The following is a 115,343-nucleotide window of genomic DNA, read 5'->3' on the forward strand; positions in this document are numbered from 1 at the left end:
CGGTGAGCAGTCCCATCGGCTCGGCGGGCGGGGTGCGGAACTGGGGGAAGTCCACCTCCACGGTGCCCGTCAACGTCTCCGAACGCCGCGAGGGAGTACGGCCGTTGGTCTTCTGGGACAGCTCAGACATGAGTCATTCCTTCGGGGAAAGGGCAGCGGGGGTGCCGGGCCGGCGCTCGGGGGAGGGCGCCGGCCCGGCGGTCTGGGGGTGGCCCGCTCAGGCCGGGTCGGGGGTGCGGGCGGGGGCCAGGAGTCCGGCCAGGACGGTGCCCACGATGCGCGGGCCCTGGCGGGTGAGGACGGATTCGGGGTGGAACTGCAAGGAGGCGAAGCCCGGTCCGCGCAGGGCGTGCACCTCCGCGGTGGCCGCGTCCCGGCTGACCTGGACCAGCTGGCCGTCGGGCACCCCGGGCACGCCGTGGGTGGTGAACTCCTCGTCGTCGCTCAGCAGCGCGAAGGTGTTGTAGTAGCCGACGTGTTCGGCGGTGCCGAACAGGTCAATCTCCTTTTGGACGCCCTGGTTGGGCACGCTCCTGCGGCGCAGGGGCAGGCCCAGTTGCAGGCCCAGGACCTGGTGGCTGAGGCAGACGGCCAGGAAGGGGCGCTGTTCGCGCAGCAGGGTGGCCACGGCGGTGTGCAGGTGGTGCATCTTGGGGTGGGCCACCTCCTGCGGGTCGCCGGGGCCGGGGCCCATCACGACCAGGTCGTGGCCTTCGAAGGTGTAGTCCTGGTCGTAGCGGCGCACGGTGACCTGCAGGCCCAGCGAGCGCAGCTGCTGGTCGATCATCGAGGTGAAGGTGTCCTCGGCGTCGACGACCAGCACCTTGCGGCCGGCCAGCTGGGGCAGGGCGGCGCTGCGGTCGTCCAGGTCGGAGAGCCAGAAGCCGGCGATGGTGTCGTTGCGCAGTTCCAGGGCGCGGCGGACGCTGGGGTGGTCGGCGAAGCGGGTGGTGGTGTCGCCGTTGAGGGCGGCGACCAGTCCGGCGGCCTTGGCGCGGGTCTCGGCGGCCTCCGATGCGGGGTCGGAGTGGCGCACGATGGTGGCGCCGACGCCGATGGCGAGGCGTCCTTGGTGGCTGATGTCGGCGGTGCGGATGAGGATGGCGGAGTCCATCACCCGCTCGCCGTGGGCGTCGCGGCCGATCAGGGCGGCGGCGCCGCTGTAGTAGCCGCGGCCGCCGGGCTCGTACTGGTGGATGATGCGGCAGGCGCTTTCCAGGGGGCTGCCGGTGACGGTGGGGGCGAACATCGTCTCGCGCAGGATGTCGCGCACGTCGCGGTCGGTCTGGCCCTCGATGAAGTACTCGGTGTGGGCCAGGCGGGCCATTTCCTTGAGGTAGGGGCCCACCACGCGGCCGCCGGTGTCGCAGATGCGGGCCATCATCTTCAGTTCCTCGTCGAGGACCATGTAGAGCTCGTCGGTCTCCTTGCGGTCGCCGAGGAATTCCAGCACGCCTTCCAGGGTGGAGCCCGAGGGCGGGTAGCGGTAGGTGCCGCTGATCGGGTTCATGACGGCGGTGCCGTCCTGGAGGCTGACGTGGCGCTCGGGTGAGGCGCCGACCAGGATGCGGCTGCCGGTGTGGATCAGGAAGGTCCAGTGGGCGCCGGACTCGCGCTGCAGCAGCCGCCGGAAGAGGGCCGGGGCGCTGGCGGGGCCGTAGTCGGTGATGTCGGCGACGAAGGTGCGCTTGATGACGAAGTTGGCGCCTTCGCCGGTGCCGATCATCTCCTTGGCGATGCGGCGCACCACGTCCTCGTAGGCGGCGTCGTCCACGTCGAAGTCGCCGCCCGAGAGCGGGGTGGGGACGTCGGGGATGCGGGCCAGGGCCTGCTCCAGGGGCAGTTGCTGCTGGCCGGTGACGGTCATCGCCACCAGGGGGGTGCCGTCGTCCGCGCAGGCGAAGCCGCGTTCGGCCAGCTGCCGGTAGGGCATGACGACCAGGACTTCGTGGCGGGCGGGGGCGCCGGGGGCGGGGGCGTGGGGCAGCGGGATGTCGGCCAGGGTGGCGGGCAGGGTCACCTCGCCGGTGAGCACTTCCACGGTGGCGGGGCCGGTGGCGCCGGGCCGGTGCAGCAGTGCGAAGGCCGGTGCCTGGCCCGCCAGCGCCTGCTCCAGCAGGTCGGCGGCCGGCTGCGGGGTGGTGGGGGTGGGTGGTGTCTGTGTCATGTGAACAGCCCCTTGACGGTGGTGACCCGGGCGCAGCGCTCGGCGGCGTAGGTGAGGGCCGAGCGGTGGTAGTCCTGGGAGAAGTCGGCGGTGGCGTCCGCGACGAAGAACGGCTGGATGTCGTGGGTGAAGGCGTCCACGGCGGTGGCCAGGACGCCGACATGGGCGTAGACGCCGCACAGGATGAGCTGGTCGCGGCCTGCGGCGCGCATCCGCTCGAGCAGGTCGGTCTTGAAGAAGGCGCTGTAGCGCCACTTGGTGAGCAGCCAGTCCTGTCCGGTGGGGGCGAGGGCGTCGACGACCTGGCGGTCTTCGGGGGCGGGGCGCATGCCCGGGCCCCAGAAGTCCTTGAGCAGGCCGCGCTGTTCGTCGCTCATGCCGCCGGGCTGGGCGGTGTAGGCGACGGGGATGCCCAGGGCGGCGCACCGGTCGCGCAGCTGGGCTGCGTGGGTGATGAGGTCCTGGCGCAGGCTGGTGGGCAGGGGCTTGAGGAAGTAGCGCTGCATGTCGTGGACGAGGAGGACCGCGCGGTCGGCGTCGGCGGTCCAGGACACGGCGGCCGGGGGCAGGTCGCCCTCGGCGGGCAGGGGGTAGGGGCTGATGGGGGGTATGCCGGTCATGGTTCCAGTCCTTGGACGTGATGCGTGGCTGTGGATGTGGGGGGCCCGGCGGGTCAGGCGGGCCAGGCGTTGACGGCGTGCAGGGCCTGGGTGGGGTTGAGGCGGGGGTCGCAGCAGGAGGTGTAGCGCTCGCCCACTCGTTCCAGGTCGGCCTCGGTGCTGGCGCACTCGGTGACGTCGTCGGGGGTGGTCTCCAGGTGCAGGCCGCCGGCGATGCCGCCCGCGTTCTGCACTGCCTGGACGAATCCGGTGATCTCGCGGGCGACGGTGTCGACCATGCGGGTCTTGTAACCGCCGGGCGCGGTGACGGTGTTGCCGTGCACCGGGTCGCTCAGCCAGATCGCGGGGTGGCCGGCCTCGCGGACCGCCTCGACCAGGCGGGGCAGGCGTTCGGCGACCTTGTCCGCGCCCATCCGGGCGATCAGGGTGAGCCGGCCCGGGTCGCGCCAGGGGTCCAGCTTCTCGCACAGCGCCAGCAGCTCGTCCACCTCCATGGCGGGTCCGACCTTGCAGGCCACCGGGTTGCTGACCTCGGCGAGCAGGGCGACGTGGGCGCCCTCGACCTGGCGGGTGCGCTCCCCGATCCAGGGCCAGTGCGTGGAGCCGAGGAAGAGGCGGCCCTTGTCGTCGGTGCGCAGCATGGGCATCTCGTAGTCCAGCAGCAGCGCCTCGTGGCTGGTCCACACCAGGGGTTCGACGATGTCGCGGCCGGCTGCCCGTTCGCGCCAGCCCAGGTGTTCGAGGATGTCGCCGGCGGCCATGTAGCCGGTGAGGATCCGCAGGGGGTCGGGGCGGCGGCTTTCGGCGTCGGGCTCGGGGCCGTTGACCATGTGGCCGCGGAAGACGGGCAGTTCCTGGCCGTCGATGATTTCGGTGGGCTTGGAGCGGGGCTTGGCGAACTGGCCCGCGATGCGTCCCACGCGCAGCACCGGGCGGCCGGTGATGAGGCCGAGCTGGCCGGCCAGCAGGTCGAGCAGGGCGGCCTTGCGGGCCACGTGGCGGGGGGTGCACTCCTGGGGGTCCTCGGCGCAGTCGCCGGACTGCAGGACCATCGCCTCGCCGCGGGCGACCTTGCCCAGCAGGGTGCGCAGGGTGGCCAGGTCGTCGCCCTGGACGAGCGGCGGGCGGGCGGCCAGGGCCTCGCCCACCCGGTTCAGCTGAGAAAGGTCGCTCCAGTCGGGTTGCTGCAGTGCCCCGCGGATACGAATCTCCCGTATAACGTCTTCCATGACGTACTCCGATCCAGCGGTGAAGTGATACTCAGGTGGGTATTCCGGTGCGCTTGATCTCGGGCACTGGAATGCCGAGCGCACGCAGCTGCTGGAACGGGTTCATGAATTCGCGATTACGCTTGATCTTTCCGTTGTCCAGTTCGAAGGAATGCAGGAAGTGGTTCTCGTAGTAGCCCTCGGGGTAATCGCCGAAGCAGATCTTTCCGCGTCCGTCGCATTCCACCCAGATGTGGTTGGGGTCCTGGGTCTCGAAAATCTGGATGTTGTACCACTCCCAGTCGGGGAAGCACTTCAGTGACCAGACGGCGTGCTCGGCCAGGCGGTCGCGGCCCACCGTCTCCACCGGGGATCCGGTGTCGGTGGTCCACAGTCCGCCGCGGCCGTCCTCGGTGAACAGCTCGTGCCGGCGCAGCCGGTCCTGGCCGCGGGTGTGCATGTACTGCTCGACGGTGGCGCGGTTGCGGCGGCGCAGTTCGGCCGCGTCGGTGAATTCCTGACCCGTGACGGAATCAGACATGGGTGTCCCCTTCTGTGTTTGGTGTATGAATTGGGGGGACACGCGGCAGGCGTAGTGATCCCCCCGGTCGGCCTTGAGTGATCTTGCCTGATTCAACAGAGCAAATCAACACCGTTATGACGCCGCACCCCTATATAGGTGTAACGTTCAACTTTACGGTGGGCATGGTGGGGCATGCACCGGTGAAAGCAGTACGGAATGCCCCCTGGGACGGTGAAAGGGGGCGGGCTGCACGAGAATTGCCCGAGCCGGACGCGGTCCGGGCTCAGGCAATTCACGAGTGGCGGGGCGTCATATCTCTTTGTTGTGGACCGCGCTGATCACTTTCCGCATCAGCGGGGAGAGCTGGTAGTAGGGGCCGAGGTTGAGGTAGTGGCCCTCGGGCGCCCACTTGACGGCCGCGATGACGATGGGCTCGCCCTCGTAGGCGCGCGGGGCGCCGTCCACGAAGCCCCGTACCTGCTCGGTGATCGCGGCGGGCAGGGCTGCGGGGTCCCAGCCGCGGGCGGGCGGCGGGGCGTAGCAGATCCGCTCGATGCCGGCGCTGTCCCAGCCGAGGGTGGTGTAGATCCTGAAGGACCTGCGGGCGAAGTCCAGCATCGGCTGCTCGGGTGCGGGCAGGCCGATCTCGCGGTGCAGGGACAGGATGGTGTCCGGGGCCCGGCACTCCTCGGAGAGCTGGGTGAAGTACAGGTTGAGTGTTTGGCGCGGGTAGTCGATGCCGATCATCGCGACGTCGCTGAGGCCGTGCCGTTCGAGCAGGGCGGCGCAGCGGGCCAGGGCGGGCGGCATGCCGGGCAGCTCCGCGAGGCGGGAGATTTTCTGCACGTCCTGCGGGAAGTGCGCGTAGATCTTGTTGAAGCCGCCGACGACGCCGCCGTCGATGAGGTACTCGCTGATCTCGCACCGGCTTTGCAGGTGCGAGAGCAGCGTGTGGACCGGGTGGCCGTCGGGTGTGACGAAGCCGTGGCGCACGGCGGTGGCGTAGGGGTCCTCGCCGGCGGCCGGCACCGTGACGGTGTAGTCGAGTTCGGCCGGGGCGCTGTGGCTGGTGGAGACGCTGTAGACGACCCCGGCCCGGTCCAGGCCGTGCCCGTAGGCGCTCAGGATGGGGTGGACCTTCTCGCGCGTGCAGGGCACTCCCGCCAGCCGGGCCGCCGCGGCGATGGCCGCGTAGACCTCTTCGATGCCGGTGACTGGGGACATCTCTCCTCCATGGGCGGTCGGCGCTTGTTCGCAGCAGGGCTCGGGGCGGGACGGGCGGGCGCCGCGCGCGCGGGTGACGGCGGCGGGTGCGGGGTCAGCCGGTCAGATCTTGGTGGCGCACAGGATGGCCTGGACGGGGATGACGTCGCGGGGCACCTCGGCGGGGTTCTTGGTGATGGCCTTGGTGACCTTGAACCCGCACTCCTCCAGCCAGCTCTGGTAGACCGACATCTTCTGCGGGCCGCCCTGGCCCATGGTGCAGCCGATGAAGAAGGCCGGGAAGAAGTCGACGTTGTAGTTGTCGGTGTCGCGGATGTCCTCGGGGTAGACCGGCACCATGATGTGGACCTGGCCGCCGGGCTCCAGGGAGCGGTGCACGCCCTTGAGGATGGTGAAGACGTCGTCCTTGTCGAACATGTCGAGGAAGTGCTTGATCAGGACGGTGTCGAAGCCCTTGGGGATCTCGTCGAAGACGTTGCCGCCGATGAAGGAGCAGTGCTCGGACACCCCGTGCTTTGCGAAGTTCTCCAGGCAGGTGGCTTCCTTCTCCGGCAGGTCGAAGGTGGTCACCTTCAGCCCCTCGGAGGCCTTGTGCCGGTAGGTGTGGATCGCGCCGAGGCCGGTGTTGCCGGCCACGTCCAGGACCTGGGCGCCGGCCGGGACGTCGATGTTGGCGAAGAACCAGGGGTCGATGTTGGCGGTGACGTTGTTCATCAGCGTCAGCCAGGCGTCGTTGAGGTCGCTGTGGTCGGCGACGATGTCGTACAGGGTGCCCTCGCCGGCGCCGTAGAGCTCCTTGAGGCCGACGATGGTGCCGGTGCGCACGCTGTCGGTGAGGTAGAAGAGCTGCCGCAGCGCCACCACCTTGATCATGTTCATGTAGGTGAGGGCGCGCTTGAGGTCGCTCTCGGCGACCTCGGCGAGCGCGTCCAGGCGGTAGCCGCCGGAGTCCTCGTCCTGGGCGACGAAGCCCTCCTTGACCATCAGGAACAGGAGCTGCTCGACCGCGTCGGGCTTGGCGCCGACGGCCTCGCCGAGCTCGGCCGCGTTCATCCCGGGCCGCTCGCGCAGCCGGTCGACGATGCCGAGCTCGAAGACGGACAGCAGGCTCATGAACCGCGAGGGGCCCACCATGTATTCGCGAAAGCGCGCGAGGGTGGCTTCAGTTGTCATTGCGGCTGATCCCTTTCGAAGTGGTGGTGCCGTGCCGGCGCGGCGCACCGGGCAGGGTCCGGTGCGCGGGTGCGGGCGGCGGCTGAGGGGCTGACCGGGCGGGGCGCGGCGGGGTGCGGGTCAGGAACGGCCGCCGATGTAGGAAAGGTTCAGCCGGCTGTCGGTGCGCCACTGGTAGTACGACTGGAGCTTGTAGTACTCCTCGCCGCCGGCGGTGACCGCGGCGTAGACCATCTTGGGGGTGTCGGTGCCGTAGGGGACGCTCTTGAGGAACTGCTCGACCTTGGAGCCCAGGCGTGCGGAGAGCTCCAGCGGGTCCTCGGTCTTGACGCTGTAGGCGATCCGCTCGACCTTCGAGGACTCCCAGTTCAAGGTGGCGTAGACGCCGAAGGCGCGGCTGCAGAAGTCGAGCATGGGCTCGCTGGGGTCGGGCAGGCCGATCTCGCGGTGCATGGCCAGGACGGTGGGGGCGGCGACGACCTCGGGCGAGGCGGCGAAGTACACGTTCATCGTCTTGCTGGCGTAGTCGATGCCGATCAGGTCCACCTTGTCGGCCAGGCCGTAGCGGGCGAAGAAGTCCTCGGTCGCGGCCAGGCTGGGCGGCATGGAGGGGATCTCGCCGAGGTGGGCGAGGCTCTCGTGGCGGCCGCCGGGGAAGTACACCCAGATCTTCTTGAAGCCGCCGACGACGCCGAAGTCGACGCCGTAGCTGTCGACCGCGCAGTGCTTTTGCACGTCGGCGAGCAGGTTCTCGATGGGGTGGCCGCTCTGCTGGGTCAGGCCCTTGTCCAGGGCGACGGCGTAGGGGTCGATGCTGCCGGGCACGGTGAAGCGGCAGTCGAACTCGCCCTCGTGGCGGGCGTTGGTCGCCACCCGGAAGGCGATCACGGCGGTGGGCAGCACGTCCTCGAACGCGGCCAGGATGGGCCATACCTTCTCGCGCGCGCAGGACACGTCCAGCAGCCCGGCGGATTCCTCAACGGCAGCGTAGACACCTGCCAGATCGGCGTTTCCCGACATCATTCCTCCATAGGTGAATTCTTCGGCGCCCGGGTGAGCGGCGGCACGTGTACGGGCGGCGCACCGGGGCCGGGGAGCCGGGTGGGGCGGCTGCGGCCCGTGCGCCGGGCGGTCATCGTCCTGGGACAGCGGCGTGCGCGGGCCGGGGCGGGCCGCGCGGACGCGGTGGGGCTGGGGGGGGCGGGAAGGCGCCGGGTCGGGGCGGGCGCGAAAGGGGTCCTGCACGGCCTGCACGTCCTGCGCGTCCTGCAGGTCATGCGCGTCCTGCAGGTCATGCGCGTCCTGCAGGTCATGCGCGTCCTGCGCCGGGCCGCGAGGGCACAGCGCAGCGGCGGGCACACGGCGGCATCGGCCGGTGTCCCCGCGAAAAGGGGGGTGTGACAGAGGGGGGTGAAGGCCCGTCACCCGTCACCCGCCATCCGTCAGTCGCCATCCGGTGACTGCGGAAGGGGTGGGGCCTCGGGGCCGGTGCGGTGCGTCAACTCCCCGGCGGCCAGGGGCTCCTCACTCCGACAGGGAGGGGGCGCGGCTTTCGGCTTTTGGGCAGGGGAGGTCTGCAGAAATAGTGACACGGGCCGGGCCCCACACCAAGGGCCCTACAAAGTGACGTGGGTCACCCCAAGTGGAGAGGGGTGCGGTGCGCTCCCCGCGGCCCGGTGCCCCGGCGCCGGGGCCGGTCGTGGGCAGGGGCGGAAGGGGGTGAGGGTGGGGTGCTTCGGTGATGCGGAGTGAGCCCAACATCCCTTTGGAGGCGGCTGGTTGGGGCCCTTCCCCGCACCGGGAGCTGCCGGTCGGCACATCGGCGCCGGCGGGGAGGGCGCCCGCTACCCCTGACCCCGTGCCCCTGGTCCCGGGGCCCACGTCCGCCGTGCCCTGGGCCAGGGCGGGTGGCCGGTGGACTCCCCCGGCGGTGTCGCCAAAGAGGGCGGCGCGGGTGACCCGTCCCCTGGTCGCCCGCGCCGCTGTCCGTGTCCGGCCGTGTGCCGCCGGGGTCAGTGCAGTTGTTGCTGGTCCGGGTCGCGCCCTTCCGCGGGGGCGGGCGGGACGGCCTGGGGTGTGTGGCCGTTGGAGGAGGCGGGGTCGAGGTGGTCCAGGGCCTGCTGCATCTCCTGGGGGGTGGGGTTGGCCAGCTGTCCGTCGGACAGCCAGCGGCTGAGCCTGTGGCGCAGCAGGTCCTTGCGCGAGTTCGGGTTGGGCACGCCGTCGCCGTCCTCGCGGAGCGGGGCGGGCAGCGGCTTGGGCACCTCGCGGGAGAGCAGCATGTACTCCTGTCCGCGGTCCAGGCGCTCGTGGACCTCGATGAACTCGCCGTGCGGCAGCCGCTTGATGCGGCCGGTCTCGCGGCCGTGCAGGAGCTTGTCGCGGTCGCGCAGCTGCAGGCCGATGCAGATCCGCTTGGTGATGACGTAGGTCAGGGCGGGGACGACGAAGACCCCGATGCGTACCGCCCAGGTGATGGCGTTCATGGACAGGTGGAAGCGTTCGGCGAGGATGTCGTTGGCGCCGCCGAAGAACAGCACCAGGTAGAAGGCGGCCAGGGAGCAGACGAACGCGGTGCGGGTGGGCTGCTCGCGGGGCCGGTCCAGCAGATGGTGCTCGCGTTTGTCGCCGGTGATCCAGGCCTCGATGAACGGCCACAGGCAGGCGATGCCGATCAGCAGGGTGGGCAGGACGACGGCCGGGATCAGGACGCCCATGTTGACGGTGTAGCCGGCGACGGCGAACTCCCAGGCGGGGAAGGCGCGCAGGGCTCCTTCGAGGAAGCCCATGTACCAGTCGGGCTGGGAGCCCTGGGAGATCTGGTCGGGCCGGTAGGGCCCGTACACCCATACGGCGTTGATCTGGGCGATGCCGGCCATCAGCGACAGTACGCCGGAGACCAGGAAGAAGAAGCCGCCGGCCTTGGCCGCGTAGTGCGGCATCAGCGGCTGGCCCACGACGTTCTTCTCGGTGCGGGCCGGGCCGCGGAACTGGGTGTGCTTCTGGTAGACGACCAGGATCAGGTGGACGGTGACCAGGGCCAGCATGATGCCGGGCAGCAGCAGGATGTGCAGGCTGTAGAAGCGGGGGATGACGTCTGTTGCGGGGAATTCGCCGCCGAACAGGAACATCGTCAGGTAGGTGCCGACCAGCGGGATGGCCAGGGTGACGCCCTCGGCGATGCGCAGGCCGGTGCCCGAGAGGAGGTCGTCGGGCAGCGAGTAGCCCAGGAAGCCCTCCAGGGTGACCAGGACCAGCAGGACCACGCCGATCAGCCAGTTCAGCTCGCGCGGCTTGCGGAAGGAGCCGGTGAGGAAGTGGCGCAGGGTGTGCGCCATCGTCGCGGCGATCATGGTCAGGGCCGCCCAGTGGTGCAGCTGGCGGATGAACAGGCCGCCGCGCACCTCGAAGCTGATGCGCAGGGTGGAGGCGTAGGCCTCCGACATCTGCACGCCCTGCAGCGGGACGTGCGGGCCCTCGTAGACGGTGTGGGCCATGCTCGGGTTGAAGAACATGGTCAGGTACAGGCCGGTGAGGATCAGGATGATGAAGCTGTAGAGGGCGATCTCGCCGAACATGAAGGACCAGTGTTCGGGGAAGACCTTGCGCATCAGGGTGCGCCATTGGTAGATCCCGAGGCGGCCGTCCGCCCAGTCGGCGATGCGTTCGCCCTGCGGCGCCTTGGTCCGCTCCCGCTGCGGCGCATCTTCGGTGATGCTCATGCCCGCGCGCCCTCCCCTCGCCGCTCACTCGTCACAGGCACACCCGCGCCAGCCGGTGGACGGCCGGTGGTGGGGGCGGCCTGCAGCGGCGCAAACGGGCCCGTGCCCTGAAGCGGATCGAACGCTATCGACACCCGCGGCGGGCGGACAACCGAGCTCGAGCGGGAACCCGGTCTCAACTCGACCGGTTCTTGAGCGAGTTTCGAGTTGCGCCGCCGCACGGTGGTCCCGGGGGCGCCCAACAGGGCGTATGGGTGGGTGGAGTTGGTGCCGCGCGCCCACCTCGTATCGCCCAAGTCGGCCTTGTCGGCGGGTAGTTGCTGCGCTCTTGTCATGCCCGAAGCCTATGTCGGCGTCATGGGGCGCCTGCGGGCGCCTCCCCGGTTCAGGGGTGGCGGCCCTCGCCGGCCGGGGCGGGGGCGGGCCACTGGGCCGAGGAGCCGGCCGGGTGCAGGCGGGCGGAGCCGGTGGCGATGCCGATGGCGGGCGGGGCGGGGGTGGTGCGGCGGGGGCGTGCGTGGGCGCCGTGGGTGATGCTGGGCGGCGCCGGCCACCGGGGCGCGGACGCGGCGGCGGGAGCGGGGGTGGGGGTGGTTGGTGTCGGGGTGGGCAGGGGGGCGGCGGCCAGTGGGCCGGTTGCCTGGAGCCGGGCCAGCAGGCGGGTCGCGGCGTGCGGGTCGGTGGCCGCCCGGGCCGCCAGGCGGGTGGTGTAGCGCCGGGCCAGGCGGGCGCGCAGGCCGCGCGGCGGGTGCTGGGCGGTGCTGGTGCGCAGGTGGCGGGTGCTGGAGCGCCAGGCGGGTGCCAGGCGGTGGGCCAGCGTGCGGCGCAGCCGGTAGGCCAGGCCGACGGTGGTGCCGTGGCCGGCCAGGACGTGGTCCAGGACCAGGGCGCCCTGCACGGCCAGGGTCATGCCCTGGCCGTGGGCGGGGTCCACGGTGGCCAGGGCGTCGCCGACGACGAGGAACTGGTCGGGCCAGCGGCGCAGTTTGTCGTAGTGGCGCCAGCGGTTGTCGGTGCCGGTGCAGGCGTAGACGGGGCCCAGCGGGGTGGCGCTCTGTAAGAGGTCGTGCAGCAGCGGGTGGCGCAGCTGGCCGGCGGCGCGCAGCAGCCCCGCGTGGTCGGTGGGCGGTTGTTCGTCCTCGTCCAGGGTGAGGGTCACCGACCAGCGGCCGCCCTCGATGAGGTTGAGGGTGCCCTGGCGGGGGTTGTCGGGTGCGGCCATGAGCAGCAGGCTCTGCCAGTCGGCGACATGGCCGACGGGCGGGGCGAAGACGCTGGAGACGTAGGTGGTGCGGGTGGCGGCCACCGTCTCGGCGGGCGGCTCGTAGCCCAGGGCGGCCAGCCAGGCGGGGGCGCGTGAGTGGCGTCCGGAGGCGTCCACCACGAAGTCGACGGATATCAGGTGTCCGGCGTCCCAGCCGCCGGGGCGGTGGGGGTTGCGGGCGCGCGCCCATACGCCGGTGACGGTGTCGTTGCGGTCGGGGTGCAGGGCCAGCACCTCGTGGCCGGGCAGGAAGTGCACCGTGGGATCGGCGCGCAGCCGCTCGCGCAGCACCGCGTCGATCAGGTCGCGGCCGGCGCTGAGCATCGTCAGGCCCGAGGTGAAGCGGGGCAGCCAGCCGGCCGGGCCGAGCACCAGGGCGTCCTGGGGCAGGCGGATCTCGACGGCGCCGGCGCGCCGCAGGTCCTGGCCGATGCCGGGGAAGAGCTGTTCCAGGCCTTGTTGGGCGGCGGTGGTCAGGGTGTGGGTGTGCCGGGCCTGGGCCGTGCCCCGGCGCCGTGCGGCCCCGTGCGGCAGCGGGTCGCGTTCGATCACGGTGACCCGGTCCATGGAGTTGGCCAGGGCCCGGGCCGCGGTGAGTCCGGCGAAGCCCGAACCGATCACCACGGCGTGGCCGCGGCCGCCGCTCCCGTCGACGCCGCGTGCGTCCCCACTCATCTTGGCCGCCCTTCCGGTGCGCTTGTGCTTGCATCATGCGGCGCGGGGCCGCCCGTGCGGCACCCTTCGCCCAACTGCCCGCCCCCGCCCGGCCGCTGCCACCCCCGCCCTCCGGGCCGTCCCCCGGCCATCCCGGGCCACCCCGCCCGGACCCGACATGCCTGGTGAGACCACCTGCCCCGCCTCTTCCCGCCGCCCCGGCCCCGGCGAAAGCCCGTCCGGACCGGCCCCCTGCCTCAAGCGCCCCTCAAGCCCCCCGCGACGCTTACTCCGTCCCCCGTCGAGCACCCCGGCGCCGGGCGGCGGTGGCGTGCCCCTGCTGGTGGCGGTGGCTGCGGCACATCCACCGCGGCGAGCTCTCCCAAAGACGCACCGCGGCAGACGTGCCGCGCCGAACTGTACGCCGCTGGGTGGCAGTTGAGCGGGAGCGGGGCGCCGGGCACACACGTCCGGGCCCCCTGGGGGCGTACGGGACAGGGTCGGGCCCAGGCCTGCGCGCCTGCCGGACAGGACGATGCCGGGGGCCGGGGCGGCGGGGTTCACTCCCGTGCTCGTACGAGAGCGGGGTGCAGAGCAGCACCAGTCCGCACCGGCCGCGCCCGGCACCGCGAACTCCCCCACGGGCGGCCCGGGTTGGCCGAAGAAATGCCCTGGACGCCGCCCCGAGTTCCTTGCCTGTACGAGGACGGGGCGGGGCAGCACTGACCCCGCCCCGGCGCGGCTGCGGGGCGCCCGCCGCGGGGCCCGGCGAGGGTGGTGGGTCAGGTGGTGCGGTAGGCGGCCTGGGTGGCCATGGTGGTCAGTTCGGTGCGCCAGACGGGGTCGATGGGGACGTCGGCGATGGCCTCGCAGCCCTGTTCGACGAGGCCGGCGATGTGTTTTTCGACGTCGTCGGGGACCCCGGTGTCCACGAGGCGGCGGCGCACCTCGTCGGGGGTGTGGCCGGGTTCGGTGATCAGGCGGTGGATGCGGGCGTCGCGCTGCATCGCCCAGCTCAGCAGCAGGGTCATCTTGTGCTGGCTGAAGTCGAGGCCGGCGGGCTTGCCGGTGTGGGCGAAGTCCCCGAAGGCGTCCAGCAGGTCGTCGCGGAGCTGGAAGGCCTCACCGACCGCTTCGCCGTACTTTTCGAAGGCGGGGGCCAGATCGGCCCGGCCGGCCGCGCTCGCTCCCACCACCAGGGGGCGGTGGATGGTGTAGTGGCCGGACTTGGCCAGGGCGATCCAGCGGGAGAGGCGGGGGTCGACCAGGAACTCGGCGGCCGCGGTCATGTCCATGTACTGGCCGATCATCAGCTCCGAGCGCAGGGTGCTCCACACCGGCAGGACCGCGGGGGGCGCCGCGGCCATCAGCTGCTCGGAGTAGACCAGCGCCAGGTCGCCGACGAGGATGGCCACGCCTTCGCCGTAGCGGCGGGACTCGCCCTGCCAGCCGTTGTGGCCGTGCAGCGCGGAGTGCCGGGCGTGCACGGTGGGCAGGCCGCGCCGGTGGCTGGAGGCGTCGATGACGTCGTCGTGGATGAGGGCGGAGGCGTGCAGCATCTCCAGGGCGCAGGCGGCGGCCACCACCGCGGGGTCTTCCGGGTCGCCGTCGGCGGCGAGGTAGCCGGCGATGCAGAAGGCGGGCCGGATGCGTTTGCCGCCCGCCGCGACCAGGTCGGTGAGCGCCGCGACGGCGCCGACCGCCCGGTCGTTCACCTGCGCCCATAATTCGTGCTCGGCGCGGAGGAAGGCCCGCAGACGGTCCTCCATGCGTTCCAGCAGTTCCTCGCGGGTGCGGCGCGCCGAGGCGGCCAATTCCTGGCCGGTACCGATACAGGCCATTTCCATAGCCATAGCTTTTCCCTTGCGTAGAAGTCGAACACGGGGGTGGGTGGTAACAGCGGCGGGGCCGGCGGGCCCCGGCCGGTGCCGGTCCTGGCCCGCCCGGGCCTGCCCCCGCGGGAGCGGGGCGGGCACGGGTCCTGGCGGCCTGAAGAATCCCTAGAGTTTCCCTGCAGAAAAGAGGAATCTAGAGTTCCCCTTTAGGGCAGATCGATTACGAAATGAAAAATTTACGCACCGCCGGATTACCGCTCTCTTCCCGGCAGGGCGCACGTTGACACCCCCCGACCGCTCATGGAACTCTCCGAGTGCACCCATGGCTGCGGCTAGGCAGCCGTAGGATTCGGGGCGACAACGGGGGGATGGAAGGCGCATGACGGCCGTATTCAGAGAGCACATGGGGGCCCGCACTCGAGGTGCCTTCTCCATCTCGTCCGCCGGAATTTCCTAAAAGACCGTCCCGCGTCATCGCGGCGTCTTTCAGCGGCCCCATTCTGGGGTTCCGGCCACGCCCCCTCCCCCAGGGGCCATCGATCCAGCATTCACTACAGCATCCGGCACGGAGCCCTGCGCTCCGGGCCGGCTGCGGGGCGCGTCAGCTCATGAAGGAGATTCAATGGAGTTTCACTCATGCCCCAGGAACCATGCTCAGGAAGTCCCCGCCGCCGCCGGTTCCGTCCTCTGCACCCCCTGCATCGAGCAGCTGGAACGTAACCTGCGCAGCCTTCCCGGACTCCACCAGGAAGGACTGCACCACATTCTTTCCACGTCCCGGCGGCGGAACCCGACAAAGGTGTCGGGAAGCCGCAGGCGGGATCACCTGAATATTTCCGCACTCGACGCCAGGAACAATATCTCCGGCCTCCTCGAGTCGTGGTCATGCTTTGTTTCGGAAAAGGTCGGGGCCAGCACCCCGGGCCGTTCCGTCCCGCATCTCGCGTGCTTTTTGATCCGCCATCTCGAGTGGCTCACCACCCAGCCGCCGGCTGCTGAATTTGCCGATGAAGTCGAGAGCCTTCAGATGGAATCACTGCGCGCCATCGACCCGGAATCCGATGATCACGATGCGCCCGTCATCGGGTGCGTCGTGGACGACTGCCCGGGAACGATCAACACCTCGCCGCGGCACACAAAGGCCGTCCGCGGCAGTATCGGCTGTACGTCAGGACATTCATGGGAAATGCGCGAACTGCTCACCATCCGACACCTCATGGACCGGCAACGGAAGGACGCCGCATGAACCGCCCCCCGCGCCACCGGCTCGTGCCCACGAATGTGGCCGCCCTGGCCACGGGTGTCTCCGAAGCGACGATCCGCAAGTGGGTGAGCCGGGGGAAGATAACCCGCTACGGCACGCCAGGGCGCTCAGAATTCGACATAGAAGAGCTCACTGAGATCGCTCTCCAGCGCCAGCGCTGACCCGCCCCGGCCCAGTCCGGCTCGTACGGCGACGTAACTGTTCTCCTTCCTGGCATGGGGTTTCCCCTCTGCGGGTCGTCTGGGGTGGTGGTGGCCGCCGCCGTGCTCACCCGGGGTGGGTGTCGGTGGCGGCCGCCGGGTGTGCGGGGTCCCCGCCGGGGGTGAGCGGTGTGCGGGCAAGGGCGCGGTCGGTCAGCGCGGCCGCGGCGCCGGTGTAGGCCTGGGGGTCGAACAGGCCGGTGCTGCGGGCGTCGTTCAGGGCGGGGGCTGCCCGCTCGTCCCGGGCCAGGACTTCGGCCAGGGGCCGGCCGGTGCGGGCCGCCTGGGCGGAGGCCGTATCGAGTACCTCGCGCGCGGTGGCCTTGCCCAGCAGCGGGGTCAGTGCGGCGGCGATCCGCTCGGAGACGATCTGGCCTGCGGTCAGGTCGGTGTTGGCGCGCATCCGTCCGGTGTCCACCGACAGGTGGCCGATGAGCTCCACCGCCTGGTGCGCCGCTCCCCCGGCCAGCCGCAGCAGGGCGCGCAGCGGCTCCCATTCGGCGTGCCAGGCGCCGGCGGACCGCTCGTCCTCGCTCAGCATGCAGCCCAGCACGCCCGCCGCCAGCTGCGGTGCCTGCAGGGCGGCGGAGCGGATGGCGGTGGCCAGCACGGGGTTGCGTTTGTGCGGCATCGCCGAGGACGCGCCGCGCCCGGCGGGGGCCGGCTCGTGGACCTCGCCGACCTCAGTGCGGGTCAGCGACAGCACATCCACCGCGATCTTGCCCAGGGCGGTGCAGGTGAACGCGGCTGCGTGGGCCAGCTCCACCACGGGGGTGCGCAGCACGTGCCAGGGCAACAGCGGGGCGCACAGGCCCAGTTCGTCGGCGAATGCCTGGGTGAGGGTGGCGGTGTAGGTGTCCGGGTCGGCGCCCGGGGCGTGTTCGAGGTAGCCGGCCAGGGTGCCGGCGGCGCCGCCGAGCTGGACCGGTGCGCGTGCGCTGAGTGCGGTGAGCTGGTCGGCCGCGTCCAGGACGAGGTGGCGCCAGCCCGCCGCCTTGCAGCCGAAGGTCGTGGGTACCGCGTGCAGGGCCAGGGTGCGGCCCGCCATGAGGGTGTCGCGGTGGGTGCGGGCCAGGACGGCCAGTTCCTCCTGGAGGCGGTGCAGGTCGGTGCGGATCAGGCGCAGTGCCCGGTGGGCGACCAGGACGGCCGCGGTGTCGAAGATGTCCTGGCTGGTGGAGCCGCGGTGGACGTAGGCGGCCGCGTCCGGGTCCTGGGCGGCCACCAGCGCGGTGAACTCCCCTACCAGGGCGACCACCGGGTTGGCGGACTGGCGGGCCTGGACGGCCAGCGCGGCCAGGTCGAGGCGCTCGGCGCGGGCGGCGGCGGTGATGGCCCGGGCGGCGTCCTCGGGCACCGTGCCCAGGCGGGCCTGGGCCCGGCTCAGGGCCGCCTCGGCGTCCAGCATGGCCTGCAGCCACGCGTGATCGGACACCGCGTCGGCGACGGGGGCATCCGCCCAGACCGGCGCGAGCAGCCCGGAGTCGAGCCGCACCGCCGGTTGGGCGGTGGGGGGCGCTTGGGTGGTGGGGGGTGTTGGCACGGCGGGGGCCGCTTCGGCGGTAGGCGCCGCCTGCACGGTGGGCGCCGCCTGGGTGGAGGGGGCCGTCGGCACGGCGGGGACCGCTTCGGCGGTAGGGGCCACCTGCACGATGGGTGCCGCTTCGGCGGTGGGTGCCGCCTGAGCGGTAGGGGCCACCTGGGTGGTAGGGGCCGTCGGCACGATGGGCGCCGTCGGCCCGATGAGCGTCGTCGGCACGGGGGGTGCCGCCTGAGCGGTGGACGCCATCGGCACGACAGGGACCGCTTCAGCGGTAGATGCCGCCCGCACGATGGGCGCCGTCGGCACGGCGGGGACCGCTTCGGCGGTAGGGGCCGCCTGCACGATGGGTGCCGCCTGAGTGGTGGGCGCCATCGGCACGGCAGGTGCCGCTTCAGCGGTAGGTGCCACCCGCACAGGGGGCGCCGCCTGGGCGGTAGGGGTTGTCGGCACAGTGGGTGCCGCCTGGGCGGTGGGGACCGCTTCGGTGGTGGGGACCGCTTGGGCGGTGGGGACCGCTTGGGCGGTGGGCGGAGGGTCAGTGGGCATGGGTGGCTCCTTGCTCTGCTTGCCGGGCCGACGCCGGTGCCTGTGCCTGTGCCTGTGCCGGGGCTGAGACCTGTGCCGGGGCCGAGACCGAGGCCGAGGCCTGTGCCTGTGCCGGGGCCGAGGCCTGTGCCGGGGCCTGTGCCGGGGCCGGGGCCGAGGCCTGTGTCGGAACCGGTGCCTGGGCCGCGGCCCGTGCCTGTGCCTGTGCCGGAACCGGTGTCGCGGCCTGCGCCGGAACCGGCGCCAGGGCCGGTGTCGCGGCCCGTGCCGGGGGCGGGGGCGGTGGGGCGGTGGTGTGCGGTGTGGTGGCCAGGGCGGCGCGGGCTATGGCGTCGGCGTCGGTGAGGGTCACCGAGTTGACGCCGGGGCGGATGCCCGCGGCCGTCACCCAGTGCACCGACTCGGTGGGCACGCCGAAGGCGAAGCGGCGCGGGTGGGCCCGGCCGGCCGCGTCGATCAGGTGGAACGGCCGCCGGGTGACGGCCACTCCCTCGCTCACGTAGGGGGCCCGGCCGTGGGCGGGGATGCGGTGGGCGGTGCACTGGCCGCTGTCGCGCAGGTGCCGCAGCAGCCGGTCGCCGGTGCGGCGCAGCGTGATCGCGGGCAGCCGCGCCTCGACGAGGGCGTCCACGCGCAGCGCCGAGCCGGGCACCAGCGGGGAGTGGACGGCGTAGCGTCCGTCGTGGATGTCGACCTGCAGGCCGGGGCCGACGACCTGCAGCACGCCGGCCTCGATCAGCGCGATCATCTCCTCGACGCGGCGGGCCGGCGGGCCGATCGAGAGGTGTGCGTTCAGCGGGGTGTACCAGCCGTCCAGGTCGGTGCGGTGGGAGTCGCCGTGCAGGCCGTTGTGGTCGACCGCCAGGCGGATCTCGTTGCGCAGGTCCCGCAGGACGTCCAGGGCCGCTTTGAGGGGGCCGTTGACGTTGCCGGAGCGGGCTTCGGCGACGTCTTGGCGCAGGTGGTCCAGGAGCCAGCCGGTGAAGTCGTGCGGGCCGGTGAACTGCCGGTGGCGGTAGGGGCGGGCCAGCAGGTCCCAGTCGAAGCGGTCCTTGTCGCCGATGCCGTAGGCCTCCAGGACGGCGTCGGTCTGCTCCGGTGCTGGCGCGGCGGCCAGGTAGTGGGCCTGGAAGCGGGCCGCGCGGCCGGCGTCCCCGCGTGAGCTGAGCAGGCTCGTGTAGTAGACGGTCTCGGCCTCCCGGGCGATCAGCGGCCACAGGTCGGCTTTGAAGTCCAGGCCGTGCGGGTGGGCGGCGCGCAGTTCCTGGACGCGCTGGGGGGTGAGCAGCAGCGGTTCGTGGCGGCCGTGGGGGCCCTTTTCGTTCTCGCCGCGGGCCTGGTAGGGGATGCCGCGCCGGGAGCCGGCCCACAGCCGGGGTTCCTGGCCGGAGGCCAGGTAGAGGAGGCGGCCGCCGGCGCGGGTGAAGGTGCCGCCGCGGCCGGCGGTGAGCTGGGCCAGGTAGTCGAAGAAGTTCAGGCCAAGACCGCGCAGCAGCACGGTGTGGCCCGGGCCCAGCACGTCCAGGTCGACGTCGGCGGGGTTGGCCGGGGCGATGTGGCGCAGCCCCGCGGCGCGGGCCCGGGCGGCGAAGTCCCGCTCGGGTCCGTCGGCGGTGGCCGGCAGATGGCCCTGACACAGGATCACCGCGTCCAGGCCGCGCAGCACGGTGCCATCACTGAGGGTCACACGCTGACGGCTCTGGCCGTGGGTGCCCTCTGCGCCTGGGGTGGGGGCGGTTTCCTTGCCCGGGGCGGTGGTGTCCTCCGTGGTGAGGGGGGTGGTCTCCCCCGCGGTGAGGGCGGTGATGTCCTCCGTGCCCAGGAGAGCGGTCTCCTCCGCGCCCAACGCGGTGGCGCTCTCCTTGCCCAGGACGGCAGTCTTCTCCGCGCCCAGCGCGGTGGTGTTCTCCTTGCCCAGGACGGCGGTCTCCTCCACGTCCAAGGCGGTGGCGTCCTCCTCGTTCAGGAGGGCGGGGTCCTTTGCGCCCCGGGCGGTGATGCCTTTCGCGCGCAGGGCGGTGCCGGCCTCAGCGTCCAGAACGGTGGCGCCCTTTGCGCCCAGGACGGTGACGCCCTCCTTGCCCAGGACGGCGGTCTTCTCCGCGCCCGGGGCGGTGACGCCCTCCGCGCCCGGGGCGGTGGTGGTGTCCCCCGCGCCCGGCACGGTGGTGTTCTCCTCGTCCAGGGCGGTGGCCAGGGCGCGGTGGACGGTGACCTGGACGGTGGCGGGGGCGCCGGCCACGATGCGGTCATAGGCCCAGCGCAGGTAGTGGCCGTAGAAGGCGCGGGTGGGATAGGCGTCGGGGCCCAGCGCGCGGGCCTGCTGGCGCACCTCGGCCGGGTGGTCGCCGCCGATCTCGCCGTCGGCCAGCGCGCGGGCCCACTCGTGCAGGCTCGGCCCCGGCTCCAGGGGCCCGTGCAGGTCGACGCTGGCGTCGGTGAACACCGATATCTGGCCGGCCACGGTGTTCATGAGCAGGTGCGGGGACTGGTCGGTGCGCCATACCTTGCCGGGCCCGGGCGGGTAGGGGTCGATCACATGGATGTGGACGGTGTGGTGCGGGGACTGCTCGCGGGCGTTGGCGCACAGGCGCTCGAGTACGGACAGTCCACGCGGGCCGGCACCTACCACGCACACCGTGCGATGTGTCGCTGTCATGTCTACCGTTTCTGCTGGTCACGCAACGGGGCAGGACCGGGTGCGCGGCAGGCCGCGAAGGGCGGCGCCGGCTGCTTCCGGTCGGGGAGCACCCTCTTGGGCGGGCTGGCGAGGATGCTCCGGGCGCATGCCCCGCCGGCCCGGGAGGGTCATCGGCCGGGCGGCGGCCGGCCCGGGGCGCGCGAAAGGGCGCGGCCGGGCAGGCGCGGGGCGGGTGCGCGCAGGGTGAGCGGGCGGACGGCGGGGCCGGCGGCGGCCGGTGTGATCCGGCGCGCGGGCCTCACGCGTGTCCCTCGTGCGCCGGCCGTCATCCGCTGTCGCGGGGCGGGCGGTAGCCGTTCACCATGCGAGCAGGGCGGGGCCCGCGGCCATGCCGCCTCCTTGCCGGCCCGCCACCGGCACCAGGCCGTCGCGGCGTGAACCGCCGCCGCGCGGGGTGCCGTTGCGCAGGGTGTCGTCGTGCACGGCGCTGTCCCCGGTGCGGGGGCGGGGCGCCGCGCCGGTGGTGCCGTCATCCCCCGGGTTTCGGCGGGACGGCACACGGGCGCCCGTGCCGGGTACTGCGATGCCGCTCATGTGCCTGCTCCTCTCGGGTGTGCGGATGGATAGGTGGGTTCGGGTAGCGGGTGCGCGGGCAGCCGGGCATGCCGCGGGCCCGCGAAGACCCCGGCGCCGGGCGAGCACGCCGGTTCAGGTCCGGGACGCGCGACGGCCCATGAAAGCCTCCGCGCCCTACGCGGCACGCATCGGTTCAGGGCCAGGTGCGTGCCGAGGCCCGCGCAAGCCTCCGTGTCCTGCACGCACATCGGTTCAGGACGGGACGTGCCGCAGGCCCGCGAAGAGCCCCGCGTCCTACGCGCCCTCGCAGCAGCTCAGCTCAGTGCCAGGGCATGCCAGGCCCGCGCAAGCCTCCGTGCTCTGCACGCACATCGGTTCAGGACGGGGCGCGCCGCGAGCTCGCGAAAGTCTCCGTGCCCTGCACGCAACGGTTCAGGACGGGACGTGGCCGCAGGCCAACGGAGAACCCCGCCCCCTACGCGGCATGCATCGGTTCAGGGCCCAGGGCGTGCCGAGGCCCACGCAAGCCTCCGTGTCCTGCACGCACATCGGTTCAGGGCCAAGAGCGTGCCGCAGACCTGCGAAAAGCCCCGCGTCCTACGCGGCCCCGCAACAGCTCGGAGCCAAGGGGGGCCACCACGAACCCACGCAAGCCTCCACGCCCTCCTCGCCCTGCGCGCATGGGTTCACAGCCGGGCGCGCCAGAGGCCCACAAAGAACCCCGCGCCCTACGCGGCCCCACAGCGCCTCAAAGCCAAGAGCGCGCCGCAAGTCCACAGAACCCCCCGCACCCTGCACACACATCGACCAGGACCGGTGCGGTCCGCAGGTCCGCAGGTCCGCGACAAGCTCCGGCGCCAGGCGCACACGTACCCGTTCAGGACCAAGTACGGGCCGCTGGGCCGCGGGCCCGCGAAGACCACCCCGCGTCGGACGGGCGCGCCGCGCCGGTTCAGTACCGGGACGTGCCCTGGTCGGCGTGTGTTTTCAGGGGCAGGACCCAGGTCTGGACGGCGCCGGCGGCGTGCAGTTGCTGGGTGACGGCGCTGGCCTGTTCCGAGGAGGTCAGTGCGATCATGCAGCCGCCCAGACCGCCGCCGGTGATCTTCGCGCCGAGGCTGCCGGCCGCCAGGGCCGCCTGGACCAGGGCGTCGATGCGCGGGGTGCTCAACCGGGCCTCGTGCAGCAGTTGGTGATACTGCGTCAGCAGGGGGCCCAGGTGTTCCAGGGTGCCGGTGCGCAGGGCGTGGGCGCCCTGGCCGGTCAGGTGTGCGGCGTGGTCGGTGAAGCGCTGCTGGGCGCCGGGGTGCTGCTGGAAGCCGGCGCGCAGCACGGCGACGGCGTCCTTGGTGCGGCCCACCTCGCCGCTGTCGGCGACGATGAACAATCCCTCGCAGGCGATGGGCAGTTGCCGACTGCGGCCCTGCTGGAACAGCAGCGGGCCGCGGGCGCCGACGGCGGTGGCGTCCACGCCGCTGGCCCGGCCGTGGGCCACGTTCTCGGCGCTCTGCACCAGGTCGAAGGCCGTCTTCTCGCTCAGGTCGCGGCCGAAGAGGTCGGCCAGCGCCAGGACCACGGCCCGTGCGCACGCGGCGCTGGAGCCCAGTCCGCGGCCGGGCGGGATGGCGCAGTCCAGGATCACCTCGAGGTGCACGTCGCGGGAGATGTTCATGGCGGTGCGGAACTCGGCAGCCAGCCGGCGCAGTCCGTCGGAGGCCTGGGTGGCCACCGGCCGGGAGGGGGAGCCGGTCATCGTCAAGGAGACCTCGCCGGCGTCGTGCGGGCCGGGTGCGGACCAGCCGGCGCTCGCCGTGGCGGCCAGCTGCGGCACCGGCAGCGCCAGGGCGGGCGCGCCGTAGACCACGGCGTGCTCCCCCAGCAGGATGGTCTTGGCGTGGGCGCGGCCGACGCCGACGGTGCGGGCCCGGCGGACGGGGGCTGCCTCCTGAGCCGGGGCCGGGGCCGGTGGTGTCAGCGCACCCGGCTCCCCTGGTCTTTTCTGCATGGAGATCGCATCATCCAGACATGTCGGACGGAATGAGGCAGGACACCGCGGCGTGGGGTGCCGTGGAGTTCGGGCGGGGCCAATTCTCCGGCGCATGACGGCGGATGAATGACGCCAGGGGTTCGCCGGACGTACACGTGAAGGAAACGAAAGACGGTGCGTGCGCGGGACGGAATACCGGCCGGCTTGCGCCGCGCTTCTGAAGGGTTGCGTATTCGCAGCCCGGGGTGCGGGAATCGTCTCCCCGTACGGGAAGAGGGCACCTCACGGTTTTCGGCCCTCAATCCCCCGCCGCTGTCATGCTTTTGGGCAGGGTGGACGCACTGGAATAGTGACACGCGGGGCGACTCCGCGCCTAGGCCGCCTCGAAGTGGTGTGGGTCACTCACCCGCGAAGGCCGCAAAAGGGCGTCAACGGGCCGCCGTGGCAGGCGGGGTGACAGATCGTCGGCTCCGGCGACCGCGCCCGCCGCAGGCCGTCGGGCACTACGGGCACTACGGGCCGCACAGCACAGCACCGCCCCCGGGGCAGGTCCCGGGGGCGGTGCGGCAAGCCGGCTCGGGGGTGGCCGGCAGCTCTCAGACGCCGGTGGTGGTGGGCTGGGCCACCTCCTCCTCGTCGGAATCGGCGTCGGCTTCGGCCAGGACGTTGCGCGGCGTGGCGTCCACCTTCTGCATCAGCATGATGACCAGGACGGCGGCGATGGCCACCAGGACGGCGCCCACGCGGAAGGCCCGCGCGGCTCCGTCGGACTGGGCGACGGTGGGGATGACGCCCTCGCCGATGTGGTCGGTGGTGTAGCGGATGGCGAGCGGGACCAGGGTGGCCAGGCCGAGCGCGCCGCCGATCTGCTGCATGGCGGTCTGCACGCCGGAGGCCAGGCCGGAGTCCTTGCCGGTGACCTGGTAGAGCGCGCCGTTGACCAGGGCCGGGTAGCACATGGCGCTGAACAGGCCGAACACGATCATGCCGGGCAGGACGCCGTTGAGGTAGGTGGAGTCGGCCTCCAGGGTGGAGGCGACGACCAGGCCCGCGGCGGCGCCGAGGAAGCCGATGGCCAGGACCGCCTTGACGCCGATGCGGGGCATCAGGGCGGAGGCCGCGCCCATGCCGGCGCCCATCGCGAAGGCCAGCGGCACCACGGCCATGCCGGACTTGATCGGGGAGTACAGCAGGACCTTCTGCATGTAGAGGATCAGCAGGAAGGCGTAGCAGTGGAAGCTGGCCAGCAGGGCCAGGGTCACCACGTTGGAGGTGACCCGGGTGCGGTTGGTGAAGAAGCGGATGGGCACCATCGGGTCGGAGATCCGCGTCTCCCACAGGGCCGCCAGGAGCAGCACGCCGATGCCGGCGAGCAGCGGGACGAGCACGGTGGAGGAGCCCCACTCGTGGTCGGCGGCCTTGATCAGGCCGTACACGACCGCGACGAGTCCGCCGGTGATGGCGACCGCGCCGACGAAGTCGACGCTGCGGCCCTCGCGTTCCATGCGGCTTTCCGGCATGACCTTGGGCACCAGGATCAGCGCGGCGATCGCGATGGGGATGTTGATGTAGAAGATCCAGCGCCAGTCGACGTATTCGGTCAGGGCGCCGGAGACGACCGAGCCGATCACGCCGCCCAGGGCCGCGGTGCCGCCCCACACGCCCAGGGCCTTCATCCGCTCCTTGGCGTCGGGGAAGAGCACGGGGATCATGCCGAGCGCGGCCGGGCCGCACAGGGCCTCGCCCAGGCCCTGGACGAAGCGGCTGGAGACCAGCATTCCGGAGGACATCGCCGCGCCGCAGGTGGCCGAGGCGACACCGAAGAAGATCACACCGATCATGAAGATCTTGCGGCGGCCGTACATGTCCGCGAGCCGGCCGCCCAGCAACAGGAATCCGCCGGCCGTCAGCACATAGCCGTTGATCACCCAGGCGAGATCGCCCGTCGGGTTGAAGGTCAGATCCTTGTCGATCTCGGGAAGCGCGACGAGCACGATCGTGACATCCATGACGAGCATGAACTGAATCGCCGCCAAAATGGCCAGCGCTTTCCATCGCCGCGGGTCGGCAGCGGGGGCTTCCGCCCCGCCCGTGGACTCTTTGTCGAGAGTACTCATGGCCTGATTACTTCCTCCGAATAAGTGCGACCCAAGAAGGGCGTCCGCGTGGGCATTCCGGGCTCGTACCGGTGAGTGGTGCGCCCCTGTTCGCGGGTTGGCGTCCGTCTCCACCGGTACGACGAAACAGGGCCGCGGAATGTGAGGGGGACGGCCGCTCTTCTTCGGGCGCGCGGCGAGATGTCGGGCTGTCGCGGGTCTGTGCGGCCCTCAGCCCACCAGGTAGCGCTGGATGGTGGGTGAGATGAGGGCGACGACCTCGTCGACGGTGGCGGAGGCGATCGGCTCCAGCTTCACGACGTAGCGCAGGACGGCCACGCCCCACACCTGGGCCTGTGCGGCGTTGATGTTCATGGGCGGTACGCCGAGTGCCGCGGCGACTTCCTGAAAGTCCTTGGGCGGCTCGTCGAGGGAGGCGGCCAGCTGCCGGAAGATCTGCTGGGACATGAAGTCGCGCATCTGGGCGGCGCCTTCCTCGCCGGTGAACACGGCGCTGAAGGCGGCCAGGAGCTGCGGCCGGGCGGCGGGGTCCTCCCATCTGGACAGGGCCGCCCGCAGCAGGCCCTCGGCCAGCTGGGCGCGCTCGCCGGTCAGCGAGGCCGCGCCGGCCTGGGCCAGGGCGTCGCCGATGTCACTCAGGGCGGTGGGGCCTTGTGCGGCTGGGGACATCGCTCCTCCTTCGTGGGGACGCGGCCCGCGGGTGGGGCGGCGGGCCGCGTCGAACTGGTGTGGCCGGCCCCGGCCGCCCGGCCCCGGCACGGCACGGTGGGGCCGTGGCGCGGTGGGGCCAAGGGCGGTGGCGGGGGCGGGAGTTGGGGTGCAGGGCGTCATGGTGGCCCATCTCCGGCCCCGGCCGCTCGGCGTGCGCTCGACGCGTGCTCGAACCGGCCTGGGGCAGGCCGGGAGGGGCTGGCCGGAGCCGTGCGCCCTCCCCGGGGCAGGGCCCCGCCCGGGGGGTGTGTCAGTCGATCCCGCGTACGACGTAAGGCCCCGCCGGGGTGTGTCAGTCGATCCCGCGTACGACGTGGGGCTCCCCGGTGTCGTCCTCGTCGATGCCGGCGAGCCGCAGCGGCGGCGCGGCGGGCGGGGCCGGGGCGGCCCGGTACGGGGGCGTGCGGTGGTCCTCCTCTTCCCGGTCGTACACGGGTCCTCCTCCTCGACGACCGCCAGCCGACCAGTCGACCAGTCGGCCGGTCAGACAGTGGCCGGTGGCCGGTGGGTGGTCAGTAGCGGTAGTGGTCGGGCTTGAAGGGGCCCTGTACGTCGACGCCGATGTAGGCGGCCTGCTCCGGGCGCAGCGTGGTGAGTTTGACGCCCAGGGCGTCGAGGTGGAGGCGGGCGACCTTTTCGTCCAGGTGCTTGGGCAGGACGTAGACGTCGGTGGGGTACTGCTCGGGCTTGGTGAACAGCTCGATCTGGGCCAGGGTCTGGTCGGCGAAGGAGTTGGACATCACGAAGGAGGGGTGGCCGGTGGCGTTGCCCAGGTTGAGCAGGCGGCCCTCGGACAGCACGATCAGTACCTTGCCCTCGGGGAAGGTCCAGGTGTGCACCTGCGGCTTGACCTCGTCCTTGACGATGCCGGGGATCGCGGCGAGGCCGGCCATGTCGATCTCGTTGTCGAAGTGGCCGATGTTGCCCACGATCGCCTGGTGCTTCATCCGGGCCATGTCGGCGGCCATGATGATGTCCTTGTTGCCGGTCGTGGTGACGAAGATGTCGGCCGTCTCCACGACCTCGTCCAGCGTGGTCACCTGGTAGCCGTCCATCGCCGCCTGCAGCGCGCAGATCGGGTCGATCTCCGTGATGATCACGCGGGCGCCCTGGCCGCGCAGTGACTCCGCACAGCCCTTGCCCACATCGCCGTACCCGCACACGACGGCGGTCTTGCCGCCGATCAGGACGTCGGTGGCGCGGTTGATGCCGTCGATCAGCGAGTGGCGGCAGCCGTACTTGTTGTCGAACTTCGACTTGGTCACCGCGTCGTTCACGTTGATCGCCGGGAACAGGAGCTGGCCCTCGCGGTGCATCTCGTACAGGCGGTGCACGCCGGTGGTGGTCTCCTCGGTCACCCCGCGGATCTCCGAGGCCAGCCGGGTCCACTTCTGCGAGCCCTCACTGATGGTGCGGTTGAGGACCTGCAGGATGACGCGGTGCTCGTCGTTCTCGGCCGTGTCGACCGCAGGGACCTTGCCGGCCTTCTCGTACTCGACACCCTTGTGGACCAGGAGGGTGGCGTCGCCGCCGTCGTCCAGGATCATGTTCGGGCCGCCGGTGGGCGTGTTCGGCCAGGTCAGCGCCTGCTCCGTGCACCACCAGTACTCCTCCAGGCTCTCGCCCTTCCAGGCGAAGACCGGCACACCCCGCGGATCCTCGGGCGTGCCCTCGGGGCCGACGGCGATGGCCGCGGCGGCGTGGTCCTGGGTGGAGAAAATGTTGCACGAGACCCAGCGCACCTCCGCGCCCAGCGCCACCAGGGTCTCGATGAGGACGGCGGTCTGCACCGTCATGTGCAGGGAGCCCATGATGCGGGCCCCGGCCAGCGGCTGCGAGGCCGCGAACTCCTTGCGGATCGCCATCAGACCGGGCATCTCGTGCTCGGCCAGCGTGATCTCCTTACGGCCGAAAGCCGCCAGGGAAAGGTCGGCGACCTTGAAGTCCTTGCCGTCGGTGAGGTGCTGGCCGTCAGTGGTGGGCTGCGAGGTCATGCGGGGTGCTCCTTGAGTTCGTGACGTTGCGGTGGATCTCGAGCGTGGCCGTCGAGCGGTTGAGGGTGATGTAGTGCAGTCCGGGGGCGCCTTCGGCCAGCAGCTGCCTCGCCATCGCGGTGGCGTGCTCGACGCCGATGCGGTGTCCTTCGGCGGGGTTGTCGCGGGCGGCGTCCAGGCGGTGGGCCAGTGTTTCGGGGAAGGCGGCGCCGCTGAGCTGGGCGAAGCGGCTGATCTGGCGCACGTCGGTGGCCGGCATGATCTCCGGGATGATCGGGGTGTCGCAGCCGGCGGCGGCCACCTTGTCGCGCAGCCGCAGATAGTCCTCGGTGTGGAAGAACATCTGGGTGATGGCGTAGTCGGCGCCCGCGCGGCACTTGGCGACGAAGTGGCGGATGTCGCTGTCCCAGTCGGGTGAGCGCGGGTGGCGTTCGGGGAAGGCGGCCACGCCGACGCTGAAGTGGCCCGACTCCTTGACCAGGCGCACCAGTTCGTGGGCGTGGGTCAGGCCCTGGGGGTGGGGGATCCAGTCGGCGCCGGGGTCGCCGGGCGGGTCGCCGCGTACCGCCAGCACGTCGCGTACGCCCGCGTCGGCGTACTGGCCGATGATGTGGCGCAGTTCGGCCACCGAGTGCCCGACGGCGGTCAGGTGGGCGACGGGGCGCAGTGTCGTCTGGGCGGCGATGCGTTTGGTGACCTCCACGGTGCGTTCGCGGGAGGTGCCGCCGGCGCCGTAGGTGACCGAGACGAAGGCGGGGGCGAGGGTTTCGATGCGGCGGATGGTGCGCCACAGCGAGGTGGCCGCGGCCGGTGTCTTGGGCGGGAAGAACTCGAAGGAGAAGGTGGGGGCGCTCTGGTGGATGAGGTCGCGCAGGGCGGTCATGGGCGGCCTCCGGCGTTGAAGTAGCTGGCCTGGGGGTGGTGGACGACGATCGCGTCGGTGGACTGCTCGGGGTGGAGCTGGAATTCCTGTGAGAGCTGTACGCCGATGCGCTCGGGTTGCAGCAGGGCGGCGATTTTGGCGCGGTCGGCCAGGTCGGGGCAGGCGGGGTAACCGAGCGAGTAGCGGCAGCCCTGGTACTGGGTGCGGAACATGCCCTCGCGGGTGTCGGGGTCGGCGGCGGCGATGCCGAGTTCGGCGCGTACGCGGGCGTGCCAGTACTCGGCGAGGGCTTCGGCGAGCTGGACGGACAGGCCGTGCAGTTCGAGGTAGTCGCGGTAGGAGTCGGCGGCGAACAGCTCGGCGGTCGCTTCGCCGATCTTCGAGCCGACGGTGACCACCTGCAGCCCGACGACGTCGGTCTCGCCGGATTCCTCGGGGCGGAAGAAGTCGGCCAGGCACAGGCGGCGCCCGCGTGGCTGGCGGGGGAAGGTGAAGCGGGTGTGTTCGGCGCCGGTCTCGTCCAGCAGGATCAGGTCCTCGCCCTTGGACACGCAGCGGAAGTAGCCGTGGACGACGGCGGCTTCCAGCAGGTTCTTGGTCTGCAGCTCCTCCAGGAGACCGCGCAGGCGCGGCCGTCCCTCGCTCTCGACGAGCTCTTCGTAGGTGGGTCCGGTGCCGGTGCGGTTCTGCTTGAGGCCCCACTGGCCCTTGAACAGGGCGTCCTCGTCCAGCCAGGAGGCGTACTCCTTGAGCTGGATGCCCTTGATGACCCGGGTGCCCCAAAAGGGCGGGGCGGGCACCGGGTTGTCGACGGCCACCTCCGAGCGGGCCGGCTGCGGGGGTTGGGTCACCTCCAGCACGGCGGTGGCGGCCTTGCCCGGCACGCGGCGCTGCTTGAGTTCGGGCAGGCTCGCCCCCGGCACGCCGCGCTTGACCGCGATCAAAGCGTCCATCAGGCGCAGGCCTTCGAACGCGTCGCGGGCGTAGCGTACTTCGCCTTCGTAGATCTCGTGGAGGTCCTGTTCCACGTAGGCGCGGGTGAGGGCGGCGCCGCCGAGGATGACGGGGTAGTCGGCGGCCATCTTGCGCTGGTTGAGCTCCTCCAGGTTCTCCTTCATGATCACCGTGGATTTGACCAGCAGCCCCGACATGCCGATCACATCGGCCTTGTGCTCCGCGGCCGCGTCCAGGATCGCCGCGACCGGCTGCTTGATCCCGAGGTTGACCACGTTGTAGCCGTTGTTCGACAAGATGATGTCGACGAGGTTCTTGCCGATGTCGTGCACGTCCCCGCGCACGGTGGCCAGCACGATGGTGCCCTTGCCCTCGGCGCCCTCGACCTTCTCCATATGCGGCTCGAGGTGGGCGACCGCGGTCTTCATCACCTCGGCGGACTGCAGCACGAAGGGCAGCTGCATCTGCCCGGAGCCGAACAGCTCCCCCACAACCTTCATGCCCTCCAGGAGAATGTTGTTGACGATGTCCAGCGCCGGAGTGGTCTGCAGGGCTTCGTCCAGGTCGGCTTCCAGGCCGTTCTTCTCGCCGTCGATGATGCGGCGCTGGAGGCGCTCATCCAGCGGCAGGGCGAGAAGTTCCTCGGCCTTGCCCGCCTTCATCGACTTCGTCGAGACACCCTCGAAAAGCTCCATCAGCTTTTGCAGCGGGTCGTAGCCCTCGGCGCGGCGGTCGTAGATCAGGTCGAGGGCGGTGCTGACCTGTTCGTCGTCGAAGCGGGCGATCGGCAGGATCTTCGAGGCGTGCACGATCGCCGAGTCCAGGCCGGCCTTGACGCACTCGTCCAAAAAGACGGAGTTGAGCAGGACACGGGCGGCCGGGTTGAGCCCGAAGGAAATGTTGGACAGGCCCAGGGTGGTCTGCACCTGGGGGTGGCGCTTCTTCAGCTCCCGGATCGCCTCAATGGTGGCGATACCGTCGCCCCGGGATTCCTCCTGGCCGGTGCAGATGGTGAAGGTCAGGGTGTCGATGAGGATGTCCGACTCATGGATGCCCCAGTTCCCCGTCAAATCCTCGATGAGGCGTTCGGCGATGGCGACCTTGTGCTCGGGGGTGCGGGCCTGGCCCTCCTCGTCGATGGTCAGCGCGATCAGCGCCGCCCCATGCTCCCTGGCCAGCGCGGTGACCTTCGCGAAACGCGACTCGGGCCCATCCCCGTCCTCGTAGTTGACGGAGTTGATGACCGCGCGCCCGCCCAGCTTCTCCAGGCCGGCCTGGATGACGGGGACCTCGGTGGAGTCCAGCACGATGGGCAGCGTGGAGGCGGTGGCGAACCGCCCGGCCAGCTCGGCCATGTCCGCCACCCCATCACGGCCCACATAGTCCACACACAGATCCAGCATGTGCGCGCCCTCGCGGATCTGGTCGCGGGCCATCTCCACACAGTCGTCCCAGCGGCCCTCCAGCATCGCCTCACGGAACTTCTTCGACCCGTTCGCGTTCGTCCGCTCCCCGATCGCCATATACGCGGTGTCCTGACGGAAAGGGACCGTCTGGTAGAGGGAGGCGGCGCCGGGTTCGGGGTGGGGGGTGCGGGCGGGCGGGGTCAGGCCGTTGACGCGCTGCACGACCTGGCGCAGGTGTTCGGGGGTGGTGCCGCAGCAGCCGCCGACCAGGGAGAGGCCGTATTCGCGTACGAAGGTTTCCTGGGCGTCGGCCAGCTGGGCCGCATCCAGGGGGAAGTGCGCGCCGTCCTTGGTCAGGACCGGCAGGCCGGCGTTGGGCATGCACAGCAGCGGGATGCGGGAGTGGCGGGCGAGGTAGCGCAGGTGCTCGGTCATCTCGGCGGGGCCGGTCGAGCAGTTCAGGCCGATCATGTCGATGCCCAGCGGTTCCAGCGCGGTCAGCGCGGCGCCGATCTCCGAACCGAGCAGCATGGTGCCGGTCGTCTCGAAGGCCAGCGAGCACACCAGCGGCAGGTCGAGGCCGGCGACGTGCAGGGCGCGGCGCGCGCCCAGCAGGGAGGCCTTGGTCTGCAGCAGGTCCTGGGTGGTCTCCACGATCAGTGCGTCGGCGCCGCCGGCGATGAGTCCTTCGGCGTTGGCCTGGAAGCCGTCGCGCAGGGTGGTGAAGTCGGTGTGGCCCAGGGTGGGCAGTTTGGTGCCGGGCCCGATGGAGCCGAGGACCCAGCGCTGCTGTCCGGTGGAGGCGGTGAACTCGTCGGCGACCTCGCGGGCGATGCGGGCGCCGGCCCGGGACAGTTCGGCGATGCGGTGGGCGATGTCGTACTCGCCCAGCGCCGCGTGGTTGGCGCCGAAGGTGTTGGTCTCCACGCAGTCCACGCCGGCCGCGAAGTACTCCTGGTGCACCGAGCGCACGATGTCGGGGCGGGTGACGTTGAGGACTTCGTTGCAGCCCTCGAGCTGCTGGAAGTCGTCCAGGGTGGGGTCCTGGGCCTGGAGCATGGTGCCCATCGCGCCGTCGGCCACCACCACACGGGTGGCCAGGGCCTGGCGCAGGGCGGCGGCCCGCTGGCGCGGGGTGGCGGCGGGCTGTCGTGGGGTGGCGGGGGTCATGCGGTCCTCGCGATCTGCGCCTCCAGGACGCGGGCCGCGCCGGGGCCGTAGGTCTGCTCGATGCGGGCGGTCAGGTCGGCGGGGATGAGCTTGTACTCCTGGGTGCCCACCGATTCCAGGACGGTGGTGGCCAGGGCGCAGCCGAGCTGGGCGGCGCGTTCGTGGGGCAGGTTCCAGGCGGTGCCGGCCAGGAAGCCGGAGCGGAAGGCGTCGCCGGCGCCGGTGGGGTCGGCGATGGTGTCGGTGGGGACGGCCGGCACGGGCAGTTTGGGGCAGCCGGCGCGGGCCAGTGAGACGCCGCCGGCGCCCAGGGTGGTGATCCAGGTGCCTACCCGCTCCAGGATGCCCGTCTCGCTCCAGCCGGTGCGTTCCATCAGCAGGGCGGCCTCGTATTCGTTGGTGAACAGCCAGCGGGCGCCGTCCACGAGTTGGCGGGCCTGGTCGCGGTCGAGGCGGGCCAGTTGCTGGGAGGGGTCGGCGGCCACCGGGATGTCCAGGCGGTGGGCGGTGGCGGTATGGCGCAGCATGGCGGCGGGGTCGTCCGCGCCGATCAGCACCAGCAGCGGCGGGCCGGTGCGTTCGGTGACGGCGGCCAGGTCGATGTGGGCGGCCTCGGCCATGGCGCCGGCGTAGAAGGTGGCGATCTGGTTCTGGTCCTGGTCGGTGGTGCACACGAAGCGGGCGGTGTGCAGGGTGTCGCTGACCTGGACGGCGGAGGTGTCCACGCCGTGTTCGCGCAGCCAGGTGTCGTACTCGGCGAAGTCGCGTCCGGCCGCGCCGATCAGGAGGGGGTCCAGGTCCAGCAGGCCCAGCCCGAAGGCGATGTTGGCGGCGACGCCGCCTCGGCGCACCTCGAGCCGGTCGGCGAGGAAGGACAGGGAGACCCGCTCCAGCTGTTCCTTGATCAGCTGCTCGGCGAAGCGTCCGGGAAAGACCATCAGGTGGTCGGTCGCTATCGATCCGGTCACGGCGATACGCACGGAAAGCACTCCTTGTTGAAGCTGGGGGCGGCGCCGGGTTGGCGCCGGGGGGGCGGGTTGGTGCCGGTGGCGGGTTGGCACCGGGGGCGGCGTTGGGTCGGCGCTGGGGGGGAAACGCGGCGGCAGGGGGGGGCACCCTGCGGAAGGCGAGGGGCGTGGGGCGAAGGGTGGGACGGGGTGTGGCTCGCTGAGGAGGGAGTGGGCGCGGGGGCGGGCACCGCACTGCCGGTACGGGTAGGGGCGGGCACCGCCTTGCTGGTACGGGAGACGGGCACCGCCTTGCCAGGGGCGAAGCCCCGGGGCGGACCGGTGCGCGCGGAGCCCGGGCACCGCTCTTGCCAGTACGACGGCCGGGGTGAGGGCTGACGCGCGCAGGGCCCGGGGCCGGGCCTTGCCGGTACGGCGGCCCGGGCGGGGGGGCTGGTGCGCAGGGCCCTGGCGCAGCCCTTGCCAGGCGCGAGGCCGGGGAGGGCAGGCGCGCGGGCCGGGTACCGCACCGCCGGGTACAGGGCGGGCACCGCCCTTGCCGGTACGGCACCGGGGGCCGGGCCTGTGGGCACCCGCCGCGCCAGGTACGGCGCCCCGGGCGGACCTGTGGGCACCCGTCGCGCCGGGAACAGCACACGAGACAGGCCTGCGGACGCTCGCCTTGCCGAGTACGGCACCCCGGGCGGGCCTGCGGGCACCCGCCGCGCCGGAAACAGCACACGACACAGGCCTGCGGACACCCGCCGTGCCGGGTACGGCACTTGGGGCAGGCCGGTGCGCGGCCGGGCACCACACCGTGCGGGTACGGCGCCCGGAACGGGCCCGCACACAGGGCCGGGCACCCCGCAACAGGCTGGCGCACAGGGCCGGGCACCCCACCACGAGTACGGCGCCCCGCAACGGGCCGACGCGCGGGGCCGGACACGCCACCGCGGATGCGGCCCCCTCAACGGGCCCGCGCACGGAGCCGGGCACCCCACCACGGGCGGCACCCCGCAACAGGCCGGCGCGCAGGGCCGGACGCCCCACCACGAGTACGGTGCCCGGAACGGGCCTGCGTACAGCGGCCGGGCGCCCCACCACGAGTACGGCCCCCGCAACGGGCTGACGCGCGGGCCCGGACACGCCACCGCGGATGCGGCCCCCCGCAACGGGCCTGCGTACAGGGCCGGGCATCCCACCACGAGTACGGCCCCCGCAACGGGCCGGCGCGCGGGGCCGGACACCCCACCGCACGGGTGCGGCACCCCGCAACGGCGCGGGGGCCGGGCACCCCACCACAGGTGCGGCACCCGCAACGGCCCGTGCACCCACCGCACGGGTGCGGCATCCCGCAACAGGCCGGCGCGGGGGCCGGGCACCCCACCGCGGATGCGGTACCCGCCATGGGCCGGTGTGCGGGGCCGGGTGCCGCACCGTACGGGTGCGGTGCCCCGGGGCGGGCCGGCGTGGGGGGCTCAGGGTGTTTCGACTGCCTTGCGCAGGTCCTCTGCGCGATCGGTGCGCTCCCAGGTGAGGTCGGGCAGTTCGCGGCCGAAGTGCCCGTAGGCGGCGGTCTGCGCGTAGATGGGGCGCAGCAGGTCCAGGTCGCGGATGATGGCGGCCGGGCGCAGGTCGAAGACGGCGGTGACGGCCCGTTCGATGTCGGCCTGGGGGACGGTGGCGGTGCCGAAGGTCTCGATGAACAGGCCGACCGGTTCGGCCTTGCCGATGGCGTAGGCGACCTGGACCTCGCAGCGGGTGGCCAGGCCCGCGGCGACGACGTTCTTGGCGACCCAGCGCATCGCGTAGGCGGCGGAGCGGTCGACCTTGGAGGGGTCCTTGCCGGAGAAGGCGCCGCCGCCGTGGCGGGCCATGCCGCCGTAGGTGTCGACGATGATCTTGCGGCCGGTCAGGCCGGCGTCGCCCATCGGGCCGCCGATCTCGAAGCGGCCGGTGGGGTTGACGAACAGGCGGTAGCCGTCGGTGTCCAGCTTGATGCCGTCCTGGGCGAGCTGGGCCAGGACGTGTTCGACGACGTGGGTGTGCAGGTCGGGGGTGAGCTGGTCGTCCAGGTCGATGTCGGCGGCGTGCTGGGAGGAGACCACGATGGTGTCCAGGCGCACGGGCCGGCTGCCCTGGTATTCGATGGTGACCTGGGTCTTGCCGTCGGGGCGCAGGTAGGGGACGGTGCCGTCCTTGCGGACCGCGCTCAGGCGGTGGGAGAGGCGGTGGGCCAGCTCGATGGGCAGCGGCATCAAGGTGGGGGTCTCATCGGTGGCGTAGCCGAACATCAGGCCCTGGTCGCCGGCGCCCTGCTTGTCCAGCTCGTCGCCTTCCTCGCCTGCCGTGGCGCCTTCGACGCGCTTTTCGTAGGCGGTGTCGACGCCCTGGGCGATGTCGGGGGACTGCGCGCCGATGGACACCGATACGCCGCAGGAGGCGCCGTCGAAGCCCTTGGCGGAGGAGTCGTAGCCGATCTCCAGGATCTTGTTGCGGACCAGGGTGGCGATGTCGGCGTAGGCGGCGGTGGTCACCTCGCCCGCGATGTGCACCTGGCCGGTGGTGATGAGGGTTTCGACCGCGACGCGGGAGGCGGGGTCCTGGGCGAGCAGGGCGTCCAGGACGGTGTCACTGATCTGGTCGGCGATCTTGTCGGGGTGACCCTCGGTCACGGATTCCGAGGTGAACAGGCGACGGGACATGACTCTCCAGGGCGAGCGAAGGAACAAAGGAAACAGGTGACGGGCTGGCTTGATGGCTTGCCCGGCTGCCGTTGCAGGGGCGGGGCTTGGTCGCGGCGTACGGGGGTGGTGGGTGAGCGCCCGCCCCTCCCCCGGCCCGGCCGGGCGGGGCGGGGTGGGTCAGGCGGTGTCGGTCAGGCGTTGCTGGAGCTGGTGGGACAGGGCGATGCGCTGGACCTTGAGGGTGGCGGTGCGCGGGAGCTGGGCCTGGGGGATGTGGACGGGGTCGGCGAGCTGGGGGAAGTCGGTGACGGCGGCGCGCCAGCGGGCCATGTCCGGGGGGGTGTCGTCGGTGGTGCAGATGACCGGGGTGGGTTGGTCGCCGGGGCCGGGCACCACGACCAGTTCGCTCAGTTCGGGCAGGCGGCCAAGGACGACGTCTTCGACCTCCAGGGAGCTGCGGACGCCTTCGATCATGTCGACTTCGCGGTCGAGCATGTGCAGGCAGCCCAGTTTGGTGCGGTAGCCGACGTCGCCGGTGCGCCACCAGGCGCCGTTGCGGTTGGCGTCGTAGCGTTCCTGTTCGGCGAAGTAGGTCTTGGCCAGGCCGGGCCAGGCGACCTCGATGAAGCCGGGGTTGTGGGCCGAGGGGGTGTGTCCGTCGCGGCTGACCACGCGGACCTTGGCGGCGCCGTAGGGCATGGCCCAGCCCACGCAGCGTCCGTTGGCCTTGTGGGCGGAGGTGCGGAAGTAGGCGCGGCCCACGGCCGGGCCGACCTCGCTTTGGCCGTAGATCTGGAAGAAGAGGGCGCCGGGCCGCCGGGAGGCGTTCAGCAGCCGGCTCATGGTGCGCGGGTGGATGGCGTCGAAGGTGCTGCTGAACACCTTCACCGAGGCGAAGGGGCGGCGCGGGTCGCCGGCGAGTTCTTCCCAGTCCATCAGGGAGTTGGGCAGGGCCTCGACGAAGCCGGGCCGGTGGGCCAGGAAGTGTTCGGCGACGCTGTCGGGGTCGGATTCGTTCAGGAGCAGGATGGGGAGCTGTTTGAGCAGGGCCAGGGACATGGCCGCGACCATCCGTGAGTGCACGAAGGGGATGTGGATCGCGACGGTGTCTTTCTTGCGCATCAGGGCGAGCAGGCGCCACTGGGGCACCAGGCGGATGCCCTGGGTGCGGGGGGTGTGCACGACGAGTTTGGGCAGTCCGGTGGTGCCGGAGGTGTGGGTGATGACCGCGGCCTCGTCGATGGGCCGCACCACGGGGGCCACGCGCGGCGCGTGGGCCAGGCCGGCCAGGGACTGGGTGCCCGCCCGTTCGCCGGCCACGATCAGCACGCGGCGGGTGAGGTGGTCCAGGTCTTCCTTGGCCAGGCCGGCGTCGAGTTTGGCGGTGTCGGTGAGCAGGGTGGGCCGGTGCAGGCGGGCCATGAGGGCGGCGATGGTCGCGGCGTCCAGGGCGGGCGAGAGCATCACCGGGACGGCGCCGATGCGGGAGGCGGCGGCGCCCAGCATCCAGATGTCGGCGTTGGCGCTCTTGTGGATGACGATGCGTTCGTCGGCGCGTACGCCGGCCGCGGCCAGCCGGGCCGCCAGGTCGTCCACGGCGTCGGCGAACTGGGCGACCGTCAGACGGCGTCCGGTGTGGGGCAGGACGTCCAGGTCGTGGTCGAGGGTGATCGGCGAGGACCCGTTGGCGGCGGCGGCCATCTGGGGCAGCAGGCCCAGGTGCAGACCGCGTCTTTGGATCGAGGTGTAGAGCGTGGAGCCCTTCATCGGGGCTGTCTCCTTTGCGGGTTCGCGGAAGCGGCGGGGCCGGCCGGCTGACCCGGCCCGGCTGGGCTGGGCTGGGCGGTGCGGGGCCAAGGACGGTGGGGCGGCGCGGGGCCGAGGACGGTGGGGCGGCGCGGGTTCACGGGCGGGCCGGGCGGGTGGCCACCGACCAAGGACGGTGGGGCGGCGCGGGTTGAAGAGGTGGTGGGGCGGCGCGGGTTCAAGAAGGGTGGGCCAGGTGGCCTCACAATGTGCGGGGCTGCGTCGTCGGACCCGGTGAGGCGGACGGGACGGCCGCCGCTGCGGGGCGGGCCTGTTGGCCCTGTCCGCCTGGCGGCGGCCGTCTGAGGTCCGCGTCACGGCGCCCGGGGGCGCCCCCTCGGACCGGTTTCTGCCACCGGCCGTGCCCCCGGCCCCGCCCGCCGGCACCGGGCGGGCCCGCACGGTTTTGACCGAGACCACGCGGACCCGCCCGGGCACCGCCGGACCCCCCTGGGCCGGGCAGTGCCGGAACGGCTGCCCCGGGCAGCCAGACAGGCGGACCGGAGGGCGGACAGGCCGAAGGGTGGTGTGGTGCGGTGCGGTGGTGTCCAGCGGCAGGCCCGTATCAAGGCCCCCGAAAATCGGGGGTTTTAGAGGGCGGCGTGGCCGGCTTTGAGGGCGGCGGCGGTGTCCACGACGCGGCGTGCCTGGTGGCGGGCGGCCTGCAGGGCGACCTCGCCCGGTGCCCCGTCACCGGCGACGTGCGAGGTGCCGTAGGGGTTGCCGGACTGGAACTGGATGGGGTCGGTGTAGCCGGGGGGCACGATGATGCCGCCCCAGTGGTAGAAGGTGTTGGACAGGGCCAGGATGGTGGATTCCTGGCCGCCGTGTGCGGTGTTGCTGGCGGTGAAGGCGGAGAACACCTTCCCGGCGATCTTCCCTTCGAACCAGAGGGGGCCGGTGGTGTCGATGAAGGCCCGCAGCTGGCTCGCGGGGTTCCCGAACCGGCTGGGCGTGCCGAACAGCACCGCGTCCGCCCAGGCCAGGTCGTCGTGGGTGGCCTCGGCGATGTCGGTGGTGGCCTCCCGGTGCTGCACCCAGGCCGGGTTGGCACTGATCGCCACCTCCGGCGCGGTCTCGGCGACCTTGCGCAGCCGCACGCTTGCGCCGGCCTTCTCCGCGCCCTGGGCGATGGCCTGGGCCAGGGCGTGGACGGTGCCGGTGGCGCTGTAGTAGATGACGGCGACGTTCACAGGTTCCACGGCTGTTTCCTTACGTTCTGGACGTGTGCGTGTGCAGGGGGCGGGGGGCTAGCGGGCGATGACCAAGGTGGCGGGGGGTGCGGCGTGGAAGGAGATGTCGCTGAAGCCGGCCTTGGTGAGCCAGGCGCGGTAGTCGGCGCGCCGCCAGGTGCCGCCCTGCTGGGACTTCAGGAGCATTTCGGAGGCGAACAGCAGCGGGAAGGCGGGTCCGGAGCGGTCGTCGTCGACGACGTAGTCGCAGACCACCAGGGCGCCGCCGGGCTTGAGGGCGTCCTTGAGGCGGGTGAAGACCGCGATGTTGTCCTCGGGGCCTTCCTGGTGGGCGATGTGGGAGTACAGCGCCACGTCGTAGGTGCCGGTGCCGAAGTCGGTGGTGTGGAAGTCGCCGTCGATGCAGGTGAAGCGGTCTGCGACGCCGCGGTCGGCGAGCAGCTTGCGGGCGATGGCGTTGATGGGTTCCCAGTCCAGCTGGGTGGCGTGGGCGGCGGGGTTGGCCTCCAGCCAGGTGGCGGAGTAGATGCCCGAGCCGCCGCCGACGTCCAGGATGGAGACGGCGCCGGCCTCGGACAGGCGCAGCACGTCGGCGGCGACGGCGGCGGCGGGTACCGACTGGGCGGCGATGGCGGGCACGACCTGGCCCCAGTGGGGGTTGTCGGCGACTTCGGTGGTGGGGTCGCTGACCGGGCCGCCGGCGCGGACCACCTCGGGCAGGGCGGTGAGCTTGCCCATGTGGGTGAGCTTGAGGCGGGCCATCTGGGACAGGTCGGCGGGCCGGCCGGTGACCAGGTAGGCGGAGGCGGCGGGGGTGTTGCGGTAGCGGCCCTGCTCCAGGGTGAGCAGGCCGATGCTGACCAGGCCGTCCAGCAGGGTCTGGGCGCCGCGTTCGGAGATCTGCGCGCGCTGGGCGAGCTGGGCGGCGTCGTGGGCGCCGTCCTCGAGGTGGGTGAACAGCTGGTGCTCGGCGGCGGCGCCCAGGATGCCGGTGGACCAGTAGCCGTTGATCAGCCGCAGGATGGTATCCGGCCCGTCATCCGGACCGGAGCCCGAGCCGCTGGCCGGTCCGCTGTCCGGGCCGCTGCTGTGGGGGGCGGTGGCCGGGTGGGGGGCTGTGGTGTCCTGGTGGGTGTTCTGGTGCTCGCTCATGCGGTTCCTCCCCGGCCCGCGGGGGCCGCGTGGGTGCGAAGTGCGGTGCGCAGGGCCGCCACGACGCGTTCGATCTGGTCGGCGGTGAGTTCGGCGTGCATGGGGATGGCCAGGTGGCGGGCGAACAGGTCGGCCGAGACGGGGCAGGTCTGCTTGGAGGTGAAGACCGGCTGCAGGTGGCTGGCCCAGGTGCCGTGGCCGCAGCCGATGCCCTGGCCGCGCAGGTCGGCGGCGAGCGCGGCCCGGTCCACCGAGGGGTCCAGGGCCACCAGGTAGGACTGCCAGGCGTGGGTGCGGTCGGCGGGCACCTGGGGCAGGCTCAACAGTTCCTCGTCCGCCAGGAGTTCGGCGTACTGGGCGGCCACCTGGGTGCGCCGGGCCAGGAGTTCCTCGATCCGGCCGAGCTGCACCTGCAGGATCGCCGCGGCGATGTCGGAGAGTTTGAAGTTGTAGCCGACCTCGGTGAACTCCGGGATGGGCAGGCCCACGATCTTCGACTGGTCGAAGATGCTGCCGATGCCGAAGGAGGAGCGCAGCCGGGCATCGGCGGTGATGGCCGTATCGGTGGCCAGCAGGGCGCCGCCCTCGCCGCAGCTGGCGCCCTTGCGGCCGTGGAAGGACAGGCAGGCGATGGGGGCCAGCGCGCCGGCCGGGCGGCCCTGGTAGGTGGCGCCGACCGCGCAGGCGGCGTCCTCGATGAGGAACAGGCCGTGGCGCTGGGCCAGCGCGCTCAGTTCGCGGTAGTCGGCGGGCAGCCCGACGGTGTCCACCGCGATGATGCCGGTGGTGCGCGGGGTGATCAGGTCGGCGACCGCCTGCACGTCCAGGGTGTGGGTGTCGGGGCGTACGTCGGCGAAGACGGGCACGGCGTCCAGGTAGCGCACCGCGTGGGCGGGGGCGGGGAAGGTGTAGTCGGCGACGATGACCTCGTCCCCGCTCTGCACGCCCAGGGCCAGCAGCGCCAGGTGCAGGGCGGCCCCGCAGTTGCTGACGGCGACCGCGTCCATGGCGTAGCGCTGGGCGAGCTGGGCCTCCAACGCCTTGCCCCTGGGTCCCTGGCCGGCCGGCCAGCCCGAGGCGAACACCTCGGCGACGGCGGCCAGTTCCTGCTCGCCCAGGCTGGCGTGGACCAGGGGGACGGGTGTGTTCACGGCGCTCACTTCTCACTCTCCACACCAGCAGCAGCCGCGGCGGCGGTGGCGGGGGCGGTGGGGCTGGAGGTCCCGCCGGGGGCGGCAGCCGCGGCGGGGGCGGTGCCGGTACCGCCGGGGGTGGCGGGGGGCTGGTAGCGCAGGGGGGTGAGTTCCTCGACGTCGTAGCGTTTGCGCATCTCCTCCACCGCGGCGGGGTCCACCGTGGTGCCGCGCGCCCAGATCTCGGCGATCTCCTCGAAGTAGTGCTCGTGATCGGGCGAGGGATAGCTCTGGAAGAGCATCTTGACCGGCTTGTCGGTGGCGTTGCGAAACGCGTGCGGGGTGCCGGGCGGCACGAACATGCAGCCGCCCTCGGCGGCCTTGATGACCCGCTCACCGCTGGCCGAACGCCAGTGGTGCCAGGTGTCCTTGGTACGTTCGGTCGGCTCGAAACACATCAGGTCCAGCTCACCCTCCAGGACGTAGAAGAACTCCTGGGACTCGTGGTGGACATGCGCGCCGACATCGAAGCCGGGCGGCACGACCACCTCGAAGATGGAGATGGACGAGCCCAGCGCCTGGGTGGCCTTGAAGGTCACTTCCTGCGCCGGAGTGATCAGCTTGCGTCCCTGGCCGGGCGGAACGATCAGGCCAGTCATATGGTGGGTTTCCTTCTCCTCGTACGGACATCACACCGCCCGGCCGGTCAGCGGCCGGGCACTGCGGGCGCCGGTGCGGCGGGCCGGGCGCACCCCTACTTGCGGGCGGTCGGGCACCGTGCCCGCGGGTGCGGCGCACGGGCATGGCGCCGCGGGCGGCCGGGCGCACCTGCTTGCGGGCGGTCGGGCACCGCGCTCACGTGCGGCGGACGGACTGTGCGCCTCGAGCGGCCGGGCGGACACACCTGCCGGCGAACGGACCGGGCACCACACTGCCAGTGCGGCGGGCCGGCACCACGCCTCGTGCGGCGGGCGGGCGTACCTGCTTGTCGGACGGCCGGGCACCGCGCCGCGGGTGCGGCGCACGGGCTCGGCGCCACGGGCGGCCGGGCGGGACACACCTGCCGGCGAACGGACCGGCACCACGCCGCCGGTACGGCGGACCGGCACCACGCCTCGCGCGGCGGGCGGGTGTCACCCCGGGCCGGGTCGGGCTGTTGCCTCAGCCGGCGGTGGGCGGGGTGTCGCTGCTCCAGCGGCCAAGCGCCATCTCGGCGGTGATGCCGGGGCCGAATCCGGCGATCAGCCCGGTGGCGTCGGGCATCGGGGTGTCCTCTTCGAACAGGCGCAGCGCCGCGTCCAGGACGACGGCGCTGGCGATGTTGCCGTACTCGGTGAGCGTGGACCAGCTGTGGCGGAACACCTTGCGGTCCACGTCCAGGAACTTGGCCAGGTCGTTGAGGATGCGCGGGCCGCCGGCGTGGACGATGTAGAAGTCGAGGTTGGAGGCGTCCCAGCGGTGCCCGGCGGCGAACTCGCGCAGGACCGGCGCCAGCGGTTCCATGGTGCCCGGCACCCGCCGGTCCAGCTGGAAGTGGAAGCCGGTGTCGCGCACCGCGTAGGAGATCCAGTCCTCGGTGTGGGGGATGAGGTAGGAGGAGTTGACCTCCAGCTCGATGCCGGTACCGCCGATACCGCGCACCACGGCGGCCGCGACCGCGTCACCGAACAGGCCGTCCGAGAGCAGCGAGCCGATGTCGTCCATGTCGGGCTGGTAGCACAGCGAGCACAGCTCGCAGGAGACGATCAGGACGTTGCTGCCGGGGTGGGCCAGGCAGAAGTCGTGGGCCCGGTTGATGGCGGCGCCGCCGGCCGCGCAGCCCAGCTGCGCGATGGGGATCTGGCGGGTGTCGGAGCGAAAGCCCAGCTGGTTGATGAGCCAGGCCGTCAGGGAGGGCATGAGGAACCCGGTGCACGACACGTAGATGATCGCGTCGATGTCCCGGGCGCCGAGCCCGGCGTTGGCCAGGGCCTCCTGGACGACTTCGGGGGTGCGCTTTTTCGACTCGGCCTCATAGAGGCGGTTGCGTTCGGTCAGGCCCGGGTGTTTGAGGGTCTGCTCGATGGGCTGCACGATATGCCGCTTCTGCACCCCCGTGTTGCGGATCAGTCGAAGTGCCAGGGGGAGCTGCGGCTTTCCGGCATGGACCCGCTCGGCGAAATCCAGCGTCTCTTCCGCCGTGATGACGTATTCCGGCACACGCACTGACGGCTTGCATAGCCTGGGCATATCGGGAATCCACTTTCTGTAGAGTCTGCCTTCTGCACGTGAAGAAGCTTGTGCGCACTCCCGGTGCCGCCCACAGGCGACGGCAAAGGGGCAGCGGTGACGACACGGTTCCGTGCCGCCTTCGCCGGCCCCGGACCCCGCCCTTCCCCACCAGCACGGGAGACGACGCCCGGCCACCGGGGAAGGCGGCACGAGAACAACAACCACACCCACACCCAGGAGCCGAGGCTCCAAGGCCGTGCCCGCGGCCAAGGGCCGGGGCTCCGGGGCCGGCGCACGGCCGGGGGCCGGAGCTCTGGGGTCGGGACCGGCGCACGGCCGGGCCCCCGCGCCGACTCGGCCGCCGAGGGCGACCGGACGCGGACACGGCTCACAGCCGGACGAGCCACAGGAGTACAGGGTGCGGGCTGGCGGGGCACGGACTGCGGCCGAGCGGGGTAAGGGTTCGAGTTACGAGGGACAACAGGCCGGCGGGGGCACAGGGGTACCGATGGGCGGGGCATGGCTTACGGCCCCCCGGTACCGGGCCGACCGCTGGGGACGGCCTGACGAACTGCGGCCGGGGCACCGCAACCGGCCTTTGGGCGTGACCGCTTACGGCGTGACCGCTGACGGATTACGGCTGACCACCAGGGCCAGCCGCAGGGCGACAACCGCTTCCGGCTTACGGCACGGGCGGGGAACTACTCGCAGGGGGCGGCTGACGGCACGGGTGCTGGAACTACTCGCATGGAGCGGCTTGCGGCTGCGCTGCCCGCAGGACCGACAGCCGCTCACGACTTGCGGCCTGACCGCCTGCGACCTGCCGTTCGGCGGATTCCGATGGGTGGCCGAGGCGCCCGACGGCGTGCAGTGGAAAGCCGACGGAGTGGAACTGCTGACATACGGCGACCGACGGGGCGGAGACTTGCGGCGCACAGCTCACCGCACACCGGATCTGACCGCACAACGGCACGACAGAACACGGAAGCCGAACCGCTGCCACACACAACCACGCGCAGGGGCCTACCAGTTGCATGGCCCCCAGCGGCTGGGCGGGCCAGACACCGCAGGCTGCGCACGGTGCACTGCGGGCTACGGACCGGACGAGAGCCCCCCTCCCCTCCCCCCGCCTCCATACCTCCGCCCGGGCACGCCACGCAGGACCGCCCGAGCCGGCCATCGGAGAAAGACAGGCGGACGGCGGACGGCGCCGGACACACCGGCCCCCGCCCCACACCCACCACCCACGGGAGGAATGAATCCCCGTGAACGCCCGCGAAGAACCAGCCCGGTTACGCACATAGGCCGCCGCCAGCCCCTGCCACCCCGCCCCTCCCCCACCGCACGGATGTGGCAGCGGATGACCGGAAAAAGAGACAGGAGTCCCCGCCGTAGGCCCGCACACCGGTAACGCCGGGGCGTCACGGCACACGGGTAGAAAAACTACGGAGGGGGGAACTGCGCCGCAAGGGGCATGGCTTCGACATTGGCCCGCAAGGAGGGGGGCGGCGGATACGACACTCAACCCACCGCCTCAGAACCGGCTTTGGGCAGGGAAGTCGTGCGGAAATAGTGACACGGATGATGACCGCACACCAAGGGACTCCGAAAGTGACGTAGGTCACGACACAAGGCGTCGTGCACGACACCCCGCACCCGCCGGCCCACCCCAGCCCGCGGAGCCCCCACCTCCGCATATACCGCCCATCGAGGGCGAGTTGCCCAACCCCGAGGCAAGAACGGGGAAGGCTCGAGGACGGGGGACGCGACCCGGACGGCAACCCGGGCGGCGGCCTAAGGGGGTGGCGACATGGGGCGGCCTGAGGCTGTGGGCCCGTCCGAGGCAGGGCCCCAATGCCGCCCGTACACCGGGGCATTGCATTGCGGCCAAACCGGCCCCCGGCAAGGCCTGCGGCCAAGCACCCGCCCAACCCCCCCCCCCCGGAGGGGGCAGCTCGGCTGCCGCGGGCAAGACGGGCTCCCCGGAAAGACCGACACCGCGCAGACGGGAAGCCGACAGGACACCGGCCCGACGCCACAGTCCGCGAGGCAGACCGCGGCCGAAGCCGGCCCCCGGCATGGGGGCCTGGGACCTGGGGGTCGTACGGCATGCGGGTCCAGTCGGCCGCCATGGCGCCCTCGGGTCTCGGTCTCGGGTCTCGGGTCTCGGGCCTCGGGTCTCGGGCCTCGGGTCTCGGGTCTCGGGTCTCGGGTCTCGGGTCTCGGGAAGGATCCGCCGGCACACGGGACTGGAGAACCGGCCGGAGCCGCTCTTGAGGCCGCCGAGCCAATCCCCCACCACATCCTCCGACCACGCCCCAAAACGCCGACACCACGACCGCCGCCCTACCGCGCCACCATCAGCCGGCCGACAACCCACCCAGCGGATACTCCCGTCGCGGGACGTAAGCGAGGACAGCAGCACACCGGGCAGGCCACTCCCCAGCCGTAGAGCCGGTGCAATCCCATCCACCGCACACCGCTCTTCCTCTCGCGGTCCTGGGCCTGGGTCTGCGTCCGGGTCTGGGCCCGGCGTCAATCGCTGAACCCACCGGGATGCCCACAGCACCCCCTCCCCCCTCCCCCGGACGCACTTCCAAGACCTGCTGCGCGCGGGCCGACAGGCCAACAACGGCCCGTCCGGGCCTGACCCCCAGCACGTCCTGATCTGGCGGCTGGAGCCGAAGGCACCGCAGGCAGCGGACGCACGGATGGCTGCGGACCCGGCGCTGCCGGTCACAGCGAGCCCTGCCGGCGATGGCCACGAGACGGCGTGGCCACCGGGGGGTCATGGGATCACAGGACGCGGATGGCTGTTTCGGCGTGGCGGCGGGCCAGGTGCAGAATCTGCCGGCTGTCCCGGCCGAGTTCGGCACGCACCTGACGGCGGGCCTGGGCCAGACCGGCCCCGGCACCAAGGACCCGCTCGACGGCATCCTCACGCAAGATCGCGTGATGCTGGGCAACCACGGTGACACCCCGCTCATCGGGCAGCACCGACCACTCCCCGCAGTGCGCGGCCAGCAACGGACGGGGCACCGTGGCCTTGTGCACAATGCGCCCGGCATGCGGAAAACAGATACGGATACCAGCCACCGTGACACCCACCCCCGCGCCGGCGCCAGGACCGACATCGCCGCCAGAGCCGGGCCCGCCCGGGCCGGCACCGAAACCGTCAGGACCGGGACCACCCGGGCCAGCGCCGATGCCGGGGCCGTCCATGCCGGGGCTGTCGGGGCCACCGGGGTCGACGAGGTCCAAGGCGACTTTCTGGATGCCGGCCTGCGGCACTTCCACCGTGGCCCGGCGCACATGCGCCAACTGCCCCGGCCAGTCCGCCACCTCATACAAGAAGGCATAAACCAGCTCAGCAGGCCCCTTGACCCGCACCGTCTCGGCAAAAGACAGCGCCAGCTGATCCACACGCCCCCACCGCTCGGCCAGAAACTGCAGACTACGCAACGCAGAACGGCTGTTGTCGGCCGTCACCTCCCGCAGCCACACCGCATCCTGAGGCCGCTCACGCGCAGCAGTGAACTCATGCTCCAACGTCAGCCGGCACCGCCCGCCCTCCAGCGCCAGCACACTCCACCGCCCCGTCATCGACGTCGCAGGCGCCATCAACGGACCCTGACGAAACGTGATACACCGCCGCCCGGCATCCTGCACCCGATGCGAAATCCACGACGCCACCTGCCCATCAGCCAGCGACCACACCCGCAACCGCTCACGCACCCCATCAAAATCCAGCCGCTGCGCATACACCGTCCGCGGCAGATACAACGGCCAACGCTCAGGATCCGCAATCAACCCATAAACAACCGACGCCGGCGCAGCCACCTCAGCACAATGCGTCAACCGATGGACACCCTCACCAACCACCAAAACCTTCCCTCCCACCCCAACAAACCCAACCCACCCCCAACCACCCCAGGCCCACCCCCAACCACCCCAGACCCAGCACCGGCCCACACCACCGGCCCCGGCCCACACCAGCGGCCCTGACCACCCCGAGAGAAGCAGCACAGAACCGCAACAGCCCCACACCACCCCGCCCCAGCCCTGCACCGGCCCTACCACGCCGCACCGGTCCAACCGAGCCATGCCGTTCCCACCGCGCCGCACCGGCTATACCGCAACGCACCAGTCCCACCGCGCCGCACCGGTCCAACCGCGCCGCGCCCAGCGTGCCGCCCCAGCCGCGCCCCGCCTCCGCACCGGTCATGCCGTGTGCGGTCGCGGACCGGGCAGGAAGGATGCCTGCAGGCGAAACGGAGGCACGGATACCAGCGGGGAAGGCAGGAGGCCGACCGATGGCATGCGGACCCCTTCCACCCGGGCCAGCCCTCAGACCTGCCCGTCCCCCGGGCACCCGCCCCGCCCCGGCCCCGAGGCGCCTGCCCGGCCTCCCGGACAGACGCCCGGACACAACCCGCAGGCGCCCGGAAAAGGGGCCGGACACAAACAAGATCCCGGGACACGCACAGACAACACTGGCCGCAAGGATGGCCGAACCCACTCGACCCACACCCGCACCCGGCTCGAGCCCACCCGGGCCCCCGGCCGGCAAACCCCCCACCGAAACACCAGCACACCGCGGACCATGCACCGCGGGACTGCAGCAGCCCGCACACACCGCAATGCACCCCGGGAATACAACGGCCCGCACACAGCGAGCCTCCGCCACCTTGAAGTCGCAGGTCAAAAGGCTGGTGCGACCGGTTCTCGGGGGTGCTCACGCTGGCCGTCGGCGGCTGTCTGCGGATGCAGATCATCTGTCAGCGGTCGACTTCGAGGTTCGCCAGAACGAGCAAGGCGCGCAGGAAGCGGGTCGCATGGGCGGGGTCGGTTCGGAGCTTGGTGAGGGCCCGCCAGTTTTCGAGGTGGGCGAAGCCGTGTTCGACCGGTGCACGCCCGACGGCAAGGACGCGGTCGGCTTCCTTCTGGCCGGTGGTGAGCTTGCGGGTTCGGCTGGCGTGGAAGCCGGTGCTGATCACGGGGTCGCGTACGTCGTGGTCCAGGCCGCGGCAGCCGGGTCTGCGAGGACGCCGAGGCCGGCGGCGCGCAGGTGGGCCATGATGTGGTCGTGGCGGGCGACGGTGATGTCGTGGGGGCTGCCGGGCCGGGCGGCGGATATCCAGATCCGGCGGCCTCTCTCGTCGGTCAGGGCGAGGAAGTGCAGGCCGTGCTGGGGCTTTCTTGCCGGAGAAGTTCCGCCGGTTGGCCTTGCCGGTGCGGCGCCGGGTGGGGATGAGGGTGCCCTCGACCAGGACCACCTCTTCGCCCTGCTTGGCGCCCTTCTTCACGGCGCGGTCCAGGCGCGGGGCTTGGGCAGCGAGCAGGGCGTCAGCTCGTCGCGCCAGCGGCAGACGGTGGACTCCAACACGTTGTTGCCGCCGGCCACGTCTGCGAGGCGCTGGTCGCGACGCGGCACAGCCAGGACGATCACCGCGATCCTCCCGGGCGGCAGGATCCGCCACCTGGACCGTATCGCCTTCAGATGGCGCCGCAGCAGACCGGCGAGGTGGTCGACGGTGCGCGTGGACAGCGGCAGATGCCACTGGAAGCCAAGCAGGCAGGTGCCCGCGGCGCATTCTCTGGTTTTCGTCACACAATTCCAACGGCCTCCGGGCGCACCGTGATTACGCCCATGGCCCAGCATCCTGGGCGATGGTGCCCCCCCGGTCACAGGCGGGTGGTGCAGCGGCCGTCGGGCAGTTTGCGCAGCCAGCCGCGATCAACGCCTCTGACCAGCCTGGCCCGCACCGGTTCCAGCCTGGCCCGCACGGTGACGTCGACGCCCAGCATCTCGCCGGCCTGGCGGGCCATGACCGGTCCGGCGGCCTGCCGCATGACAGCCAGGATGCGCTGGTAGTCCGGCGGAAATGGTCTCCGCCACGTCCGGCGTTCGCTGTGGGATCAGCATCACCGCCCGGCCGCCCACCCGCACGCGCGCCGGTGCGGCCGAGGCACGCTCGCCGGCGAGCTGCCCGCTCACCCGCTCACGGACACCTACAACGGCCGCGAGTTCGTCCCGCTCGGCCCCCACCTCCGCCAACCGCGCGGTCAGCTGTTCTCCGAGTTCGTCCAGTCCCGCACGCCGTTCGGTGACCCGTTCCAGCAGCTCAGGATCCAGCATGCACAGGATCGCAGAGGCGACCGACCCGCAGCGAGCAAGAACCGGACGGTCAACCCCCGCCTCTCCTGCCGACCGCTTGTCCAGGAACTGCTTCACCCGCCTCGACTGCCTCCCTCAGGAACTGCTTCGCCGCCTCGACTGCCTCCCTGTCGAGTTCCTCGAGGGAGACTCCCCAGCTCTCCTCCCGGCCGTCCAGGTTGTGCACGCTAATGGACAGGCGGTCCCAGCTCTCCGGCATCAGGGCCCCGGCCCCTGTCCCTCCGGCACGGGAAGGTCCCTTACTGAACGGCGGCGGGGTGGGTCGGGCGGTCGATGCGGTAGACGTAATGGGCCCGGTCGTCGATGGGGTTGTCGGGTTCAAGCAAGGCCTCGGCGACACGGTGCAGGCCCGCCTTCTCCAACGCCCGCCAGGATGCCCGGTTGGCCACCTGCACTGGGACGATGATCGCAGTGACGTCGGGCTGGTCGTTCCAGGTCGCCCCGACGACCGCGCGGATCATGCGTACGCCGTGTCCCTGACCGACCAGGCGGGCATCGCCGATCAGGTAGTCGATGGTCACCGCCCCGTCGGGCACGTCGACTTCGGCCGCCAACTCGGCCAGGTAGTCGGGGTAGTCGGCGAGACGGCAGCGCTGCACGAGGCCGATCGGTTCGCCGTCCAGCAGGACGAGCAAGTCCTGTGACGGCTCCTGCCCCCGGGCTGCGGGCCCGAAGTCACGCGTGACGGCCTCGAAAGAGGCCTCGTGGTTCCACCATCGCGCCACATGCGGCTGTGCCAGCCACTGCCTCAGCAGAGGAAAGTCGGTTTCGCCGAGCCGACGCCAAGTGATCACCGGGACTCCTCGGCAGGCCGGCAGTGCAGTGCCTCGCCGAAGAGCGCTGGCGCGTCGGGCTCTTCGCTCCGAAGGAGACCGGCCGGCACGGCGAGGGAAGAGCTCTCAACCCCGGCGCTCACCGCGTCCAGCCCCGCCCGGGCCGGTCAGACCCGACGTCCCTACCGAATGCCCCTCGCGCGCGCGAGATATCGCTGAGCTGCTTGAGCGCGTCATCACGGGTCATCGGAGTCTTCCCGATCGGCATCTGGAAGAAGAAGGCTCGCACATCCGCCCATACTGCTGCCGCGTGTTTCTCTTCGAGCCCACCGCGCTGACAGACGCTTCTCCTCCTCAGACCACCGCCTACGACCAGCATGAGCAACCCCAGAGCCGGTCACACCAGCCCTTCGACCTGCGACTCCAGGCCGGTGGAAGCACACTGCAGTGCACCGCGGGAATGCAGCGGTGCACTGCGACAAACTGTGCTGTGCCGTGATGCGGGCCTGCGGCAGAGGGGGTGGGGGGGGTCAGGCGGCGTACAGGTCGAAGGTCGAACTGCGCCGCGGGCCGGCCACCACATCCAGCTGCGGATCAACAGCCAGCATCGCCTGATGCAGCCGCTGCACCTGCGGCGAGGGCTCCACCCCCAGCCCCTCGATCATCCGGATCCGCAACTTGCGGTAGATCTCCAAAGCCGACGCCTGACGCCCCGACCGGTACAACGCCACCATCGCCTGCGAATGCAGCCCCTCATGCTGGGGATAACGCGCCGTCAACTCCGTCAGCTCCGCAATCAGCTCCGAATGCCGGCCCAACCGCAGATCCGCATCGATACGCCGCTCCACCGTCCCCAGCCGCGACTCCTCCAGACGCAAAACCTCAATCTCCAAAATCGGCCCCACCCGCACATCCACCAGCGCAGGCTCCCGCCACAACGCCAAAGCCCGACGGAACCGGTCCGCCGCCGTGACATCATCGCCGCCCTCAAAAGCAGCACGGCCCTCACCGGCCAGCCGCTCATACTGATGCACATCCACACTCTCCGCCGGTATCTGCATCAGATACCCGCCATGCCGGGTCGCCAGCACCTCCTTCGCCGACCCAGGAGCATCAGGACCCAACGCCGTCCCCAAATGCCGCCGCAACTGCAGAATATAAGTCTGCAACGTCGTCAACGCACTCTGCGGCGGCGCCGTCCCCCACAACTCCTCCATCAGCGTCGGGACAGGCAACACCTGTCCGGGGTAGAGGGCAAAAAGAGACAGAATCTGCCGCGGCTTACTCGCCGTCGGAACAATCGATCCCCCGTTGACCTCGGCGCTCAACGGACCCAGAACCTGAATCTTCATGGGACTCCTCCGTACATCGTCGAGTTCCTACACCAAACCGCACCAACCACACCAGCCACACTGGCTGTACCGGCTTCATTGGCTGCACCGGCCGCATTCACCGCAAACCGTCACCACGACACAACCCCGCCCACCACCCCCAAACCCCCACCCCACTCACGGGGCATGACTCACCATCAGGCGATCCTCACGACCCGAACGCCAGCACCCTCACCACCCCACACCACCAACACACCAACCCGGATGAAACCCACACCACCAACCGAAAAACACTCCACCACCCCACCCCGCGGCAACCAGCCACCAGCCACCACCCGGAAAAACCCGAAGACCGAGCAGAAATGCGAGGATTACGGGAAACCCCAGCAGCACGCAAACCCTGGGCCGCATGAAGAACCCGGCCACTGCAGGAACCCCGGACAGCCCGAACGGCGGGGAAATCACCAAGGGCCCGGTCAGACTGGCGAACGCGGGGAGCACCGGAAGCCACCCGCACGACACCGGGTGTATGAGAAGGAAAAACCTCGAGGGCACGAGACCGAGAGCCCTGGGCGACGCGAGAACCCTCAACAGCACCTAGACCTGACGGGACTTGAACGACCCGGAGAACCCAGACGGCGTGAGAAGCCTCAACAGTACGGGCCGGCGAAACTCGAGGGACCCGGGAAACCTGAACGGCGTCAGGAGCCGTCTGGGAACCGCGGGAAACCCGAACAGCATGAGAAACCCGAACGGCCTGCAGGACTTGGCGGCCCTGAACGGTATCGGAAGCCTGAACAGCCTGGGAAACTCGGGAAACCTGAACGGCGCGAGAAACCCGAGCAGCCCGGCAGGCCTCAACGACCTTGGGCACTTGGGAGTTCTGAACGTCGCGAGAAGCGTGAGCGGCATGGAAAATCTGAGCGGCGCGGCGGACCCGGCCGACGCGGGAGGACCAAAATTCCTCGGACATCCCAACGCTGCGAGAAACCTGAACGGCGTGCGAGGCCTGCGCGGCACACCCGACCTGAACGGTAAGAAAAACCTGAGCGACGTGGGAGCCCTGAGCAGCATGCCCGACCTGACCGGAACGAAAAACCCGAGTGACGTGGGAGGCCTGAGCAGCATGGCGGACCTGAACAGCGCGAGAAGCCTGAACGGCGCGACGGACCTGGACGGCACGGGCCCTGCGGACCCTAGGAAACCCCTCCCTCAACACCGACCCCGGCACCACCCCACCGGCACACAACCCCAACACCCGCCGCGGCTTCAAAACCGACGACACCGGCACCAACCGGCCGACACACAACCCCAACCCCCGCCGCGACCCGGGAGCCCACGGCACCACCACCCCACCCAACCCCCCGAGACCCACACCCTCTCCCCCCAGAAGACGCCACCAGCACCACCCCACCGGCACCCCGATTCAAATCCAAACCCCCACCCCTGTCAATACAAAACCGCGCAGCTGGTTTCTACCCCAACCCCACCACCACCCCACCACCACCCACCCCACCCTCAACCCAACCCCCACCCACAAACATCCAACACCGACACGCACAAGCCGAGGACCTGGGAAGACAAGCGGGCCCGCGAGTACCCGGAACGCGTTTCGCCTTTGCACATCGGGCATGTGCGGACCGATGAGAACCCCAGCCCACCCGGGCTGGGGAGCGTCAGCTCCATAGCACTGAGACGCAGGACCCAGACCGTCCGGGGCCATGGAACCCGCAGCGCCGAAGGCGACGATGACCACGCGCCGACGGCACCCACCCCGCCCCCGGAAAGATCACCCCCCCCCCAGCGACACCCCGAACGGAATCCTCAACTCACCCCCACCCCTTCCGGCCAAAGCGCTAATCCCGCCCCACCGCCCGCACCCGGAAAGCCATTGAGGTAGCCACCCATCGGCCCTCACTCACCGACAAGCGGAACGCGTCACACCCCAGCCGCCCTCGCAGCCCAACACTCCCCACCCCTGGAGATCAAACCGGCAAGTTGGTTTCATACGGCGACGGGAAACCATTCTTGACGGGAGTCACCAGTGAGCAAGCAGGAACGGGCCACCCGTACCCGCAACGCCCTCATCCTCTCCGCCGCCACCCTCTTCGACCAACACGGCTACATCCGCACCAGCCTGGAAGAGATCAGCGCCCGCGCCGGCGTCAGCCGCGGTGCCCTGCACTTCCACTTCCCCAACAAGGCAGCCCTCGCTGAAGCCATTGAGCAAACCGCTGCCCACACCCTCCACCACACCGCCCACCCGACACCCCCTACCAAGGTGAGTGCCCTGCAACACCTCATGGACCTAACTCACCGCATGATCCACCTCCTCCACCACGACGTCACCGTCCGCGCCGCATTCCGCCTCACCCAGGACCTCGGCCCTCGCGCCCACGACCTCCGCCACCAATGGCATACCTACATCCATCAACTCACCACCCAAGCCGCCCGAGAACACGCCCTGACCCCCCACACCACCCCCGAAGCCCTAACCACCACCATCACCGTCACCACGACCGGCCTTGAAATCCTCACCCGCACCAACCCCCACATGTTGACCCCCGCCCCCCTCACCCACTTCTGGCAACTTCTGCTCCCCACCATCACCCACCCCCACACGCTTCCCACCCTCCACCCCAACGGCAGCCCCGCACCCACCGACACCGCCAAGATCACCAAGTCCGCCAACTAGCGGCCCACACAGCCACCCCTCGGCAACCCTCGACAGGTCACGATCACAGCCTCGGCATGCACGCCACGCGCCACCACCGCCTCCCCCGCGCGGGGCGGAGGCACCTGTCGCTTTCGTCGGCGCGTTCCCCCCTCCCCCGAACCACCGAACCACCGACCCACCGACCCAGTCAGCAAGTAGTCAAGATCCCGCAATGCGACCTCTGTTATCGAACAGGCACGCTAGGCTACCGACAGGTCGTCACGCCTCGGCGGGAACGGCGTTGCAGCGGCATGTGCCGCCTGAGGCAAGGGGAATGCGCCAGATGACGCAGGGTCAGGGTTCGCTCGCGGGGAAGGTCGCCCTTATCACCGGGGCGAGCAGTGGGATCGGCGCCGCGGCGGCCCGGGTGTTCACGCGGGAGGGCGCACAGGTGGTGCTCATATCCCGCCGGGAGGACCGGCTCCAGACCCTGGTCAAGGAGTTGCACGCCGAGGGGGCAGAGGCTGCCTCCTACTGCGTGGCGGACGTCCAGGTCGCCGCCGACATGCGGCGGGCCGTCGACTTCGCGGTGGAGACCTACGGGCAGCTGGACGTCGCGTTCAACAACGCGGGAGCAGCTGTGGCGAAGAGCCCGCTGCACCTGATGGACGACGCGGCCTACGACCTCATCATGGACACCAACGTCCGTGGAGTCTGGAACTGCCTGCGCCCCGAGATCGGCGCGATGCTGGAGAGCGGCGGCGGAGCGATCGTGAACACGAGCAGCGTGGCCGGCCTGGTCGCCACCTCGGTCGCGGCCCCTTACATCGCCTCGAAGCACGCTGTGGTCGGACTGACCAAGGTCGCCGCGGTCGAGTACGCACCCAGCAACATCCGCGTCAACGCCATCGCTCCGGGCCTCGCCCGCTCGGAAATGGTCGAGGACTGGTTCGCCCGCTTCCCCGGACAGGAAGCCAAGAGCAAGGCCTCCTCCCCGCAGAACCGCATGGCAGAACCCGAGGAGATCGCGGAGGCCGCCGCCTGGCTGTGCAGCGACCGCGCCTCCTTCGTCACCGGCGTCACCATGCCCGTCGACGGCGGCGCCACCGCCTGGTAGGTAGCAGCTGATCAAGCACTCGCGCACTCGCGCAGTGCTGCCGCGGCGACCACAGTGCGGGTCCATCTGAATCAGCACAGATAAGGCTGGCCTGAGCAATGCCGGTACGCAGCAAGCTCAGGCTCAGCTCAGCTCAGCTAAGTACAGGCTGATCGGCGTCAGTCGGTCGATTGGTCGAGGTGACCAAGACCGGCTGGGGGACGGACACTGCCTGTGCATACAGGCGTGCTCCCCGGTCCGGGGCCAGGTCGAGACGGGCCAGCACCGCGGGCACCGTGATCGCCGGTATCACGTGGTCGTAGAGCACCGAGATCCGCCGCTCGACGTCCGCCAGCCCACTCTCGAGCTGGGAGAAGAGCTGCACCCCGTGAAAAGAGCTGACGATGAGCTCCGCGGTCTGCCGGGGCACCACATGGGAAAGGATCTCCCCGCGGTCCTTCGCCTCGGCGAGCGTCTGGGTGGACAGCTCTATCCACGCCGGCCAGGCACTGCCGTAGTGCTCCCGGCCCTGCGGGTCGGAAGAGAGCACCGCACCGGCTCGTACGACCGGATCACGCGGCAGTCGGTGCGCGAGCAACAGCCCCGCGTCCACCCACTCCTGGACCTTGAGATCCTGCGGCGGTCCCGCGTAGGCGACCTGCGCCTGCAGCACTCCGCGAGCCAGGGCTTCCTTGGAGTCGAAGTGGAAATACAACGCACCCTTGGTGACCCCGGCCTCCTGGAGGATGTCCGACACCGTGGCCGCCGAATATCCATGCTCGGCAAAGACCTTGGCAGCCGCCTCCAGTACTGCGCGGCGCGTCCTGACAGCACGCTCCTGCTGCGCCACGTGACCTCCCCTGCACTAGTGCCCGTATCGGGTATGCAGCGGACCCGAAAAAGAAACCGTCGTGGAGGTACCTTACCCATAACCCCACCTGCGGACCCGGTCCGGGATCTTTCCCCACCGTTCCCCCTGGCTCCACCCGCCCGACAAATCGACACTCAACCCACCAAGGCGCTCGCTTCGCAAGAGCAACTCACGCCAAACCACACCACCCCACTCACACACTGTTCACAGGCCCCCACACCTGGGGGCGTGACGTGGCAAGGAGGCGCGGGCCGTGGGCTGTTGGCCGGTCGCCAACCGCCCGCAGGTCAGACAAAACCCGGGCATGATCGATGGCCGGTATCGCATCACCTGGCCAGCCACGTTCGCAATGGCATGCAGCCTGGCAAGTGGAGCGAGTCGGGCGAGTCGGGCGAGCCGCCGACTGAACACCCTTCCGCCCACCGCGGCTTGAGCCGTCAGGCCTGGGGGGCGTACACGCATGAGGCTTGCCGCGTACGCCCCTCAGGCCTCCCGCTTACGCTCGTCAGCTCTGCCGCGCACGCTCCTCCGGCCAGTTGCGGCCGGCCGCCGCTTCCGCGTCCACCCTGCGCAGCAGCTCCTCGTCGATCTCGTCCAGCGATCGGACCACATGACGCACGCCGACCTGCTCCATCAACGGCCGCTGGTACCCGTGGTCGTAGTCGCTGGGGTGCCCGATGAACGCCACGCCGAGCTCCCGCGCCGTCTGCGCCACCCGTGCCACATCGTCAATGAAAAGCACCTGGTCGAAACGGAGCCGGAACACATCCTCGGTGATCTCCCGGATACCCGGGCGGAAGTCATTGGTGCACACATACACCGGCTCGTCGAAATACTCCGCCAAATCCCCCAGATAGCGGTCGAAGTGCGTGCGCTCCAATCCGCCGTAACAGACCGTACGTACGCCGAACGACCGCAGCCTTTCCATCAGTCGATGCGCGCCCTCCAGCACCCGCACCGGGTGCTCCAGCAGATAGCGCTCCCGCTCCTCGAAATACGCGGCCAGCAAGTCCTCCGCGGAGCCACCCAATACGTCCGCCGCCGCCTGCGCCGCCACTCGCTGCGACTGCGACAACAGCGCCTGTTCCAGCCCCGCTCCGTACTGGCCGCCCCGCGACTCCACCAAGCGGCGGATCACCGGGCCGAAACTGTCATTCAGCAACACCCCGTCAATATTCACCGCCACCAGGCTCAGGTGCGCCAACCCCTTGGAACGTCCTACCTCATGAACACGCGAATCCGGGCCGATCGCCCCAGCCTCGACCAGATCCGACTCGACCGAACCAACCTCGGACGAACCCTGATGCCCCATCACGTCAACCCCCACAATCTGACGACCGATGCACAACAAACGCAAACAAGCCCAACTGGCCGCACGCCGAACCGAGTTGACCTTAGGTCAACCCATCGGCCGCTCCCAGCCAGGGATCCCTGACCTCGCCATCCCAGCCAGCCAACCAACCAGCAAGCAGCGCGGACCGCACCAAGCAAACCAGAGCTGAACAGTCCCGCAATCTCCGGAAGTCGACGAACCGGCGAGTGATCCGGACGGGGACTATACGGACAGGCAGCAAGAAGGACAGCAGGAAGGCAGAACGGAGTTGCAGCGGACAGTGGACAGCGGGGCGGCGGGCACGCGGGTCGACGGATGGGCAGATGGACAGACCGATCGGCGGAACGATCGACGCGAAAGCATAACAAGGGAACCGGACTGCCGGTTTTCCATGAATAAGCGGACGGAATAATTCCCCTTTCACGGGAAACCGCAAGCCGCCTCCCACCAGGTACGCAACTCGTCGGCGCTACTCAGCGTCACAGAAAGTCGAATCCCCAGGAGATCCATTTACCCCGCGTCCACCTCGTGTAATCACCACCGACCCTTGAAAAGGAAACCGGTGGGTATGTATGTTATGGCGTCACTTTCATTCACCTCCGGGGGAGAGGTTCATGAGCAGCAGTCTCGTCATGCCCGAGTCGAAAGACGCCCAGGGCAACCGCAACACCCACACCGCCCGCGCCGAGGGTCAGCCGGCCCAACTACCCCGGCTCACCACGACCGTTCCCGCGGAATACGTCCACCGCGCCGCCCTCGCCGAAGTCTTCCTCACCGACTGCGAAAAGACCGGTGAGAGCACCTTCGTCCTCACCGGCCAGTGGCCCCGCGCCCACACCTTCTTCACCACGGCGGACGGACGCCACCACGATCACCTCCTGGCCTGCGAGACCTTCCGCCAGACCGGCATCTACCTGGCCCACGCCGAGTTCGGCGTACCTCTGGGCCACAACTTCGTCATGCAGGACATGACCGTCACCACCCACCCGGAACACATGGTGATCGGCACCACCCCCACCAATCTCACCCTCAACACCACGATCACTCGTGTTGGCCGCAGTCCCAACTTCACGATCAGTCTCACGATCGTCAACCAGCACCACCACACCATCGCCACCTGCTACGGCCACTTCACGTGCATATCCCCGGCTGCCTACCGGCGTCTGCGCACTGCCAACCCCACCAGCACCCACGCCACCAACCCCACTGAGCACACCCTCGAAGCCCTCGAGCACACCCCCATCCACCAAGACCCCACCACTTACGGCCGCGTCCACACCCGTGACCTCGTGCTCGCCCCCACCCACGAGCCCCACCGGTACCGCCTCAACCCGGACCCCACCCACCCCATCCTCTTCGACCACGACGGTGACCACATTCCCGGCATGGTCCTCATCGAGGCGGCCCGCCAAGCCACCCATCCCCACCCGCCGACCACTCATCTCACGCACAGCCACACCGAGTGGCATCACTACGTCGAACTCACCACGCCCTGCCACATCACCACCACTCCCCCCACCACCACGATCACCCCCACCGGTCACACCACCACGCAGACCGTGACCAGCCACCAGAACAACCACGCCACCCACACCACGACCCTCACTCACACCACCACTCACACGCCCACGTAGACGAGCAGCAGCAACACTTTCCCCCACCCCTTCGCGGGCTCCTCAACGCAACACGGAGCTCAGCCCGTCGGCTGACCTCCCGTCAGCGAGTGGGCGGCTGAGCGGACGTGTCCGCACGGTGGGGCGGGCAAGGTGAGTTGTGACGCCGTCGCCGCCGACCATGCTCTCGATCTGGTCGACGCGGCGACGGCTCCGGGCCTGCACCGGCCGGCCCGGCCCTTGGCGACCCTGACCTGCAGCTACGAGCCACCGCCCCATAGAATTCGGGGCGAGTACGCGGATATCCCTACCCCGGACCGCCGCCGGTGCCCACGTCCCTGCCGACCCCGAGGGAAGCCGGGCCGACTCCTGCCCGCCTGCCCTGCCGTCCGGGTCTCCCGCCGGCCCAGCCACCGGAACCACTGTCTTGAGCACCGAAGCAGTCACTGAAGAAGGCACCGAAACGGTCATCGGCATACAGCCGCCCCCGCCCTCTGCCTCCTGCCCCGCTCCACCCTCGACCGCCCGGTCCCGCTTCCGCACTCGTCTCGCCGGGCGTGCGCCCGCCCCGCCGCCGCCGGGTACCGCGCTGCACAACGTCAGCGTCGCCACCGCCGTCCTCCTGGCCCTGGTGGCCATAGGCTCCCTCATCCACGAGCCCGTGCTCATACCCCCGCTTGCCGCGTCCGCCGCGATCATCCATGGTGCGCCGACGCTGCCTCTGGCGCAGCCACGCAGCGTGATCGCCGGCCATCTGCTGTGCGCCACCGTCGGGTACGCCGTCGTCGCCGCCTCGGGCAGCTCCCCGTGGGCGGCGGCCATGGCCGCAGGGATCAGCTTGGCCGTGATGACCGTGGCCCGAACCCCGCACTCCCCCGCCTGCGCGACCGCCGTCGTCATCGTCCTCAACACACCGCGGCCCGCGACCTTCGTACCTCTGCTGGTGGGTTCCGCCGCTCTCCTCGTCCTCGTGGGCTGGGCCGCCTCGTGCGCCCGCCCCAGCGCGCCGCGCTACCCCGCCTACTGGTGGTGAGCCGGGCCGCCCGGCCGTCACGTCGCAGGTCGGCTGCGGCCGGTGACTCGCCTCAGCGTCAACTACTTCCAGGCGCAGAACGAGAAGCCGGCCATGGCCAAGGCGAGTCAGGTGCCGCGCTGGCGGGAGGCAGACACGCTCCCGCCGCTGGAGCGGGACGGCACGTGCCGCAGGACTTCTGGCTGCGCTGGGCCGACATCGTCCAGGAGCGGGTGGGTGACCCGCAGGCGTACCTCGCCTGGTTTCCGCCCCACACCCCTACAGCAACCGTCTTGTCGAACGTCACGGCGGAAAATCATGTGACCCGGCGGGCCGGGCGCGTTATCGTTGGCTGTATGAACGTCATCGGCCCACGCAACACCGCGACCGCGCGAGCGACCAGCTCGCCGGTTGCCGCCGCCTGACGTCTTTCGTTCTTTCCATCGGCGACCGGAAACGGCCCGCCGATGTTCCCGTGGCCCCTGGCTCTCTCGCCGACTCCCTCGCCACGATCCGACGACCGCGCGGACCCGTTGTCCGGTGCCTCCCCCGCTCGTACACGCGAAGGAGCCACCTCATGAACACCGACTCGGTCATCAGCACGTTCGTCGAGTACTTCCAGGAGCGCGGCCATCACCGGATCACCGGGTCGACTCTGCTGCCGCCGCCCGGGGACTCCGTCCTGTTCATCACTTCGGGCATGCACCCCCTCACCCCCTACCTGGAAGGGCGCCCGCACCCACTCGGCAGCCGACTCGTCAACGTACAGCGCTGCCTGCGCACCACTGACCTCGAAGAAGTCGGCGATCCCACCCATCTGACCGTCTTCGAGATGCTCGGCACCTGGTCACTCGGCGACTACGAAGGACCGCAGAGTCTCCGCTGGGGATACGAGTTGCTCACCGAGGGCCTCGGCATCGATCCCCGCATGATGCACGCCACGGTCTTCGGCGGTGATGACCGTACCGGCCCGGATACCGCTTCACTGGAAGTGTGGGAGGACCTGAGGGTTCCCGTGGAGTTGACCGTGGAGGACAACTGGTGGTCCAACGGGCCGACCGGCCCGTGCGGCCCCGATTCCGAGATCTTCCTGTGGACCGGCGACACCCCGCCGCGGTCGACGCCCACGCACGACGACCGTTGGGTGGAGGTGTGGAACCACGTCACTATGCGCTATCGCAAGCTTGACGACGGTTCGCTCGTGCCGCTCCCCCAGCGCAATGTCGACACGGGGCTTGGCCTTGAGCGGCTGGTCTCGTTGTTGCAGGGCAAGTCGTCGGTGTTCGAGTGCCATGTCTTCGCTCCGTGGCGGCTGCTCGTGCCGGGACTGTGGCAGCTCGACGAATCGTCGCTGCGGATCGTCTGCGATCACCTGCGTTCGGCCGTGGTGGTGATCGGCGACGGGGTACGCCCGAGCAACACCGGCCGCGGCTACGTGCTGCGCCGTCTGGTCCGGCGCCTGCTCACCGTGCTGTGGCGTGACGATCCCACGCGGGGGCTCGGCGATCTGCCGGGGGATCTGATCCAGCACACTCTGGACCACTTCCACCAGGACGTGGACCCTGTCGACGTACGCGTCATCCTGCTCGACGAGGAGCGACGGTTCCGTCGACTTCTTGAGCGCGGGCAGCGCATCCTGGCCCAGTCCCGCTTCCAAGGGCCGCTCGACGAGGGGGACTTGCACTATCTCCACGACACGCACGGCCTGCCGCGCGACCTCGTCCTGAGCCTGCGTCCGGAGGGACGAGGGCCTCACGCCTGAGGGGCTTGCAGCCTGAGAACCTGAGAGCCTCAGGACCTGAGAACCTGAGAGCCTCAGGACCTGAGAGCCTCAGGGCCCGGCCGTGCTGCTGCGGGCCCGGCCATCCGCCCCGGGTGACCCCGGGGAGGGACGGCCGGACCCGCATCTCAGAGTCTCAGCAGGCCACCCACCCACCAGTCGTGCGGATTGCCGTCGTTGGCGATGGCGCGGTTCCTCAGTGTTCCTTCGACGGTGAAGCCCAGCTTCTCGGCGATGGCGCGCGAGCCGGTGTTGCCGACCATCGCCCACCACTCGATGCGGTGGACGTCGAGTGTGGCCCATCCCCAGTCGCACAGCACTCGCGCGGCCTCGACCGAATAGCCGTGGCCACGCTGCTCCTTGACGGCCCAGTAGCCGAGTTCGAAGACGCCCCGGCTCATCCGGGTGAGGCAGTACGTGCCGACGAAGGCTCCGCTGCCCTTGCGGAACGCACCGAGGTTGTAGTCCTTGTCCGTGGCCCAGCCAGCGGGCCACTCCTCGCAGACGCTCTTCTCGGCGTGCTCACGCCGGTACGGCACCGGCACCGGCGTGTAGTACTGAATGTCCTCGTCCTGGCAGGCGTGATACACCGCGTCCACGTCATCGGGCGTGAAGGCCCGCAACACCAGGCGGTCGGTCTCAAGAGTCACCGGATCCATTGCGGCAGTATGAGCATCTCCCGGCGACGGCGGCCAGCGATTATCCCGTAGGGGTGTCGAGCACTCCGGCCACCAGTCGGCGGGCGTACGCGGCGTCATGTCCGGTCGGCCGGAAGAGGATGCGGTACATCACCGGGGCGACAACGTGGTCAAGGACCGTCTCGACTTCGGGGACGGTCTCGCCACGGGCGGCCGCACGCGCCAGGATGACGTCGATCTGCTCGGCCGCGTAGGCGGAGCACTGCCCCGCGTTGCTGCCGTCGGGATCGCCGAGCAGTGCGTCGCGGATGTAGGCCCGGCCCGCAGCGGACGACATCTCGTCGAGGAACTGCTCCGCCCAGGCTTCGAGATCGGATGTCAGGTCCCCTCGGTCGTCCGGCGGCGCCTCGGGGCGCAGGCGCTCGACCGCCACGTCCGACAGGAGCGCCTGCAGATCGCCCCAGCGGCGGTAGATCGTCGAGGGGGTGACTTCGGCGCGGGCGGCGATCAGCGGAACCGTCAGTGCGTCGCGGCCCACCTCGGCCGCGAGCTCGCGCACGGCGGTGTGCACCGCTTCTTGTACTCGGGCGCTGCGCCCGCCTGGGCGCGCCATCGGCTTACGACTCACGTCATCACCTTAAAGGGAAGTACATGTCACGACCGCACGCACGCGGGGTGCCGCACCCGGTGCCCCTCAGAGGGCGACGGCCGCCGGTGCGAACGAGTGGGCAGGGACTGTCTGCTCGTACGCGTGGCCCACCCGCAGGAGCACGGCCTCGGCGAGCGGGCGGCCGAGGAGCTGCATGCCGATGGGCATGCCCGCGCGGTCGCGACCGACCGGTACGGACAGTGCCGGCACACCGGTGATGTCGGCGGGGGCGGACAGGCGTACATAGGCGTCGGAGACGTTCTCCGAGGTGTCGTCGGCCCACGTGATGGTCTCCTGTTCCGAGCGCACCGCGGTCGCGGGAACCGTCGGTGCGGCGACCACGTCGACCTCGTCCAGCATGCGCAGCCAGGCCTGGCTCATGAGCGTGCGGGCTCGTTGGGCGCGCAGATAGTCGCCGGCGGACATGAGCGCGCCGGCTTCCAGGAGGATCCGGACGTCGGCGCCGTACTCTCCGGGGTCCGAACGCAGAGTCCGCTCGTGGTAAGCGGTGGCTTCCGGGACCATCAGGCCCCATTGCGTGGCCTGGACGTACCGGGTCATCGGAATCTCGACCTCAACGAGAGTCGCGCCGAGGGTTTCCAGGTGGGCGACGGCGGCTCGTACGGCGGCCTCGACCTCGGGGTCGACGTGGTCGAAGTAGTAGTTCCGGGGGACGCCGACCCGCAGGCCTGTCAGGTCCGTGCCCGGGGCCGGTCGGTAGTCCACGGACGGCAGGGACAGGCTGGCGGGGTCGCGCGGGTCATGTCCGGCGAGGACGGTCATCGCCAGGGCCGCGTCTTCGACGGTACGGGTCAGGGGGCCGACGTGGTCCAGCGTCCAGGACAGGGACGTCACGCCGTGCCGGGGAACGAGGCCGTACGTGGGCTTGAGGCCGACGACGCCGTTCAGTGCGGCCGGCACGCGGATCGACCCGCCCGTGTCGGTCCCCAGGGCGAAGGTCGCCGCGCCCGCCGCCACGGCGACGGCCGAACCGCCACTGGAGCCGCCGGCCACCCGTTCCCGGTCCCAGGCGTTGTTGGTCTGCGGCGTGGTCAGGCCGTAGGCGAACTCGTGGGTGTGGGTCTTGCCCACCAGGGCGGTGCCAGCCGCGGCCAGGCGCGCCGCGACGGTACTGTCGGCGTCCGCCCGGTGGCCTGCCCGCACCCGGGAGCTGGCCGTGGTCGCCACACCGGCGACGTCGATCAGGTCCTTCAGCGCCACGGGGATTCCGTGCAGGGGGCTCCTCAAGTGCCCGGCGGTGGCCTCGTGTTCGGCATCGCGCGCCGCGATACGGGCCCGCTCCGCCGTCACTGTGACGTAGGCCTGGAGGTGGGGTTCCGTCTGCTCGATCCGGTTCAGCACCGAGTCGACGAGTTCCACGGGTGAGAGTCGACGCGCCTGTATTTCGGCGGCGGCAGCGGCGAGGGACAGCTCATACGGCTGCATTGCGGTTCTCCTCCGGGGTGTGGTGAGTGGCAGGCAGGGGCGACGGAGGGAAAGGGGACGGCGGGGTGGGCGGGGTGTCCGCGAAGTCGAGTTCGCGCAGGACGGCGACGACGGAGTGGATGTGGTTCGCCGTGGCGGCGACGGCGTGGTGCCGGTCGGCTGCCAGCGGGAGGCCGGCTCGCGCCGCCCATCGGGCGACCTCGGGAGGGGTGAGTTCCTCAGTGGGGGTGGGCATGGATATCCCTTCCGGGTCGGGGTGAGGGTGGCCTGCCTCGGTTGTTCCGAGCGCGGACGTCGATCCCATCGAGCCTAAAAGCTAAGTGTTTGCGTTAGGCCTACGGTAGGACCTACGCTCACTTAACGCAAACAGTTAGCTTTTATGCTCGCCCCGGAACGGACGGACTGACATGAAGACGCCCTCAGCTTCCCCACTCCCCTACTGGACCGTCGGCGACATCACCGTCCACCGCATCGACGAAACGCCCCTGCCGCCCGCGACCGGGCCCTGGCTGCTGCCCGACGCCACAGCCGACGTGGTCGCACAACACCACTGGCTCCGCCCCGACTTCGCCGACCACCAGGGCGTCCTGCACCTCGACAGCCACAGCTTCGCGTTCGTCGTCGGCACGCTGCGGGTGCTCGTCGACACCGGTATCGGCAACGGCAAGGCACGAGCCAACCCGGCATGGCACAACCTCCACACCGACTACCTGCAACGCCTCACCGACGCCGGATTCCCCCCGGACTCCGTCGACCTGGTCGTCCTCACCCATCTGCACACCGACCACGTCGGCTGGAACACCCGAGAAGTCGACGGCGCATGGATCCCGACCTTCCCCAACGCCCGCTACGTCGCCTCCCGCACTGAGCGGGAGTTCTGGGCCGGGTACGACATGGACGAGGCACGGCAGCAGATGTTCCGCGACTCCGTGCATCCGATCGAGGACGCCGGACTGCTCGACCTCGTCGACGTCCCGGCCAGCGGCACCGAAATCGCTCCCGGCCTACGCCTGTTGCCCACCCCTGGTCACACCCCGGGCCACATCACGGTCCAGGTGAGCAGTCACGACGAAACGGCCGCGATAACCGGCGACTTGATCCACCACCCTGTCCAACTCCCCCACCCGCACATCGGAAGCTGCGTCGACATCGACCCGGCCCAGGCCGAGGCCTCACGCCGCACTCTCCTCGCCTCGCTCGCCGACACCAACGCCCTTGTGCTGGGAACCCACTTCCCGAAGCCGACAGCCGGTCGCGTGGTGTCCCATGGGGATGCTTATCGGCTGTCGCCGGTTCCGCCGAGGGGCAGCGCGTTCACGGGGTGACGCTCGAACATGGGGGTGGCACCCGCGTCGTACGGGAGGGTCGAGAGTACGTCGGCGTAACCGCGCTCGAGGGCCTGCCGTTGGCGTGCGATGTGCGGGCCGGCGGGGAGCGCGGCCAGGCGGGCCATCTGTTCCTCGTGGGCCTGGGTGATCTGGTCGGCAGTCGCACGCCAGTCGGTGTCGTCCGGTACGCGGGCCAGTTCCACGCAGACCGGTTCCGTACCCTCCGCCAGTGCGGCCGCAGCCCGGTCGTGGCCGTCCAGGAGCAGCCAGCCGTCCAGGAAGGACACCCACCACAGCAGGACGGGGGCAAGGGTGCCCTCGCTGACATGCTTGCGGTAGGCCTTCACGCGGGCGGCGTCCGGTGCCGGGAGCGGGCGCAGCGGCAGGATGCCGTGCCAGCCGCCCCCACAGAGCTGTTCGAGGGTCGCGTCGGGCCAGTCGCGGACGAGGTCGCAGCTCCAGATGCCGGGGGCGAAGGTGGTAGGCGGGGTCAGCCGCCAGCGCCCGTTGTGGAGGGGGCCGCACCTCGACTCTTCGAGCCAACGCGCGTACTGGTGCGGCCAATTGGTGCCAGCCCGCATCGCAGCTGCGGTCAGGGGCGGCAGCGGGGAGTGGTGGCCGCCCAGACGGCGCAAGTGGAGGTCGCGGCAACAACCACCACCCTCGGACCGGGCCCGGATGAGCGGCTGTTGGCCCTGGAGAAGTACCCAACGGCGCTCCGTCACCCGCTCGAAGCGCAAGGGTGGCCAGGCGACCTGCCCTCCGCCCGGAACGGTCAGGACGAGCCCGCCCCCGGGCAGTGGTTCCCGTGTGGCCTTGATCATGGGATCAGTGTGTCAGTACGAAGGCTCGGTGAGCATGGTCGCGAAGGAGCGGACGTGCCGGGCACGGGTGCGGTGGCGAGTTGACCTCCTTACGGCCAGGGTGCTCCGTGGTAGGACGACTCACGCAACGACCAAGTACCTTAACTGTCGAGATTTCGTGGCAGAGGAGCAGATGTGGCTCAGGGAACCCTCGGATACACCTTGAACGGCTTGCATCACGTGCAGCTTGCGATCCCTCCAGGCGCTGAAGATCTCTGCCGCGAGTTCTGGGGAGGTGTTCTCGGCATGACAGAGCTTGAGAAGCCGCCAGTGCTGGCGGCTCGCGGCGGGTGCTGGTTCCGAGGCGGTGGCCTGGAGGTCCACCTGGGGGTCGAGGAGGACTTCCGCCCGAGCAGGAAGGCGCATCCGGGCATCCTCGTGACCTCGCTCCAGGCGCTCGCCAAGCGGTTCGAGGACAACGGTGTGAGCGTCACTTGGGATGACGACTTCCCCGGGCACCATCGCTTCTACGCATCCGACAAGCTGGGCAACCGGCTTGAGTTCCTGGAACCTGTGCGCGACCGCTGACGTAGGCGAGACAGAGACTGTCCACGCTCCGTCCGTGCAGTGCCTGTGCACTGGGGCGCGCCCACACGCTGAGGCCTCTACGCCGTGAAGAAGTCGATGAGCGCGCGGGCGATCCGACCGGGGGCGTTCTCTGTGGGGATGTGATCCGCGTCCGGGATTCGTACGAGCGTGGTGTGCGGCATTTCCGCGGCGAAACGTTCGGCGTACTCCACCTTCTCGTGGAGGTCGTCTTCGCCCCAGATGAGCAACTTGGGCTTCGTGGACCGCTGCAGGGCGGGGACGAGGTCAAGGGTGTAGCGGTTGTCGGCCGCACTCGCCAGGGCCAGCCAGGAGCGGCGAACCCGTGCGTCGTTCCACGGATCCACGTAGTCCGCGATCAACGGCTCGGTGGCAGCACCGGCGAGCGCATTCGCCACCGCCTGCCGCCGAGCCTCGAGCACGCCCTCGGCCGGGTCGGTGTCCGCGCCCGTACCCGAGTCCCGGAACTTGGCCACATGGGGCGCGGGCCAGGAGTCGTAGAGGACCGAGTTGACCAGGGCGAGGTGGGACATCTCCAGTCGGTCGCGGGCGAGGAGGTGTTGGGCGATGGCACCACCAATGTCATGGCCTGCGACGGCAAGCGGCTCGCCGAGTTTCAGTATGGTGGCGAACCGCGCCACCCACTCCGAGAGGGCCGGTACCGTGGCCGTCTCCTCGGTGAGCTCGCCTCCCGAACGCCCAAGTCCGGGGAGATCGACAGCAATGGGCCGCAATCCCGCCTCCGCAAGGCGGCCGAGTACGGGGAGCCAGACCCGGCTCCAGTACGTTCCGTGCAGCAACAACACGGCAGGACCGTCCCGCTCCACGGTCAGGTAGCTGGCCGTTTCACCGTCGACCTGAACGGTGGTCCTCAGCACATTCGCTTCGCTGCTCTTATCCCTCATGGGACGACTGTGACCGCAGCTGATCTCCTGACCGAGAGACCAGAAAGACAGGAACAGGTACATTCCTGCCAGACTCCGTTGGCGGACGCCGTTGACCCGGCCCGTCTGCCTGGCCTCCCGCCTGCCACAGGATCACGGTGCCGCCAGTCAGCAGGTAGGCACCGAGCAAGCGGTGATCGGGCGGCAACAAAACGGGTCCTGTACGCGCAGTACGCGTACAGGACCCGTGATCGAGCGCCGGGCAGGCCTTGCACCTGCATCTCCCCGCAGGAAGCGGGACGTCTTTCCTTGGACCACCAACGCATCACCAGGCACCACGTGTTGTGGCGACCAGTTCAAGATCTACTATACCCCGGAAAGTTCGCGAGGTGTTCGCCGTAGAGCACTTGGATGTCGCGCCTGCGACTGTGGTCTACAGCGTCGACGGATCCACCTGCATCAAGACCATCACTACACCCGACCCGACCCCGATCCACCCGAAGCCTGGATTTCGGCGCATTTCCGCTTGCGAAACCAACTGATCACAGTCAGTGACTACCGTACTGAACTAGCCGAATGCGCCTGCGCCAGGAAGACCACCTCTGGTGGCACCCGTCGCCGGAACGCAGCACCCCTCACAACACCTACGCACCAACAGCGCGCCTCCTGCCTGCACCGCACACAGCGCGCCTGACCCATAACCAACTCGCTCATCCTCCAGCAAGCTGCTGGCGCCTTGCCGCCGGTCCGCCTCGTGTTCAACCTTCCGCCCGCACACCAGGGGCCCGCCCCCTTCCGCCCAGGGCGGCAGCCCTGTCCCCACATGCCCATGAGCACGTGGCTGCGAGCGTCCGAGCTCCAATGCCGCACCGTCTGAAGGCTTCTGCCAACCCGTCCGGTCACGGAAGGCGACGCTCTTCCTCCGCATGGCCGAAACCTGCGTCCGAACCACCGAACAATCTTGGTCTCACTAGTCATGCGTCACTCCAGGCACTTAAGTACCTGTCGGGCACTCGCTACCGGGCACGGGCGAAAGCCTCCGGCCGGGCTTTAGGCCACGGCCGTTTCCGCGCTGCTCGCCGTCCGCCACCGCTGTACTGCTCCACATGACCATGCCACCCCGTGTCCCAACTGCCCCGAGGGTCCTCCTGCTTATGGCCGCCAGTGCACACCGGTCGGTGTCGTGCTCACACCACCCGGCGAGCCGCAGCGCTCACGGCAGCGGACGACAGGCGGCCAGACGACCGTCCCGCATAAAGCCCGGCCCACCCGTGGCCGCGACGGCTTCAATTGCCCGTTCTTCGCACGCCGCCCCCTGTCCGGTCGGCCCCGGGGGACGTTGATGGAAAGAAACAACGCAGCCGGCGCGGTGAACCCAGCCGGCCGAGACACAGACCTCTATGCGGCAGTACAGGACATCCAGGCGGGTTACTGGCTGCAGATGCAGCAAGTACTGGCACAAACAGAGAACTGGCCGCAGTGGATCTCCCGCACCCAGGTGCTGGGGGTCGTCGCGGCGCAGGCCAACGTTGTCGAGTTGTGGCTGAAAGAGGAACCGTCGAGCCTCGCCGCCCGCGTCATGTACGCCAGAGTCGCCACCGAACGAGTGCTGCAAGCCCACCGGAAGCACTGGACGCGTGACTACCGGAAGACAGCGGACCTGGAGAAACTGGTGGCCCGGGCCCGGGACGCGTGCCAGCAGGCCAGCGAGGGGAACCCCGACGACCCAGTGCCCTGGATATGCCGCCTGGCCCTGGTCGAAACGGACGTGGCAGGACGCTACCCGGAGCACCATGTCGCTCCACCACCCCATGAGTATCTGCTGCCTGGCGGACCATGGGGGCTGCTCGCGGAAGTGCATCGACGAGATCCGTTCAACCGCGAAGCATGGCACCGCATGTCCCAGGCGCTCCAAGCCCGCCCCGGTCCCGCGGGCCGTCAGGCTGTCGCGACGGACTTCGCCCGCTGGACCGTCTCCTTCGCACCACCCGACTCACCGCTGCTTCTGCTGCCCCTCTATGCCCGCGTACAGGAGCACCGGGAACGCCGGGACAACGGGGCCGCGGCCACGCTGAACCTCCTGTGGACCAGGGAGGACACCACCCGGGCCATCACGCAGGCATTCGAGGGCTGGTTCCAGAAGTGCGAGCCGGCCACCAGTTCCCAGCTGGATCTGAACTACCTCGCATACGCCTTGGCAAGGGGAGGCTTCGCTCAATGGGCCACCGAAGTGTTCGACGCCATCGGCGACTTCGCCACGCCTGCCCCGTGGCATTACGACCACCGATACCCGGAGAACCAGTGGCGGAAGACATTCGAGGAGGACCGTGAGGCCTGCCTGAGGTCCCGCCTGAGATCCCGCCCGCGGCATGCGGGAGAGCACCCACGACCACCGACCTGACCCCCACCCCCCTGTTGCAGCTTTCCTGTTTCCTGTGCGGAGAACCAATGACTTCGGTGAGAACACCGCGCCAGCAACCGAACCCGGTCGACGACGACGAGGAGGACGCACGCATCCTCCAGTCGCTGGGCTACACCCAGCAACTGCACCGTCGGATGGGGGCGTTCGGCAATTTCTCGGCGTCCCTGTCCGTCATCTCGATCATGTCGGGGACCTTGCTGCTGTTCGGCTACGGCCTGAACTCGGGAGGCCCCGCGGTGATCACGTGGGGGTGGCTCGCCGTCGGGCCGCTCGTGTTGTGCCTGGCCGCGGCCTTGGCGGAGATCACCTCCCGCTACCCCACCAGTGGCGGCCTGTACTACATGGCCCGCCAGCTCGGGGGTGAGCGGTGGAGCTGGTACACCGGCTGGCTCAACCTCCTGGGCCTGCTCGGCGGAATAGCCGCCCAGGACTTCGGCATCGCGACATTCACCGCCGCGTGGATGAACCTGCAATTCGATTACACGCCGACCCCGGGCTCCCTGCTGGCCCTGTACGCGGTCATCCTCGCCCTGCACGCGGTCCTGAACCTCTTCGGCACTCGGCTGATGAACATCCTGACGTCCGTGAGCGCGTGGTGGCATCTCGCGGGGGCCGTCGTCATCATCGGCTCCCTGGCGCTCGTACCTTCCCACCACCAGTCGGCCGGCTTCGTCTTCTCCGAGTTCACCAACAACACCGGCTGGGGTGCCCCGGCGTACGTGATTCTGCTGGGCATGCTGCTGCCGGTCTTCGCCCTCGCCGGTTACGACACCTCGGCCCACCTGAGCGAGGAGACCAACCATGCCTCCGTCGCCGCGGCCCGCGGAGTCTTCCGCTCTGTGGCGGTGTCCTGGATCGCCGGCGGCATCCTCTTGACCACGCTGCTGTTCGCCGTCCAGGACTACAGCGCGACCCTGGACAGCCAGACCGGTGTACCCGTGGCGCAGATCCTTCTGGACGCGCTGGGCATGGCGGCGGCCAAGGCCCTGCTGTTGGTGATCATCGTGGCCCAGTTCCTGTGCGGCTACACCGTGACCGCCAGCGCAAGCCGGATGATCTATGCCTTCGCCCGGGACGGTGCCCTGCCCGGATCGGCACGCTGGAAGAAGATCAGCCGCCGCACCGCCATCCCCGCCAACGCGGTCTGGCTCGCGGTCACTGTGGCGTTCGTACTCGCACTGCCTTCCTTGTACTCCAGCACGGCGTTCGCGGCGGTGACCGCCATCTCCGTCGTGGGATTCACCTCGGCCTACGCCATCCCAGTGCTGCTGCGGCTGATCCACCGGGACCGATTCACCCCGGGGCCCTGGAACCTGGGCCGCTGGAGCCGGCCGGTCGGCTGGATCGCGGTGGTGTGGGCGGCCGCGGTCACCGTGCTGTTCCTGCTGCCGCAGAGCAGCCCGGTCACTGCCACCACCTTCAACTACACTCCGGTCGCCGTAGTGGTGGCCTTCCTCATAGCCGCCCTGTGGCGGCGCTTCGGCCGCGACTCCTACCACGTGCCCCGATCCAGCTCCCCCACCGAGGACAAGCAGTTCGAGGGCATCATCTGATGACGAAGAATCCGATGTCCTCAAAGGCAACCCCGACAACCCATGGGAGTACGGTGACCGGCCTCACGGAATCCATCGAATCGGCACAGCAGCTCGCCGTCGCCTGGCGCGCCCTGGTGCTCGACCGCGATGCGGACGCGGATGTGCGCGACCTCCCCGGTATCGCCGTCCGCTGGGCCGACTGCCGATTCTCGTTCTACAACTGCATCACCCTGACCGACCCGGGAACAGGGGCCGATCTCCTCACGCAACGTTTGCGCCAGGCGGCGGACATCATGCGTGCGAAGAAGCACCCGGGCTTCCTGTGGCTCTTCGAGGACCTCCTGGCCGACGAGGCCCGCACCACGCTGGCCGCGGCGGCAGAGCAGGCCGGCCTGCAGTACGCCTTCCCCGGCACGGGCATGGCCGGAGACCTGCTGCCCATCCCCGACCCGGTACACCCCGACCTGACGTTCGTGCGTGTGCGCACCGACGAGCACTTGCGGGCCTACGCGGACCTCCAATCACACGCGTACGGCTTCCCCTTGGAGGAAGGCCGCGACGGTCTGGTCGGATCCGCGCGCTGGAAGAGCGAGGAGGTGTACGCGTACCTGGCCATGCGGGGCGACGTTCCGGTGGCGTGCGCCGCGACGGTCGAAGCGGAAGGCCGTCTCTTCGTCGCGTTCGTCGCCACGGACCCGCAGTGGCAGCGCAGGGGTTACGGCGAGGCGGTCACGCGCAAGGCACTGCACGAAGGCGCCCGAGCCACCGGGCTGACCCGCGCCACGTTGCACGCGACCGTCGCCGGCGCTCCTGTATACCCGCGTATCGGTTTCACGCCGAACACCCCCATCCACTTCTACAACTTGATGGAGTGAACCGCCGGGGCTGGGGCCCTACGTCTAACGAGTCCGGCCCCAGTCCCGGCAAGATCAGCCCTCACCGACTTCCCGAGCCACACGCTCCAGTCGGCTCCGGTGGGCCTCCCACCATGCCTGATCACCTGGTGGCAGGTTCTCCTTGCCCTGCAGATACCCGACGGAACCGTCGATCAGTTCTCGCACGATGTCGGCGTGGCCTGCGTGCCGCTGGGTTTCGGAGACCATGCGTACCAAGATGTGATGCAGTGTCACCTCTCGGCGTTCCTCTGGCCACCACGGGACGTGACCGATCGCGTCGAGCGGCAGCGTCGCGATCGTGCTGTTGGAGTGCTCCCACGCCTGGTGGTACAGCCCCACGATCTCTTCACGCGACTCGTCCGCAGTTGCCCACATGTCCGATTCGGGTTCCGCGTTCTCCGTGTACCACCAGGGTGGCGGCTCTTTGTCGAAGAAGGGCCGCCCGAACGTGTCACCGAAGTACCCCAGCTCGACGCTGGCTACGTGTTTGACCAGTCCCAACAGGTTCGTGCCCGTGGGGGTCAGCGGGCGTCGGATGTCGTACTCCGAGAGCCCATCGAGCTTCCATAACAGGGCGTCACGCGCCTCTTGCAGGTATCGGAGGAGGTCCGCTTTCGAGTTCGGCTCGATCATGCCGGGCAGTCTGCCACCCAGCACTGACACTGAGGATTGAGCACATTTCGAAGGCTCCATCCGTCACCCCAGAGGCGTGACCCCCGGCTGGGCGGAGCGCCTCCTCGCCCAGCCGGGGAAGCCCACCAACGCTCCACTCCCCGCAGGGCCGGCACCAAACCTCGGCGCGCAGAACGGCGTGCTGGCCGACAAGGCCTTCGGTCATTCCCGATCTGAAGGTGTCGGCACGGCGCAGGCTTCGGCGATAGCCCGCGTGTCCCAGTAGAACGGACGCACTTCGGCGATCCGCCCGTCCCTGACGGTGATCGCTTGCAGAATCGGGAAACTGAGTTCACGGCCGGTCGCACGGGCGCGGGCACGGACCTGTGTGAGTACGACCGCAGTCTCACCGGTAGCAAGAAACTCTTGCTCCACTATGTCGAACGACTCCCACACCTCTCCCATCATGAGGAAGAACTGGGTCATGCCATCGTGCCCACGCCAAGTGCCTCCGTAGGGCAGGGCTGCTGCTTGGTGCAGTTCGACATCCGGCGCAAAGAAGGGGGCAAGCAGGTCGAATGAAGCCTCACCAGGGCCTCCTGCCGCCAGGTACTCGGCCTCAGCGGCATACATGCCAGTGAGGACTGTTACTGATTCCGTAGTGGATGACATCGTCATGTCGCCAGCATGATTACCGCAGGAGGGCATTGCTGGCGGCAATCAGACGTCGTTGTACGGCGCGGTCGGCACTTCCGCGAAACGCCGTAGCGCCGAGCGCCTGCTGGGTCGACGTCGCCAATACCGGCGGGGCGACCGCGTGACAGTCCGGTCGTTCCGGGCGGGTGTCAGTGGGGCCTGCGATGGTGTGAGGCGTGGATGAACTCGTGGAACGTGTTGACGCTCAGGACCGTGTGCTGGGGGTGGTCAGGCGGCGAGACGCCGTTCGGGAAGGGTGGCTGCACCGGGTTGGCGTGGTGGTGTGCCGCGATGGGCACGGCCGTTTTCTCGTCCATCGGCGTGCCGAGCAGTTGTCCCGTTTCCCAGGGCATTACGAACTCGGGATCGGGGGCGCTGCGGGGGTCGGCGAGTCCTATGAGCAGGCAGCTGCCCGCGAGCTCAGCGAGGAGCTGGGAGTGCGGGCGGCAGCGTGCCTTCGGTTCAAGTGCCTCAATCGGAGCGGACTCAGCCCGTACTGGCTGGCAGTCTGTGACGCCGTGCTTCCAGAGGTCGTCGCCCCTGACCCCGAAGAGGTGGCCTGGCACAGGTGGATGACCGAGCTCGAGCTGCGGCGGGCTCTGCAGCAGTGGACCTTCACTCCTGACAGCCAGGAGGTGTTCGACCGGTATTTCGCTTGTGGTGCTGCCCTGGGGGCTGCGTGAAAACGATGTTCGTGAGTTGGGTCAGTGGGACAACAGCGTCGGCCGCTCGTGTTCCCAGCCATAATTCCTGGCCATAATTCCTGCTCGTGCCTCCTCCGATGCCAGGTGTTCGGCCTCACGGCCCGCGCCATCGGCCGGTTGGCGAGCGAGGAGGTCTAGGACAAACCGTCCACGAGCAAGGAGCGCAATCATGAGGTTCGACAACCACCGCGTCGTCATCACCGCTGCCGGTCGCGACTTCGGGCGTACTCTGGCGATCCGGTTCGCAGACCTCGGCGCTGAGGTCTTCCTCTCCGCACGCAGCCTCGCTGCCGCCGAGCGCGTCCGTGACGAAATCCGAGACCGAGGCCATCAGCGAGTCCACGCTTACGCCTGCGACTTGACGGATCCCGCCTCGATCCGTGACTTCGCGTCCGGCGTCACCCGGCACACCGACCGCGTCGACATTCTGATCAACAACGGCTCGCGCTACCTCGAAGGGCCGGATCTCCTGTCGGTCTCCGACGCCGATGTCGTCGACACCATCGCGTCCGGCGCCACGGGCACGGTCCTGACCGTGAAGAACTTCCTGCCTCTCCTGCTCAACTCGGACAAGCCGGATGTAGTGACGATGGTCTCCGCCTGCGGGACGGCAGGACATCACCGTTCGGACGCACACGACGCCTTCTATGCGGCCAAGAGCGCACAGGCCGGGTTCACCGAGATCCTCTCCAAGCGCCTACGGCCCAAGGGAGTTCGCGTGATATCGCTCTACCCGCACGACTTCGACAACACCGACCCGCTCTCCGAGGAGTGGGAGGCCACGCCACGGGAGGCCAAGGATGACCTCACCTCGCAGTCGCTCGTGGAGTGCATCTTCTTTGCGGTCGCCCAGCCCCGTGACTGCTTCATCAAGGCGTTCCACTTCGAACAGGTCTGAGCGTCCGCTTGCTCAAGTAGCGGTTGCCGCAGGCGGAGGCAGAGGCGGAGGCGGCCAAGAACTAACGCATGGCAGCGGTCACGAGGCCCTCCAGGGCCTCGCGCGGCACTTCCCCTCCGCCTACGAGCCGGTCGAAGACCAGGCCGTCGACGCAGGTCAGCAGCGTCTGGGCGCGATTCGTCACGTCCGTCACGCCGTGCCCCGCGAGGAACAAGCGAACGGCCTCGCGGCCGGCGTTCTCGCGGGGTACGAGGATCTCCCGTAGTTCCTGGTCGCGCACGCTTTCGAGGGTGCAGGCGTAGCGGGCAAGTGAGCGGCGGCGGCCCTCGCCGGTGATCCGTTGTTGGGTGAGCAGGGCCAGGCCGTTCACGAGTTCCTCGGCGGTGCGCAGCGGCAGGAGTTGCTCAGCCGTCGTGTGCAGTTCTGCCTGGTCGAGTTCGACGAGGCGTGTGACGAGTCCGGTGAGCAGTGCGGCGCGGGTGCGGTAGTACGCCGATGTGGTGCCCGGCGGCATGTCCGCCCGGCGGTCCACCGCGCGGTGGGTCAGGCCGCGCATCCCTTCGTCGGCGAGTACGTCGAGTGCCGCGTCTGCGAGGAGGGTGCGCCGGTCCATAGCCATGTTCCCTTTCTACACCTGTAGAGCTTCGGCTAAGATCATTCTTCTACAGATGTAGAAGAACTGGGGGCTTGTTATGGGCAAGACGGCTGTGGTTGTCGGAGGGGGCATCGGCGGACTGGCCGCCGCGATCGGGCTGCGCCGCGTCGGCTGGGAGGTGACGGTCGTCGAGCGCGCCTCCGTGCTCGACGACGTGGGGGCGGGTATCTCACTGGCCGCCAATGGCCTTCGGGCGCTGGATGAACTCGGCGTGGGCAAGGCGGTGCGAGAAGCATCGCGAGGCCAGTACAGCGGTGGCACTCGCACGCCGGAGGGCGGCTGGCTGGCCCGGATGGACGGCGCGGCACTGGAGAAGGCGGTCGGCACACCCATCATGGGTATCCCTCGCGCCACCTTGCACCGGCTGCTTCGCGAGGCCCTGCCCACCGGGACGCTGCAGATCGGGGCCGAGGCCGGCCCGGTTCGACCGCTCCGGTGCGGGATGGTTCGAGTCGACTGCGGTGGCAGGACCCTGGACGCGGACTTGGTGGTGGCGGCCGACGGCATTGGCAGCAAGGTCCGCCAACATCTCTTCCCGTCCCACCCCGGCCCGGTCTACAGCGGCTCGACAGTACTGCGTGCCATCACCGAGCACGCTGTCGACCTGGACACCGACTTCGAGCTGACCTGGGGGCACGGTGCCGAGTTCGGGCACATCGCCTTCCCCGACGGACGCGCCGAGTGGCACGCGGTCCTCACCCTTCCGGCAGGGACGCGGTTCGCCGACCCTCTCGCCGAACTGCGCCGACGCTTCCGCGAATGGCACGAGCCGATCCCCGCGCTGCTCGACGCGACGCACGCCGGCGCCGTGCTGCACCACGACGTCAACGAGCTGCGGACCCCGCTCCCCACGTACACGGTCGGCCGGATCGCGCTGCTCGGCGACGCGGCCCATGCCATGACTCCCAACCTGGGCCAGGGCGCTTGCCAGGCACTGGAGGACGCGGTCACCCTGGCCGCCGCGCTCGCTGCGGAGCCCAACACGGAAGCCGCGCTCGCGAGGTACGACGCCGAGCGTCGACCACGCAGTCAAGCCGTCGCTCAGGCTGCCCGGCAGGCCGGACGGATGGGCCATCAGCTTTCGGGCCCACTGCCCGTCGCCCTGCGCAACATGGCGATGCGGCTGACACCCTCCCGCGCCGCCCTACGGATGATCCTCCGCCACCACAACTGGGCTCCGCCCCGCCTGTGTTGATCAGCTCGGGCGTCGGCGCGAAGCCCCGACCGAGGCAAGACAACCCTCCATCTGACCAGTGGGTCGGTGGATCATGTGTTCTACGCTCTCGGAATGAGCGACGAGCTTCTTCACCTCACGGTCCTGGGCAGCGCCACGCCCTACCCAAGCGTGGACAACCCGTGCTCCGGTTACCTGGTGTCGAGCGGGGACACCCGCATCTGGATGGACGCGGGCAGCGGGACGCTCGGCCCGCTCCAGCGTCACGTGCGGCTGGACGAGCTCGACGCGATCTGGATCTCGCATCTGCATGCCGACCACAGCGCGGACCTGCTCACCGCGTACTACGGCGCCCTGTATGCGGACATCAAGCTCGCTGCTCCGATCCCTCTCTACGGCCCGCCGGGAATCACCGACCGGCTGGCCGGCTTCCTCACCAACACTTCGGCTCGTAGTCCGATCGAAGCCGCCTTCGCGGTCAGCGAGTTGCACGACGGCCATCAAGCGACCGTAGGGTCGCTCCGGCTGACCAGCCGGGCCGTGTCGCACGGCATGCCGGCCTTCGCCGTACGCATCGAGACGGCGGGCAAGTCGCTGGTGTACACCGGGGACACGGCACCGTGCCCGAGCCTCACCGAGCTGGCCGAAGAATGCGACGTGCTGTTGTGCGAAGCCGACAGCGCACAGGAACCGGTCGATGGCGAAAAGGTGCACCACACGCCGGAGGACACCGGCGCCACAGCCGACACGGCCGGAGCGGGCCGACTGATCGTCACGCACGTGGGCCGCACCCTCACACCGCAGCAAGCAGTGGCGCGCGCCTCAGCGCGGTTCAACGGCCCCGTCGCCTACGCCGCCCCCGGTGCCACCTTCCCAATCGGCTAGGGCGTGATGCCCAGCGCAAGACGCCCGGCGAGAGCACGCCAATGCCGGGCAATCATGCGCTGGGCCGCTCCAGGGCGGGCTGTCGACCGAACTACGCCCGGCCCACGAACACGCCCTAGTCGCGCTCGGGCCAGATGAGGCTGTCCTCGGTCCAGATGACGCCCTTGTTGCGGCAGAGGCAGAAGGGGTGGCCGATGGGGTCGGCGTAGACGCGGAAGCCGTAGCCGTCGGGGCCGACGCAGTCCCGTTTCAGGGTTGCGCCGAGGGCCAGGACGCGGCGCTGTTCGGCCTCGATGTCGTCGACTTCGAAGTCGAGGTGGAACTGCTTGGGGTGCTCGCTGTCGGGCCACTGCGGGGCGCGGTACTCCTCCACCTGCATGAAGGCCAGTTCGATCTCGCCGAACTTGATACCGGCCCAGTTCTCGTCGCTGTCCTCCTTGACCGGGAGCCCCGTCACCTCGGAGTAGAAGGCTGCCAGCTTCATCGTGTCCGGGCAGTCGATGATGAAGTCAGTGAGTCGTAGCATCCCGCGATCTTGCCACAAGATCGCGGGAGTCGGACGGTGAGACAGGGTCCCGTTAGCAGTAGTCGGTGCTGTCCGTGCTGTCACTCTCACGACCGACGGAGAGCAGCGAAGTCATCGCCCCGAACTATGTGGCCTTGGGGCCCGGTTGGGCATGCTGGGGGTGGGCTTACGCTCTGTACCTCAATGGCAGGGGGCCGGTCGGTGTTACGCATTCACTTCACGGCGGAAGACCTCGCCCGGACACGGGTGGCCGCAACGATCGGTGTCGCGGCGGAGGTCTATTACAGCTTGGAGCTGCTGAGGGAGAAACGGCAGCTCCCGCACTTCCGCTCGTGGCGATCCGCAGTCGCCGGCCGGATGGGAGCGGACACGCGCCCCTTGACGTCTCTGATTCCCGTTCGTCGTCCCGGACTTGATCTGCTGGCCCTGATGGGCGATGCGCCCTCTCTCGACCACGCCGTGGACAACCTGCTGCACGCCCCGACAACCCGGCTACGACGCGAGTTCGAGGCTCTCGACTTCCACCCCGGTCACCTGTCGTGGGCCAGACAAGTGTCCGAGGGCGACCGTGACGCGCTGCGAGAACTCGCCGAGGCGGTGCGCGCCTGTCACCGGCTGACCGTGGAGCCCTACTGGCATCGCGGCCGCTCCGAACTGGTCGCACTGTCCACCCGGTGCGCGAACCTGATGCTGGAGGGAGGTATCGATCTACTGCTGCGTTCGATCTGCGCGCCGCTGGTGCGCTGGTGTCCGCCGGTGCTCGAAGCTCCCTACCCGCGCCCAGTCGAAGTGCGCCTCCAGGGAAGAGGGCTGATCATCACGCCCACGGTCTTCGCAAAGCACCCGGTGAGCTTTCTGTGGGACCCGCTCGATACCGCCCAGCCGCCCCGACTCACCGTTCCCGCTCTCCGTCGGCCGCTGACCGGCGACGAACCGACAGAAGCGGACGGCTCCGCCGCGCGGAACCTGGAGGCGCTGCTCGGCCGCACGCGAGCTGCCGCCCTCCTGGTGACGGCGGAAGGCTGTACGACGAGCGAGCTGGCCCGCCGCCTCAACGTCACGGCCGCCGCGGCCAGTCAGCACGCGACAGTACTGCGGAACACGGACCTCATCACCACCAGCCGCCGAGGCGGCTCCGTACTCCACCTCATCACTCCCCTCGGACTGGCCCTGCTCCGGACCGGCACCCTGACGGAACCATGAGGCAGGCCCCGGGGGCGGGCGGCACGGAGTCTGCAACTGGGCGACGTCCGATGGCAGTTGCGGGGCCCGGCCCCGCAGCGCGCCCGTCCAGCACACAGCTGGCGGACGCGCCTCGATCGATGGTCGACGGCGCTCCCCGAACGGCGCAGACGACCTAGGGCCCTCAGCTCCGGCAAGAGCGCCTAGCGCCGAGCCAGGCCCTCGAGGGCGACGATCAGCTCGGGCACGGGCCGGGCCGCGCGGAGCTGATCTGGTCATTCATGTTGTATTGGGTGACGTTTCCCGTGTAGGTGGCCGAGACAGGCAGGCATCGCCCCGTGAAGTTGGTGCCCGTGTAGACGGACCACAACCGACCGTTGCGATTACGGATGGACGACGTGATGTTGTCGAAGTCCAGGGGGAGAGTTCTGCGTTCACCTTGCAGACCTATGACGCGCCCCTCCCCGTTGATGTGCTCGAACAGGCAGAAGTTGGGACTGGCGCACCGGTCGTAACCGCTCGCGTCACCCGAGGCCGGTGCTGCCGATGCCGCGGGCGCGGTCAGGGCCGCGAGAATGAGCCCCGCCGCCATGGCCATGCTGGTGGTCATCGTCCGTAACTTCGATCCGGGCATGCTGCATCCCCTTCAGTCGGTGTGCTTCCGGTCGCGGTGGTGGCCGCCGCACGACTCCGCATCCTGGGCGGGCCGACCACCGGCGGTCCAGCTCTTAAGCCACGACTTAAAGGGGCGGCAGCGTTCGCGTGCGCCGAGTAGAGACCCGAGTACTGCTACTCAGTGATACTGTGTAGCAGTACTCGGTACTACGCAGTACCGAGGGGGTCGAGGAGGACTCGCTTTGGACGACCTGACGGAGATGCTGAAGGGCACCCTCGAAGGCTGCGTGCTCGAAATCATCGGCAGCGAGGAAACCTACGGGTACGCCATCACCCGCCGACTGAACGAGCTCGGCTTCGCCGATGTCGTCGAGGGGACGGTGTACACCATCCTGCTGCGCCTGGAGAGGAACAAACTCGTCCAGGTGACGAAGCGACCCTCCGGGGTCGGCCCACCGCGCAAGTTCTACGCACTCAACGACGCCGGCCGCGAGGAACTCGCGAAGTTCTGGACGAAATGGCAGTACGTGTCATCACGTATCAACACGCTTAGGGAGGGCCGGGGATGAACTTCTGGGAGACCGTCACAGGCAGCGATCTCACCAGGGACTGGAAGGCGTTCGAGGCGCGGGCGGCCGCCCTGCCGGACGACCACCGGGCCGCGTGGGAACAGATCAAGGCCCACCTCTTTCCGCACGGCGACTTCACCGGCCGCAACCTGATGCCGATCCTCGACTCCGCCCTCGGGCTGCTCGAAGAAACAGCGGCGGACGGACAGAGCGTCGACGACGTGCTCGGCGACGACATCCGAGGCTTCTGCACGGCTCTGGCCGGTGGCGAAGGAGCCCGGACCCATCGCGACCGGTGGCGCGAACAGTTGAACAGGAACGTCGCGAGGAAACTGAAGCGGCTGGGAGGCTGACGTGGGTATCCAGGACATCATCGAGGGCAAGAAGCAGTGGCGGGCGCACGTGGCCCGGGTCAAGGCACTGCCGCCGGACTACCAGATCGTCTACAAGGAGATGCAGAGGTACCTGTTCAAGGTCGGACCGGTCGACCTTTCCGACGGCCCCCTGCTCCCCGGCATCGTCGACTTCTTCGAGGAGGGCGCCGCGTCAGGTAAGGGTGTCCTGCAACTCATCGGCCCCGACGTCGCCGCGTTCTGCGACGACCTGATCAAGGATTCACGCACGTACGCGGATGTCTACCAGGAGTCCATCAACGGGGGCCCCGGCACGCCCGACAAGTAGGCCCCGCACAAGTCCAGGACGGCATACTGCGTACTAGAAGGCCGCAAGCCTCTCCGCCGGACCAGGCGGACCAGGCGGACCAGGGCAGGCAACGCCAGTGCGCCCAGCCTCAACTCAGTGCGTCCAGCGCCTCCGCGATGCGCGTGAGCCAGTGGTCGACGGGGCCCGTCGTGAGGACTCCGCTGCCCGCGCCGGCCAGTTGACCGGCCGCGGGCAGCAGGCGTGACCGGACCCGCGCGAGTGCGGTCCGGTCGTCCGAGCGCAGGGCCGCCTCAGCCTCCACGCAGCACAGCGCCTCGTACAACAGGTCCGGGGGCGGTTCGGGGAGGGCGCGCAGTGCCGCGCGGGCCTGGACGTGGCGGCCGGTCTCCGCGAGGGCGAGCGCCTCGGCCCAGGGGCGGTGAGGGCCCCAGTCGGCTGTCAGGTCGACGTGGGGCGGCAATTGGTGTGCCAAGCCCAGGGATACGAGGGCCAGCGGCAGGAGCCCGGTGCTCATGCCCGGCATGCCCGCACTGTCGAGACTCGCGGCCGCGCTGCGCAAGGCGGACTCGGCCCCGGGCACGTCACCTGAGGCGGCCAGGCGCAGGGCGTCGTACCACTGGGTGAAGATGCCCACCAGCGGCAGTTCGTGACGTCGTGAAAGCCGGGTCGCGGCGGCGGCGTGCGCGTCGGCGGCCGGGAAGTCGCCGAGGGCGGCGCGTGCCTGCATGCGGATGAGGTGGCCGAGCACTTCGAAGGTGAACAGGCCATGCCGGGAGGCCAGTTCGACGAGTTCGGCGCCGATCGCGTCGCGCTGCGGCGCGAGGCCGGCGCGGGTGAAGGACTGCATGAACGCGCCGTTGAGCGCGAAGGCAAGGAGCGCCGGGTCGTCGAGGCGGCGCGCGAGCCGCTCCGCCTCGCGCGCGGCATCGGGTCCGCGCGGTGTCCTGGCGCCGCGCGTCTCCACCGCGACGGTGGCCAGCAGGCGGCACCGCGTCGCCTCCGAGGCGTCCTTGGGCAGCCTCGCCAGGGTCCGTTCGGCGGCCTTGACGATGTGCCGGGCAAGCTCCGGGTCGTCGCCGCGCGTCCAGATCGCGGGTACGTCGAAGGCGCCGATCACGCGAGCCGTCAGTTCCGGGTCGCCGTACTCCTCGGCCGCTTCGATCGCCGCCATGCGGTGCTTCCGGGCGGCTTCCAGGCCCCCGGCGCCGGTCACTGCGAGGCTGCGGATGAGGCCGACCGTCGACTCCAGGCGGGCGCGGGCTCCGGCTTCGACGGTGCGGTCGTACGATGCGGCTGCCTCGCTCCAGAGTCGGGATGCCGTCGCCGACGGGCCGGATGGACCGGACATGCTGGACGGAAGGGACGGACCCGACGGGGTGGAGAGGTCCAGGCCCGTGTCCTGAGCGAGGATGTCCGCCTCCAGGCGGCGCAGGCCTGGCCCCGGATCGAGGCCCAGCTCCTCCGCCAGCGTGGCGCGTGCCCTCCGCAGTGTCGCGAGGGCGTCGCCCTGGCGGCCGGTGCGGTACAGCGCGAGGCTCAGCAGCCGCCAGGCGTCCTCGCGCCATGGGTGGCGCGCCACGTGTGCGTCGAGGTCGGGCACGGTCTCGGCGGCCCGGTCGAGGTCGAGCGCCGCCTCGGCGCGCCGCTCGACGGCCAGGGCGCGCAGCTCGGCAAGGCGCGAGCGTTCCGCGCGCGCCCACTCCTCGCCGGCGAACTCGGCGTAGGCCGGGCCCCGCCACAGCGCCAGCGCCTCGTCGAGGCGGCGCAGCGCCTCCTGCGGCGGCAACTGTCGGGCCTCGGCCACGGCCGTCTCGAAGCGCCAGGCGTCGACGGCGTCCGGCTCGGCCCGCAACGCGTAGCCGGGGCCCTCGGTCACGAGCAGCCGGGCGGGAGCCCTGCGCGGGCGGTCGGGTTCCAGGGCCTTGCGCAGGGCGCCGACGAAGGTTCGTACCGTTCCCAGAGCACGTTCCGGCGGGTCTTCCCACAGGTCGTCGATGAGGCGTGTGACGGGCACGACGTGGCGGCGGGCGACGATCAGGCGGGCCAGGACGGCTCGCTGGCGTGGGCCGCGCAGAGCGAGCGGCCCGTCCGCGTCCCACGCGCCCACGGGGCCGAGCACCCCGAACACGACCTTCGGCGCCGCCCCCGGCCCGCTCCCGGCCCCCGTCTCCGTCCCCGCCCCCTTCATGCCCGACACGTGCGGACCACCGCGCTCTCTCCGTACAGATCTCTCACTGATCACTTGCTGATCACTTGCTGATTCGGCGGCGGCAAGCTGTAGACGTCCGCCGCTCGGCGGGCCCGACCCACCCTCACGGCGGGCACACCGCCCGCCCCATCTTCCCGTCCCGGAGAGCACACCATGACACCGACCGTCCCCGGCTTCGATCATCACCACGTCACCGTCGCGGACGGCGTACGCCTCCACGTCGCCGTCGGCGGCTCCGGCAGCCCCGTCGTGCTGCTGCACGGCTTCCCGCAGACGCACCTCATGTGGCGGCACGTCGCCGCCGACCTCGCGGGGCGGCACACCGTGATCTGCCCGGACCTGCGCGGGTACGGCGCCAGTGACAAGCCGGCGGACATCGACGGAACGACGTACGCCAAGCGCACGATGGCGGCCGACGTCGTCGCGCTCGCCCGTGCCCTCGGCCACGACCGGTTCGCCCTGGCCGGGCACGACCGCGGCGCCCTGGTCGCCGTGCGCGCCGCGCTCGACCACCCGGAAGCGGTCACGCACCTGTTGTCCCTCGACGTGCTGCCGACCCTCGACATGTGGGACGTCATGCACGGCACGACCGCCGCCGTGGGCTTCCACCTGTACCTGATGGCGCAGCCTCCCGGTCTGCCCGAGCAGTTGATCGGGGCCGCCCCGGACGCGTTCTTCGGCCACTTCCTCGACCTCTGGACGCGCGACGCCGCCGCGGTCCCCGCCGACGTACGCGCCGCCTACCTCAAGGCGTCCCGCGAAGCCGTGCCGTCCATCGTCGCCGACTACCGTGCCTCCGCCCACATCGACGTCGAGCACGACCGGGCGGACCGGGACGCGGGCAACCGCCTCACCATGCCGGTGTCCGTGCTGCAGCAGGACTGGGGATCGGCCCTCGGCTTCGACGCAGCCTCCCTGTGGCGCGCCTGGGCGCCCGACCTCGACCACCGGACGGTGTCGTGCGGCCACTTCATGGCGGAGGAGGATCCGGCGTTGGTCAGCGGGGCCTTGCGTGACCTGCTCACCAGGTAGTGAGACCCATGTGCCCGGAGGTGTAGGTGTCAGGGCTGGCCGGGCGGCACCCCGGCCAGCCCTCCCAGCCCTCCCAACCCTCGGATCAGCTCGTTCGTGGGCCCCCGGGCTTCGGGGCGTCCGATGTTGCGAGGCAGCTCGGGCTTCGCGGGGAGCAGAACGATGCCCCACCAAGTGGCCGCCATTCCACACTGGTGACCATGCTTAAGCGAGTAGCCGTCCTGTCCGACATTCACGGAGTCCTGCCCGCTCTGGAAGCAGTGCTCGCCGAACCAGAGGTGCGTTCCGCGGACCGCGTCGTGCTCACCGGCGACATCGCCGCCGGCCCACAGCCAGCCCAGGTACTGGACGTGCTGACCGCCCTTGGAGACCGTGTCGCCTGGGTCAGTGGGAACGCTGATCGTGAGCTCCTCGAATACCGCCGCGGTCAGCGCGACACCATCCCCGACCCGATCGCTCCTTGGGCTGCCGAACAACTGCGCCCGGATCACCTCGAACTCCTCGCCCGCTTGCCGCAAACGCTCACCCTGCCCTTGCAAGGCATGGGGAAAGTCATGTTCTGCCACGCCACCCCTCGGGACGACGAGGAAGTCGTCCTGGTCGACTCCCCTCTCGACCGCTGGCAAGAAGTCTTCAGCGAACTCGACGCCGACGTCCGCACGGTGGTTCTCGGCCACACCCACATGCCGTTCGTCCGCCTCGCCCACGGCCGACTCGTCCTCAACGCCGGCAGCGTCGGCATGCCCTACGGACGCCCCGGCGCCCACTGGGCGCTCCTGGGCCCCGGCGTCGGACTACGGACCACGAACTTCGATGTCGAAGCCGCGATCACCCAAGTGACCCAGGAGTCTTCGTACCCCGAAATCACCGAGTGGGCCGACTACTTCCTGCGAGCACGAGCAACTGATGCCGATGCGCTCGCAGTCTTCGGCCCACGGGACGGACGTAGTGCCACCGCGTGACAGACTTCCGCGTCGTCGGTGGCCGACTTCAGGGGTGCGGGGTCGCAGAGCGTCGTGATCCCGCTGGCGGACCAGCGTTTCCTCTGCGACGCGGCCCACTGCCCGTACCGTGCGCTTGGCGAGCCGTTCGCGCAGCTGGCCGCCCCGTAACTGCGCTTCACCACGCACCTGGGCAACGTCTTGGAGCATGTCGAACTCGCGCTCGCTGGACGGGGCGGTGCCCGGCTGGTCGGCCGCCTGGGCGTCCGAGCCGGGCGGACGACCTTGCTGTGCAGGATCTTGGCACTGCCGAACGCCGCAGCCCAGCAACCCGCGCGTACTCGGCGTGGACGACTTCGCCACCCGCCGGGACCAGACCTGCTGCCACCGTATCGACCTGCGGAAAAAGCCCACCGCGTGGTCGAGGTGGTCCCGAACGCGGAGCCGGGCCGTGGGCCGTGGGGGACACACACCCGCTTCCACGAACTCCTCGCGTAGGGGCACTCACGCCAGGTGGTCGCCCCCCACCTGGGCTGGGGGCAGCTCGAGTCAGAGTCCGGTCGTCCAGATCCCGACAGGGTGCTCGCCCGGTGGCAGCCACAACTGAGGCTGTGACTCCCGATGCCTGGCCTCGGCCTGTTCTTCCCAGTGAAAGCGGCCCTCCATGTCGGGCCACGCAACTTGCAACACGGGAAATGGAGGCCGCCGGTGGAACCCGATGGCCAGTCCGAAGAGGGTCCGGTACCAGCGGAGGTCCACCTGCCTGAGCGCGACTTGGTGACCGTCGACAACGTCAGGGTGCTTCTGGCCGTCAGCCAGTACAGCCCCGGCGGCGGACCTTTCTCCGAGCCTGTTGAGCATGCGGTGCATGGCATGGATTTCGAGCCCGAACATGGCGAGCTCAGGCGCGCCGTGAGTGTGTGACAGCCCGATCGTGTAGGCGAATCCAGGGCCGATCTCGTCCTCGGGGACCATCACGATGTGCCATCCGTGCTGCTGCACGTTCTCGATGATCGTCAGGTCAACGCGGTCTGCTTCGTCTCGGTCACCATAGTCATGGCAGAGGATGCAGCGGCACTGGAACAGATCATCAGTCATGTGCGGAGGCTACGAGGTCAGCCTCTCGAACGAGTCCTTGGCACCAGCTAGGTCCCGGCAGGGCTGTCGGGCACCGCTCCAGCCTCAGGGGTGTTGCCCGGCAGCCCATCGGAGCGAAGCAGCACCCGCAACTCGTCGGCGGACACAGGCCCCGGGTCACGAACGGGCTGGCCGACATCGGCAGGCCAACTGGGACGGACGCGTTCGACGAAGTCTGTGAAGTCGGCCCGCAGATACCGGGAGTCGGACGGCTTCAGCCGGATCTGGTGACGGCCGTCCGCCCACCAGATCTCGAAATCGGCAACCGTGCCCTCCACCGGCCAGTCTTCGCTCTCGTGCGGCAGCAGCAGAACGTCGACGAAGCCTCCGACGCTCAGGCCAATGTCCACGAAGAGCCCGATCGCACCGGGCCAGGGAACCTTCACCACGGTTCCCTCGAAGACCTGCCCGAAGCGCAGGCCCCTCCGAATCCGAGCCCACTCGACATCTGTCACCACGAACAGATCATCGCACCTTGGCCCGGGGCGCGAGCGGCTGGGGCTCAACGTGAACTTATGGCTGCGTCCCCTAAGAGCTCCTAACAGAAGCCGTTGATCATGTGGCGGTCGACGTGGTTGCTTGTTGGTCTGGTCGGGGGAAATAGGGAGTCGCGACCGTGGGTCGTCTCGGACGAACTGTGGTCGCTCATTGAGCCGTTGCTGCCCATGCCGGGTCCGGAGCTGGCCGAGGGCAGGCCGCGGGTCCCCGGACCGCCAGGCCTTGTGCGGGAACCTGTTCGTACTGCACACCGACATCCAGTGGGAGTACCTGCCGCAGAAGCTGGCTTCGGCTCGGGGACGACGTGCTGGAGGCGCCTAGTCGCCTGGAACGAGGCCGACGTCCGGGACGAACTCCACCGGGTGCTGCCGGAGAAGCTGCGGGGGCGGACAAGCTCGACTGGACGCGGGCGGTGATCGACTCCTCTCACGTCCGGGCGGCCCGCAGAGGCCTCCCGGAGCCGTCCGGGCTGAAGCGCCCCTCACCACAGCGCCGCAAGAGGACATTGACACCCGACTTGTCGGACAAGGGTAGCAGCTGGGTGATGTTGTTGCGGTTGCCGCCGGTCAGCGACACCGCGCCACGAGCAGCGCACGGCCCCCGACAGTGAGCATCTCGCGGGGCTGGACGACCTGAACCGCCCGACCGGCGTCTTCGCTTCTCTGCGCAAGGAGATGCTGCACACCGGTACACCGTCCGGATCTACCTGGTCACCAGGCTGGCGGGGCCACGGAACCAGCTTCAACGAAGCACGCGGGCACCTGCTCGCCAACCGCCTCGGGGGCCCAGGAAAGGGGCTCCCTGTCACGCCAGAGCCTCGTCACACTCACCCAAGACCCCGTGAATACGCCCGTCATGAGGGCCATCGAGGACAAGGTGTACCGTGCGGTCGACAAGGGCGAGAATATTCTGCACTCAGTGGCGCCCAAATATGAAGTCCAACTTCTCGGTCAATGAGAAGCCCTGGTTTCCGAACGCGGAGATTTCCAGTCTCGTCGGAACGGGATTGGTTCCGAATCCCGCTGCGGGAGTGCGAACAGGTACCATCCCCATCCCGGAGCTATGAGGCACCCGTTGCGAATCCCAGGACCATCATGACGCGCACCACCCCGCCGCGACCGGTCGACGTCGAAGCACAGTTCCCCGAACTGTCCAGCCACCGACGAATGTGCACGCGGCTCCACCCGCGCCCCGGAACGCCGAAACCGACCGACAGTTCAGTCGGTGGTCCCCTCCTATGGCCCGCACATGAGCCCTGGCCGACCTGCCAGGAGCCTCATGCGCGAGACAGGGGGCGACGCGTCGAAGACGTACATCAGGAGCGTCACATCCTGCGGGACGCATGGAGGCGTCATCCCGAGACGGGACCCTCTACGGAGGACCTGACTGTTCTGTCTGCGCTGGAGCAGGAGCATCGCGCTCCGGGCCTCGGTGAGACCGACCCGATCCCCCTCCTCCCGCTGGCCCAGTTGTTCGCCAAGGACGTCCCGGGCCTGCTGCCCCCCGACGGCCGTGACCTCCTTCAGGTGCTGTGGTGCCCATTCGACGCGCACGGCATCCCACGAACCCCGGGCGTCCACCTGCGGTGGCGGAACTCGGCCGAGTGCGGTGAGGTCCTCGAAACGTCTCCAACCCCCGAAGTCGTCGGCAGCGAGGGGTACGTGCCCGAGCCCTGCACGGTGGACCCCGAGCAGGTGCTGGAGCACGAATATCAAGAGCTCCTCGGCGAGAGCCTGCAATATCGAATTGAACAATGGGAAGAAGAACTCGAAGAAGAAGCTGAGGAATCCGGCGAGGAGGAGTTCGTCACCTACCATCATGACCTTGCCATTGCGCCAGGATGGAAGGTCGGAGGCTATGCCTCATGGGGAGCGACCGGACCATTCGAAGAAGACTGTTCTTGCGGCGCCCCCATGCGACTCTTGTTGACCATCGCCAGCCACGAGTGGGATGGAGGTGCACACAGCTGGATCCCTCTGGAAGACCGTGATCTCATCGCTACAGTGGGCGCGAACATCCCTACGCATGTGACCGTGGGCCGAGGCGGTTCCTTGAACGTCTTCGTATGTGCTGTAGACGCAACCCACGGCCACAAACTCCGTTTGCAATGACGGTCGACCGTACCGGGTGCAATCACCGTCCACGAGGCTCCGCCCGCGGATGCGGGTATACCCGCTCGCCCTCGTAAGCGCCCGGGCCAGAGCCGTGTTCCTGGCCTCGTTCGGCGCCACCTGGGTAATGCCTCGCGCCCGGACGAGTCGCTGGTACTTATCGTGGGCGTAGCCTCGGTCGGCGAGCAGGGCATCAGGGCGCCTACGGGGTCGGCGCCGGCCAACGACACCGGTGACCGCCGGGGCCTTGTCGGGCAAGGACAGTAGCTGGGTGGTGTCGTTGCGGTTGCCGCCGGCCAGCGACACCGCGAGTGGGATGCCCTGGCCGTTGGTGAGGACGTGGTGTTTGCTGCCCGGACGCGCGCGGTCGACCGGGCCGGGTCCGCTTTTGGGCCTCTGCGGGCCGTCCGAAGCCCAGCTCCTGCGGCAGGTACTCCCACTGGATGCCGGTGCGACTCCCGCAGGGCGGGGCGTCCACCACGAACAGCCGCACTGTACGTAGCGTAGTTGTGTCGTAGCGTCCACGACGTAACACCCCCGTGCCCGCAATCGGTCGTCCGCTCGGGGTGCGGGCCGAAGGGCTGCGGTCGGGCCGCGGGCTCCTGTGGTCGCGGGTGCGTGGCTCGCCGAGCTCTGCGCCGACGCCCAGGAGCGGCCGTGATCGGCCCCTCGAATAGCCCTTGGAGGCACGCATGTTGGTACGCGCCCTTTCCTCGCGTGAGGTGGCACGTGCTCTCGATTGCATGGTGAACGAGCCCGTCGAGTGGGTCGACCCCGACCGGTACCGTGCTGGGCTCGACGCCCGTCAGTACCGTCCCGAGTGGACCTGGGTCGTCGAGGACGGCGGTGAGGTCCTCGCGCGTGGGGTGTGGTGGGGAGAGGGCGATGGCGCCCATCCGCTGGTGCTCGACTGCCTGTACGTACACGAGGCGGTCGAGGACCGTGCGGCGCTCGGCGCACGCCTGATCGCTTCGGCGCACCAGCAGTTCCGTGCGGGTGGGATGGCCGATGTGCCTGACTTCCATCTGTTGTCGCGCGCGGACACCTCCGCGCCGGACGCCGCCACCGCACTCGCGTGGCGTATCGATGCGGCGGCACGGGCCGGCCTCACCGACGTCCTGCGCAGGCTCCGCTTCGAGTGGATGTGCGGTGGGGAACTGCCCGCTCGTACCGGCGCCTTGACCTTCCGGGCCGAACCGGACGACCAAGTCCTTCTCGGTGTCTTCCGTGAGCTCGCCGTCGGGAGCCTCGACACCACGACCCGGCGTACGCTCGCCCGGCACGGCGCGGGCGCGGCGGCGCGGGCCGACCTGGCGGGTTATCGGGCGATGCCGGGCGACCGTGCCTGGTGGCGGCTTGCCCATACCCGGGACGGTGCGCTCGCGGGCCTCATCATTCCGAGCCGCAACGATCTACACTTCGTCGTCGGTTATCTCGGCGTGGTTCCGGCGCTGCGTGGCCGTGGCCTCGTCGACGATCTGCTCGCGGAGACGACGCACATCCTGGCCGTCGCCGGGGCCCAGCGCGTCGTGGCCGACACGGACGTGACGAACCGCCCGATGGCCGCCGCCTTCAAGCGCGCCGGTTACCGCAACTTCGCCTCACGAACGGTGCTCACCGCGCCCTCGCAGCACTGAACGCCCCGCCACACGGCCCCTGGCTCGTTCGACGACGGGGAGTGGGCAGGCCCGCCCGACAGCAGTGAGATCGACCGCCGCGTGCCGTTCGAACGCTGGCTGCGCCACGCCGGTCCGCTCGACAACGCCGCCTCCGGTCGCTGAGGACCTCATACTGCAGCGAACGCAAGGAATGGACGCCTCATGTCTGTTGCGGGCCGCGCAGCCGGTACCGACGGCGTCGTGCACAACGTGCTCGACCGCTACTTCCACGAGATGAACACCACGGCTCGGCTGATCTCCGCCGAGCGGGCGGAGCCGCCCGAAGTTCCGCTGGAACTCGACGAGAAGCCCCCTGAGTTCGCCCAGTTCAGCGATGTCACGGATATAGGCCTCAGCCAGGTGCATCCGCACATCCACATTCTCGACCTGATGCGCAATCCCGGTACCCGGACCACCAAGACGGTGTCCTCGCTGTTGATGGTCGCCCGCGCGGCCGCCCACATCCGGCGCACCGGCGAGCGGGTGATGCTCCTGACGCCCACGTCCGGCAACAAAGGGGCCGCCCTGCGCGACGCCGTGGCCCGCGCCTACGCCACAGGGCTTGCCACGCCCGACGAGCTGCGCATCACCACGCTCGCGCCCGAGGCATCGCGCGGCAAGCTGCGCCGCTGCCGGCTGGACGACGATGAGACGCTGCGGCATGCGAACCCTCTGGCCCTCGCACGGGTGCCGGAGCCCTCGTCGGTCAAGCAGCTCGCCACCGAGGTTCTCGGACGCCACCGCGCGGAGTTCCTCGGCACCACGGGGTTCCGGCTGTGGTGCACCTTCGACCTGGACAACTACCGCGTGGCGGACGCCGCCCGCGCCTTCGTCGAGGCCGAGCTTCTCCCCGTCACCGAGCGGTCCGCGCCGCGTGTGCACCCCCATGCCGTCTCCAGCGCTTTTGGACTGCTCGGCTACCACCTCGGCCTTCGGATGCTCGCGGGCGGTCTGCCCGGCTTCCGGCCGCCTGTCCGGCACCCCGGCTTCTTTCTGGTGCAGCAGCTCGCCACGGCCGACATGGTGACGACCCTGCTCGGCACCGAAGTTCCCACCTACGCGTACGACCGGCGGGCCCGCGTGTGGCGGCAGTCGGCGCACCCCGCGTTCCCCGGGGTGACCGATCACTGCCGGGAGGTCATCGACGCCACCTTCTACGCCAAGGACGCGCCCACGCGTTCGCAGGTGTGCGAGATCGTCGCACGGCACGGCGGCGGTGGCGTGGTGGTTTCCCGGCGCGAGTGCCTGGACCGGTTCGGTGAGGTGCGTTCCCTGTCCGCGGCTGCCGGCATCGCGATCACCGCCGACCCCGGCGCGATCCGGGAGTGGGCGCTGGTCAAGGCGCTCACCGGTGTGCTCGTCGCCCGCGAGCGTGGCCTGCTGGCCCGGGACACCGACGTGGTCGTGCACGCCTCCGGCTACTACACCGACGAGCTTCTCGCGCCGCTGCGGGAGGAGCACGTCGTACGCGCCGACACCGCGGACGAGCTGGCGAAGGTGGTGCTCGCGGCCGCCCTGGCATGACCCTCCGGCCGTCGGCCGCGTCAGCGCATGTGGCGGAGGAAGACGTCGGCCGTGCCGTTGGTGTCGTCGGGGACGAGGTTGCCGGCCGGGGAGTCGAAGACCACCGCGCCGCCGTCCTCGCTGACCCCGGTCCTGCGCCCCGGCACGGTGTCCTCTGACACCGGTTCGCTCTCGCCGCTGACGAGACGCACCTCCCCGGTCACCATGTCCCGCAGGAAGACGTCCGCGCTGCTGTCGCCGTCGTCGGGCGTGAGGTTGGAGGCGGCGGAGGCGAAGGCGGCGTAGCGTCCGTCCCGGCTCAGTGAGACGCCGTCGCTGTCGCCGTTGGCCGGGGTGCCGTCCTGGGCTGCGCTCACCAGCCGCATGCGCTTCGTCTCGCGGTCGTAGAGGAAGACGTTGTGCGGGCTGGTCGGGGCCGGGCCCTCGGGCCGGAGCACCCTGGAGGCCGACGTGAACGCCACATGGCGGGCGTCGCCGCTCAAGGCGGCGCCCCAGGACGGCGTCTTGCGGTTGTAGGCGTGGGGAACACTGATGAGTTCCGTCGTGCTCTTCTCCCGGTCGCGCAGGAAGATGTCCGTCGCTGAGGAGTGGTCCTCCACCGAGGCGAGGTTGGACGTGTTGGAGGTGAAGGCGAGGTACCGGCCGCCGGAGTCGCCCGCGAACGCGGGGCCGAACGCGTCACCCTCGCCGTGCTTGCCCGCGTCGGTGAGCTGCGCCAACTGCGTGGTCTTCTCCTTGCGGTCGTAGAGGAAGACGTCGTCCCGTTCGTTGGCATCCCCTGGGACGAGGTCCTCGGCGCCCGACGCGTAGGCGATGTAGCGGCCGTCGCCGCTGACCGCGGGGTCGTACGTCAGGTGGGTGCGCAACCCGTCGTAGGACGCACCCGTGGGGCTGATCCGCTGGGTCCTGCCGGTGCTCCGGTCGTGCAGGAAGACGTCGTCGAGGTCGTTGGGGTCGCCGCGTACGAGATCGTCGGCCGTGGAGGTGAAGACCACGTACCGCCCGTCGGAGCTGATCGACACCTCCCGTACGACGCCGTGGCTCCCCTTGCCGTTGCTCTTGACGCTGACACGTTCCGTCGTGCCGGTGCGCAGATCGCGTACGAAGGCGTCGGGGGTGCCGTTGGTGTCGTTCGCGACCAGGTTCCGGGAGGCCGAGACGAACGCGACGTAGCGGCCGTCGGCGCTGATGGCCGGGCTCGTGGAGGCGGCGTTGCCCTGGGCCCCTCCCGGTCCGACGCTGACCCGCTCGGTGCGCGGCGCGGAGGTCTGGGCGGCGGACGCGCCCGCGGGTGAGAGCACGGCCACGGCGCCGAGGGCGGCCAGGGCGACGCCCGCGGCCGTCACGCGCTGCTGAACGGTCATCGGTTCCTCCTGTGTGGAAGGCCGAGCGAACACCGTGCGAACCCGGGGGTCAACGTGCGCGTCCCCTCCACGGGTGTGGATGCGTCGGTTGCATGAGTCGTACAGGGCGTTTCGGCGGACTTTCTGGGCCGTAGTCGCGCGGAATGGGCAACCGTCGGGCTGTTCCGTGGACTGTCGGGAGGGGGCGGGGGCCAAAGGCCAGGGGCCAGGGGCCAGAGGTCCGGTGTCGCCTGTCGCCTGTCGCCTGTCGCCTGTCGCCTGTCGCGGACTGTTCGCCCCACGACACCGGTGATTTCGCCGATGTCCGCACACCGCCACCGGCCCCACGGTGAGACCCCCGACGAACACGGCGGTCTCACCGGGAGCCGGGGCACGCCTCTCCCCTCCCGCATGGCTCCGCCACGAACGAGAGGACCCCTCCGTGCAGCTGCACGTCTTCTCCCGCCCTGTCGTACGCGCCTGTCTGGCCGCCGCTGTCGCCACCGCCGGCCTCCTCGGCACCGGCCTCGCGCCGACAGCCCAAGCCGCCGCGGAGAACCCGTACGAACGCGGCCCCGCACCGACCGTCTCCAGCATCGAGGCCACCCGCGGCCCCTACGCCGTCTCGCAGACCGACGTCTCCTCGCTCGCGGTGTCCGGCTTCGGCGGCGGCACCGTCTACTACCCGACGTCCACCGCCGACGGCACGTTCGGCGCCGTCGTCATCTCGCCGGGCTTCACCGCCTACCAGTCGAGCATCGCCTGGCTCGGACCGCGGCTCGCCTCGCAGGGCTTCGTGGTGTTCACGATCGACACCCTCACCACCCTCGACCAGCCCGACAGCCGCGGGCGGCAACTTCTCTCCGCACTCGACTACTTGACGAAGTCGAGTTCGGTACGCGGCCGGGTCGACGCCTCCCGCCTCGGCGTGATGGGCCACTCGATGGGCGGCGGTGGCAGCCTGGAGGCGGCCAAGAGCCGTACGTCACTGAAGGCGGCGATTCCGCTGACCGGCTGGAACGTCGACAAGACCTGGCCCGAGCTGCGGACCCCCACGCTGATCGTCGGTGCGGACGGCGACAGCGTGGCACCGGTCTCCAGCCACTCCGAGCCGTTCTACGAGTCGTTGCCGGGCTCCCTCGACAAGGCGTACCTGGAGCTCAACAACGCCAGCCACTTCACGCCGAACTCGTCCAACACGACGATCGCGAAGTACAGCATCTCCTGGCTGAAGCGGTTCATCGACAATGACACCCGCTACGAGCAGTTCCTCTGTCCGCTGCCGAGGCCGAGCCTCACGATCGAGGAGTACCGGGGCAACTGCCCGCACGGGTCCTGACCCTGACGAACCATCACGTACAGCTGAGATTGACCGTCGTCCGTCGCCTGGAACCCGGTGCGACGGACGGCGTGTGCGTCTCCCCCGGCCCCGTGATTGTGCCCGTGCACACCCGGACGCGGGTGTCGCTGGGGGTTGGCCCAGCGCGGCGGACGCGGGGCTTCCGGCGCGTTTTACGCGGAAGTAACGTGCGGGCGTGACCCTTTCCCCGCCCATACCCGGCCCGCTCGTGCCCGGCCCGACCATGCCCCACCCGCTCAGCCCCGGCCCACTCCCCATCCCTGAGCTCCACGGTCGCGGCGCGGCGATCGCGGCCGTGAAGTCCCTGGTGGAAGGCTTACGAGCCGGTCGGGGCGGGGTGCTCGTCCTGACCGCGTCACCCGGCCTCGGCCGGACGGCACTGGTGGAGTACGCACGGGCGTTCTGCGGCCCGGTGCCGTCGGTGCAGCCGACCGCGTCGTCGGTTGTGCCGCCGCCGGGCGCGCGGTCCTGGCGGGTGCCGTGGACAGCCGAGCCGGAGAGACCGCACCTGGTCTGCGTCGACGATGTGCACAGGTGGGATCCCGCGTCCCGGGCGGCCCTCTTAACGGAGTTGCGCCGCCCGACCACCGCGACACCCGTGGCCGTACTGCTCACTCTCGCTGAACACCCCGCCACCGCAGCCGAGTTCGCGGGGTTGCCGACCCTGCGTCTCGGGCCGCTCGACGACAGCGCGGCCGCCGGTCTGCTCGACCGGCTCACCCAGGGCTCCGCCGACCCCGTCGTCGGCGCGTGGCTGATCCGCGAGGCCGTGGGGAACCCCCGCCTGCTCACCGCGCTCGTCGCGGCCCTCACCTCCGACCAACTGGCCGGGCGCACCCCACTGCCCGATCCCCTGCCCGGCGGAGAGGACCTCCTCGCCGACTACGCCGCCGCCGTCCGCGTCGACGAACTGCCCGGCAGCGCCCGCGCCCTGCTGCTGCTCGCCGCGGCGGCCGGTGAGCACGAGCCCGAAGGGGCAGGCGCGGATCTCTCCCTAGTGCTGCGGGCCGGCGGTACCGCCGCCGGGCTCGCGTCCGCGGAAGCCGCCGGAGCCGTCGTAGCAACGGGCGACCGGATCCACTTCACCCATCCGCTGCTGCGCCGGGCCGTCCTGCGCCAGGCCCCCCTCGCGCGCCGAAGAGCCGCCCACGCCCGCCTCGCCGAATTCTGCCGCGACCGCCTCTCCCACCTGGTCCAACTCGCCTGCGCGGCCGAAGGCCACGACGCGCGGCTCGCCGGATTGCTCGCCGCGGAGGCGAGCGCGGAGACGCGCGCGAAGATGAACTCGGTGGCGACCGCCGGCCTGCCGCACGCCCAGCGGTCCGCCGTTCTGGCCCGCGCCGCGGCGCTCACCGCCGACGCTGAGTCCCGCACGGACCGGCTCGCCGAGGCTGCGGAAGCGGCCCGGCTCGCAGGGGATCCCGTACGGGCCCGTGCCCTGCTGGCCCGCGCCGGCGCCGTACCCGCCCACGGTGGCGTCCACCGGGTGCACGGACTGCTCGCCCTCGCCGACGGGCCGGCCGACGACGCCAGGGAGTCCCTGCTCACCGCCGCCGTGCTGCTCCCGCCCGAGCGGGCCAGGCACGCGCTGATCGGCGCGGCGGAGGCGGCCTGGGCGATGGGCGATGCCGCCGCCTACCGGGATGCCATGACACGCTTGCCGCGCTGCGCCGACGACCCGGCCCTGGAGGCGTACCGCGTCGGGATGTGCGCGGTCCTCTCGGGCCGCACCGCAGAGGGCCACGCCGCGCTGCGCCGCTGTCTGGAGGGGCTGCCCGGCCCGGGCGAACCGGCCGGACTGCTCCGCGCCGCTGTCGCCGCCCTGGTCGTCGGCGAGGTCGAGACCGCCTGCGAGGCCGGGACGAGGGCACTCGCTGCCGTACGCGCCTACGGCCCCGAAGTCCTCCTGCCACGCGCCCTGGAACGGCTGGCCTACGGGGAGCTGCGCGCGGGCCGCCACACCCGCGCCCGGACCCATGCCCTCGAAGGTCTCAGAGCCGCGCAGCGCCTCACGCAGCCCAATGCCGCAGTCTCCCTGCATGCCATTCTCGCCCTCGCCGCGTCCGTGGAGGGCGACTCCGAAGCCTGCGCCGAGCATGCGGCCGCCGCGGCGGCCGGCGCCGGACCGCACGGGCTCGCCCAGGCCGCCACCCTCTCCGCCTGGGCCGTCGCCCGCTCGGATCTCGCCGCGGGGCGCCCCGCCGACGCGGCGGCACGGCTCGCACCGCTGGTCGCCCCCGGGCCGCGACGCGGCCACTTCGCCGTCAGGATGCTCGCTGTCCCCTGCTTCGTGGAAGCGGCCGTCCAAGCCGGCCGCACGGCGGAGGCCCGTCGTGCCACAGAAGAGTTCATCCGCTGGACCGAGGCCACGGCAGACCCGCTCGCACCTGCCCAACTGGCCCGCTGCCAGGCCCTCTTGGCGCCGCCTCACCAGGCGGCCGCGGCGTACGAGCGCGCGCTCGCGCACCATGACCGCATGCCGGGCGAGTTCGAACGCGGGCTTACGCAACTGTTGTACGGCCAGTGGCTGCGCCGCAGGCGCCGTACCCGCGAGGCGCGCGGTCCGCTCCGTGACGCGCTGGTCTCCTTCGAGCGGTGCGGGGCGCGGGCCTGGGCGGACCGCAGCCGCGGTGAACTGCGCGCGGCGGGCGAGGCGGTGGCCGTAACGGTGACGGTGGCGGGAGAGCCGGGCCTGGCCGGGCCGCTGGCCGCGCTGACTCCGCAGCAGCAGCGCATCGCGCGGCATGTGGCCGAGGGCGCCACCAACCGGGAGGTGGCGGTACGCCTTTCGGTGAGCCACCGCACGGTCGACCACCACCTGCGCAATGTGTTCGCCGCGCTGGGTGTACGTTCCCGAGTCGAGCTGTCGCGGTTGCTGGCCGGGGGCGGTTACGCGCCGTTGTGCGAGCGCTGAGGAGCGAGGACCTGGCTACGACTACCCGGTGGAGTGTGCGGATGCTCGCGGAAGCGGAGCCGTCGCAGCTGGGCGCGACCGGTTGCGCGGTACCAGGAGGCGGCCACGGCGACCCCGAGCGCCACCTCAACCAAGTCGCCGCCGTAGTACATGACTTGCGCGCCGGTATGCAGATCGGCCGGGTCGAATGAGGTGCCGGGCGGCGCGGTCGCGTACAGAGTCTTGGCCAGTACGGCATGTGCGGCACCGGCGGCCAGCAGGGTCGCGCCGCGCACGGCAAGGCTCCAGCGATGGCGGACGGGGTCGAGTTGGCAGACGGCGAAGGCGAGCAGCAGCCCGGCCGCGAGGACATGCGCGTGCACGACGGCGTGCAGCCATGGCTCGTGCCGCATGGCCGCGAACAGCTCCGTGTGGTACAGCAGCCACAGCCCTCCGATGTCGAGCAGGGCCGCGAGGGGCGGGAAGAGCAGCCACGCAATGGGGCGGGATCGGGCGAGGGTCAGGAGTCCCCTGCGCGCCGTGCCGGGTGTCAGCGTGCGCAGGGTGAGGGTGAGGGGGCGGGCCAGGACGAGCAGTACGGGGGCCGCCATGCCGACGATCAGGTGTTGGACCATGTGGCTGGTGAACGGCCCGCCCGGCAGCGGGCCCACTGCCGCCCAGGCCACACCGCACCCGCCGACGGAGAACGAGACATCCCGCCACCAGGGCCAGCCGTCCCCGCGCCGCCGCAGCCGGCCTGCGGCCAGCAGGTACACAGCGGCCGCCAGCAGCGCCGCCGCCACTGTCACCAGTTCGGCGGGGCCTGGACCGGGGTGGGCATGCGCGAGAGTCACGACGCCGGGTCCGTCCTGCCGCCCTTACGGTTGCGGTCGCGGCGGGTCGCGCGGACCGCCAGCACCATGCCGGTGAGCAGCAGTGCCAGACCCGCCAGGTTCCATGCCCAGTCGTACGGGGTGACGTCCACGCCGTAGCGGACCTGGTGCAGGCGCAGCAGCTTGTGGTCCACGATCCCGTCGTACAGCTGGAAGATCCCGAGCCCGAGGAAGAACCCGGCCCAGGCGTGCGCCGGGGCCAGGGCGCCGCGGCGGCGCAGATCGGCGTAGAGGAAGAAGCCGGCGACCAGGCCCAGCAGTTCGCCGGTGTGCAGCAGCCCGTCCGACATCAGGCCCATGCCGGGAGTGGAGCGGTCGTAGAAGTGGTGCCAGTGCAGGATCTGGTGGAAGACGATCTCGTCCACCGCGGCCATCGCCGCCACCCCGAGCACTCCGCACACCACCATCGACCTGCGGGACTCGGGCCTCGTCCCGGGGGCGGCCGGGCGCGGATGGGCCGATGCGTTCATGGATCTGCCTTTCTGCTGTTGCAAGGGTCGGTCGGTCTCTCTGCTCTGCTCTGGTCTGGTCTGCTCTGCTCTGGACTGCTCCGGGCCCGGTTTCCCTGCTCCGCTCCGGAACTGTCAGCTGCTGACCGGTACGCCTACCCCTGATCCGCTCCCACGCCCGTGCGTCCCGGCATCCGGGTGAGCAAGCGATGGCAGTGCGCCGCAGGCGCTGGATCCGCCCCACGCGGGCCCGCCGGCTGGGCCTACAGGCACAGCCGCCTGGACTCGGATCAGCGGAGGGAACCCGCTCCAGGCCACGGCAGGCAACACTTCGCGTCGGGCGGTGACGCGGTGTTTCCACTGCGCGGAGTTTCTCGGCACCCCCTGACGAGGAAAGAGTAGGGAAGGGTACGGCGGGCGGCACTGACCCGTGCCGTGGTGTTCACCATTCCGTCGTGCGGCAGGCGGCCCGGCGCCATGTCCGTGCCAGGACCATCGGGCGTGATCGAGAGCCCCGTTCCGCAGCCGCAGGAGCCGATGCCGCAAGGTGTCGCCGTGTGGAGTTCGACGGCCGCCGGCCCATGGCTGAAGGCCCGGCCCGCCGCGTGGTCCCACCCCCTGCCCGCCGCCCTGGCCCTGGTCTGCGCGCTCGTCGCGGCGACGGGATTCCCGCCCATGGACGCCCATCTCTGCGGCCGGCTCGAACCGTGTGAACCCCAGTGGTGGGTCACCGCGCACCTCGCCCTCGCAGGTGTGCTCGTCTTCCGTTGGCTCTGGCGCCTGCCGCACCTGGCGGCGTCCGCTCTACCGCTCATCGTCCTCGGCGTCGCGCTGCAGCCGCAGATACCTGCGGCGGCCCGCACCGCCGTCGCCCTGGCGGCCGGATACGCGTTCGTGGGCTGCCTGCACCGCTGCCGGGTCGCTCGCAAACAGCGGACGCTCGCTCTCGACGCCGCCGGTCCCGTGCGGCTGCCGTTGCCGAAGGACGTCGATACCTCCGGTCGCGGCGGGTCGGACCTCGGCTGCGGCGCCCCGGTCCTCGGCTTCGCCTTGCTCGCTCTCGTACTGTCGGCCGCGGGCAGCGGCTGGCTGTGGAGCGCGGAGAACTGGCGGTTCGCCGCGGTCTTCGCGTTGACGGTGGGGCTGCACTGGGGCGGATCGGGCCTGGCGGGATGGCACGGGATCGCCGCCCTGCGCAGGTCACCGGTGCCCGTGCTGCGGGTCCTCCTGCGGGCCGGGGGCGGTTCGGACGACCGGCGCACGGACGTCTTCGCGGCGGACGACACCGCGGGTGGAAGGCTCATCTTCTCCTGCCGCACCACCCTCCCGCACGACGGCACGTTGCGCGAGGCGGTGCTGTACGGAGCTCCGTACGCCGGTGGGGAGTTGGTGCTCCTCACGGGGCTGGGTTCCGGGCGCACCACGAAGCCGGTACGGCCCCAGTACCGCGCCGAGCCGCCGGCCGAGACCTGGCAGACCGGTGCGGCGCCGGTCCGCTGGAGGGCCGGGCCCGGAACGCGTGCACTCGTGCTGGGATACCTGGCGATAGTGACGCTCGTCGCCGTCGGCTTCCACTTCTACGAAGTCGAGGCCCGGCACGCCCAGGCCCTCGCCCTGCTCGTCGCGGCGTCGGTGCTGCCCGTTGTCACGCTGCTGAACTGGCGGGTCGTGGCCGACCGTGACGGCCTCCGGGTCACCGGCACCTTTACGGTCCATCACGTGCCGTGGGACAAGTTCCGCGGCATCAGCGCGGAGGACCGCGGATTCCGCATCCGCTACGCCATCGACCGTGACGTCGACGTCTACGGCGTACTGCCCGGGCGTTGGCTTGTCGAGCTGCTGCCCCGTCGGCCGCGGGCGCGGGCCGCGGTGGACGGGGTCCGCGCGCTGGCGGCCGACCCGGCACTCCGGCCGACCGAGGCCGCCCCCGCGGCCGGACCGTACGAGCGAGCGGCCGGACCGGCAAGCGCCGCCTACTGCTTGGCGCTGATCCTCACCCTGCTGCTCTCCCCCTGACCGCGAGACGATGACGATCGGTCACCGCGGCTGCTGCTCCGCGATGGCCGCCCAGTCGTCCGTCCCCCGGCCGTCGGCGATGGCCTCGTCGAAGACAGCACGCAGCAGTTGACCGATCGGGAGCGGAATGCCTTGGTCGTTCGCTGCGTCGAGCGCGAGGTGGAGGTCCTTCCGGCCCAGGACTGTGGTGAAGCCGGCCGGCTGGTAGCGCCGTTCGGCGATCATCGATCCGTAGCTGTTGTAGACGGCGCCGGGGAAGAGCGTCGAAGTCAGCAGCTCGACCAACTGCTCGGAGTCGACACCGGCACCTTCCGCGACGCTGACGGCCTCGCCCAGCGACTGGATCGCGCAGGCGATCAGGTAGTTACCGAGGATCTTCACGATGTTGGCCTGCTCCGGACGGTCACCGAGTCGCCAGGTCCGCGAGCCGATCACGTCGAAGAACGGCTGCACGCGGTCGATCAGCGCAGGTTCACCGGCCGCGAGGACGTTGAGCGCCCCGGCCTCGGCGACAGGAACACGGCCGAAGACCGGTGCCGCGACATATCCGACACCGTGCTCGGCGTGGACCTCGGCTGCCCGGCGCGCCAGGTCGGTGCTCACCGTGGCGAGGTTGACGTGCACAGTGCCGCCCGGCGACTGGGCGAGGACACCGGAGTCGATGAACGTCTCGGCGAAAGCCCGGTCGTCGGACATGGCCGAGAAGACCACCGGCGATTGCATGGCCTCGGTCACCGAGGCGGCACGACGGGCGCCCGTTGCGACGAGTTCCTCCGCGGGCCCGTCGGAGCGGTTCCACACCACGACGTCATGGCCGGCCTTCAACAGGTTGCGCGCGATGGGCCTCCCCATGGCTCCCAGACCGATGACCGCGATACCGCTCACGCCAAGCACCCTTCCCGTTGAACCGTCTGAAGCAGTTCAAGCATGCCATGGAGTTACGATGACGACGAACCGCCTGAAGCGGTTCTACGGGTGGTGTCGCTCACTGCGGAGGTTGGAATGACCGAGGATGCGCGTCGTGTGTTCCGGATGGACAACGAGATCCTGGCGTTCCGGTTCACTGCCACGGTGAGCGATCGCGCCGGCCTGACGCCGAGGGAGCGGCTGACCGATCCCGCACGGCTGAAGATGTGGCTCCGGGCCACAGGGCTCGACGTCACGGACGTGTCGCCGTCCGACCTGGAGGCCGCCGTCAAACTGCGCGAGTCGATCTACCGCATCGGAGCGGCGATCGCCGCGGGTGATCCGACGGCCTCCGAGGATGTCCGCACCCTCAACACGACTGCTGCCGCCGGGCATGCGAAAGCCGCGCTGGAACACGAACGCGCGGGGTGGCACCTGACGGAGACCACCCCTGTCGCCGACGCCCTCGGGGTCCTCGCCACGGATGCCATCCGCATCCTCGGGGGCCCCGACCGCGGCCGCGTCAAGACGTGCGAAGGTCCCCTGTGCGCGGGGCTGTTCCTCGACACCAGCCGCGCGGCCAACCGCCGTTGGTGCTCGATGAACACCTGCGGCAACAAGGTCAAGAAGGCACGCATCAGCGCGAGCCGACCTGGCGGAGCCGGAGCCGCGATCGCTTGACCGGCGGTGCAGGGGGCTCAGTGCGGGGGGCTCAGTGCAGTGGGGCTCGGTCCAGTGGGGCTCATCGGCCCAAGAGGGGTCGCTCGTTCGAAGCCGAAGGGGGTGTTTCTCCAGGTACAGGGCGCGCGCCAGCCGCGACGATCCGGGTGCCGCTGCCCTCGCGAGGGCGCCCTTACTCTCCCGGAGGTGGCCGTTCGTGGTCCTCATCATCGTCGTCGCTGTCCTGGCCCTGCTGGCGGGCCTGGCCGCAAACCGCTTCCTGAGGCCCCGGCTCGTGAGTGAGGACGACGACGCCGGCATGGCCGTCAAAGACCTGGTCGGCCCGCTGCTGACACTTACCGTGCTGCTGCTCGCCTTCGTCCTGGTCACCGCCAACGGCTCGTACGGAAAGGCCGAGGTCGCCGCACGCGGTGAGGCCCGAGCCGTCGACCAGCTCGTGGAGACCGCCGAGTACGCGCCCGAAGCGCAGCGGGCGAAGATCCAGGCGGACGCCGTCTGCTACGCCCGTGCCGTACGCGAGCGTGAATGGCCCGCCATGGCCGACGGGGAGGGCTCACGGGCCCCCAGCGTCTGGTCCACCGACCTGCGCCACGTCTTTCGCGAGGTCGAAGGAAAGCCGGTCTTCGGCATGCTGGTCAGCGCCGACACCAAGCGCTCCGACGAGCGTGAGGAACGCCTGACCCAGGCCACCGCGAGCATCCCCAGCGCGATCCTGTGGTTCCTGCTCGCGACCCTGGTCATCACCGTGATGGCCCTGGGCACGTGCCTGCCCCGCCGCAACAACCGCGGCCAGATCATCACCCTCACCGTCATCACCGCGCTCCTGACCGGCACCTTGTGCATCATCCGGGACGTCGACCGCCCCTTCGGCGGCATCATCGACGTCGAACCCACCGCCATCGCGGAAGTGCAGCGCCAGGCCACCCGCGACTTCCTGACCCATCACACCGCTGCCGACCTGCCCTGCGACGACCAGGGCGACCGCAGGAACACCTGAGCAACCGGACGCGGGCGGGGGCCAGGCACATGAGCGCCGACGGTCGGGGCAAGGGAGGCATCAGCATCGCGCACACGATGGGCGCGGTGCTCAAGCCGTCCAGGGAGGCCGGATGTTCGAAGGGTTCGAGACCGCGCAGATCGACGTCGGTGACGCTTCCGTCTTCGTCCGCTTCGGTGGGCAGGGCCCGCCCGTGGTGCTGTTGCACGGCCATCCCCGCACGTCGGCCACATGGCATCGGGTCGCTCCGCTGCTCGTGCAGGCCGGTCACACGGTCGTGTGCCCGGACCTGAGGGGATACGGACGTTCCAGGGGGCCGCGCTTCACGGCGGATCACGCGGGCTATTCCAAGCGGGTGGTCGCCGAGGACGTGGTGGCTGTGATGCGTCGGCTCGGACATCGTCGGTTCTCGCTCGTCGGCCACGATCGTGGAGGCAGCGTCGCTCTGCGTCTCGTGCTGGACCACCCCGGAGTTGTCTCCCGGGTGGTCTTCGCGGATGCTCTGCCGCTGACGGAACATCTGTCGCGTATCACCGTCGAGTTCGCCACCCAGTGGTGGCACTGGTTCTTCTTCGCGCAACCGGACATCCCCGAGCGCGTCATCACCGCCGACCCCGACAGCTGGTATCACGGCGATCCCGAAATCATGGGAGAGGAGAACCACGCCGAGTGGCGGCAGGCCACGCGCAACCCCGACGTCGTACGAGCCATGCTCGAGGACTATCGCGCGGGCCTCACGATCGACCGGCGGCACGAGGAAGCCGACCGCGCCGCCGGTACCCGCGTCACCTGTCCCGCGCTGGTTCTCTGGTCCCTTCGTGACGACATGGAGGATCTGTACGGGGATCCGCGTGCGATCTGGCGTCAATGGGCCGACGACGTGCGCGGCCACGGCATCGACTCCGGGCACCACATCGCCGAACAAGCCCCCGCTCCATTGGCCTCCGCGCTCACCGACTTCCTTGCGGCGGACCGGAAATCTTCCCCGGACCCCGAGTAACCACGACCCGAGTCTCCCGCTCAGGCTGCCGCGGCGACGCCGATGCCGATGGCGATGAACAGCCAGCCGGTCGTCAACTCCCAGCGGTGGCGGATCTTCGGCCGTGCGAGGAACGCCCGTAGCCGCGCGGCGACGGCGACCAGGGCGAACCAGTAGGCGACACCGATGACGATGTCCAGGGTGCCGAGGAAGAAGATCTGCCGCGAGGTCGAGCCGCCGCCGGCGACGAACTGCGGCAGGATGCTGAGGAAGAACAGCGCCGCCTTGGGATTGAGTACGTTGGTCAGGAATCCCTGGGTGAAGCCGGACCGCCACTGGCCATGAACTGGCCCTTCTGCCCTAGGAGTTCGCGGATCGGTGCCGTGTGCCAGGCCGCCGGCCGCCGCCCGCCCCGCCGCTCGCTCGCGGGCGGCTCGCCGCGCGGCCAGCACGGCCCGGACGCCCAGGAGGACGAGGTAGGCCGCGCCCAGCAGCTTGATGGCGTCGTAGACCGCCGGAGAGCGGGCGGCGATCACGGAGAGACCGACCGCGGCGGCGAGCATGTGCACGCACAGCCCGGCCTGGGCGCCCAACGCCGCGGCCCGGCCCTTGGCCGGATGCTCGGTGGCCGATCTCACCACCACGAGGAAGTCCGGGCCAGGAACCACGTACGCCACCATCACCACACCGAGGAAGCCGACGAGGTCGACCGACATCGATTCCCCTTTCGTTGACGCGCAGCCGGTCCTTCGCCGGTTCCCTGCCGGTACCCCCGATGGTCTTGGACAGGCTCAGCGGTCCTGGGCCAGCGCGTACAGCTCGCCCAGGAGGCTTCCCTCCGTCCCCACGAGTTCGTCGAAAGTGCCCTGTTCGCGGATGGCACCCCGGTCGAGGACGATCACACGGTCGGCCATGCGGACGTTGTCCAGCCGGTGCGTGACCACCACGGTGATGCGATCCGGGGCCGTGGCCCGCAGTTCCTGGAAGATCGTGTGTTCGCCGCGGGCGTCCATCTCGCTGGTCGGCTCGTCCAGGACGAGCACGGCGGGTTCGCGGTACATCGCCCTCGCGCATGCGAGCCGTTGCCACTGGCCGCCGGAGAGTTCGTGGCCGCCCCACACCGAGCGGGCGAGGAGCGTGTCGAGTCGGTCGGGCAGTTCGCGCAGGGCCCGGCTCATGCCGACCCGTTCCGCCACGTCCCAGATCCGGTCGTCGCCGTGCTCGCGGGGCTGGCCCAGGGTGATGTTCTCCCGGGCGGCGAGCGGCCAGTGCCCGTTCTTCTGCGGGACCAGGCCCACGTGCCGCCAGACCGAGTCGGCGTCGGCGGTGGCCAGATCGGTGTCGTCCCACAGCACCTTGCCGTCGGTGGGAACGGTCAGCCCGGTGAGCATACGGATCAGCGTCGACTTGCCCGCGCCGTTCTCCCCGACCAGTGCGACGACCTCGCCACGACGCAAGGTGAGGGTGATCGGCCGTACGGCCGCGGTGTCCTTGCTCGGGTAGCGGTACGAGGCGCCTTCCAGGCGGATCCGCTCCGGAGGCCCGGCCTGCGCGGTGCCGCGGACCGTGGCCATGGCGCGGACCTCGTCGATGAAGTCGTAGTAGTCGGAGAGGTAGAGGCCGTGGTGGAACATCACCGTGCTGTATCTGATGATCGAGTTCAGGGCGCGCCCGGCGGTCTGGGAGGCGACCACGGCGGTGCCCGCGATCGCCGTCGACATGGCGCCGGCCAGGACGAGCGCGGCCAGGGACGCCCACATGCCGAGGGTGAACAGGCCACCCAGGGACGCGGCCAGCAGGGTGATCAGCAGGTAGGGGCGGGCGCCCGCGAGCTCACGGCCTTCCACGCGGTCGCACATGGACCGGTACCAGAAGTGCAGATAGCCGCGCATCGTGTTGGCCCGCAGCTCGTCGGCGAGCTCGGCCGTGGTGAGCCACCAGCGCATCATCCCGCGTACGTTGCGGGCGGAGACCGTCCGGTCGTGGACCCGGTAGTCGACGCGCGCGGCGATCACTCCGCCCAGACCTCGGGGGACGACGGACAGCAGGAGCACGCCGAGCAGCAGCGGATGCAGGGAGGTGAGCACCGTCGCCGCGGACACCAGCTGGACGAGCCCGTTGGTGAGGGTCTTGGCGTCGTCGGCGAGGTCGACGGCGCGCAGCGCGCCGATCTCCGCCGCCTTGCTCCGGTCGCCGAAACCCGCCGCGTCGTACGCGGCGAGTTCGGCGCGCATGTACAGGTCGACCAGGGTGAGGTCGGCGGCCGAGGCGATCTTCGGGTTCAGGCGCCGGGTCGCCCAGTCAGCGAGGATCCACATCGCCGCGCCGGTGGCCATCGCCACGACGGCGACGGCGAGAGCGGGCCAAGCGCGGGTGAGGCCCTCGCGGGGGTCGGAGACCATCAGCTGCGGCAGCGCCCTGGCCACGGCGGCGAGCATCACTCCCGTGCCGATGCCGGACAGCAGCTGGCACCCGACGACCGTCGCCGTCATGCGGCGGTCGACCGTCCAGGCGAGCCGGGCCGTCTGCATCAGTGCCGCGGGAATGCGGCGGGCCATGTCCCACAGGGTGGCGTCGTCCATGGCGCCCCGGTGCTTGCGTCCGTTGTAGTCGAGCTCCGGCGGCGCGGACGGCCGCGGACCTCCGCTGCGGGCCGCGGGGACGGTCACGGACTCGTGTGGTGTCGTCATGCGGACACCTCCGCCGGGAGCCGGTCGTACCGCTTCTGCGGGGCGAGGTCCCGGCAGCCCTGGAGACACGTGTGGGGGACGAGCGCGGTGATCGGGTACGTCATGCTCCCCACCCCGATGACGGTCGTGATGCCGATGCGAACAGGGCGCGACGCACATCGACCGGTCGCCGGAAGGCGGTGGCCTCGACGGCCTGCGCGGGAGGATTTTCGAACGCGGGGCGAAGGGTGGTCAGCATGCGGACGGGATTCACGGATTCTCCTCGGTGGCGGGAAACGGACCGGACACCGATACAACGCCGCTGATCACAGGGCCGATACGGGCAGCCTCGGGCGACTGGTCGAGCAGAAGTTCGAAGCCGGGCGGGTGGGACGAGTGCTGGAGGCGCGCGCCTACGCCACCTGTCCGTTCGATTCACTCTTCCGAGCACGGCGGCGCGGTCCCGGCCCCGGCGGCAGGGGCAGCGTTAAGTCACACCAGTGCCATAGCGCGACGCGGGGCCCGACCGTGGGGATGATGGAGGCCCGTCCATCGACCCCGGAACGGTACAGAGATGAACAGCTCCAAGACGCCCACGACCGAGCACGTCGCCAGCAGCTCGGTGTTCGGCGCGCCCTGCTGGGTCAACCTGACCACGCGCGATCTGCGGTCCGCGGAGCGGTTCTACCACGCCGTGCTGGGATGGGACTGGCGCACCGGGAAGCTGGGCGACGAGTACCGGTTCGCCCATGTGGGCGACCTGCCGGTGGCCGGGGTGTCGGTCGTGGAGGCCATGGGGCAGACGGCTGTCGCATGGACGCCCTTCTTCGCCACGTCCAATGCGAACGAGACCGTCGCCCGCAGCCAGGAGCGCGGCGGGACGACCGCCGTGGGGCCCCTCTCGTTCCCCCCGGGGCGGGCGGCGCTGCTGGCCGACCGCGACGGAGCGGTCTTCGGCATCTGGGAGGGCGAGCTGGTCGCCAACTGGGAGGAGTGGCGCCGCGCGGCTCCGGTCTTCGTGGAGCTCCACACCCGGAACGCCTTCGACGCCGCCATCTTCTACGCGGAGGTCCTCGGCTGGGCGTCCACGGTCGCGGGCTGCTGCGAAGTGGACTACGAGGACGAGAAGGTCGTGCTGCGCAGCCAGGGCGACGTCGTGGCCCGTATCCATTCGGGCGCTGTGGAGTCCGCGCCCGATCCCTCGATCCGGCCGCGCTGGCAGATCCACTTCACGGTCGCCGACGTGGCGGCGTGTGCCCAGGCCGCGCTGGACAACGGCGGCAGTGTCGTCCAGGGGGAAGAGGGCGCGACGGAGGCCATCCTGTGCGATCCCGACGGGGCACGCTTCGTGGTGCGCTCGAAGCATTCACAGTGAGACGACCGCGCAGGCCGAGAGAAGCGTCGCGGCGGCAAGGCTTCCCCACAGGGCGGCGGGGCCGTGCGGGGCCAGCGCGGTGATGGCCGCCGGGGAGACGGCGAGGCCGAAGCCGGTGGAGAGCTCGAAACGCGCGAGCGTACGACCCATGGCGTGGGCCGGGGCGGCGGCGGTGACCAGCGCGGTGGCGCTGCCGGCGTAGATGATCTCGCCGAGCGTGCAGACCACGGACACTGCGGCGATGGCGGGGACGGCCCAGCCGTGGTCCAGCGAGGCCGCGCCGAGGAAGCCGAGGTACGACACGGTGAGGACCACGCCGGCGAGGGCCAGCACGGTCTTCCGGGGGTAGCGGGACAGCAGGACGGTGACCGGCACCTGGAGGGTGACCACCAGGACCGTGTTGGCCACGAAGATGCCCGCCGACCACGCCGGGGAGGCGTGCAGTTGGGTCGTGAGGATCAACGGCAGTGCGATTTCGGGGACGTTGAGGCAGAAGACGTAGATCACGTTGGCGGCGAGCAGGGCACGCATGCCGGGCGCGGGTTCGTCGCCCTTCTCCTGGATCGGGCCAGCAGCAGGAGCAACTGTGGGCTCGGCGGCCGGAGCAACCTCTACACGTACTCGTATCGACCATGTCAGAACCCCCGCGACGAGATAGCTGACGCCTGTGACGGCCGCCAGCGCCCGCAACGCCGGGGTGCCGCCCGCCAGGCAGACGGTGGCGACGAGCGCGCCGACGCCCATGCCGGCGTTGCGCAGGGCGCGGCCCGCCGCGAGCGCCGCGTCGCGTTCGCGGCCGTGGGAGACCGTGGCGACCAGGGCGGCGTGGGCGGCCGGCCAGGCCTGGTTGCCGACGCCGAGGACGAGTGCCGCCGCCGTGAACAGCCAGACGTTTCCTGCCGGGGCGGCCAGCAGGAGCGCCGTGCCCGCCACCCGCACCAGCATCGACGCCGCCACGGCCGTGCTGCGTGCGCCCCGGTCCAGCCAGCGGCCGAGCGCGGGCATGAACACGAGGCCCGCGACGACGCCCACCGTCATGGCGGTGCCGGTGAGCGGGGCCGACAGGTGCAAGACGGTCACTCCGTACAGCAACAGGAAAGGCCGCAGGAGGCCGGTGCCGAGCGCGTCCACGGCGAGGGCGACGGCGTAGCGGGGGCCGCCGGAGGCGTGGACGAGGGCGCGAGGTCTGATCTTGGTGGTGAGGGCGCGGGGTCTGATCTTGGTGGTGGGCATGGAGCCACCGTTCGCTCGACCGCCCTGGAGGGCACGTCAGTTGACGGACTCCGTCAACCGACGGCATCGCCGACCGTCCGACCAGCGATGATGAGCGGATGACGATGCGCATCGACATCACCGGACTGCCGTCCGACCGGCTGCGGTTCGCCGCCTCCCCGCTGGCCGAACTGACCGCGATGCTGCATGTGCTGGCCGCCCCCGGGCATCATCCGCAGCTGGCGGGCTGGGCGGCGGAAGTGCGGGCCGGGCTGCGGTCGGAGCTGTCGGAGCGCCTGCGGGAGGCGGAGTTCCTCTGGCGCTCCTCGCAAGCGGACTTCCTGCTCCCCGCCCGTCCTCGGCAGTCCCTCGCCGAGGAGTTGGACGACGTCGACCGGATCGACGACGAGACCTATGTGACCGCCGCGCTCGTCACCACGTGCGGCAGCAACCGGGCCCACTTGGCGGCCGCGCCCTCCCCGCTGACCGACGCGGACGCGCGCGAGCGGGCCCTGGATCTCGCGCAGGCCCGGGGCGCGCGGCAGGAAGCCTTCGCGGAACGGCTGCTCACTGACCCGGCCGCCGTACGGGCGCGGGTGCGCCACACACTCGAACAGTGCGCCGAGGCGTTCTTCGACGCGGCCTGGGCCGACGTCGCCGCGCAGCTCGCCGCCGACCTGCGCCTCAAGAACGACCTCCTGAAGCACCAGGGCATCGGGCCGGCCCTCGCATCGGTCTCCGCAGCCGTCGCGCTGGCGCCGGACGGTGACTGCATCACCGTGGACAAGCTGCAGGACAAGGCGACGGCCGCCCGCGGTACCGGGGTCACCTTCATCCCCAGTGTTTACGGCCGCCCGCACCTGGTGGTGGTCCACGCGCCCGGGTGGCAGCCGGTGGTGCAGTACCCGGTGGCCGAGCCGAACCCGCCGGAGCCGGTGTCGCTGGAGACGGTCGGGCTCCGCCTGGAAGCGCTCGCCCATCCGGTACGGCTACGTCTCCTGCGCACCCTGGCCCGGGGCCCGCACACCACGGGTGAGCTGGCCCACGCCTGGGAGCTGACGGCCCCGGAGGTCTCCCGCCACCTCGCCGTCCTGCGCCGCGCCGGCCTGCTGACGTCGCGGCGGCGCGGCCGCTACATCCACTACACCCTCAACCTGCCCGCGATGACGGCTCTGGGCACGGATCTGCTGTCGGCCGTGCTGCGCTGAGAGGACGGCCGCTCGGTCAGGGCAGGTGTCTCGGTCGAAGCAGGTGAATCGGTCAAAGCAGGTGCTGGTTCGGGGATTTGGCGGCGTCCGCGTACTCGGCCAGTTCGATGACGGTGGTGCCCGCGGACTCGAGGTCTACGGTGCCGTCCGTGCCGGGTGCGAATGTGTCGGGGTCTCGCCAGCCGACGACCACGCGGCGGATGCCCGCCTCGCGGATCAGCTGGGCGCAGGACCGTGGCCGGGAGGCGCGCTTGGCGCACGGTTCGAGGGAGCTGTAGAGGGTGGCCTCGGACAGCCGGGGGTCGTCGGGGGCGAGTTGGGCGAGAGCGCCTTCCTCGGCGTGGGCGTGCGCGTCGTGCAGGCGGGAGTGGGCGCGGGCGAGCTCGGTGCCGTCCTCGGCGACGACGACCGCGCCGGCGGAGAACGCCGTGGCCGAGGGCGGGCACTCGGTGGCGAGTTGGCAGGCCACGGCGAGCCAGGCCCGGTCGGCGGTGGTCGGCTCGGTGCCGGGTCCTGGCTGTCCGCAGGCTTCGGGAGATTCGGTCACAGGCTGCTCGTCTCCTTGGGGGCGTACCGCTAGGGGTACCACGCCACCGGCGTCCGGAACCTGTCTCCTTGTCTCAGGATGCCGGGAAGCGGTGCCTCAGGGGCGCCGCGTGTGGCGTGCTGTGCCGTCCGGGTCTGGGTCCACCCGCTGGATGCGGGCGCGCTCCACGACTCTCGGTCCCGTCTCTGCGGCCTTGCGGACCAGTGCGGGCCCGTCCCAGTCCGTGGGCCAGCCCTGCCACAGGCGCAGCCTGCCGTCCACGACGACCGCGGTGATCTGGTCCCGGTCGGCCAGCCGGACCAGTTCCCACGACAGGTCGTAGGACGGGGTGAGTTCGGGCACGCGGAGGTCGACGAGCAAGAAGTCGGCGGCCTTGCCGACGGCGATCTCACCCGTGACCTTGCCGAGCCCGACGGCGTCGGCGCTCCGGGCGGTGGCATGGGTGAGCCACGTGCGGCCGGCTCCGCACGAGGAGTCGCCGGACTGCAGGCCGTAGGCCAGGCGCTGGGCGCTCTCCGCGGCGTCGACCAGACGGAAGCCGCTGCCGCGGGTGCCGTCGGTGCCGGTGCCGAAACGGATGCCCATGGCCCGCCACATCAGGGCGTGCGCGACGCCGTTCCCCTTCCAGGCGCTGGCGACCGGGTTGTAGCTGACGGCGGCGCCGGTGTCGGCGAGCATGCGCATCTCGTCGGGGGTGAGCAGGGTGGCGTGGGCGCCGAGGGTGTGCGCGTTGAGGGCGCCGATGTGGTGTAGGTGGGCCACCGGGCGGCGGCCCACGCTCTTGAGCGAGCGTTCGACGGCGGCCAGGTGTTCGTTGACGTGAACTTGGAGGACCGCGTCGGCGTCCGCGCACAGGTCGGCGGTCCTCTTCAAGACCTCTGTGGTGGCGTCCTCGGGGACGGGTATCGCCAGCGAGGGGTGGATCAGCCGGGAGCTCTGGAAGCGCTCCAGGTGTTCCTTGCCGCCCTTTCCGTTGGAGACGACCTTCGACAGGACGCAGCGCAGCCCGGCCTCCTCGGCGGCCTCGGCGATGACGCCCACGTCGACGGGCGCGCGGGTGCCCGCGTCGGCGGCGGTGGTGAATCCGCCGCGCAGTGCCTCCAACGCCGCGAGCTTCGCCGAGAGGTGGGCGGTCTCCTCGTCCAGGGCGCGTTCCAGCGGCTCCCAGACCGTCTTGAAGATCTCGGACGGCTGCCCGAACGCCTGGGCCTTGCCGAAGCTCTGCGTCAGGTGGTGGTGGGCGTCCACGAAGCCCGGCATGAGCAGGTGACCCTTCAGCCGTACGGTACGGGCGTCCCGGTGCGCGTCGGTGAGCTTGCGGACCGGTCCGACAGCCTTGAAGGTGCCGTCCTGGACGAGCACCGCGCGGTCCTTGACCGGCCCTTCCGGCAGGAGGACCACGTCCGGTACGAGCAGGAGCCGCTTGCCTCGGAGGTCCTGGGGGCCGAAGGTGCCGGGGCCGCTCTGCGTACCAGAGGCGCCGTCGCGGTCGGCGGCGGCCGCCGGTCCCGCTCCGGCGGCGCCGAGCAGGCCCCCGGTCCCGACGAGCCCGGCCCCGACGACGAAGCTGCGACGCCCCACGCCGTGTGTCACACCGCCTTCGCGGCCGGCCTTTTCCGCTCCCGCGTCCCCGTCCCGTCGCCCGATGCTCTGCCCCCGCCCCTGCCCCTGCCCCTGCCCGTCGCCCTCGCCCGACGACCCGTCCCGCCACGCCTGCTGCACTACCGCACACTCCTTCGTGTCCACACAGGAAAGCCCCGACCGCGCGCGGGCAGCCGGGGGCGCCGACCTTAAGCGAGTCCACAGGACGGAACAAGAGTTTCGACACGTGGAACTGGAGGATGCGGTTCGAGCCGCGACGCGGAACACCTCGACTCGTCGGCGCCGACGCGGCGGCTGGGTGGCGCAACGGGTCCACGCTCCCCACCGCGTCGCACGTCACGGGCGTCGTCGCAGGTCAGGGCAGGTGGCGTAACGTGCAGGAAACCTCCGCGTCCTAGCTTTGGCGGGTGCCGCCGCGGCACGGCCACCGACTCGACACCGCCGTGCCGGGTCGGTCATGCCCCGACGCGCAGCGGAGGTCCCATGAACGCCTCGCCCACCCACTCCACCGAGCCCCGCCCGGCACCGGCACCGGAAAGCCGGCGGCGGACCCGGGCGGACCG

94 protein-coding genes and 3 pseudogenes (1 of these 97 running past the window's edge) are annotated in these 115,343 nt (G+C 70.4%); 35 read left to right on the forward strand and 62 right to left on the reverse strand.

What is annotated here, in order from left to right:
• Positions 1-217 precede the first annotated feature (217 nt).
• From ACZ56E_RS10670 to ACZ56E_RS10700, 7 genes are all read right to left on the reverse strand, one after another.
• Positions 218-2,167 carry an anthranilate synthase family protein gene (locus ACZ56E_RS10670; RefSeq protein ID WP_471213168.1) on the reverse strand — a complete coding sequence of 650 codons (1,950 nt, stop codon included), beginning with the start codon at positions 2,165-2,167 and terminating at the stop codon, positions 218-220.
• Positions 2,164-2,787 (reverse strand): isochorismatase family protein, encoded by a 624-nt coding sequence (locus ACZ56E_RS10675; protein ID WP_471213170.1) that lies wholly within the window; start codon positions 2,785-2,787, stop codon positions 2,164-2,166. Before ACZ56E_RS10675 ends, ACZ56E_RS10670 begins: the two co-directional genes overlap by 4 nt.
• 53 nt (positions 2,788-2,840) lie before the next feature.
• Positions 2,841-4,016 (reverse strand): 3-deoxy-7-phosphoheptulonate synthase, encoded by a 1,176-nt coding sequence (locus tag ACZ56E_RS10680; RefSeq protein ID WP_471213172.1) that lies wholly within the window; start codon positions 4,014-4,016, stop codon positions 2,841-2,843.
• A gap of 31 nt (positions 4,017-4,047) precedes the next feature.
• On the reverse strand, positions 4,048-4,536 hold the full coding sequence (locus tag ACZ56E_RS10685) for a PhzA/PhzB family protein (RefSeq protein WP_468613324.1): 489 nt from the start codon (positions 4,534-4,536) through the stop codon (positions 4,048-4,050).
• A gap of 291 nt (positions 4,537-4,827) precedes the next feature.
• Complete coding sequence (locus tag ACZ56E_RS10690; protein WP_471213175.1) at positions 4,828-5,742, reverse strand: aromatic prenyltransferase; 915 nt, start codon at positions 5,740-5,742, stop codon at positions 4,828-4,830.
• Positions 5,743-5,844: 102 nt separating this feature from the next.
• On the reverse strand, positions 5,845-6,915 hold the full coding sequence (locus ACZ56E_RS10695; protein WP_471213177.1) for a methyltransferase: 1,071 nt from the start codon (positions 6,913-6,915) through the stop codon (positions 5,845-5,847).
• Between the two features lie 120 nt (positions 6,916-7,035).
• On the reverse strand, positions 7,036-7,938 hold the full coding sequence (locus tag ACZ56E_RS10700; RefSeq protein ID WP_471213179.1) for an aromatic prenyltransferase: 903 nt from the start codon (positions 7,936-7,938) through the stop codon (positions 7,036-7,038).
• Positions 7,939-8,016: 78 nt separating this feature from the next.
• Between ACZ56E_RS10700 and ACZ56E_RS10705 the strand changes: the two genes are divergently transcribed.
• Positions 8,017-8,316, forward strand: a complete 300-nt coding sequence (locus tag ACZ56E_RS10705; RefSeq protein WP_471213181.1) for a hypothetical protein — start codon at positions 8,017-8,019, stop codon at positions 8,314-8,316.
• Positions 8,317-8,927: 611 nt separating this feature from the next.
• Here ACZ56E_RS10705 and qcrB read toward each other — a convergent pair.
• The 3 genes from qcrB to ACZ56E_RS10720 all read right to left on the reverse strand — a co-directional run bounded on the left by qcrB (position 8,928) and on the right by ACZ56E_RS10720 (position 14,408).
• Positions 8,928-10,637: a cytochrome bc1 complex cytochrome b subunit gene (qcrB, locus tag ACZ56E_RS10710; protein ID WP_471213182.1), complete on the reverse strand. Its 1,710-nt coding sequence runs from the start codon at positions 10,635-10,637 to the stop codon at positions 8,928-8,930.
• A gap of 385 nt (positions 10,638-11,022) precedes the next feature.
• Positions 11,023-12,576, reverse strand: coding sequence for an FAD-dependent oxidoreductase (locus ACZ56E_RS10715; RefSeq protein ID WP_471213184.1), 1,554 nt, complete (start codon positions 12,574-12,576; stop codon positions 11,023-11,025).
• 761 nt (positions 12,577-13,337) lie between these two features.
• Complete coding sequence (locus ACZ56E_RS10720; protein WP_471213185.1) at positions 13,338-14,408, reverse strand: polyprenyl synthetase family protein; 1,071 nt, start codon at positions 14,406-14,408, stop codon at positions 13,338-13,340.
• A gap of 604 nt (positions 14,409-15,012) precedes the next feature.
• Here ACZ56E_RS10720 and ACZ56E_RS10725 point away from each other — a divergent pair.
• Positions 15,013-15,636 (forward strand): hypothetical protein, encoded by a 624-nt coding sequence (locus tag ACZ56E_RS10725; RefSeq protein ID WP_471213186.1) that lies wholly within the window; start codon positions 15,013-15,015, stop codon positions 15,634-15,636.
• A gap of 285 nt (positions 15,637-15,921) precedes the next feature.
• Here the strand turns inward: ACZ56E_RS10725 and ACZ56E_RS10730 are convergent, their stop codons facing one another.
• The 25 genes and pseudogenes from ACZ56E_RS10730 to ACZ56E_RS10850 form a co-directional block, all read right to left on the reverse strand.
• Positions 15,922-17,397: a nitrosuccinate lyase gene (locus ACZ56E_RS10730; protein ID WP_471214056.1), complete on the reverse strand. Its 1,476-nt coding sequence runs from the start codon at positions 17,395-17,397 to the stop codon at positions 15,922-15,924.
• A 535-nt stretch (positions 17,398-17,932) separates the two neighbouring features.
• A complete protein-coding gene (locus ACZ56E_RS10735; protein WP_471213188.1) occupies positions 17,933-20,602 on the reverse strand; it encodes an FAD/NAD(P)-binding protein in 2,670 nt (889 codons plus the stop codon).
• Between the two features lie 339 nt (positions 20,603-20,941).
• Entirely contained in the window at positions 20,942-21,178 is a 237-nt protein-coding gene (locus ACZ56E_RS10740; protein ID WP_471213189.1) for a hypothetical protein, read from the reverse strand.
• 934 nt (positions 21,179-22,112) lie between these two features.
• A complete protein-coding gene (gene mvk, locus ACZ56E_RS10745; RefSeq protein ID WP_471213190.1) occupies positions 22,113-23,165 on the reverse strand; it encodes a mevalonate kinase in 1,053 nt (350 codons plus the stop codon).
• Between the two features lie 578 nt (positions 23,166-23,743).
• Positions 23,744-25,264, reverse strand: a complete 1,521-nt coding sequence (locus tag ACZ56E_RS10750) for an MFS transporter (RefSeq protein ID WP_471213192.1) — start codon at positions 25,262-25,264, stop codon at positions 23,744-23,746.
• A 210-nt stretch (positions 25,265-25,474) separates the two neighbouring features.
• Positions 25,475-25,933, reverse strand: coding sequence for a TetR/AcrR family transcriptional regulator (locus tag ACZ56E_RS10755; RefSeq protein WP_471213193.1), 459 nt, complete (start codon positions 25,931-25,933; stop codon positions 25,475-25,477).
• A gap of 334 nt (positions 25,934-26,267) precedes the next feature.
• Positions 26,268-26,408, reverse strand: a complete 141-nt coding sequence (locus ACZ56E_RS10760) for a surface protein (protein WP_471213195.1) — start codon at positions 26,406-26,408, stop codon at positions 26,268-26,270.
• A 79-nt stretch (positions 26,409-26,487) separates the two neighbouring features.
• Positions 26,488-27,969 (reverse strand): adenosylhomocysteinase, encoded by a 1,482-nt coding sequence (gene ahcY / locus ACZ56E_RS10765; protein WP_471213196.1) that lies wholly within the window; start codon positions 27,967-27,969, stop codon positions 26,488-26,490.
• Entirely contained in the window at positions 27,947-28,852 is a 906-nt protein-coding gene (gene metF, locus ACZ56E_RS10770) for a methylenetetrahydrofolate reductase [NAD(P)H] (protein ID WP_471213198.1), read from the reverse strand. The genes ahcY and metF overlap by 23 nt, the downstream gene beginning before the upstream one ends.
• Positions 28,849-32,382 carry a methionine synthase gene (gene metH, locus ACZ56E_RS10775; protein ID WP_471213199.1) on the reverse strand — a complete coding sequence of 1,178 codons (3,534 nt, stop codon included), beginning with the start codon at positions 32,380-32,382 and terminating at the stop codon, positions 28,849-28,851. Before metH ends, metF begins: the two co-directional genes overlap by 4 nt.
• A complete protein-coding gene (locus ACZ56E_RS10780; protein WP_471213200.1) occupies positions 32,379-33,362 on the reverse strand; it encodes a carbohydrate kinase family protein in 984 nt (327 codons plus the stop codon). Before ACZ56E_RS10780 ends, metH begins: the two co-directional genes overlap by 4 nt.
• A 1,445-nt stretch (positions 33,363-34,807) precedes the next feature.
• Positions 34,808-36,034, reverse strand: coding sequence for a methionine adenosyltransferase (gene metK, locus ACZ56E_RS10785; protein ID WP_471213202.1), 1,227 nt, complete (start codon positions 36,032-36,034; stop codon positions 34,808-34,810).
• 159 nt (positions 36,035-36,193) lie between these two features.
• Entirely contained in the window at positions 36,194-37,783 is a 1,590-nt protein-coding gene (locus ACZ56E_RS10790; protein ID WP_471213203.1) for an AMP-binding protein, read from the reverse strand.
• 629 nt (positions 37,784-38,412) lie between these two features.
• A complete protein-coding gene (wrbA, locus tag ACZ56E_RS10795; protein ID WP_471213204.1) occupies positions 38,413-39,024 on the reverse strand; it encodes an NAD(P)H:quinone oxidoreductase in 612 nt (203 codons plus the stop codon).
• A gap of 48 nt (positions 39,025-39,072) precedes the next feature.
• Entirely contained in the window at positions 39,073-40,167 is a 1,095-nt protein-coding gene (locus ACZ56E_RS10800; protein ID WP_471213206.1) for a class I SAM-dependent methyltransferase, read from the reverse strand.
• On the reverse strand, positions 40,164-41,318 hold the full coding sequence (locus tag ACZ56E_RS10805; protein ID WP_468613352.1) for a DegT/DnrJ/EryC1/StrS family aminotransferase: 1,155 nt from the start codon (positions 41,316-41,318) through the stop codon (positions 40,164-40,166). Before ACZ56E_RS10805 ends, ACZ56E_RS10800 begins: the two co-directional genes overlap by 4 nt.
• Positions 41,319-41,440: 122 nt before the next feature.
• A pseudogene (locus ACZ56E_RS10810) lies at positions 41,441-41,959 on the reverse strand (cupin domain-containing protein); the annotation flags it as partial.
• A 502-nt stretch (positions 41,960-42,461) separates the two neighbouring features.
• Positions 42,462-43,529, reverse strand: a complete 1,068-nt coding sequence (locus ACZ56E_RS10815) for a type III polyketide synthase (protein WP_471213207.1) — start codon at positions 43,527-43,529, stop codon at positions 42,462-42,464.
• A 2,778-nt stretch (positions 43,530-46,307) separates the two neighbouring features.
• Entirely contained in the window at positions 46,308-47,411 is a 1,104-nt protein-coding gene (locus ACZ56E_RS10820) for an aromatase/cyclase (RefSeq protein WP_471213208.1), read from the reverse strand.
• 878 nt (positions 47,412-48,289) lie between these two features.
• Complete coding sequence (locus tag ACZ56E_RS10825; RefSeq protein ID WP_471213210.1) at positions 48,290-48,508, reverse strand: hypothetical protein; 219 nt, start codon at positions 48,506-48,508, stop codon at positions 48,290-48,292.
• A complete protein-coding gene (locus tag ACZ56E_RS10830; RefSeq protein WP_471214058.1) occupies positions 48,505-48,693 on the reverse strand; it encodes a hypothetical protein in 189 nt (62 codons plus the stop codon). Before ACZ56E_RS10830 ends, ACZ56E_RS10825 begins: the two co-directional genes overlap by 4 nt.
• A gap of 120 nt (positions 48,694-48,813) precedes the next feature.
• Positions 48,814-49,122, reverse strand: a complete 309-nt coding sequence (locus ACZ56E_RS10835; RefSeq protein ID WP_471213211.1) for a hypothetical protein — start codon at positions 49,120-49,122, stop codon at positions 48,814-48,816.
• A gap of 74 nt (positions 49,123-49,196) precedes the next feature.
• On the reverse strand, positions 49,197-49,364 hold the full coding sequence (locus ACZ56E_RS10840) for a hypothetical protein (protein ID WP_471213212.1): 168 nt from the start codon (positions 49,362-49,364) through the stop codon (positions 49,197-49,199).
• A 564-nt stretch (positions 49,365-49,928) separates the two neighbouring features.
• Complete coding sequence (locus ACZ56E_RS10845; RefSeq protein ID WP_471213213.1) at positions 49,929-50,483, reverse strand: GNAT family N-acetyltransferase; 555 nt, start codon at positions 50,481-50,483, stop codon at positions 49,929-49,931.
• Positions 50,484-50,992: 509 nt separating this feature from the next.
• On the reverse strand, positions 50,993-51,814 hold the full coding sequence (locus ACZ56E_RS10850; protein ID WP_471213214.1) for an AfsR/SARP family transcriptional regulator: 822 nt from the start codon (positions 51,812-51,814) through the stop codon (positions 50,993-50,995).
• Between the two features lie 2,023 nt (positions 51,815-53,837).
• Here ACZ56E_RS10850 and ACZ56E_RS10855 point away from each other — a divergent pair.
• Positions 53,838-54,488, forward strand: a complete 651-nt coding sequence (locus tag ACZ56E_RS10855; protein ID WP_471213215.1) for a ScbR family autoregulator-binding transcription factor — start codon at positions 53,838-53,840, stop codon at positions 54,486-54,488.
• Positions 54,489-54,783: 295 nt separating this feature from the next.
• Entirely contained in the window at positions 54,784-55,566 is a 783-nt protein-coding gene (locus ACZ56E_RS10860; protein ID WP_471213217.1) for a glucose 1-dehydrogenase, read from the forward strand.
• A 133-nt stretch (positions 55,567-55,699) separates the two neighbouring features.
• Here the strand turns inward: ACZ56E_RS10860 and ACZ56E_RS10865 are convergent, their stop codons facing one another.
• On the reverse strand, positions 55,700-56,395 hold the full coding sequence (locus ACZ56E_RS10865; RefSeq protein ID WP_471213218.1) for a ScbR family autoregulator-binding transcription factor: 696 nt from the start codon (positions 56,393-56,395) through the stop codon (positions 55,700-55,702).
• 526 nt (positions 56,396-56,921) lie between these two features.
• Positions 56,922-57,728 carry an HAD family hydrolase gene (locus tag ACZ56E_RS10870; protein ID WP_471214059.1) on the reverse strand — a complete coding sequence of 269 codons (807 nt, stop codon included), beginning with the start codon at positions 57,726-57,728 and terminating at the stop codon, positions 56,922-56,924.
• Positions 57,729-58,363: 635 nt separating this feature from the next.
• On the opposite strand from ACZ56E_RS10870, the gene ACZ56E_RS10875 reads away from it, so the two are divergent.
• From ACZ56E_RS10875 to ACZ56E_RS10890, 4 genes are all read left to right on the forward strand, one after another.
• Entirely contained in the window at positions 58,364-59,383 is a 1,020-nt protein-coding gene (locus ACZ56E_RS10875) for a ScbA/BarX family gamma-butyrolactone biosynthesis protein (RefSeq protein ID WP_471213219.1), read from the forward strand.
• A gap of 406 nt (positions 59,384-59,789) precedes the next feature.
• Positions 59,790-60,395 carry an HPP family protein gene (locus tag ACZ56E_RS10880; protein WP_471213220.1) on the forward strand — a complete coding sequence of 202 codons (606 nt, stop codon included), beginning with the start codon at positions 59,790-59,792 and terminating at the stop codon, positions 60,393-60,395.
• A 164-nt stretch (positions 60,396-60,559) separates the two neighbouring features.
• A complete protein-coding gene (locus ACZ56E_RS10885) occupies positions 60,560-60,799 on the forward strand; it encodes a hypothetical protein (RefSeq protein WP_471213222.1) in 240 nt (79 codons plus the stop codon).
• 152 nt (positions 60,800-60,951) lie between these two features.
• The gene (locus ACZ56E_RS10890) at positions 60,952-62,136 is read left to right on the forward strand and encodes an alanine--tRNA ligase-related protein (RefSeq protein WP_471213223.1); all 1,185 of its coding nucleotides are present in this window, start codon (positions 60,952-60,954) and stop codon (positions 62,134-62,136) included.
• Between the two features lie 146 nt (positions 62,137-62,282).
• Here the strand turns inward: ACZ56E_RS10890 and ACZ56E_RS10895 are convergent, their stop codons facing one another.
• From ACZ56E_RS10895 to ACZ56E_RS10910, 4 genes are all read right to left on the reverse strand, one after another.
• A complete protein-coding gene (locus ACZ56E_RS10895; protein ID WP_471213224.1) occupies positions 62,283-62,813 on the reverse strand; it encodes a GNAT family N-acetyltransferase in 531 nt (176 codons plus the stop codon).
• Between the two features lie 40 nt (positions 62,814-62,853).
• Positions 62,854-63,405 (reverse strand): TetR/AcrR family transcriptional regulator, encoded by a 552-nt coding sequence (locus ACZ56E_RS10900; protein ID WP_471214061.1) that lies wholly within the window; start codon positions 63,403-63,405, stop codon positions 62,854-62,856.
• A gap of 81 nt (positions 63,406-63,486) precedes the next feature.
• Positions 63,487-64,887, reverse strand: a complete 1,401-nt coding sequence (locus ACZ56E_RS10905) for an amidase (RefSeq protein WP_471213226.1) — start codon at positions 64,885-64,887, stop codon at positions 63,487-63,489.
• Entirely contained in the window at positions 64,874-65,122 is a 249-nt protein-coding gene (locus ACZ56E_RS10910) for a hypothetical protein (RefSeq protein ID WP_471213227.1), read from the reverse strand. The genes ACZ56E_RS10905 and ACZ56E_RS10910 overlap by 14 nt, the downstream gene beginning before the upstream one ends.
• Positions 65,123-65,294: 172 nt before the next feature.
• On the opposite strand from ACZ56E_RS10910, the gene ACZ56E_RS10915 reads away from it, so the two are divergent.
• Positions 65,295-66,212 (forward strand): MBL fold metallo-hydrolase, encoded by a 918-nt coding sequence (locus tag ACZ56E_RS10915; RefSeq protein ID WP_471213228.1) that lies wholly within the window; start codon positions 65,295-65,297, stop codon positions 66,210-66,212.
• Here ACZ56E_RS10915 and ACZ56E_RS10920 read toward each other — a convergent pair.
• Positions 66,164-67,039, reverse strand: a complete 876-nt coding sequence (locus ACZ56E_RS10920) for a hypothetical protein (RefSeq protein ID WP_471213230.1) — start codon at positions 67,037-67,039, stop codon at positions 66,164-66,166. The two genes, ACZ56E_RS10915 and ACZ56E_RS10920, sit on opposite strands and share 49 nt — an antisense overlap.
• A gap of 174 nt (positions 67,040-67,213) precedes the next feature.
• Here ACZ56E_RS10920 and ACZ56E_RS10925 point away from each other — a divergent pair, with 174 nt between their 5' ends.
• Positions 67,214-67,606, forward strand: coding sequence for a VOC family protein (locus ACZ56E_RS10925; protein ID WP_471213231.1), 393 nt, complete (start codon positions 67,214-67,216; stop codon positions 67,604-67,606).
• Positions 67,607-67,683: 77 nt separating this feature from the next.
• Here ACZ56E_RS10925 and ACZ56E_RS10930 read toward each other — a convergent pair whose 3' ends face one another.
• Positions 67,684-68,529, reverse strand: coding sequence for an alpha/beta fold hydrolase (locus tag ACZ56E_RS10930; RefSeq protein WP_471213232.1), 846 nt, complete (start codon positions 68,527-68,529; stop codon positions 67,684-67,686).
• A gap of 1,321 nt (positions 68,530-69,850) precedes the next feature.
• Between ACZ56E_RS10930 and ACZ56E_RS10935 the strand changes: the two genes are divergently transcribed.
• Genes ACZ56E_RS10935 through ACZ56E_RS10945 form a run of 3 tightly spaced genes read left to right on the forward strand, consistent with a single transcriptional unit; the run spans position 69,851 to position 73,340 of the window.
• Positions 69,851-70,909 (forward strand): hypothetical protein, encoded by a 1,059-nt coding sequence (locus tag ACZ56E_RS10935; RefSeq protein WP_471213233.1) that lies wholly within the window; start codon positions 69,851-69,853, stop codon positions 70,907-70,909.
• A 47-nt stretch (positions 70,910-70,956) separates the two neighbouring features.
• A complete protein-coding gene (locus ACZ56E_RS10940) occupies positions 70,957-72,483 on the forward strand; it encodes an amino acid permease (RefSeq protein WP_471213235.1) in 1,527 nt (508 codons plus the stop codon).
• 53 nt (positions 72,484-72,536) lie between these two features.
• Positions 72,537-73,340, forward strand: coding sequence for a GNAT family N-acetyltransferase (locus ACZ56E_RS10945; RefSeq protein ID WP_471213236.1), 804 nt, complete (start codon positions 72,537-72,539; stop codon positions 73,338-73,340).
• A 54-nt stretch (positions 73,341-73,394) separates the two neighbouring features.
• On the opposite strand, the gene ACZ56E_RS10950 is transcribed toward ACZ56E_RS10945, so the two are convergent.
• From ACZ56E_RS10950 to ACZ56E_RS10960, 3 genes are all read right to left on the reverse strand, one after another.
• On the reverse strand, positions 73,395-73,994 hold the full coding sequence (locus ACZ56E_RS10950) for a DinB family protein (protein WP_471213239.1): 600 nt from the start codon (positions 73,992-73,994) through the stop codon (positions 73,395-73,397).
• A gap of 201 nt (positions 73,995-74,195) precedes the next feature.
• Entirely contained in the window at positions 74,196-74,651 is a 456-nt protein-coding gene (locus ACZ56E_RS10955) for a nuclear transport factor 2 family protein (protein WP_471213240.1), read from the reverse strand.
• Between the two features lie 167 nt (positions 74,652-74,818).
• Complete coding sequence (locus ACZ56E_RS10960) at positions 74,819-75,022, reverse strand: hypothetical protein (RefSeq protein ID WP_471214108.1); 204 nt, start codon at positions 75,020-75,022, stop codon at positions 74,819-74,821.
• Here ACZ56E_RS10960 and ACZ56E_RS10965 point away from each other — a divergent pair.
• Positions 74,951-75,352 carry an NUDIX domain-containing protein gene (locus tag ACZ56E_RS10965; RefSeq protein WP_471214062.1) on the forward strand — a complete coding sequence of 134 codons (402 nt, stop codon included), beginning with the start codon at positions 74,951-74,953 and terminating at the stop codon, positions 75,350-75,352. The two genes, ACZ56E_RS10960 and ACZ56E_RS10965, sit on opposite strands and share 72 nt — an antisense overlap.
• 190 nt (positions 75,353-75,542) lie before the next feature.
• Positions 75,543-76,271 (forward strand): SDR family oxidoreductase, encoded by a 729-nt coding sequence (locus ACZ56E_RS10970; protein WP_471213243.1) that lies wholly within the window; start codon positions 75,543-75,545, stop codon positions 76,269-76,271.
• A gap of 61 nt (positions 76,272-76,332) precedes the next feature.
• Here ACZ56E_RS10970 and ACZ56E_RS10975 read toward each other — a convergent pair whose 3' ends face one another.
• A complete protein-coding gene (locus ACZ56E_RS10975) occupies positions 76,333-76,890 on the reverse strand; it encodes a TetR/AcrR family transcriptional regulator (RefSeq protein WP_471213245.1) in 558 nt (185 codons plus the stop codon).
• Between the two features lie 73 nt (positions 76,891-76,963).
• Here ACZ56E_RS10975 and ACZ56E_RS10980 point away from each other — a divergent pair, with 73 nt between their 5' ends.
• Together ACZ56E_RS10980 and ACZ56E_RS10985 are read left to right on the forward strand one after the other, a co-directional pair.
• Complete coding sequence (locus ACZ56E_RS10980; RefSeq protein WP_471213247.1) at positions 76,964-78,121, forward strand: FAD-dependent monooxygenase; 1,158 nt, start codon at positions 76,964-76,966, stop codon at positions 78,119-78,121.
• A gap of 93 nt (positions 78,122-78,214) precedes the next feature.
• A complete protein-coding gene (locus ACZ56E_RS10985; protein ID WP_471213248.1) occupies positions 78,215-78,985 on the forward strand; it encodes an MBL fold metallo-hydrolase in 771 nt (256 codons plus the stop codon).
• A gap of 115 nt (positions 78,986-79,100) precedes the next feature.
• Here the strand turns inward: ACZ56E_RS10985 and ACZ56E_RS10990 are convergent, their stop codons facing one another.
• Positions 79,101-79,511, reverse strand: a complete 411-nt coding sequence (locus tag ACZ56E_RS10990) for a VOC family protein (RefSeq protein WP_471213250.1) — start codon at positions 79,509-79,511, stop codon at positions 79,101-79,103.
• 429 nt (positions 79,512-79,940) lie between these two features.
• Between ACZ56E_RS10990 and ACZ56E_RS10995 the strand changes: the two genes are divergently transcribed.
• Positions 79,941-80,714, forward strand: coding sequence for an ArsR/SmtB family transcription factor (locus ACZ56E_RS10995; RefSeq protein ID WP_471213252.1), 774 nt, complete (start codon positions 79,941-79,943; stop codon positions 80,712-80,714).
• Between the two features lie 214 nt (positions 80,715-80,928).
• On the opposite strand, the gene ACZ56E_RS11000 is transcribed toward ACZ56E_RS10995, so the two are convergent.
• On the reverse strand, positions 80,929-81,303 hold the full coding sequence (locus tag ACZ56E_RS11000; protein ID WP_471213253.1) for a peptidase inhibitor family I36 protein: 375 nt from the start codon (positions 81,301-81,303) through the stop codon (positions 80,929-80,931).
• 247 nt (positions 81,304-81,550) lie between these two features.
• Between ACZ56E_RS11000 and ACZ56E_RS11005 the strand changes: the two genes are divergently transcribed.
• From ACZ56E_RS11005 to ACZ56E_RS11015, 3 genes are read left to right on the forward strand one after another with little or no spacing between them, the layout of a single operon-like run.
• Positions 81,551-81,877 carry a PadR family transcriptional regulator gene (locus ACZ56E_RS11005; RefSeq protein ID WP_468611061.1) on the forward strand — a complete coding sequence of 109 codons (327 nt, stop codon included), beginning with the start codon at positions 81,551-81,553 and terminating at the stop codon, positions 81,875-81,877.
• Entirely contained in the window at positions 81,874-82,230 is a 357-nt protein-coding gene (locus tag ACZ56E_RS11010) for a DUF1048 domain-containing protein (RefSeq protein WP_471213255.1), read from the forward strand. The genes ACZ56E_RS11005 and ACZ56E_RS11010 overlap by 4 nt, the downstream gene beginning before the upstream one ends.
• 1 nt (position 82,231) lies before the next feature.
• On the forward strand, positions 82,232-82,558 hold the full coding sequence (locus ACZ56E_RS11015) for a DUF1048 domain-containing protein (protein ID WP_471213256.1): 327 nt from the start codon (positions 82,232-82,234) through the stop codon (positions 82,556-82,558).
• Positions 82,559-82,667: 109 nt separating this feature from the next.
• Here ACZ56E_RS11015 and ACZ56E_RS11020 read toward each other — a convergent pair whose 3' ends face one another.
• A complete protein-coding gene (locus tag ACZ56E_RS11020; RefSeq protein ID WP_471214063.1) occupies positions 82,668-84,728 on the reverse strand; it encodes a BTAD domain-containing putative transcriptional regulator in 2,061 nt (686 codons plus the stop codon).
• A 174-nt stretch (positions 84,729-84,902) separates the two neighbouring features.
• Between ACZ56E_RS11020 and ACZ56E_RS11025 the strand changes: the two genes are divergently transcribed.
• Together ACZ56E_RS11025 and ACZ56E_RS11030 are read left to right on the forward strand one after the other, a co-directional pair.
• On the forward strand, positions 84,903-85,781 hold the full coding sequence (locus ACZ56E_RS11025; RefSeq protein WP_471213257.1) for an alpha/beta fold hydrolase: 879 nt from the start codon (positions 84,903-84,905) through the stop codon (positions 85,779-85,781).
• A 200-nt stretch (positions 85,782-85,981) separates the two neighbouring features.
• Positions 85,982-86,743, forward strand: a complete 762-nt coding sequence (locus ACZ56E_RS11030) for a metallophosphoesterase family protein (protein ID WP_471213258.1) — start codon at positions 85,982-85,984, stop codon at positions 86,741-86,743.
• Between the two features lie 528 nt (positions 86,744-87,271).
• On the opposite strand, the gene ACZ56E_RS11035 is transcribed toward ACZ56E_RS11030, so the two are convergent.
• Together ACZ56E_RS11035 and ACZ56E_RS11040 are read right to left on the reverse strand one after the other, a co-directional pair.
• Positions 87,272-87,820, reverse strand: coding sequence for a DUF4262 domain-containing protein (locus tag ACZ56E_RS11035; protein WP_471213259.1), 549 nt, complete (start codon positions 87,818-87,820; stop codon positions 87,272-87,274).
• Between the two features lie 47 nt (positions 87,821-87,867).
• Positions 87,868-88,317 carry a hypothetical protein gene (locus ACZ56E_RS11040; RefSeq protein ID WP_471213261.1) on the reverse strand — a complete coding sequence of 150 codons (450 nt, stop codon included), beginning with the start codon at positions 88,315-88,317 and terminating at the stop codon, positions 87,868-87,870.
• A gap of 1,509 nt (positions 88,318-89,826) precedes the next feature.
• Here ACZ56E_RS11040 and ACZ56E_RS11045 point away from each other — a divergent pair.
• The gene (locus ACZ56E_RS11045; RefSeq protein ID WP_471213262.1) at positions 89,827-90,468 is read left to right on the forward strand and encodes a hypothetical protein; all 642 of its coding nucleotides are present in this window, start codon (positions 89,827-89,829) and stop codon (positions 90,466-90,468) included.
• A 79-nt stretch (positions 90,469-90,547) separates the two neighbouring features.
• On the opposite strand, the pseudogene ACZ56E_RS11050 reads toward ACZ56E_RS11045, so the two are convergent.
• A pseudogene (locus ACZ56E_RS11050) lies at positions 90,548-90,861 on the reverse strand (transposase); the annotation flags it as partial.
• Between the two features lie 350 nt (positions 90,862-91,211).
• Here ACZ56E_RS11050 and ACZ56E_RS11055 point away from each other — a divergent pair.
• Positions 91,212-92,105, forward strand: coding sequence for a GNAT family N-acetyltransferase (locus ACZ56E_RS11055; protein WP_471213263.1), 894 nt, complete (start codon positions 91,212-91,214; stop codon positions 92,103-92,105).
• Positions 92,106-92,288: 183 nt separating this feature from the next.
• Complete coding sequence (locus tag ACZ56E_RS11060) at positions 92,289-93,650, forward strand: DUF6002 family protein (RefSeq protein WP_471213265.1); 1,362 nt, start codon at positions 92,289-92,291, stop codon at positions 93,648-93,650.
• Positions 93,651-93,670: 20 nt separating this feature from the next.
• On the opposite strand, the gene ACZ56E_RS11065 is transcribed toward ACZ56E_RS11060, so the two are convergent.
• Positions 93,671-95,014 (reverse strand): TolB family protein, encoded by a 1,344-nt coding sequence (locus ACZ56E_RS11065; RefSeq protein WP_471213266.1) that lies wholly within the window; start codon positions 95,012-95,014, stop codon positions 93,671-93,673.
• Positions 95,015-95,435: 421 nt separating this feature from the next.
• On the opposite strand from ACZ56E_RS11065, the gene bdeA reads away from it, so the two are divergent.
• Positions 95,436-96,332, forward strand: a complete 897-nt coding sequence (gene bdeA / locus ACZ56E_RS11070) for a bis(hydroxyethyl) terephthalate hydrolase (RefSeq protein WP_471213267.1) — start codon at positions 95,436-95,438, stop codon at positions 96,330-96,332.
• A gap of 244 nt (positions 96,333-96,576) precedes the next feature.
• Positions 96,577-99,267: a helix-turn-helix transcriptional regulator gene (locus tag ACZ56E_RS11075; protein ID WP_471214064.1), complete on the forward strand. Its 2,691-nt coding sequence runs from the start codon at positions 96,577-96,579 to the stop codon at positions 99,265-99,267.
• Here ACZ56E_RS11075 and ACZ56E_RS11080 read toward each other — a convergent pair.
• On the reverse strand, positions 99,243-100,100 hold the full coding sequence (locus ACZ56E_RS11080; protein ID WP_471213269.1) for a cytochrome c oxidase assembly protein: 858 nt from the start codon (positions 100,098-100,100) through the stop codon (positions 99,243-99,245). The two genes, ACZ56E_RS11075 and ACZ56E_RS11080, sit on opposite strands and share 25 nt — an antisense overlap.
• A complete protein-coding gene (locus ACZ56E_RS11085; protein ID WP_471213271.1) occupies positions 100,097-100,609 on the reverse strand; it encodes a DUF2243 domain-containing protein in 513 nt (170 codons plus the stop codon). Before ACZ56E_RS11085 ends, ACZ56E_RS11080 begins: the two co-directional genes overlap by 4 nt.
• Before the next feature lie 480 nt (positions 100,610-101,089).
• Between ACZ56E_RS11085 and ACZ56E_RS11090 the strand changes: the two genes are divergently transcribed.
• Positions 101,090-102,604 (forward strand): hypothetical protein, encoded by a 1,515-nt coding sequence (locus ACZ56E_RS11090; protein WP_471213272.1) that lies wholly within the window; start codon positions 101,090-101,092, stop codon positions 102,602-102,604.
• A 21-nt stretch (positions 102,605-102,625) separates the two neighbouring features.
• Here ACZ56E_RS11090 and ACZ56E_RS11095 read toward each other — a convergent pair whose 3' ends face one another.
• Positions 102,626-103,489, reverse strand: coding sequence for an NAD(P)-dependent oxidoreductase (locus tag ACZ56E_RS11095; RefSeq protein WP_471213273.1), 864 nt, complete (start codon positions 103,487-103,489; stop codon positions 102,626-102,628).
• A gap of 117 nt (positions 103,490-103,606) precedes the next feature.
• On the opposite strand from ACZ56E_RS11095, the gene ACZ56E_RS11100 reads away from it, so the two are divergent.
• The 3 genes from ACZ56E_RS11100 to ACZ56E_RS11110 all read left to right on the forward strand — a co-directional run bounded on the left by ACZ56E_RS11100 (position 103,607) and on the right by ACZ56E_RS11110 (position 106,188).
• Entirely contained in the window at positions 103,607-104,191 is a 585-nt protein-coding gene (locus tag ACZ56E_RS11100; RefSeq protein WP_471213275.1) for a CGNR zinc finger domain-containing protein, read from the forward strand.
• Between the two features lie 196 nt (positions 104,192-104,387).
• Positions 104,388-105,188: a bestrophin-like domain gene (locus ACZ56E_RS11105; protein WP_471213276.1), complete on the forward strand. Its 801-nt coding sequence runs from the start codon at positions 104,388-104,390 to the stop codon at positions 105,186-105,188.
• A 112-nt stretch (positions 105,189-105,300) separates the two neighbouring features.
• Complete coding sequence (locus ACZ56E_RS11110; protein WP_471213277.1) at positions 105,301-106,188, forward strand: alpha/beta fold hydrolase; 888 nt, start codon at positions 105,301-105,303, stop codon at positions 106,186-106,188.
• A 20-nt stretch (positions 106,189-106,208) separates the two neighbouring features.
• Here the strand turns inward: ACZ56E_RS11110 and ACZ56E_RS11115 are convergent, their stop codons facing one another.
• Both ACZ56E_RS11115 and ACZ56E_RS11120 read right to left on the reverse strand, forming a co-directional pair.
• Positions 106,209-106,883, reverse strand: coding sequence for a LysE family translocator (locus tag ACZ56E_RS11115; protein ID WP_471213279.1), 675 nt, complete (start codon positions 106,881-106,883; stop codon positions 106,209-106,211).
• Between the two features lie 75 nt (positions 106,884-106,958).
• Complete coding sequence (locus tag ACZ56E_RS11120; RefSeq protein WP_471213280.1) at positions 106,959-108,857, reverse strand: ATP-binding cassette domain-containing protein; 1,899 nt, start codon at positions 108,855-108,857, stop codon at positions 106,959-106,961.
• 553 nt (positions 108,858-109,410) lie between these two features.
• Here ACZ56E_RS11120 and ACZ56E_RS11125 point away from each other — a divergent pair.
• The gene (locus tag ACZ56E_RS11125) at positions 109,411-110,211 is read left to right on the forward strand and encodes a VOC family protein (RefSeq protein WP_471213281.1); all 801 of its coding nucleotides are present in this window, start codon (positions 109,411-109,413) and stop codon (positions 110,209-110,211) included.
• Here the strand turns inward: ACZ56E_RS11125 and ACZ56E_RS11130 are convergent.
• Entirely contained in the window at positions 110,203-111,444 is a 1,242-nt protein-coding gene (locus tag ACZ56E_RS11130; RefSeq protein ID WP_471213283.1) for an MFS transporter, read from the reverse strand. The two genes, ACZ56E_RS11125 and ACZ56E_RS11130, sit on opposite strands and share 9 nt — an antisense overlap.
• Positions 111,445-111,542: 98 nt before the next feature.
• Between ACZ56E_RS11130 and ACZ56E_RS11135 the strand changes: the two genes are divergently transcribed.
• Positions 111,543-112,631, forward strand: coding sequence for a DUF5937 family protein (locus ACZ56E_RS11135; protein ID WP_471213284.1), 1,089 nt, complete (start codon positions 111,543-111,545; stop codon positions 112,629-112,631).
• Between the two features lie 52 nt (positions 112,632-112,683).
• Here the strand turns inward: ACZ56E_RS11135 and ACZ56E_RS11140 are convergent.
• Positions 112,684-113,148 (reverse strand): annotated as a pseudogene (locus ACZ56E_RS11140) (deaminase); the annotation flags it as partial.
• Between the two features lie 126 nt (positions 113,149-113,274).
• Positions 113,275-114,579, reverse strand: coding sequence for an amidohydrolase family protein (locus ACZ56E_RS11145; RefSeq protein ID WP_471214067.1), 1,305 nt, complete (start codon positions 114,577-114,579; stop codon positions 113,275-113,277).
• A gap of 684 nt (positions 114,580-115,263) precedes the next feature.
• Between ACZ56E_RS11145 and ACZ56E_RS11150 the strand changes: the two genes are divergently transcribed.
• A protein-coding gene (locus ACZ56E_RS11150; protein ID WP_471213286.1) for a GntR family transcriptional regulator crosses the window boundary here: on the forward strand, positions 115,264-115,343 show its start. The gene runs 763 nt beyond the window's last position; 80 of the gene's 843 nt are visible here — the first part of the coding sequence; its start codon is at positions 115,264-115,266; its stop codon lies off the right edge, out of view.

Source organism: Streptomyces sp. NPDC039480 (assembly GCF_055597165.1).

Excerpts from the sequence above, each read along its gene's own strand:
- ACZ56E_RS10900 (WP_471214061.1), bottom strand. The coding sequence starts at position 63,405 with ATGGCGCGCCCAGGCGGGCGCAGCGCCCGAGTACAAGAAGCGGTGCAC.
- ACZ56E_RS11115 (WP_471213279.1), bottom strand. The coding sequence starts at position 106,883 with ATGTCGGTCGACCTCGTCGGCTTCCTCGGTGTGGTGATGGTGGCGTAC.
- ACZ56E_RS11060 (WP_471213265.1), top strand. The coding sequence starts at position 92,289 with ATGTCTGTTGCGGGCCGCGCAGCCGGTACCGACGGCGTCGTGCACAAC.
- ACZ56E_RS11030 (WP_471213258.1), top strand. The coding sequence starts at position 85,982 with ATGCTTAAGCGAGTAGCCGTCCTGTCCGACATTCACGGAGTCCTGCCC.
- ACZ56E_RS10975 (WP_471213245.1), bottom strand. The coding sequence starts at position 76,890 with ATGGCTATGGACCGGCGCACCCTCCTCGCAGACGCGGCACTCGACGTA.
- ACZ56E_RS11025 (WP_471213257.1), top strand. The coding sequence starts at position 84,903 with ATGACACCGACCGTCCCCGGCTTCGATCATCACCACGTCACCGTCGCG.
- ACZ56E_RS10970 (WP_471213243.1), top strand. The coding sequence starts at position 75,543 with ATGAGGTTCGACAACCACCGCGTCGTCATCACCGCTGCCGGTCGCGAC.
- ACZ56E_RS11075 (WP_471214064.1), top strand. The coding sequence starts at position 96,577 with ATGCCCCACCCGCTCAGCCCCGGCCCACTCCCCATCCCTGAGCTCCAC.
- ACZ56E_RS10700 (WP_471213179.1), bottom strand. The coding sequence starts at position 7,938 with ATGATGTCGGGAAACGCCGATCTGGCAGGTGTCTACGCTGCCGTTGAG.
- ACZ56E_RS10735 (WP_471213188.1), bottom strand. The coding sequence starts at position 20,602 with ATGACAGCGACACATCGCACGGTGTGCGTGGTAGGTGCCGGCCCGCGT.
- ACZ56E_RS10800 (WP_471213206.1), bottom strand. The coding sequence starts at position 40,167 with ATGAGCGAGCACCAGAACACCCACCAGGACACCACAGCCCCCCACCCG.
- ACZ56E_RS11130 (WP_471213283.1), bottom strand. The coding sequence starts at position 111,444 with ATGCCCACCACCAAGATCAGACCCCGCGCCCTCACCACCAAGATCAGA.
- metK (WP_471213202.1), bottom strand. The coding sequence starts at position 36,034 with ATGTCCCGTCGCCTGTTCACCTCGGAATCCGTGACCGAGGGTCACCCC.
- ACZ56E_RS10675 (WP_471213170.1), bottom strand. The coding sequence starts at position 2,787 with ATGACCGGCATACCCCCCATCAGCCCCTACCCCCTGCCCGCCGAGGGC.
- ACZ56E_RS10860 (WP_471213217.1), top strand. The coding sequence starts at position 54,784 with ATGCGCCAGATGACGCAGGGTCAGGGTTCGCTCGCGGGGAAGGTCGCC.
- ACZ56E_RS11100 (WP_471213275.1), top strand. The coding sequence starts at position 103,607 with ATGACCGAGGATGCGCGTCGTGTGTTCCGGATGGACAACGAGATCCTG.
- ACZ56E_RS10815 (WP_471213207.1), bottom strand. The coding sequence starts at position 43,529 with ATGCCCAGGCTATGCAAGCCGTCAGTGCGTGTGCCGGAATACGTCATC.
- ACZ56E_RS10695 (WP_471213177.1), bottom strand. The coding sequence starts at position 6,915 with ATGACAACTGAAGCCACCCTCGCGCGCTTTCGCGAATACATGGTGGGC.
- ACZ56E_RS10910 (WP_471213227.1), bottom strand. The coding sequence starts at position 65,122 with ATGCCCACCCCCACTGAGGAACTCACCCCTCCCGAGGTCGCCCGATGG.
- ACZ56E_RS10715 (WP_471213184.1), bottom strand. The coding sequence starts at position 12,576 with ATGAGTGGGGACGCACGCGGCGTCGACGGGAGCGGCGGCCGCGGCCAC.
- ACZ56E_RS11000 (WP_471213253.1), bottom strand. The coding sequence starts at position 81,303 with ATGACCACCAGCATGGCCATGGCGGCGGGGCTCATTCTCGCGGCCCTG.
- ACZ56E_RS10995 (WP_471213252.1), top strand. The coding sequence starts at position 79,941 with ATGGGCGATGCGCCCTCTCTCGACCACGCCGTGGACAACCTGCTGCAC.
- ACZ56E_RS11010 (WP_471213255.1), top strand. The coding sequence starts at position 81,874 with ATGAACTTCTGGGAGACCGTCACAGGCAGCGATCTCACCAGGGACTGG.
- ACZ56E_RS11110 (WP_471213277.1), top strand. The coding sequence starts at position 105,301 with ATGTTCGAAGGGTTCGAGACCGCGCAGATCGACGTCGGTGACGCTTCC.
- ACZ56E_RS10750 (WP_471213192.1), bottom strand. The coding sequence starts at position 25,264 with ATGAGTACTCTCGACAAAGAGTCCACGGGCGGGGCGGAAGCCCCCGCT.
- ACZ56E_RS10740 (WP_471213189.1), bottom strand. The coding sequence starts at position 21,178 with ATGAGCGGCATCGCAGTACCCGGCACGGGCGCCCGTGTGCCGTCCCGC.
- qcrB (WP_471213182.1), bottom strand. The coding sequence starts at position 10,637 with ATGAGCATCACCGAAGATGCGCCGCAGCGGGAGCGGACCAAGGCGCCG.
- ACZ56E_RS11055 (WP_471213263.1), top strand. The coding sequence starts at position 91,212 with ATGGTGAACGAGCCCGTCGAGTGGGTCGACCCCGACCGGTACCGTGCT.
- ACZ56E_RS10985 (WP_471213248.1), top strand. The coding sequence starts at position 78,215 with ATGAGCGACGAGCTTCTTCACCTCACGGTCCTGGGCAGCGCCACGCCC.
- ACZ56E_RS10690 (WP_471213175.1), bottom strand. The coding sequence starts at position 5,742 with ATGTCCCCAGTCACCGGCATCGAAGAGGTCTACGCGGCCATCGCCGCG.
- metF (WP_471213198.1), bottom strand. The coding sequence starts at position 28,852 with ATGACCGCCCTGCGCGACCTCATCCACCAGAGCGCCCCCACCTTCTCC.
- ACZ56E_RS10725 (WP_471213186.1), top strand. The coding sequence starts at position 15,013 with ATGGAGTTTCACTCATGCCCCAGGAACCATGCTCAGGAAGTCCCCGCC.
- ACZ56E_RS10890 (WP_471213223.1), top strand. The coding sequence starts at position 60,952 with ATGAACACCGACTCGGTCATCAGCACGTTCGTCGAGTACTTCCAGGAG.
- ACZ56E_RS10935 (WP_471213233.1), top strand. The coding sequence starts at position 69,851 with ATGGAAAGAAACAACGCAGCCGGCGCGGTGAACCCAGCCGGCCGAGAC.
- ACZ56E_RS10895 (WP_471213224.1), bottom strand. The coding sequence starts at position 62,813 with ATGGATCCGGTGACTCTTGAGACCGACCGCCTGGTGTTGCGGGCCTTC.
- ACZ56E_RS10930 (WP_471213232.1), bottom strand. The coding sequence starts at position 68,529 with ATGAGGGATAAGAGCAGCGAAGCGAATGTGCTGAGGACCACCGTTCAG.
- ACZ56E_RS10980 (WP_471213247.1), top strand. The coding sequence starts at position 76,964 with ATGGGCAAGACGGCTGTGGTTGTCGGAGGGGGCATCGGCGGACTGGCC.
- ACZ56E_RS10670 (WP_471213168.1), bottom strand. The coding sequence starts at position 2,167 with ATGACACAGACACCACCCACCCCCACCACCCCGCAGCCGGCCGCCGAC.
- ACZ56E_RS10990 (WP_471213250.1), bottom strand. The coding sequence starts at position 79,511 with ATGCTACGACTCACTGACTTCATCATCGACTGCCCGGACACGATGAAG.
- ACZ56E_RS11035 (WP_471213259.1), bottom strand. The coding sequence starts at position 87,820 with ATGACTGATGATCTGTTCCAGTGCCGCTGCATCCTCTGCCATGACTAT.
- mvk (WP_471213190.1), bottom strand. The coding sequence starts at position 23,165 with ATGCAGAAAAGACCAGGGGAGCCGGGTGCGCTGACACCACCGGCCCCG.
- ACZ56E_RS10915 (WP_471213228.1), top strand. The coding sequence starts at position 65,295 with ATGAAGACGCCCTCAGCTTCCCCACTCCCCTACTGGACCGTCGGCGAC.
- ACZ56E_RS10790 (WP_471213203.1), bottom strand. The coding sequence starts at position 37,783 with ATGAAGGGCTCCACGCTCTACACCTCGATCCAAAGACGCGGTCTGCAC.
- metH (WP_471213199.1), bottom strand. The coding sequence starts at position 32,382 with ATGACCCCCGCCACCCCACGACAGCCCGCCGCCACCCCGCGCCAGCGG.
- ACZ56E_RS11020 (WP_471214063.1), bottom strand. The coding sequence starts at position 84,728 with ATGAAGGGGGCGGGGACGGAGACGGGGGCCGGGAGCGGGCCGGGGGCG.
- ACZ56E_RS10940 (WP_471213235.1), top strand. The coding sequence starts at position 70,957 with ATGACTTCGGTGAGAACACCGCGCCAGCAACCGAACCCGGTCGACGAC.
- ACZ56E_RS10685 (WP_468613324.1), bottom strand. The coding sequence starts at position 4,536 with ATGTCTGATTCCGTCACGGGTCAGGAATTCACCGACGCGGCCGAACTG.
- ACZ56E_RS11125 (WP_471213281.1), top strand. The coding sequence starts at position 109,411 with ATGAACAGCTCCAAGACGCCCACGACCGAGCACGTCGCCAGCAGCTCG.
- ACZ56E_RS10850 (WP_471213214.1), bottom strand. The coding sequence starts at position 51,814 with ATGAAGATTCAGGTTCTGGGTCCGTTGAGCGCCGAGGTCAACGGGGGA.
- ACZ56E_RS10905 (WP_471213226.1), bottom strand. The coding sequence starts at position 64,887 with ATGCAGCCGTATGAGCTGTCCCTCGCCGCTGCCGCCGCCGAAATACAG.
- ACZ56E_RS10875 (WP_471213219.1), top strand. The coding sequence starts at position 58,364 with ATGAGCAGCAGTCTCGTCATGCCCGAGTCGAAAGACGCCCAGGGCAAC.
- ACZ56E_RS10755 (WP_471213193.1), bottom strand. The coding sequence starts at position 25,933 with ATGTCCCCAGCCGCACAAGGCCCCACCGCCCTGAGTGACATCGGCGAC.
- ACZ56E_RS10840 (WP_471213212.1), bottom strand. The coding sequence starts at position 49,364 with ATGCGGCAGGCCGCCGGACCGGTCATGGCCCGCCAGGCCGGCGAGATG.
- ACZ56E_RS11065 (WP_471213266.1), bottom strand. The coding sequence starts at position 95,014 with ATGACCGTTCAGCAGCGCGTGACGGCCGCGGGCGTCGCCCTGGCCGCC.
- ACZ56E_RS10920 (WP_471213230.1), bottom strand. The coding sequence starts at position 67,039 with ATGATCAAGGCCACACGGGAACCACTGCCCGGGGGCGGGCTCGTCCTG.
- ACZ56E_RS10680 (WP_471213172.1), bottom strand. The coding sequence starts at position 4,016 with ATGGAAGACGTTATACGGGAGATTCGTATCCGCGGGGCACTGCAGCAA.
- ACZ56E_RS10955 (WP_471213240.1), bottom strand. The coding sequence starts at position 74,651 with ATGACGATGTCATCCACTACGGAATCAGTAACAGTCCTCACTGGCATG.
- ACZ56E_RS10720 (WP_471213185.1), bottom strand. The coding sequence starts at position 14,408 with ATGGCTATGGAAATGGCCTGTATCGGTACCGGCCAGGAATTGGCCGCC.
- ACZ56E_RS10870 (WP_471214059.1), bottom strand. The coding sequence starts at position 57,728 with ATGGGGCATCAGGGTTCGTCCGAGGTTGGTTCGGTCGAGTCGGATCTG.
- ACZ56E_RS10960 (WP_471214108.1), bottom strand. The coding sequence starts at position 75,022 with ATGCCCTGGGAAACGGGACAACTGCTCGGCACGCCGATGGACGAGAAA.
- ACZ56E_RS11120 (WP_471213280.1), bottom strand. The coding sequence starts at position 108,857 with ATGACGACACCACACGAGTCCGTGACCGTCCCCGCGGCCCGCAGCGGA.
- ACZ56E_RS11135 (WP_471213284.1), top strand. The coding sequence starts at position 111,543 with ATGACGATGCGCATCGACATCACCGGACTGCCGTCCGACCGGCTGCGG.
- ACZ56E_RS10950 (WP_471213239.1), bottom strand. The coding sequence starts at position 73,994 with ATGATCGAGCCGAACTCGAAAGCGGACCTCCTCCGATACCTGCAAGAG.
- ACZ56E_RS11085 (WP_471213271.1), bottom strand. The coding sequence starts at position 100,609 with ATGAACGCATCGGCCCATCCGCGCCCGGCCGCCCCCGGGACGAGGCCC.
- ahcY (WP_471213196.1), bottom strand. The coding sequence starts at position 27,969 with ATGACCTCGCAGCCCACCACTGACGGCCAGCACCTCACCGACGGCAAG.